We start from the raw sequence: 114623 nt of genomic DNA, 5'->3' as shown, positions 1-114623 counted from the left end.
GCAGTTGCATAATCTCCTTGGCGACCGCATCGAGGTCGGCGTCAATAGCAGCCAAATCACGTGGCGGCTGGTACTGGTAGAAGTGGCGATTAAAGGGGATCTCGTAACCGACGATACCTACTTGGCCGTCCAAAGGGTCGGTCTTGCTAGTGTCGATCCAGGCATCCGGCACATGGGGCAGCACCTCACGCTGCAGATATTCGTAAATGTCTTCCCCCAGCGGCACATTCTCGTTATCCCGCAGATCCGGGTTGGCTTCCGGCTCGCCCTTGGCTTTACATACCTCAGCGGCATCGTCCTGCTCACCCAGATGGCTCAGCAGCAGCTTGAAGGCCGGAGCAGGCAGCTTGACCTCACCCAACAACTTGGTCAGCTGTTTTTTGAAGGTGTCGCGTGAGAGCAGTTTGGCCTCAGAGAACTGGCCCAAGGCAGTCAGGATGGCGGACTGCAAAGTGCCATCGAGCTTGGCCCATCCCTTGTCGGTAGTGAGGCTGGCAAGACGATCGGCATCCAGCGGATAGAACGCCAGTTTCAGCGGCCGCTCGATGGTCAGACGACGATATCCAAAGGCGGTGGTAGGGAAGATCTTGGCGATCGGGCTCTCTTCGTAGCGACTATAGAGGCTGACAATCTCGCTTAACGCCTCATCACTCAGCTGCTTGCGCTTGGAGCCCAGCGATTTACGCATCGGGCTGTGAATATCGCTGGCGTTGATCAGCAGCACCTTGCCCTTACGCTCGGCCGGTTTGTGGTTCGACAGCACCCAGATATAGGTGGCGATGCCAGTGTTGTAGAACATGTCGGTGGGCAGGGCCACCAGCGCATCCAGCAGGTCGTGCTCGAGGATGTAGCGGCGGATCTCGCTCTCGCCACTGCCCGCCCCACCGGTAAAGAGCGGTGAGCCGTTGAGGATAATCCCAATTTTGGAGCCCGCACACTCGGCCGTGGGTTGCTGCATCTTGGCGATGAGGTGCATCAAAAATAGCAAGGATCCGTCAGATACCCGTGGCAAGCCTGGGCCAAAGCGGCCATTAAAACCCAGCTTGGTCGCTTCATCCCGCACCTGTTTTTCGACCTTTTTCCAGTCCACCCCGAATGGCGGGTTGGAAAGACAATAATCGAAGGTCTTGTAGGGCAACTGGTCATCAGAGAGGGTATTGCCCAGCTTGATGTTGCTGATCTCCTGCCCCTTGATCAGCATGTCGGCCTTGCAGATGGCGTAGGACTCGGGGTTGAGCTCTTGGCCGAAAGTTGCCAGCCGTGCGGCGGGATTCAGCTCGTGCAGATACTCCATGCCACACGAGAGAAAGCCACCGGTCCCCGCGGTGGGATCATAGATGGAACGCACAATGCCCGGCTTGCCGAGCGCCTCATCATCACCAGCAAACACCAGTGAGGTGGTGAGCCGCACGATATCGCGAGGGGTAAAGTGTTCACCGGCTGTCTCGTTGGAGCTTTCCGCAAAGCGGCGGATCAGCTCTTCAAACACCAGACCCATGTGGTAGTTGTCTACCGCTTCCGGGGAGAGATCCACGTTGGCAAAGGAGCGAACCACCTTGTAGAGCAGGTCGGCATCTTCCAGCAGGTTGATGCTGGCATCGAAGTTGAAGTGCTCGAAGATCTCACGGGCATCCTTGGAGAAAGCCCGCACGTAGGCATCCAGGTTATCGCCTACATGGGTTTCACCCAGCTTGGCCAGTTCCAGCGGAGAGCTGTTGTAGAAGGCGTGGCCGCTGGCATTGAGCAGCAGCTTCTCTTTGGCCAGCTCCGGCATGGCTTTGGTGGTATCCACCATGGCCAGCACCTGGGCCTTACTCGGTGCCAGCACGCACTCAAGACGACGCAGTACGGTAAAGGGCAGGATGATGCGGCCATACTGGGACTGTTTGAAATCACCGCGAAGCAGATCGGCAACCGACCAGATCAGGCTAGCCAGGGAAGAGATATTGGTGGTCATTGGGATTCTCAAAGTACGGGGAACTGCCGAGGCATATTCAGGACCAAACGGAAATGCGGGCAGTTTACCACAGGGGGCATGGTGTTTTCGTGAGCTAGGCAGTTTGATGAACCAATACCTCCCTTGCCCCCTCACTGTCATCAATCGTCCCCTTTCGATACAGCGAGGTTCAAGAGCATTCTGCAAATGATCACTCGTAACAGGATAAAGGATTTTCATTTTGGGGGCTTAGTCGAAGATGCGTGTGCGCTAGCCCCTACCAGCAATCCCTTGCCAGGACTGGCCTGGGGGCTAAGAAGGGGGGCAATTAACCATAAAAAACGATCCTGGCTAGCCAGAAAAGGGATCGCCGAACGTAGAGAAAAAGGATCGTTATGCAAAACGATCACTTTTAATAAAAACCCCTATTTTACTGTTAGTTACCGCGCTCTTTGCCGAGAGTAAGCGATCCTATTTTTTCACCAAAACCATTCTGCCAAAAGTGATCACTTTCCCTCATTTTGTAACGTAAGCTGGTCTGCAGCCAGCATTCTTATTGGGTTATGCCAGCCTATGGCCTCGCAGGACAATAATGATCGCCTGTAACGCAAAAAGTGATCACTTTGGGGGATCACCCCGGGATTTTCTCCAACTCCCAACCCCATGGTTCATTTGGTGCACTTCTGGGGTATGAGGCGAAACGCCAACCCAACTGCTTCAACACTGTGTTCAAGCGACGGAACACCATCCTGTGATTTGAATGACTCAGGTTGTAGAAATCCGTCAGCTCCTCACAAGTCACACCGGGGTCTGTTGCTACGACCAGAATGTAGGCATGGTGAGGGTGCCACCTCATTGCAACGACAAGAGCAGCCAAGTGATTAATCGGCCCGAGCTGGGCAATGGCACGGTTTCGCTCTGCCCGCTCCATCAATCGACGGTTAGACTGCCCGACATTCCGAGCCCAAGCATTACGATACCGAAAGATATCTTCGACTCCCGGTGCTGGCTTGCACAATCGTTCTAGCTGCTTGCGTTGGCGCTCTGCTCGTATTTGCTCCTCTAGCCGCTGCTTTTCCTCTTCCGCTATCTCTTTGGCATACATCTTCGGAACTTCGTCGATCATTCGCTTCTGCTTCACGTTGGGCTTGGTGGATCATCATTGGCTTGGCCCGCTAATCCCCCTGAATTGTTTTACCGCTTTTTACGCCTACCCAGCCTACCTCCATTGCAGGCCTTACCAAGACTGGCTTGAGGCGTGTAGGGTTCAACATTCAGACCCTACCCCAGCAGCAAGATCCCATCCGTTTGGTTAATCAGAATAGAGTAGGTTTGCAACTAAGCCACATCAGCCATGACGGTAGGGAAAAAGATGACCAGTGGGGTTTGGGTAGGGTTAGATAATACTCACCCTACCTCTTTGCATCCCTTGCCTGGCAAGGCTTTCAGCTGTTCTAGGTAGGGAGGGTAGAGTTTGTAGATGAAAGTCCTACGTATCCTCAGGTACAGCGGCCAAGCTCATCATTCTGTCATCACTGGGTCGTCATTACTGATCGGCATAAACAGCTTGGGGTAAGAACATCTCCGCTACCTCGGTCAACATAATGTTGGTTTGCGATTTGCCCTTGATCACCCTGCTGCAGTATTGGCGGCCATACTCTTTGGCTGCTGCCTTGAGCGCACGGCTAAAACCTTGAACTGATAGCGGGCGCCCCAGGCCGTGGTACTCCATGAAGGCAAGGTAGGCATGATAGAGATAGCGCCTGGGTTCCCGCTTGATCTCCGGATTACCACCCATCATCAACCCCTTGGGTTCATCCAGAAAGAGCACCATCCCGCAAAGGTCGATCACGGGGTCAGTGGCTCGTTTGATGGTCAAGGCATCATCAGAGTTACGCTGTTCCAGCAATAAGTGACGGGCATGCTCAGGTTCGGCGAACTGAGTTAACAGATGGCGGATCACCACCGGCAACTCGGCGGCAATCTTGTCGCCAAGCAACGGGTCTTTATCCGCTTCGGCCACAACCCGGTCAAAGGTAAAGATCACCCTGCGTCGAGATATTCCCCCATTGCGTTCAGTAATGACCATAGGCTCGTTATTGGTGGCCAGCACAACAGCCTGGATGACAGTGGCAAATTGTTTCTCATACTTCCCATCGATCTCGACCAAATCTCCCCCGGTAATAGCCTTGATACCACTGCCATCACCGATGTATTTGGGCTGGTCAGGCAGCACGATCAGCCGTTTATCGACAAACTGGTAGCGACTTTTAGCGTGGTCCAGTGAGGCCATGTTGCCTGAGCCAGTGTTCCGTTTTCCACCAGCTAACAGGATTGCCACATTGGCAAAGATGCTCTTGCCGCTGCCCCCCTCACCGGTAACCTCAAGGAATAGCTGCCAGTCATAACGGTTTGCCAGCACCATATATAGGGCGGCATTGATGCGAGCCATCTTGGCGGCATTGTTATCGACAGCGTGACATAACCACCTAGTGAAGTTGGGGGCATCCCGATCGAGACATTCATCAGCGAGCGGCGGGGCATAGTTGATACCGTTGTGCGTGAGCAGTCCATCACTAGGCGAATGTGGCCGAAACTGGCGAGTTGCCATATCATAAACCCCATTAGCAAAGCCGATCAGCTCTTTGGTTGGCTGGCCCATGGTTGGGATCATCAGCTTCATCGTGGAAACTGTGGCGGCAATACCCTTGTCACTGAACGGAACTCCATGCTCGGTAAAGATGGCAGCCATTTCGCGGCGCAGTTCGGTATCTGTCCATGGTGTCCATAGGCTACCGTCATAGCGATAGACACGCTCGGCCTCAAGGCTGATAGCAACTTTCCCCAATCGTTTGACCAGTAGTGCAGCCCGCTGACTAGCACTCATCTTGTCGATCATGGTGGCTGGTAGCTCATGCCCCCGTTGGAGCTGGTTCACCTCGATCTTCCTGGGTTCCTCTCCCTTCTGGCTGGCGTTTTGGTTTTGGCTAGTAGCCGGTATGGGACTTGCGCCCATGATGGTCTCTTGTGTCTTGCTCAACCCATGAGCTTGGTGGTAATCGTTCCAGTCCCCGGCCTCTGGTGGAAATATTGCACGTCCGCCCACTGCTTGTGCTGCTTGCTCAGTCTGGTGCTTGGTAGAGTCATTACGTTGGCCTGTTGCGTTATCCAAATCGTGATCACCACAGATGATGATTTCGGCGTCTGGGTTCTGGCTTCTGGCAATCTCAGCCACGTTCATCAGATTGTTGGCAGTCATCGCGCAATAGACTGTTGCCCCTGTCGCCTGCTGGACTGATAGGCCGGTAGCATAGCCTTCCACCACGGCCACCAGCGCCCCACCGTCAATGCGATGGTATACACCAGCCTTGCGGCCACCTCCCAAGGTGTGTTTCAAACCATCTTCGTTGCGGATTAGCTCCACGTTCACCAGTGCCCCAGCACTATCGAGCAAGGGAACAATCACGCTACCGACAGGAAACTCCTCACTGTTTATGGTCTCGTTGGAATTGCTCATCGCGATCTGGAGCCCTGCAAACCCTTTCCTGGATAGGTAAGCACTACCGCCCAACGAATGCGCGTTCATGATATGGTAGGCGCGTTTTGCCGCCCTTTTGTATCCACGTTCCCTCTTTCGGGCTACCTCTTTGGCCTTGGCCTGTTGTTGCTGGTGGATGAGCTCCCGTTCGACAGGATCTAGCCCACCTGCTGCCAACCCCACCATAGGCGCTATCAACTCGGCGGCCTCCCTGGGGCTCTTGCCCATCACCCGACATACCAACTCCAACCCATCCCCGGCACCGCACTGGCTACAGATGAAAGTCCCTCGCCCTTCCTTGTCATCGAGTCGAAAGCGATCTTTGCCACCACAGGCAGGACAGGGGCCATGCTTGCCATGACGAGGAATATCGAGACCAAGGCCCGCCAGCAAATCGGGCCAGTGCCCTACAGCAGCGGCGGCTACATCAGAAACAAACCTTACAGTGCTCATACCTCGCCCCCAACCAGAGCGGCTACCAGCTCATTGAATGCCCGGTCATCTAAGCCTGCCTTCATTTGGCGATCATAAGGACGAGTTACAGCAGCAGCAGCCCCTTGGCTTTGCGCTATAAAGGCGGCTCTCGCTTTTCGGCTGGTGAAGGCACTCAATACTCCGACACGGGAGCGTTTGCCGGTTCTGGGATTGGGTGGTCCATAGAAGGTTTCAGCCTGGCTATCAGCGGCCCATGCAAAATAGATCATCGCTTGCCCTCCGAATCAGAAGACGAAGCATGGACCTCAGCCAGCAAGCCTTGATGGCCTTTATGGATTAATAAGTGAACTTTCATGCTAAAATTACCTCGCACCCACTGGCTCCTTGGTCTCCAAACTGTCAGAGCCAGTGAGTAATCCGAAATGCCCTTACTGTCGCAGGTAAGGGCTTTTTTTCATGTTTTCCCCAAGGGTTTGCACACCATGTTTGCCTATATCCGGTAACAGATGGGTTCCCTGCGGTTTAATCATCCGTCGGGTGTTGTTCAGGCAATCCACCAGCCATCCACAAGCCGAAAAGTTTGGTGTTTACAAACATCCGCCTACCGACAATTCGGCAGCAACGTTCCAAGCCGGGCTTCTCGGCTCGCTTCCAGAACATGACCTTCAGTGTGGGATAGTTAAATTGGGGGTAGTGCTTGGGGATTTCGGTCACAGGCAGCCAGTTGTTCAGATCTTGGCTGATTGCGATGAGGTTGAGATCTTGCATACTGCTTATACTCCCTTTCCTGTTGCTCTTGGTGTTCTGCGGTTTGGTCGAGGAGTATTTAACGCGATGTGATTGGTTTTCTTTTAGAACAGAAGTCCAGCGCACTTCTGTTCTTGACTTTTTCATTCGTTTATCCTCTTAGCCGCACTAACGACATTCGAGGGGATAACTCCCCATGCTTTGGCAATAAATTGAGTCCATTCCTGAGCAATAGTCTTTGTTTCACATTCTATTCCTAAGGCCATTAGCTTGATCTTCGCGGCCTTTACTGCATCAGGCTGTGCCATCCGATGAATTTCTTCAATCTGGATATCACGCCGGATTGACGCTATTGAAATCTCTAAGCTCAAGATCTCATCTCGATACCATTCATCATTTTGGCAAAGCAAGTCTGTCAGCCTGTCCTCCAAGGACTCCAGCGTCATTTCCATAGGAGTCTTAGGACGTTCATTAGGACGTTGCCCCTGCCGGGTATATTGCTTTCCCCAGGGCCTTCCCAGACACGGATTGAGCAGCGCTATGTAGAGGGCTAGTCTCATCACTGTATCTGCAAGCTCCCGCTCATTTATCTTTTTTAGCGGTGCTTTAAAGCCCTTTCTCGAACCGAAACCTTGGTAATGCTCATAGGCTTCCACCGCTAAAAATGGGATGTCATCTTGCTGAGGAGAAATGCTATTTCGAGTACAGATAGCCGCCACCGGCTGATTTGTCGCACTATCGCCAGTTAAACTTTGAGCGAGGCAGCTCAATTCCAACTTAAGGCGTTCATCAGTCCATCCGAGTTGCCTTAGCGTTGTGTTATACCGAATCGCCCTCTTAACCACCTTCCTTGTAACCATCAGACGAGGGGTTTTATTTTCCCAGCTTCCGACATGACACTGGTCATTTTGGCGCGCAACCTCATCATCGGACGTTACTTTTTTAACTGTGATATCGATTGATACGGAGTCTATTAATTGACCATCTTTTATAATGGCCAGCCTCGGGCGGCCATTTGGAGAAAAGTAAGGAATCCCCTCCTCTCCATCAACGATGATGGGTTCATCATCTGGTGATTTTTGCCATACAACCAAACCCTCTAGAAAATCACTGCTTATATATTGACCGCTCATCTACAACATCCCCAGACAAACAAAAACCCCTCGCATCCATATATGCAAGGGGCTCAGGCTAACATGTTCAATACATCTAGGCTGCACAGCCTAATTGATTAACAATTCATTAGGTTACCAAATACCCGATCTGTGAGTTTAGCTTTGTGGGCATTGCACAAATGGGAATATCGCTGGGTCATGGTGATCGACTTATGGCCTAACACCTCTGCGATCTCCAGAATGCTGGCACCATTCATCGCCAACAAGCTGGCACAGCTATGTCGAAGGTCGTGAAAATGGAAATCAGAGAGCAACGCAGCTTTCTTCGCAGCCTGCCAGTGGTAGTCAAACTCGGTAAACGGTCGATTGAGGCCAGAAGGGTGAGGGAAAACAAAGCTGGCACCAATCTCACGAAACTGGGAGAGCTCAGTAAGCAAGTCAGCAGTCAGAGACAGAACCCTCTGACTACCATTCTTGGTAACCGCCAAGTGAGCAGTTCGCGTGTTGAAATTGATGTCTGACCACTTGAGGCCGATCAGCTCGCCCCTCCGTGCTCCAGTGGTCAACGCCATATGAACCAGCATATGAAGTCGCTCCCACTTGCTCAACTTGGTGGCCTTCATCAATCGAGCCAGTTCATCTGCCGACAAAAAGCGTGTGCGAGCATTGTCTTCCCGCTTCTGCTTCACTTCCAGGCAAGGATTTACCTTGAGGTCATACCTATCGCACATGTACGCAAAAACCGCTGACAACGCTGCTTTGTAGCGGTTAAGGGTCGCAGGGGCCTTCCCTTCCGCCTCCAGAATAGAGATAGCATTCTTGATCCGCTGGCGGTTGACCTTGTTCAACGTCTTGTCGCCAAGATGTTCAACCCACCAGCCCAGACGCTGGGGTACAGACTTGTCTCGTCCCTTGTGTTGTTCAAGGTACTCATGAATAGCTTGTTGAATGGTGGTGCTAGTGAGGGTGACGTTGGTTAAGGCATCTGCCAGCTCGTCAGATACGGTGATCTGAGCCAGGAACTGCTCTGCGTCTTTTTTGCGGGTAAAAACTTTGGATACACGGTTGCCGTTACGCATGAACTGAACGCGATAGGACTTGCCGGTTTTTCGAGTGAGAACTTGGATACTTGCCATTGGTTGAAACCTCTTGCACAGATTTGCACATGAATGAGTGTTATCAACCGCAGAAACTTTGAGCAGGAGCGCTCTTGAGCGCTATAACCTGTTGACCAAACAGGGGAAAATAATGGTGCCCGGGGTCGGACTCGAACCGACACGTATTGCTACGGCGGATTTTGAATCCGCTGCGTCTACCGATTTCGCCACCCGGGCAGCTGCGAGGGATTATACGAATGGCGCTTGGCCATGCAAGGTGTTTTTCTTGCCCCCACCGTTGTTTGCTCATTTATTCAACGCCTTGCCGATGCCAGGCCAGTTACATAGAATGCCCGCATCATATTAATGGAATAATCATCATGGCCAAGCGCAAGACCCCCACCCCTCTCCAGCCTGCTCCCCGGCATCCGTCCGCCGGTCTGCTGCGCCGTCTCGGCGCCCTGCTCTATGACTATCTGGTGGTGATTGCCCTGCTGATCATCGCCGGCTTCATCGGCATGGGGGTGGCCCACCTGCTGCTGGCCACCGGCATGGCGCACGTTCCCGAGGGCAAGGATGCCGCCTGGCTGCTCACCAGCCCCCTCTACAGCGCCTGGCTGGCCTTCGTCATCTGCGGTTTCTACACCTGGTTCTGGGTCCGCGCCGGCCAGACCATCGGCATGCGGGCCTGGCGCCTGCGCATCCAGAACCTGGACGGCAGCAACATTCGCGTCACCCAGGCCCTGATCCGGCTCGCTACCTCGGCCTTTGGCCTGGGCAACCTGCTGTGTGTGTTCAATCGCGCCCGCCCCCGCGCCTTCCAGGACATCTGGGCCGAGTGCGAGGTGGTGGTGCTCGGCAAGACGGAAAACCTGGAGCAGCTCAATCGCTGATCCCAAGACGGCAACGAAAAAGGGCACCCCGAGGTGCCCTTTTTGTTGACCAGAACTGACGGCTTGCAGCCCAGAACCTTGACGGAAGCGGTGCATCGGGATGCAATGGCCGCCTGTTGTCAGCAGCCCGCCGCCCTTCAGGCCGCTACTGCTTGCGGCTCAGGATATAGAAGGAGATGCCGCCAAACAGCAGGCTGGGTGCGATGGCCGCGAGGATGGGCGGGACCGCATAGACCAGGCTGACCGGGCCGAACACCCTGTCGCTCACATAGACCGCGAAGCCGGTCATGATCCCCATCAGCATCCGCGCCCCCATGCTCACCGAACGCAGCGGGCCGAAGATGAAGGAGGAGGCGAGCAGTATCATGGCCACCACGGAGAGCGGTGAGAGCAGCTTGCGCCACATCTCCAGCTTGTAGCGTCCGGCATCCTGCTTGTTGGCATCCAGATAACCGATGTAGTCCCGCAGCCCCGAGATGGGCAGGTTCTCGGGATCGATGCTGACCACCCCGAGCTGCTTGGGGGTCAGCTCGGATTGCCAGGCCATCTGGGCATGCTCTTCGTCCTGGATCCGGGTGGGATCGTCAAACCGGGTGATGTGCACCTGTTTCAGCAGCCAGTGGTGATCCTCGAACACCCCCTCCTTCGCCTGCACCACATCGATCAGGTTGCGGGACGGAGTAAAGCGGTAGAGGGTGATACCGGTCAGGGCGCCATCGTTGCGCACCCCGTTGATGTTGACGAAGTTGTTGCCATCCCGTGCCCAGACCCCGTAGGCCGAGACCGTGAGTCGCCCTTCCGACATGGCCCCCGCCTTGATGTCATCTGCCATCCGCTTGGCGGCCGGTGCGACGTACTCGCCCATCAGCCCCACCAGCAGCATCAGGGGAATGGCGGTCTTGAGCGCCGCCATGACGATGCTGATCTTGGAGCGTCCCGCCGCCTGCATCACCACCAGCTCGGAGCTGGTCGCGAGCTGGCCCAGACCGATGAGGCCACCGAGCAGGGCAGCCAGGGGGAAGAAGAGCACCGCCTCCTTGGGCATGGAGAGCAGCACGTAGTAGAGGGCGTTGAGCATGTCGTAGTTGCCTTCCCCGACCGCCTTCAACTGCTCCACGTACTTGATGAGCGCGGCGAGCCCGACCAGGGTCAGCTCGCACAGCAGGATCGACATGAAGATGACCCTGCCTATGTATCTATCGAGAATGCCGAACATCAGCAGAGACTCCCAGGTTGCAGCATCACGCTGACTTTCTCTTGAACAATTGCCCTTTGACCCCGTTCCACCAGCTGGTGCCCTGCAGGTTGAGAGGCAACCCTATCAGCAGCAGATAGACCAGGGGCACCAGGAACATCCCGGGCCAGTGGGGCAGACGCCCGCTGTCGATGGCCGACCGGGCGGCACTGAGCAGCAGGAAATAGGAGAGATAGAGCAGGATGGCCGGCAGCAGCTTGGCGTAACGCCCCTGACGGGGATTGACCCGCGCCATCGGCACCACCAGGAAGGTGAGCACCAGGATGGAGAGGGGCAGCGACAGGCGCCACTGCAATTCGGCCATCAGCTGATTGTCCTGGGTGCCGAGCAATGCCAGGGTCGGCTTGGCCGCCGCCTTGCGGTTGGATCGCTCCATCTCCTGCTGGCGGATCACCAGGCTGTATTCACGGAACTCCGAGACCTGGAACTGCTTGCCGGTGAAATGCCCCTCGTAGCGCGAGCCATCGGTCAGGGTCAGCCACTGCAAGCCGTTGCTGTCGGCGGTCACCTGCCCCTCGTTGGCCACCACCACTGACGGGGGTGAGCCACCCTCGGCCCGTTGCAGCACGAAGATTTTCTGCAACTCCGACCCCTTGTCGTTCAGATCCTGGATGTAGGCCACCAGGCGCCCCTTGTCGAGCTCCATGAAGCGGCCGGCCTGCAGGAAAGAGATACCGGGATCGGCCTTGAACTCGTCGATCACCTGGTACTCCCGCTCCTTGGCCTGGGGGGCGACCCAGCCGGTGTTGAACGCCGCGACGGCGGCGGTCAGCAAGGCCAGCACCAGGGCGCTGCCCATGATGAAACGGTGACTGAAACCCACCGCGTGCATCACCGTCATCTCGCTTTCCGCGTACAAACGGCCGTGAGCAAACAGAATGGCTAAAAACAGACTGATAGGCAGCATCAACAACGCCATATTCGGCAGGTTGAGCAGCAGGAGGGTGGATACCAGGCGCGTCGGCACCTCACCATCGGCGGCATCGCCAATGATCTGGATAAATTGCTGGCTGACGAAGATAAGCAGCAGCACGAACAGCACCGCCAGCTGGGTTTTCAGGGTCTCCCTGAACAAATATCGGAAAACGATCACAGTCATTCCCAAGTAAACTTGTGTTTTTAGTCGAATGCCTGAAAAATAGGGCCCTATATTGGATTTTTACCAGTTTGAACTGCGGAGCCTGTGACTGTTCGCTCCGCCTCTGATACCCCAACAAGCACCGCATTATTCAATAAATGGTGCCTTTTGTCTTTAGGATGTAGGAGATTCCATGGAGTTCAGTGTAAAGAGTGGCAGTCCTGAGAAGCAACGCAGTGCCTGCGTCGTGGTCGGCGTTTTTGAGCCCCGCCGCCTCTCTCCGGTTGCCGAACAGCTGGACAAGATCAGCGACGGCTACCTCAGCTCGCTGCTGCGCCGTGGCGACCTGGAAGGGAAACCGGGCCAGATGCTGCTGCTGCATCAAGTACCGGGGGTGCTCAGCGAGCGCGTACTGCTGGTCGGGTGCGGCAAGGAGCGCGAACTCGACGAGCGCCAGTACAAGCAGATCATCAACAAGACCATCACCACCCTGAACGAAACCGGCTCCATGGAAGCGGTCTGCTTCCTGACCGAGCTGCACGTCAAGGGTCGGGATACCTACTGGAAGGTGCGTCAGGCGGTGGAAACCACCAAGGCGGGCCTCTACAGCTTCGATCAGTTCAAGACCAACAAGGCCGAACCGCGCCGTCCGTTGCGCAAGCTGGTCTTCAACGTGCCGACGCGTCGGGAACTGACCATAGGCGAGCGCGCCATCAACCACGGCCTGGCCGTGGCGAAAGGGGTGCGCATCTGCCGCGACGTGGCGAACATGCCGCCCAACGTCTGCAATCCCGCCTACCTCGCCTCCCAGGCCCGCCGTCTGGCGGATGCCTATGACAACATCACCACCAGGGTGGTGGGGGAGCAGGAGATGGCCGAGCTCGGCATGAACTCCTACCTCGCAGTGGCCCGCGGCTCCGAGAACGAAGCCATGATGGCCATCATCGAGTACAAGGGCAACGCCGACGCCAAGCCCATCGTGCTGGTGGGCAAGGGGCTGACCTTCGACTCCGGCGGCATCTCCATCAAGCCGGCAGACGGCATGGACGAGATGAAGTACGACATGGGTGGCGCCGCCTCCGTGCTCGGCACCATGCACGCCCTGGCCCAGTTGCAGCTGCCCATCAATGTCATCGGCGTGCTGGCGGGCTGTGAGAACATGCCGGGGGGCAACGCCTACCGCCCCGGTGACATCCTCACTACCATGTCCGGCCAGACCGTCGAGGTGCTCAACACCGACGCCGAAGGCCGCCTGGTGTTGTGCGATGCCCTGACCTATGTGGACCGCTACGATCCCGAGACCGTGATCGACGTGGCGACCCTGACCGGTGCCTGCATCATCGCCCTTGGCCACCATACTTCTGGCCTCTTGGCGAACCACAACCCCCTGGCCCACGAGCTGCTCAACGCCTCCGAACAGGCCGGCGATCGCGCCTGGCGCCTGCCCCTGTTCGACGAGTATCAGGAGCAGCTGGAAAGCCCGTTCGCAGACATGGCCAACATCGGTGGCCGTCCGGCCGGTACCATCACCGCCGCCGCCTTCCTGTCGCGCTTCACCAAGAAATACAACTGGGCCCACCTGGATATCGCAGGAACCGCCTGGAAGAGCGGCAAGGAGAAGGGCTCCACCGGCCGTCCTGTGCCCCTGCTGACCCAGTTCCTGCTCAACCGGGCCGGCGTGGCGGACGTCGAAGACAAGGAGTGATCCCCTTCCCCATCGACTCGAAGAGCGATGCGAGAAGGCGTTACCCTGTATCACAAGGAAGAGGCCTGCCTCTTCCTTGTTTCATTGAGAGAATCCGGGAAGTCCGTGCCAGACGCGGCTCCCGAAGACGGCCAATCGCTGTCCGTCACAGCCAAACGGGACCGACCTGATGAGCCAAGTGACCTTTTACCTGATGAGCCAGCCCGATGATGCGGATGCCTCCGCCGTCGAGCGCCTCGCCTGCCAGCTTGCGGCCGATGGCTGGAGCGCAGGCCACCTCTATCTGCTGTGCGAGGACGAGGCCCAGGCCCTGCGTCTGGACGAGCTGTTGTGGCAGTTGCCGCCCGATCGCTTCGTGCCGCACCAGTTGCAGGGGGAGAGCGGTCAGGCTCCGGTGGAGATAGGCCATCAGCCGCCACGGCGGCGCTATGCCTGCCTCATCAACCTGGCCCGGCAGACACCTTTGTTTGCAGGACACTTCGCTCAAGTGGTAGATTTTGTCCCCACTGACGAAACGCAAAAGCAGCAAGCCCGCGAGCGCTACAAGCACTATCGCCAGGCGGGCCATACCCTCGAGATGAGGGATCAGCCCGTCCTTGCCGCACCGGATCCGGCGCAGCCCTGACTGTGCCACCCTCGATCCACGACGAATCAACACCAGACTCCATCCATCCAGAATACGGCGAGACCATGGAAAAGACTTTTAATCACAACGCCATCGAACAGGCGCTCTATCAGCACTGGGAAGCCCAGGGTTACTTCAAGCCCCACGGCGACACCAGCAAAGACTCCTTCTGCATCATGATCCCGCCGCCGAACGTCACCGGCAGCCTGCACATGGGTCACGCCTTCCAGCAGACCCTGATGGACACCCTGATCCGCTACAACCGCATGCAGGGCAAGAACACCCTGTGGCAGGCGGGTACCGACCACGCCGGTATCGCCACCCAGATGGTGGTTGAGCGCAAGATCGCCGCAGAAGAGGGCAAGACCCGCCACGATTACGGCCGGGAAGCCTTCATCGACAAGATCTGGCAGTGGAAGGAAGAGTCCGGCGGCACCATCACCCGTCAGATGCGCCGTCTGGGTGACTCCGTGGATTGGGAGCGCGAGCGCTTCACCATGGATGAGGGCCTCTCCGCCGCCGTCCAGGAAGTGTTCGTGCGCCTGTACGAAGACGGCCTGATGTACCGCGGCAAGCGTCTGGTGAACTGGGATCCCAAGCTCAACACCGCCATCTCCGACCTGGAAGTGGAAAACCGCGAGATCAAGGGCCACATGTGGCACCTTCGCTACCCGCTGGCCAACGGCGCCAAGACCGCCGAAGGCCAGGATTACCTGATCGTCGCCACCACCCGCCCGGAAACCATGCTGGGTGATACCGCCGTGGCCGTGAACCCGGAAGACCCCCGCTACAAGGCGCTGATCGGCCAGCACATCCTGCTGCCGCTGGTGAACCGTCTGATCCCCATCGTTGCCGACGAACATGCCGACATGGAGAAGGGCACCGGCTGCGTGAAAATCACTCCGGCCCACGACTTCAACGACAACGAAGTGGGCAAGCGCCACAACCTGCCGATGATCAACATCTTCACCCTGGACGCCCACGTGCGTGCCGAGGCCGAAGTGGTCGATACCAATGGCAACCCGAGCACCGCCTATGACGCCGCCCTGCCGACCGAGTTCGCCGGGATGGAGCGCTTCGCCGCCCGCAAGGCCATCGTCGCCAAGCTGGACGAGCTGGGCCTCCTGGCCGAGATCAAGGATCATGTGCTGCAACAGCCTTACGGCGATCGCGGCGGCGTGCCCATCGAGCCCATGCTGACCGACCAGTGGTACGTCCGCGTGGCCCCCATGGCCAAGACCGCCATCGAGGCGGTGGAAGATGGCCGCATCCAGTTCGTGCCGAAGCAGTACGAAAACATGTACTTCTCCTGGATGCGCGACATTCAGGACTGGTGCGTCTCCCGTCAGCTGTGGTGGGGTCACCGCATCCCGGCCTGGTATGACGATGCCGGCAACGTCTACGTGGGCCGCAACGAAGAGGAAGTGCGCGCCAAGCACAGCATCCCGTCCGTGATCGTGCTGCGTCAGGACGAAGACGTGCTCGACACCTGGTTCAGCTCCGCCCTGTGGACCTTCTCCACCCTGGGCTGGCCGAACAACACCGAGGCGCTCAAGACCTTCCACCCGACCGACGTGCTGATGAGCGGCTTCGACATCATCTTCTTCTGGATTGCCCGGATGATCATGATGACCATGCACTTCATCAAGGACGAGAACGGCCAGCCGCAAGTCCCGTTCAAGACCGTCTACATCACCGGCCTCATCCGTGACGAAGAAGGCCAGAAGATGTCCAAGTCCAAGGGCAACGTGCTGGACCCCCTGGACATGATCGACGGCATCTCCCTGGAAGACCTGCTGGAGAAGCGCACCGGCAACATGATGCAGCCGCAGATGGCCGAGAAGATCGCCAAGCGCACCGCCAAGCAGTTCCCGGAAGGGATCAATGCCCACGGCACCGACGCCCTGCGCTTCACCCTGGCGGCGCTCGCCTCCACCGGTCGTGACATCAACTGGGACATGAAGCGCCTGGATGGCTACAACAACTTCTGCAACAAGCTGTGGAACGCCTCCCGCTATGTGCTGATGAACACCGAAGATCAGGATTGCGGCTTTGCCGGTGGCGAGATGCAGTTCAGCCTGGCGGATCGCTGGATCCAGTCCCAGCTGCAAGTGGCCATCCGAGACTTCCGCACCGCCCTCGATACCTACCGCTTCGATATCGCGGCAGGCGTCTTGTACGAATTTATCTGGAACCAGTTCTGTGACTGGTATCTGGAGCTGACCAAGCCGGTGCTGACCAAGGGTTCCGAGGCCGAGCAGCGCGCTGCCCGCCACACCCTCGTCAGTGTCCTCGAGACCCTGCTGCGCCTGGCACACCCGATCATCCCGTTCATCACCGAAACCATCTGGAAATCGGTCGCCCCGCTGGCCGGCGTACACGCCGACACCATCATGATTCAGGCTTTCCCGGAGTTCGACGCCGCCAAGGTGGACGACGCCGCGATGGCGGATCAGGAGTGGGTGAAGGAGTTCATCGTCAGCATCCGCAACATCCGCGCCGAGATGAACGTGGCCCCGAGCGTGCCCCTCAACGTGCTGCTCCAGTGCGATGCCAAGGATGCCCAGCGCGCCGCTGACAACGAGGCCTTCCTCAAGTCGCTGGCCCGTCTGGAATCCATCCGCGTACTTGGCGCAGGTGAAACCGCCCCGCTGTCGGTCAAGAAATTGATCGGTGCCACCGAGCTGATGATCCCCATGGCCGGTCTCATCGACAAGGAAGCCGAGCTGGCCCGTCTGGCCAAAGAGGTGGCCCGTCTGGTGGGCGAGTGCGGCCGCATCGAAGGCAAGCTCGGCAACGAAGCCTTCGTCGCCAAGGCGCCGGAAGCGGTCATCATCAAGGAGCGCGAGAAGCTGGAAGATTACCGTCTCCAGCTGACCAAGCTGGAAGCCCAGCAGGCCGAGATCGCCGCGCTCTAAGCCACAGCGCAACATGACAAGCCCCCGTTTATCGGGGGCTTTTTCATGTCAGGGGTTCAGTTCTCCCTCTCCTGCCCCGCAGTTTTATCCCTCCCGCCGGGGCGATATTCAAAAATTCACGAGCCAAATCACCTCCTTTCACAAGCGCAGAGCCCGCAAATTCATTACACTGCCAGCGGTCTTTTCTATCGGGAGTGCTGCTGCAGTATGGAAATATTGATCCTGTTTGGATTGATTTTGCTCAATGGCGTCTTCGCCATGTCGGAAATCGCCATCGTGACGGCACGCAAGGCACGCCTCGCCAAAATGGCGAGCGAAGGGAGCCGCTCCGCCGCCATCGCCCTCAAGCTCGGGGAAGATCCGACCCATTTCCTCTCCGCCGTGCAGATCGGCATCACCAGCATCGGTCTGCTCAACGGTATCTATGGCGAGTCCCTGCTGGCCCAGCCCTTCGCTCTCTGGCTGCAGGAGTGGGGGCTCTCCCCCAAGAGCAGCAGCCTGCTCGCCACCGTCATCGTGGTCGTGCTGGTCACCTATCTCTCCATCGTGGTAGGGGAGCTCGTGCCCAAACGCCTCGGACAGCTCAGCGCCGAGCGCATTGCCTGTCTGGTAGCCCGCCCCATGCTCTGGCTGGCGACCCTGACCCGTCCCTTCGTCTGGTTGCTCTCCGCCTCCACCAACGCCAGCCTGCGGCTGCTGCGGGTCGATCAGCGCAGCAGCAACAACGTCACTCAGGAGGAGATCCACGCCATGCTGGTGGAGGGCTCCGAAGCGGGGGTGATTGAGGACCATGAGCACACTATGTTGCGCAACGTGTTCCGCCTCGACGAACGCAGCCTGGCCTCCCTGATGGTGCCGCGCAGCGACATCCGCTATCTGGACCTGTCACTGCCGCTGGAAGTGAACCTCCAACGTCTGGTGGAGTATCGCCACAGCTTCTTCCCTGTCTGTGACGGCAGCCTGTCGGATCTCGTCGGCATCCTCAACGTCAGCAAGGTGCTGCACGCCTACATCAAGGGAGAGCCCATCGATCTGGCGGCACTGACCCAGGACGGCAGCCTGCTGCCGGAGACCCTCAACGGCCTGGAGCTGCTCAACCACTTCCGTACCCACTCCGAGCACATGGTGCTGGTGGTGGACGAATATGGCGAGCTGCAGGGGCTGGTCACCCAGCAGGATCTGCTGGAAACCCTGGCCGGCGACTTCCAGCAGGAAGATGGGGAAGACAACTGGGCCTTCCAGCGCGCCGACGGCAGCTGGCTGCTCGACGGCCTCATTCCGCTGCCAGAATTGAAGGACTGTCTGGAGCTGGTTCGTCTGCCGGAAGAAGAAAAACATCACTATCACACCCTTGGAGGGCTTATCATGCTGCTCCTTGGCCGCCTTCCCCAGACCGGAGACCTGGTCACCCTGGAACAGTGGCAACTGGAAATCGTGGATATGGACGGCCTGCGCATCGACAAGGTGCTTGCCATGCCCTTGACCGACCAACCCAGCTAACCTGCGGAGTTTGCATGTATGGAGCAGTTTTACCACCTGGCTCACGCCTTTATGCATCAGGATCTGGCGACACTCTCTGATCCCAAGATGGTCTTCATGGTCTATGTCGTCCTGCTGACCTTCCTGGTGCTCGAGAATGGCTTTATCCCCACCGCCTTCCTGCCAGGGGATACCCTGCTGATCCTGACCGGCGTGCTGATCTATCAGGGGGTGTTGCCGATGGCAGTGGTCCCGCTGCTGATCATGGCGACCTTCGTCGGTACCTGGCTTGGCTACATGCAGGGGCGTTTCCTCGGCCACACCCGGATGTATCACAGGCTGATGTCCCATCTCGATGACAAGCACAAGGAGAAGGTGCACTACCTGCTCAACAAGTACGGCATCATCACCCTGATCACCGCCCGCTACATCGCCTTCGTGCGTACCGCCTACCCCTATATCGTCGGCGCCAACGAGATCCCCCAGGGGCGCTTCCTGGTGGTCAACCTGATCAGCTCCATCATGTGGATCTGCCCCCTGGTCGGGCTGGGTTACTACCTGAGCCACACCAAGCTGGCCGCGCAGTATGAGTCCCAATTTCTCAGCGTCATTATCTACCTGCCGGTCGTGCTGCTGGTGGGCGGCCTCATCGCTCTGGTCTGGCGCTGGTGGAGCAGACGCAAGCCCGGCGTCTCCAGAGAGTGAGACAAACCACAGGGTCGCCCACAGGCGGCCCTTTTTTATGGAAAATAGTGGCGAATTCCCCCTGCTCGCTCTTGTAAAGCAGGGGCAAAAATGAGTGAATCTAGCGCCTTTTTTCGCTGTGGATGGAGTTGGTTGTATGGGGTGTTGGATTCGCGCAATCGCGCTGGTAGGTGGATTGATGGGACTGCTGGGTTCGCAGACAGCCCTGGCGACCCCCGACCCGGCCAAGCTGCAGCTCAAATCGGGCAGTGCCCTGGTGATGGACGTCAACACCGGCAAGACCCTGTATCAGAAAAACCCCACCCGGGTGCGCCCCATCGCCTCTCTCACCAAGCTGATGACGGCGCTGGTGGTGCTGGATGCCCGCCAGAACCTCAATCAGACCCTGACCATCGATCAGAACGACAGGGACAACATCAAGCACACCTATTCACGGGTGCGCATGGGCACCCAGGTCAGCCGCCGCGACGCCCTGCATCTGGCGCTGATGTCCTCCGAGAACCGCATGGCCTCGGCGCTTGCCCGCCACTACCCGGGGGGTCGCCAGGCCTTCATCCGCGCCATGAACAACAAGGCCAGACAGCTCGGCATGCGCAACACCCGCTACTATGACTCCACCGGTCTCTCCACCCGCAACGTCTCCACCGCCCAGGATCTGGCCAAGCTCCTCTCTGCGGCCTATCGACAGCCGCTGATCCGTGAATTCACCCAGGACACCAGCAGGGAGATGCGCTTTCACAAGCCGGCCTACAGCCTGATGTTCAACAATACCAACCCGCTGGTGAAGAACCCGGACTGGGATGTACGCCTCTCCAAGACAGGCTATACCGACGAAGCGGGCCGCTGCCTGCTGATGCGTGCCAAACCGGATCGTCAGGAGCTCGCCATCGTACTGCTCAACTCGGTGGGCAAACGCACCCCTGTCGGGGATGCCAACCGCATCCGCAAGTGGCTGAAAAGCTGATTCTTTCCACGAAGACATGAAAGGATGCCGCGGCATCCTTTTTTATTGCCCGCCAAATGCCTCAGCAGGCCGCCAGAGGGCGCCAGAGGGCGCCAGCCCCGCACAGCATAGTGCGTTATGGTAAGGGCACCCAGATCCACAGGCACGGCCACGGGATGCGTCAGCAGCCTGCCAGGCAAGATACGTGGAGAGTGGTTACCCAGGGGCACGTGCAGCCAGGGGGAACCGTCCCCCGTGGGGGCGTCAGGGAGAAGGACACGAGAGAGACAACCCCATGATGGGGAGGAGGAAATCGCCCATAAAAAAACAGCCCCGACTGACGTCGAGGCTGTCTGTATGGTGCGCCCGAGAGGATTCGAACCTCTGACCACCTGGTTCGTAGCCAGGTACTCTATCCAGCTGAGCTACGGGCGCTCACAACTTGTTGCACTGCTTGAAATATGGTGCGCCCGAGAGGATTCGAACCTCTGACCACCTGGTTCGTAGCCAGGTACTCTATCCAGCTGAGCTACGGGCGCTCATAAATTGTTGCACTGCTTGAAACATGGTGCGCCCGAGAGGATTCGAACCTCTGACCACCTGGTTCGTAGCCAGGTACTCTATCCAGCTGAGCTACGGGCGCTCATAAATCATTGTATTGCTTGAAATGGTGCGCCCGAGAGGATTCGAACCTCTGACCACCTGGTTCGTAGCCAGGTACTCTATCCAGCTGAGCTACGGGCGCCCTGTTTTCAAACGATAAAAAAAGCTTACTCAACAGTAAGCCTTCTTTAGTGTCGACTTGCTGATGGTCAACACATGACTCCAAGAGTCAAATATGGTGCGCCCGAGAGGATTCGAACCTCTGACCACCTGGTTCGTAGCCAGGTACTCTATCCAGCTGAGCTACGGGCGCAAAATGGCGGAGAAGGGGGGATTCGAACCCCCGATGCGGGTATAAGCCGCATACTCCCTTAGCAGGGGAGCGCCTTCAGCCTCTCGGCCACCTCTCCGTTTGCGGGGCTGATAATACTTCACAGGGATTTTTAGTCAAACACTTTTTTGGAGAAAACAGAGCGTTCGCTCAGCATTTGGCCAAAGAGTGGAATATTCAAGCAATATCGACACTTACCCAGTAGTTTCGCGCTCTGCAGGCCGATTTGCAGGCCCCTGAAAAACAAAAGGCGACATCCAGGATGTCGCCTTCAGGCAGCCATGAAATGGCTTAGAAATTCGGTTGGCCCGGGACTTTCTCGGCCTGTATCCGCATGTAGATCTCTTCGCGGTGTACGGAAACCTCTTTCGGTGCATTCACACCGATACGAACCTGGTTCCCTTTTACGCCCAGTACGGTAACGGTTACTTCGTCACCAATCATCAGGGTTTCCCCTACACGACGAGTCAAAATAAGCATTCGCTTGCTCCTGTATCCTGTTTTGTATTTATATCGATATGCGCCATTATCTTACAAAGATACCGATATGGTAAATGGTTGAAACTAAATCAATCAGGGATTGTTTCCCAAGGGCTGCTCATGAGGCTCTTGATCCAACCCGAACGCCGAGTGCAACGAACGCACGGCCAGCTCCAGGTACTTCTCGTCAATCACCACGGATATCTTGATTTCAGAGGTGGAGATCAGCTGCATGTTGATCCCTTCCTCACCCAATACCTTGAACATGGTGCGCGCTACACCAGGATGATTCCACATGCCGACCCCGACGATGGAGACCTTGGCGATCTCTCCGTTGCCCTGCACGCAGGCGGCCCCCAGCTCGCTGGCGGTCTCCTCCAGCAAGGCGCGGGCCCGGCGATAATCATCGCGATTCACCGTGAAGGTGAAGTCGGCGGTACCATCCCCCATGGTGTTCTGCACTATCATGTCGACATCTATGTTGGCGTCGCTGATCGGATTCAGGATCTGCGCGGCCACGGTCGGCCTGTCCGGCACACCCAGAATGGTCAGGCTGGCCTCGTTGCGATTGAACGCAATGCCGGATACCAGGGGTGCTTCCATCCTCTCACCTCCATATGTGATTAAGGTTCCCTCTCCGTCGACGAAACTCGACAGCACCCTTAGCGGCACGCGGTACTTGCCCGCGAACTCGACCGAACGGATCTGCAACACCTTGGCTCCGAGACTCGCCATCTCAAGCATCTCCTCGAAGGTGATGGTATCGAGGCGACGCGCCTTGGGCTCGATGCGCGGATCCGTGGTATACACCCCGTCCACATCGGTAAAGATCTGGCACTCATCGGCCTTGATGGCCGCAGCCACGGCCACCGCGGTGGTATCCGAACCCCCTCGGCCCAGGGTAGTGATGGCATTGTGCTCATCGCGCCCCTGGAAACCGGCGATCACCACCACCTTGCCGGCACCGAGTGCGGCTTCCACCTGCTCGGTGTCGATACGGGTGATGCGCGCCTTGCCATAGGCGGAGTCGGTGTGGATGCGGACCTGATCACCGGTCATCGAGACTGCAGGGCAACCGCGCTTGTTGAGCGCAATCGCCAGCAACGCAATGGTGACCTGCTCACCGGTGGAGATCAGCACATCCATCTCGCGCCGGTTGGCATCCTGGTCCAGCTGCTGGGCCATGCCCAGCAACCGGTTGGTTTCGCCCGACATGGCGGAGACCACCACCACCACGTCATGTCCCTGGGCACGGGTCAGTTGAACCCGCTCAGCAACTGCCTCGATCCGCTCCAGCGTGCCGACCGAGGTGCCACCGTACTTCTGTACATAGAGTGCCACAGATCACCTCGCCCGCTTACAGGCGCTCTTCCAGCCAGGAGTGAACGGATTGCAGCGCCGCCGGCACCGCCTCAGGCTGGGTACCACCCGCCTGTGCCATGTCGGGACGACCACCGCCCTTGCCACCCACCTGCTGGGCCACCAGATTGACCAGCTCACCAGCTTTGACTTTGCCGGTCAGGTCATTGGTCACGCCCGCGATCAGGTTGACCTTGCCATCACTGCTGGTTGCCAGCAGCACGACACCGGATTTCATCTGGTTCTTCAGCTCGTCCAGCATGCCGCGCAGGGATTTGGGGTCGACCCCTTCCAGGGCGGCAACCAGCACCTTCTGGCCATTGATGTCGATGACCTGGCTCAGCAGGTCGTTACCCGCCTGCGCCGCCAGCTTGGCCTTGAGCTGTTCCAGCTCGCGCTCCATCATCTTGGCCTTGTCCAGTACCTGACGAACCTTGTCGGCGATGGAGAACTGATCGCCCTTCACCAACGCGGCAGCCTCTTCGATCTGTTCACCCAGCTGGTGCATCAGATCGATGGCGCTCTTGCCGGTGACCGCTTCGATACGGCGCACGCCAGCCGCGATGCCGCTCTCGGCGATGATCTTGAAGAAGCCGATGTCACCGGTGCGCTTGGCATGAGTACCGCCGCACAGCTCGGTGGAGTAGTCGCCCATGCGTACCACACGCACATCGTCTTCATATTTCTCGCCAAACAGCGCCATGGCACCGGCTGACTTGGCCTCTTCCAGCCCCATCAGCTGGGTGGCCACCTCGTGGTTGGCACGGATCTGGGCGTTGACGAGCTCCTCGATCCGGCGAATGGTCGCCATGGTCAGCCCTTCGAAGTGGGAGAAGTCGAAGCGCATACGCTCGGCGCCCACCAGGGATCCTTTCTGGGTCACATGCTCACCCAGCGCCTGGCGCAAGGCCGCGTGCAGCAGGTGAGTCACGGAGTGGTTAAGGGCGATGGCCTGACGACGGTCGCCATCGACCACGGCCTCGACCTCGGCTCCCTTCTCCAGGGTACCCAGTTCCAGATAGCCCTTGTGGATGATCGCCTTGCCCGCTTTCTGGGTGTCGGTGACGGCGAAGATGCCGTCATCCACCTTGAGGATGCCGCTGTCACCCACCTGACCGCCGGACTCCGCATAGAAGGGGGTCTCCGCCAGCACGATCACTGCCTCTTCACCGGCGATGAGGCCATTGACCTCGACACCATCCTTGTAGATACCGACCACCTGGGTGTTCTGGCTCAGCTGCTTGTAACCGGTAAAGGGGGTCTCGAAATCGAGCTTCAGCACGTCGTTGTAGTTCACGCCGAAACTGGAAGCCTCTTTCGCGCGGGCGCGCTGCTTCTCCATCTCGGCCTTGAAGCCCTCTTCGTCGATGCCGATCTCGCGCTCGCGCACCACATCGGCGGTCAGGTCGGCCGGGAAGCCGTAAGTGTCATAGAGCTTGAACACCACTTCACCCGGGATAACCTTGGCATCACCGAGGTTGGCCAGGACGTCTTCCAGCAGCAGCAGACCTCTGTCCAACGTGCGGACGAATTGCTCCTCCTCGATGCGCAACACTCGCTCGACCAGCGGCAGCTGGGCGATCAGTTCTGCCGCCACATCCTTCATCTGCACGGCCAGCTCGGCAGCCAGCTTGTAGAAGAAGACGTCGGTAGCACCCAGCTTGCGGCCGTGACGCACGGCGCGGCGGATGATGCGGCGCAGCACGTAGCCGCGACCTTCATTGGAGGGCATGACACCGTCAGCCACCAGGAAGGCGCAGGAACGGATGTGGTCCGCGATGACGCGCAGGGACTGGTTGCTCAGATCCGTGGTGTCGACAATCTCGGCCGCCTTCTTGATCAACGCCTGGAAGATGTCGATCTCATAGTTGGAGTGCACTCCCTGCATGATGGCGGAGATACGCTCCAGACCCATGCCGGTATCCACGGACGGACGGGGCAGCGGCTCCATGGTGCCGTCAGCCTGACGGTTGAACTGCATGAAGACCACGTTCCAAATCTCGATGAAGCGGTCGCCATCCTCGTCCGGTGAACCGGGAGGGCCACCCCAGATGTGATCGCCGTGGTCGTAGAAGATCTCGGTGCAGGGACCACATGGGCCGGTATCGCCCATGGCCCAGAAGTTGTCGGATGCATAAGGAGCACCCTTGTTGTCACCGATGCGCACGATGCGATCGGCCGGCACGCCGACCTCTTTTTCCCAGATGTCGAAGGCTTCGTCGTCAGTCGCGTAGACGGTCACCAGCAGGCGCTCTTTGGGCAGCTTGAGGGTACCGGTCAGGAATTCCCATGCAAACCGGATGGCGTCCTGTTTGAAGTAGTCACCGAAGCTGAAGTTGCCCAGCATCTCGAAGAAGGTGTGGTGACGGGCGGTATAGCCGACGTTTTCCAGGTCATTGTGCTTGCCGCCAGCCCGCACGCAACGCTGGGCCGTGGTGGCACGGTGATAGGCACGCTTGTCGGCGCCAAGGAACACGTCCTTGAACTGGTTCATCCCTGCGTTGGTGAACAGCAGGGTCGGATCGTTGTGCGGTACCAGCGAGCTGGAAGAGACAACCTGGTGTCCCTGGGTGCGGAAATACTCGAGAAACGCAGCGCGAATCTCTGACGTGGACATGTACATGGAAAATCCTGCTTGATTCGAATACGGACTTTTAACCGCATTAATGTAAGTTTTCTGCAGGGTAAAGTAAAACGTGGGGACCCTTGACGGGTGAAATAGCCCCCAAGGGGCCAGCGTTTGGCAGCAGCACCCGCAAGGACGTCACAACAGGGGGGCTTCAGGATGCCTCGCTCGACCACAGGGCCGCCATCGACAGACCCGGCGAAGGGCTGATATTCCCCACCAGCCGTACCGCACGCCAGTTGCTATAGGTGTTCAACCTCGGCGCGCCACTATTGCTCACCTTGCATGGCTGAGAGGGCGTAACGGCCTTGTTCCTGGGTAAAACCACGCCCCATCAGATATTTGAGCCACTTCATGCGCAGTTTAAAGTCGGCAAGGTCGGTCGCCTTTGCCCGACGCGACAACAACGCAAGCGCCAGTTCGAACCAGTCGAGCTCGGGTTGATCCAGGGCAGTCTCGATCTGGGTGTCAACCAGCCCCTTGCGGCGCAGGTCGAAGCGGATCCTGAGCGGACCATGGCCTTTGGCCGCACCAGCCCGCACCGCCATGGCACCGTAACGATCGTCATTGACCCAGCCATAGCCACGGCAATGGTCGAGTACAACGGCGACCACCTCCTCCTCGAATCCCTTCTGACGCAGGCGTCTGGCCAGCTCCGACTCGGCACTCTCGCGACGGGCCAGACTGCGCATGGCGTAGGCACGGGCGGCCGCCAGCTGCTCTTCAAAGGTCAATTCGACGGGCTCGCCCGTTTCGTTCACTGATTCATCCGCCATAAACAACAAGGCCGGGTATCAACCCGGCCTTTCCTCATTCCTTATTCGAACTCTTGTTCGTTTTCGGCTTCAAACTCGTCGTATTCGGCAGCCGTGGCCTTCTCTTCCACCGGCGCGGCGCCAGAGAGCAGCAGCTCGCGCAGCTTCACTTCCACCTCGGCAGCCAGTGCCTTGTTTTCGGAGAAGAGCTTCATCACGTTGGCTTTGCCCTGGCCGATCTTCTCGCCGTTGTAGCTGTACCAGGCGCCCGCCTTGTCGATCAGCTTGTGCTTGACGCCGAGATCCACCAGCTCGCCCTCCTTGGAGATACCGGCACCATAGAAGATCTGGAACTCAGCCTGCTTGAAGGGTGGCGCCACCTTGTTCTTGACGACCTTGACGCGGGTTTCGTTGCCGACCACCTCGTCCCCTTCCTTGATGGCGCCGGTACGACGGATGTCAAGGCGCACGGAGGCGTAAAACTTCAGAGCGTTACCACCGGTGGTGGTCTCCGGGCTGCCGAACATGACGCCAATCTTCATCCGGATCTGGTTGATGAAGATGCACAGGCAGTTGGCGTTCTTGATGTTGGCGGTCAATTTACGCAGCGCCTGGGACATCAGTCGGGCCTGCAGGCCGACGTGGGAGTCACCCATCTCCCCTTCGATTTCCGCTTTCGGGGTCAGGGCAGCCACGGAGTCGACGATGATGACGTCGACGGCATTGGAGCGCACCAGCATGTCGCAAATCTCCAGTGCCTGTTCACCGGTATCCGGCTGGGAGATGAGCAGGTCGTCGACGTTGACGCCCAGCTTGGCGGCATAGATAGGATCCAGTGCGTGCTCCGCATCGACGAAGGCACAGGTCTTGCCCTTCTTCTGGGCTTCGGCGATCACCTGCAGGGTCAGCGTAGTTTTACCGGAGGATTCCGGACCGTAGATCTCGACGATACGACCGCACGGCAGACCACCGATCCCCAGCGCCACGTCCAGAGAGAGAGAGCCGGTGGAGATGGCTTCAATATCCATGGTCTTGCTGTCGCCCAGACGCATGATGGAGCCTTTGCCAAACTGCTTTTCGATCTGGCCCAGCGCAGCCGCCAGTGCCTTCTGTTTGTTCTGATCCATGCCAATCTCCGCTGGGAATCGTGAATAAGAAGTGAAGTTGAGCTAAGTATACTGTTTATGCATACAGTATCAAGCCCAATTTATTTGAGCAGTGCCAGGAGTCCGGACAAGGCCTGTCTGACCGCCTGCTGGCGCACCTGATGGCGATCCCCATCGAAACGGGCGAGCAGGGAGTGGTGACGACCGGTACGATCTGCCCAGGCAAACCAGACAGTGCCGACCGGTTTCTCCTCGCTGCCACCACCAGGCCCGGCGATACCGCTGATGGCCACGCAGATACCCGCATCGGAGCGAGCCAGGCAGCCCCGGGTCATCTCCAGCACCACGGGTTCGCTGACGGCGCCGTGGCGCAACAGGCTGTCGATGCTGACGCCGAGCATCTGCTGTTTGGCTTCGTTGGTGTAGGTCACGAAACCGCGATCGAACCAGGCAGAGCTGCCGGCAGTATCCGTGATGGCAGTGGCAACCCCGCCGCCGGTGCAGGATTCCGCCGTGGCGGCCAGCCAGCCTCTGGCCAGCAGTGCCTCGCCCAATTCCCGGGATAAGCGGGAGATCTCTGCTTCAAGTCCCATCATCGCGTCCTCTTCCGGCCTCTTCCAGGCGAAATATGGCGCTCATTATGCAGTTGCCCCGCCCCTCGGGCAACCGACCCCGGGGCCACTGCGTCAGCAAGTTGTCGTCGCTTAAGCTCCAGTACATGGCTGCTCGTTATCATGTTCCAACACCGCCATGCATGCGGTTTCCATCCCATCAGACCAAGGAGAAAGCCGGATGAAGCATCCGTTCAACGTCGCCATGACAGCCCTCGCAATGTGTATCGCCACCCATGCCTTTGCCACCGAGGGTACCGCCGAGCTGCAGAGCGAGACCACCCTGGCCCAGGAGCTGAACCTCTCCAGCGCGCAGGTGGAGCAGATCAAGGGGCTGCGCGAGCAGGCCACCAGGGAGCTGGGCTCAATCAAGCTCGACGCAATCGGCCAGGACGTCATCGTCAACATGATCAAGTCCGGCAAATGGGATGAAGTGGCGGCGAGAAAGCAGTTGCAGACCATCAGCGACGTACAGGCCGAGGCCCGCTACCATCGCGCCCACTACCTCTTCGAGGTGAGCCGGGTGCTGACACCCGAGCAGAAAGCCAAGCTGCACGAGATGCTGAGCGGCGACGAAGCCATGTACTGAGGGCGACACTCTCCCCGCTCTCCCATCCCCGCATCCGTGCGGGGATGCTATTTCTCCTCCCCCATGCCTCTTCTCGGCCAGGCTCCATCCCAGGCCACTCTGGCCAGCATCAGCCGGATGCACAGATCCGCGACGGGACGCCAGCTTTGCCCCCAAGACGGAGATTCCTCCTCACCATCTTGCCTCGAGCATGTAGAATGGCCCCCAGATTCAGACCCATGACGGCAGACGTTTGCCCGCAAGAGCACCTTCTGGAATAGCACATGACAGCACAATACCAAGCGCCAGGCGCCAACTTGAGCGCCCACACCCCCATGATGCAGCAGTATCTGACCCTCAAGGCCGAGAACCCGGAGATCCTGCTGTTTTATCGCATGGGTGACTTCTACGAGCTCTTCTACGACGACGCCCGCAAGGCCTCCCAGCTGCTCGACATCTCCCTGACCAAGCGCGGCCAGTCGGCCGGCAGCCCCATCCCGATGGCCGGGGTGCCCTATCACGCCATCGAGGGGTATCTCGCCAAGCTGGTACAGCTCGGCGAATCGGCCGCCATCTGCGAGCAGGTGGGGGATCCCGCCACCAGCAAGGGGCCGGTGGAGCGCAAGGTCATTCGCATCATCACCCCGGGTACCGTCTCCGACGAGGCGCTGCTCAGCGAGCGGCAGGACAACCTGATCGCCGCCGTCTACCACGATGGCCGCCGCTTCGGTTACGGCACCATGGACATCGGCTCCGGCCGCTTCTTCATCAACCAGTTCGAGAAAGAAGAGACCCTGCTCGCCGAGTTGCAACGCACCAATCCGGCGGAGCTGCTCTACCCCGAATCGTTCGCCTTCCTGCACCATATCGAGGGTCGCCGCGGTCTGCGCCGCCGCCCGGAGTGGGAGTTCGAGCTCGGCACCGCCCGCAAGCTCTTGTGCCAGCAGTTCGGCACCCAGGATCTGGTGGGCTTTGGGGTCGAGCAGAGCGAGACCGCCCTGTGCGCCGCCGGCTGCCTGATGCAGTACGTGAAAGACACCCAGCGCACCGCCCTGCCCCACATTCGCAGCGTGCGCCTGGAGCAGCCCGATCATGCGGTCATCATGGATGCCGCCACCCGCCGCAATCTGGAGCTGACCCAGAATCTGGCCGGCGGTCACGACAACACCCTCTCCGCCGTGCTCGATTGCACCGCCACGCCGATGGGCAGCCGCCTGCTCAAGCGCTGGATCCACCAGCCGATCCGCGATCGGGTGATCCTCAAAGGTCGCCAGAGCACCATCAAGGAGCTCATCGAGCAGAACCTCTATGACGAGCTGGGCGGTTTGCTGCGCCAGGTCGGCGATGTGGAGCGGGTGCTGGCGCGCCTCGCCCTGCGCTCGGCCCGCCCGCGCGATCTGACCCGGCTGCGGCAGGCTTTTGCTCAGCTGCCCGAGTTGCAGCGTCTGCTGGCGGAGAGCGAGCACGAGGCGGTGCAGCAGCTGCGCGAGCGGGCGAGCACCTTCCCCGAACTGTTCGACCTGCTGGAGCGTGCCGTGATGGAGGTGCCACCGGTGCTCATCCGCGATGGCGGCGTCATCCGTGAAGGGTTCAATCAGGAGCTGGACGAGCTGCGGGATCTGGCCAATGGCGCCACCGCCAGCCTGGCCCGCATCGAGGAGCGGGAGAAGGCGCTCACCGGCATCAACACCCTCAAGGTGGGCTACAACAAGGTGCACGGCTTCTACATCGAGGTGAGCCGCGCTAACAGCCACCTGGTGCCGGCCCACTACATCCGCCGCCAGACGCTGAAAAACAACGAGCGCTACATCATCGATGAGCTGAAGAAGTACGAGGACAAAGTGCTCACCGCCCAGGCCCAGGCGCTGGCGCTGGAAAAACGTCTCTACGAAGAGCTGCTCGACGCCCTGCTGCCGCACCTCGGCGATCTGCAGGAGTCTGCTGCCGCACTGGCGGAGCTGGACGTGCTGGCCAACCTGGCCGAGCGGGCAGAGACCCTCGACTATCGCTGCCCCACCCTCATCGACGAGGATCAGATCATCATCGAGGCGGGCCGCCATCCCGTGGTGGAGCAGGTGATGACCGACCCCTTTATCGCCAACCCGATACAGCTGGAGCGGGAGCGGCGGATGTTGATAATCACCGGCCCCAACATGGGCGGTAAATCCACCTACATGCGCCAGACTGCGCTCATCGTGCTGCTGGCCCATATCGGCGCATTCGTGCCCGCCGACAGCGCCCGCATCGGCCCCATCGACCGCATCTTCACCCGCATCGGGGCGTCGGATGATCTCGCCTCCGGCCGCTCCACCTTTATGGTGGAGATGACCGAAACCGCCAATATCCTCAACAACGCCACCGCCCGCAGTCTGGTGCTGATGGACGAAATTGGCCGCGGCACCAGCACCTACGACGGCCTCTCGCTGGCCTGGGCCTGCGCCGAGCAGCTGGCAAGCAAGATTGGCGCCTACACCCTGTTCGCCACTCACTACTTCGAGCTGACCCGCCTGCCCGAGCTGATGAGCGGGCTGGCCAACGTCCACCTGGATGCGGTGGAGCACGGCGACACCATCGCCTTTATGCACGCGGTGCAGGAAGGTGCGGCCAGCCGATCCTACGGCCTGCAGGTAGCGGCGCTGGCCGGGGTGCCGAAATCGGTGATCCACCAGGCCCGCCACAAACTGCACGAGCTGGAGAGTGCCACTCCGGTGGCCGCCGGCGAAAGTCGTCCGGCTCCGGTAACTCTCGCCCCGCAACCCCATCCTGTGGTGGAGGAGCTGGCAGCAGTTCGCCCGGACGAGCTGACCCCGCGACAGGCCCTTGACCTGCTCTATCGACTCAAGCAGATGCTGTAGCTACCGACCGCCGAACAGGCATGAAAAAGGGGAACCGCGAGGTTCCCCTTTCGTTTGACCGAACCTGTCATCAGCCCGGACCGATGCGATCCATCAGGCTCAGATTGACCGACCCCGGATGGCGCTTGAGCTTCTGCCTGTATTCGAACTGGTGCTGGCTCTCCTGTTTGAGCCCCTGCATCAGGGAGTAGCACATGGCCAGCATGATGACCGAGAAGGGCAGCGCGGCGATGATGCTGGCGGCCTGCAGGGCGGCAAGCCCGCCGGAGACCAGCAGAATGGCCGCGACCAGCCCCTGCCCCAGCCCCCAGATGGCGCGGTGCAGCACCGGGGGATCCTGATCGCCGATGGAGAGCAGCGTCGTAATCACGAGCGTGCCCGAATCGCTGGAGGTGATGAAGTAGGTGCAGATAAGCAGGGTCAGCACCCCCTTGGCAATCCAGCCGAAGGTATCCCAGTGCAGCAGTTCCACCGTCTTGTAGAGCGCCATGGTGACATCCTGATTGACCGCTTCCACTACGCCGCCGCCACCGAACAGCTCCAGGTTCATGGCAGTCCCGCCGAACACGGTGAGCCAGAGCATGCCGAGCAGGGAGGGCACCAGCAGGACACCGAGCACGAATTCACGAATCGTGCGGCCCTTGGAGATGCGGGCGATGAACATGCCGACAAAGGGTGCCCACGCGATCCACCAGCCCCAGTAAAATGCGGTCCAGCTGGACTGCCAGGCCGAGGTACCGTTGGCTTCGGTATTGGTCCAGAAGCTCAGCTTGACGATGTTCTGCAGGTAATCACCGATGTTCTGCACATAGGCGTTGAGGATATAGGTGGTTGGCCCCAGCACCAGGAAGAGGCCCAGCACGAACACGCTCAACCAGATATTGAGTTCGGAGAGGATCTTCACCCCGCGCCCGACGCCGGAGATGGCCGACAGGGTGGCAATCAGGCTGATGCCACCGATGAGCCAGAGCTGGTTCGCTTGTGACACGCCCATGCCGAACATCTGATTGAGGCCGGTGTTCATCTGGGAAACTCCCAGCCCAAGGGAGGTCGCCACCCCGAACACGGTACCGAACACCGCCAGCACGTCGGCGGCATGGCCCCAGAAGCCGTAGATGCGATCGCCAAGAATGGGGTAGAGCACGGAGCGGATGGCCAGCGGCAACTTGCGCCGGTAGCTGAAGAAGGCCAGCGACAGGCCGACGATCACATAGATGGCCCAGGGGTGCAGACCCCAGTGGAAGAAGGTGAGGCGCATGGCGATCTGGGCCGCTTCCGGCGTCATACCTTCGGTGATGAAGGGGTTGCCCTGCAGGTGATACATGGGCTCGGCGATACTCCAGAACACCAGGCCTATGCCCATGCCTGCGCTGAACAGCATGGAGAACCAGGCAAAGTAGCCAAACTCCGGTACCTGGTCGTCGTCGCCCAGCCGGATGCTGCCAAAGCGGCTGAACATCAGGTAGACGGCGAAGAACAGGAACAGGGCGACCACCAGGATGTAATACCACTTGAAGCCAGCAATGATGGTGTCCTTGGCCCCGGTAAACCAGGTGCCTGCGGTATCCGGATCAAAGACGCCGAACAGCAGGAAGAGGGTCACGACGGTGAGGGCCGTCATGGCCATGGTGGGATTGAGGCCTTTCAAAAGCCCTTTGGTTGCTCGCATCGGGCCTCCTTAGTCGTTGTTGAAAAAGTCTTCACCCACGTGATCGCCGGCACCGCCGATGGCGCGATAGGCCAGACGACCAGCCACCTGCTCACGGTGATCCACCAGGGTCACCGACGGCTGGCCGTTCACTGCGTGGCGTTTGCCGAGGAAGATAGCCATGGGCACCCCCAGATTGGAGACACCGCTGGTGATCCAGAGGCGGTTGAAGTCATAGGAGCCACCGATGAACTCCAGCTGTGCCAGCCCATTGTCCAGACCCGCCAGATAAAAGTTCATGGCACTCTCGTCGGGGAAGAGGTGAACCAGCACATAGGCATAGCGCAGCTCATTGACCAACTCCTTTAGACTGAAAGAACCTGTGTTACTGCAAGAGAGCGGCAGCTCGCCATCGTAGTGGTGTACCTTGAGGTTGTTGGGGTCCTCGTCATAAGCAGGTTGATAACGCACAAATGCCGCGGTATCAGGCAGTTCATAGCGAACTCTGACCACGCGCAGATCGGCAACCAGGGACTTGATATCCAGGTCGTCATGCATGATTTCACTCCTCAAATATCGGGTTGGAATGGGGCAATTGTCCGATAACCTAACACAATATTCATTAGAGCTAAAACCATTACATCAAAAACCATATTGACCTTGTTATGGATTAGGCGGAGAATTTCGCGCCTCTCCACAGCCCTGCGATGACCCAGACCCCATGGAAAAACATGATGAAGTGCTGATCGCCCTGCGCCAGATCATCCGTGCCATCGACATGCACTCCAAGCGCTTGATCAAGGAGGCCGGCCTGACCTCGCCCCAGCTCCTGCTGCTCAAGGGGATCGACGAGCTTGGCCAGATCTCCATGCGCCAGCTGGCGGATCACACCAACATGAGCCAGGCCACCGCGACCACCATCATGGACCGGCTGGAGAGCCGCCAGCTGGTGCAGCGCATTCGCAGCGAAACCGACAAACGCAAGGTGCATGCGACGCTCACTGACGCGGGACGCGCCCTGCTTGCCCAGGCTCCGACCCCCTTGCAGGAGAGTTTCATTCAACGCTTTCAGGCACTGGAGAACTGGGAGCAGGGGTTGTTGCTCTCATCCCTGCAACGCATCTCCGCCATGATGAATGCCGACGGCATCGATGCCGCCCCCGTGCTGAGTGTCAGCCCCCTGACCGAAGAGCGGGCCTGAAATCCTGAAGTCCGTTTACATGTTTTCAGTTAACTTCTGGCACTCAGAACCCGATGTACCGCATCGGGGATTCTGCATTGCGAGGCCTAATGCGATCATTCTGGGTTATAACTACCCACCACCTTATGCACCATCTTCCTCGTCTACACCAGGTCCTACGGGCTTTGCTACAGCAACTCTCCTTTCAGTATCCCGTTCACCCGCTCTGCCAGCGCATTCTGATAACAGTCATACCCATCAGTCATCGAGTACTGTACTCCGTACCGTTCATACAGCGTCTGATTCAAGCCTGAGCAATACTGCACCCTGCCGTCCGAGTGATGGATAAACTCCCCGCTGCCACGCCGTTGCTTCAGTGCTCTGCGCCATCACAACCAACTCAGCATGCATCCCTTCGTGCACGTGATGCCCCGCTATCTTACGCGAGAAGGCATCCGTCACCAGGCTCAGGTAGAGTGGCCCGCTCTTTGCCGGCAGGTAAGTGATGTCGGCAACCAAGACCTGCCCTGGCGCCACCGCAGTGATTTTCACCGGGCCGGGTTTGAGCAAGTTGGGATGGCGATAGAAACGCTGAAAACTGTGGAGCGTCTTGTGATAGGCCCGTTTGGGCTGCACCAACAGACGGTGCTCGGCCAATATCCTAAACAGTCTGTCCCACCAGACCGTCAGCCCAGCATCGTCTTGGCCCTGCAGCAGATAATGCTACTTGTGGATGCCCACCCGTAGTGAACTTTGCGCACAAAGCTCACTACCTGCTGCCCTTGTGCATGACGCAGGTCGGCGACCCGATTGCGATTGTAGTCAGCCTAACGGTTTATTCCGAGGAACCAGCAAGCACTGAAGATGGTCAGCTTTTCGACATACCGCTGCGAGAGAGCTTACCAGGTCGTTTTTTACGATTGAGGCGCCTTCAAAGAACTGAGCCTCCAGGCTCATCAGCGCCAGCTACTCGAGCTCCTTGATACGCTGTTCAGACATTTGGTTGCCGGGATCAGGCATGATGTGATCCTGCCAGCTCTAATCGATGCTCCCTGGCTCCAACCGTCATTCCGCACCTGATTTTGCTATTTTCAGTGCTTGACGGCGATCGGCCGTTCTGATCTATTACTCTCTTTTGCAGGTAGATCATCATGGCCGCACCCGCTATCTCGATCCGTAACCTCGATCACCTTGGTTTGGTCGCCGCACTCTGCCAGGAACTGGGCATTGCCCGCATGATCGATGCCTTGCTCCCCAAAACCCCGCCTTTCAAGGTCTCACATGGTGAAGCCTTGGTCGCCATGATAGTGAACGGCCTCGGCTTTCACAGCAGCACCCTGCACATGTTCCCGCAATTCTTCGCTAACAAGCCGGTTGAGCGCCTGATTGGCCCCGGGATCTGTGCTGATGACCTCAATGATGATGTGCTCGGTCGCTGTCTCGATGCCCTCTTTGAGGCCGATGTCAGCGCCTTGTATCAGGTGATGGCGGCGCAAGTTGTCGAGCGGCTGGGGCTCAAAAGCACCGCAGTGCACCTCGATATTACCAGCTTCCACGTCGATGGCGCCTATGACTGTGCCGATGGGGATCTGGTCGGTAAGCTGCAACTGGTGCGTGGTTATAGTCGTGATCACCGGCCAGAGCTGAATCAAGTGATCCTTGAGCTCATCTGTGAAAATCAGGCCGGCCTACCTGTCTATATGCAGGCCCTGAGCGGCAATAGTAATGACACCAAAGCCTTTGCCCAGACCGTTCGTCGCCATTTGAGCAGTCTCAAGGCCGCGCAGGAGTGCCGTTATCTGGTCGGCGATGCCGCACTGTACTGCGCCGATACCTTGCAATTACTGGCGCAACAGCAGCAACTATTTGTGACCCGGGTGCCCGTCACTCTCAATGAGGCAAAGCAGGCCGTGGCAACCATAGGTGCACAACCGCTGACCGCTCTGGGCAATGGCTATCATGGCCGTTGGCAACACGCGAATTATGCCGGGGTCGCGCAACGTTGGTTGCTGGTGCGCAGCGAACAAGCCAGCCACCGCGAGCAGCAGACATTGGCCAAAAACCTGCTCAAAGACAGTACCCGCGAGCTCAAAGCCTTCGCCAAATTGTGTGCCCGACGCTTTGCTTGTGAGGCGGATGCCCAAGCTGAGTTGAGCTGTTTTACCGCCAGCTTGATGCTGCTGCAACTGGATGCCGAAGTGGTAGGTGAACCCGTTTATACAGGACGTGGCAGACCCAAGCGTGGCGAAGAGCCAATTGGCCATCAGTTTCAAATCACTGGGTTGGCGGCAACTAGCCTGGCTTGCGTTGAAGAGGCCCACAACCAGACCGGGGTGTTCATCCTGGCGACCAATGACCACAGCGATACGCTGACCATGGCCGAACTTTTGGCCACCTATAAAGCGCAGCAGAATGTCGAACGGGGCTTTCGTTTTCTCAAGAGCCCGGAGTTTTTAACCTCCTCACTGTACCTGAAAAAGCCGGAGCGGATTGAAGCGTTGCTCATGGTGATGACCTGTAGCCTGATGATTTACGCAGCGTTGGAGCACCGGATCCGGCAGGGATTAGTGGAGCAGAATCGCAGTGTGGCGGATATGAAAAAGAAACCGACCCAGCAGCCGACGGCCCGTTGGATCTTTTTGCGCTTTGGTGGCATCCATGAATATCGACTGGGAGAAGCTCCGCCACAAGTAACGGAGCTAACAGGAGACCAGCAGATCATTTTGGAGGTATTGGGTGAGCGCTATCGGCAAATTTATTCCTAAATCAGGTGCGGAATGTCGGCTCCAACCCTGCAGACCATGCTTATGCAACCATACCAGAATGGTCGAATTGCCCTGAATGCCATATTGGAATTGTGTCTACTGGTAGGTGAGTTCACCTTTTTCAATCTGCTCGACCAGGGACAATTTAAACCTCAGTGAGTAATCGCGCTGTGTGCGTTTCACACCTTGTCCCATCGAGATCTCCATCTATTCGGGGAAGAAGGTATAAGCCATATTCAGGACGGGGACAATGGGAAAAGAAAAAGCCCAGCATTGCTGCTGGGCTTTTTATTTGGCTCCTCCTGCTGGGCTCGAACCAGCGACCTGCGGATTAACAGTCCGTCGCTCTACCGACTGAGCTAAGGAGGAATTATTCGTGGTGCCCAGAGACGGAATCGAACCGCCGACACGGGGATTTTCAATCCCCTGCTCTACCGACTGAGCTATCTGGGCAAATGGTGCCGGCTACCGGAATCGAACTGGTGACCTACTGATTACAAGTCAGTTGCTCTACCTACTGAGCTAAGCCGGCACACTTCAAACCATTGTGCATGAACACGTTTTTATTTCATGGCACCAAAATATGGTGCCCAGAGACGGAATCGAACCGCCGACACGGGGATTTTCAATCCCCTGCTCTACCGACTGAGCTATCTGGGCGTGGGCGCTATTAAACGGATTTTAGGGCAGGTGGTCAACGGGAAATTTCACTTTTCGTCTCGTTCGTCTCTTTTTTGCGCAGCATCATCCATTTTCATCACTTCTGCTGGCGGGACCGCTCCCCGGCGCCCCCAGAGGCGGGACTCCTCCCCCTTGAGCAGGCGGGTAATGTTCTCGTGATGACGGATCAGGATGAGACAGGAGAGCAGGGAGACCGGCAACGTGTATTCCGGTTTGAGCAGATAGGTAAAGAGCGGAGTGAGCAACACGGTCACGATGGACGCCAGTGACGAATAGCCGCTCACCAGCAGCACCAGCAGCCAGGTGGTGATGACGGCGCCCCCCATGGCAAACCCAATGGGCAGCATGGTACCGAGGGCGGTGGCGACGCCCTTGCCGCCACGGAAGTGGAAGAAGAGGGGGTACATGTGGCCCAGACAGGCGGCCACCCCGATAAAGCCGAGGTAGACGGGCTTGATCTGCAGATACCAGGCGAGGTAGACGGGGGCCATCCCCTTGAGCACGTCGAGAAGCAGTACGATCAGCGCCGCCATCCGGCCGCCGAGGCGCAACACATTGGTCGCCCCCGGGTTGTGGGAACCATGGTCACGGGGATCCGGCAGACCCGTGATGCGGGAAACCAGCACGGCACTGGACAGCGAGCCGCCCAGATAGGCCAGAATAATCATCAAAATCGTCAGGGCCGTCATCTTGGTCGTTTTTACCACGATATGAATGGGGTATGATGCGGGCCACATTCCCAGGCCCGGGCTTGCCCGAAAGCGTGTCGCCCAAACCGGCCGCCAGCGGCAATCTGCTTGCCGGGCCTGCATCCCTGCGCTGTTTTCACAGCCCATCAAGAGTAAAGAAGAAGTACTGTCATGGACAAGGTGTTTATTCGCGGACTCGAGGTTTTGACCACCATAGGGGTATATGAGTGGGAGAAGGGCATTCGCCAGAAGCTCTGTTTCGACCTCGAGATGGGGTTTGACAATCGCCCAGCCGCCGCAACCGACGATATCAATCTGGCGCTGGATTACGCCACCCTCTCTCGCAAGATCTGTGATCACGCCCAGGGCAAGATAGTGGAGCTGGTCGAGACCATGGCCGAGCAGGTCGCCGCCCTGGTGCTGGAAGACGAGCGGGTACAGTGGGTCAAGGTGACCCTGACCAAACCGGGTGCCGTGCCCAATGCGGCAGGCGTCGGGGTCGAGATCTTGCGCCATCGCACGCCGGCTGCGAGCGCCAACTGATGACCCGCATCTATATCAGTCTGGGATCCAACATCGATCGGGAACGCCATATCCGCGCTGGCCTCGATGCCCTGCACGCCGAATTCGGCGAGTTGCAGGTCTCCCGGGTATTCGAGAGCGAGGCAGTGGGCTTCAACGGTCGCCCCTTCTACAACCTGGTGGTGGGTGCCGATACCGAGCTGCCCCTGGCGACCCTGTGCCAGCGGCTGCGCGCCATGGAGTTCTCTCACGGCCGCGAGCCGGATGCCAAGAAGTTCGCCCCGCGCACCCTGGATCTCGATCTGCTGCTCTACGGCGAGCTGGTCTGCGAGACACCGCTGGTGCTGCCGCGCGGCGAGATCCTCACCAACGCCTTCGTTCTCTGGCCGCTGGCGGAGCTGGCTCCCACATTCCGCCATCCCATCGATGGTCGCACCATCGGTGAGCTGTGGGCAGGTTACGACAAAGCCTCCCAGCGCCTTGACCCCATTCCCTTCCACTGGAAAGCGGGCGAATTGCAGCATCACTGAACGACAAAGGCACCCTCGGGTGCCCTTGTTGATGACTCCGCTGATGACGGATAAGAAACGGTGATTGGGCCTGCGCCGGTGCAAGTGGCAGGATGACCGCCATCACAGGAGAACCCCATGCCACTCGATGCCATTCACGACTTCAACCGTCAGTTGCTCACCGACCTGCCCCACCAGCGCTTCGAGCACGAACCCATCCTCGATTACGCCACCGACGAGCGGGTCAAGGCTCGCCTCGGCTGGCAGGCCGAGTTCAGCAAGACCCTTTTCCTCAAGTTCAAGGATGGTCGCTTCGCCCTGCTGCTGACCCACAGGGACGGCCGGCTCGACAGCAAGGCGGTCAAGGAGGCGCTCGGTGCCAAACCCTCCATCTGCACCGCCGACGAGATGCAGACCGAGATTGGCTGCCTGCCGGGAGCCGTCTGCCCCTTCCTGCCCCGCGCCGACATCCCCCTGCTGGTGGATCCCGTGCTCATGAATCACCACGCCTTTACCTGGACGCCGGGCCACCCCGAGCAGACTTTCCTGCTGGAGACCACCCACCTGGCCGGACTGCTGGCCCGATTGCCCTGCGACGTGAGCTACCTGCCCGCCCCCTGAGCCTGGGACTCAGCGCTTTTCCCGCGCCAGCTGGGCGAAGATCAGCGCCGCCAGCATGGACATCAGGCCGATGCACAGATAGGTGAGGTGGAACCCCTCCAGCCAGCGGCCACTCTCCTCGGGCTGGCCGATGGAGAAGAGCCCCAGCAGGCTGGCGGCGATGGCCACCCCCAGGCTCATGGAGAGCTGCATTACCACCGACAGCAGACCGTTGCCGCTGCTGGCGTGCTCGCTGCTGAGATCCTGCAGGGTCAGGGTGTTCATGGCGGAAAATTGCAGGGAGTTGATGGCGCCAAAGACCGCCAGCCACACCAGCAGTACGCCGTGGGGCACCTGGTTGTCGATGAAATAGAAGCTCGCGATCATGGCCCCGAGCGCCAGGGTGTTGCCGATGAGGATGCGGCGATAACCGATGCGCGGAATGAGCTTGTTCACCAGCGTCTTGGTCAGCATGGCGCCGATCACCGTGGGGATCATGGTCATCCCCGCCTTGCTCGGGGAGAAGCCGAGCCCCAGTTGCAGGAAGAGCGGGGTGAGAAACGGCATGGCGCCGCTGCCGAGGCGGGCAAACAGATTGCCCCAGATACCGATGGCGAAGGTGGACGTCTTGAACAGCGCCAGACTGAACAGGGGCTGCTCCGCCGTGGCGGCATAGAGCCAGTAGCTCGCCATGGCGGCCAGACCGAACAATACCGCAAACAGGGCCCAGCCGGTTGAGATACTGTGCTCCCCCAGGCCTTGCAGACCGACGGATACCAGCACCATGCCGACACTGAACAGCACAAACCCCTGCCAGTCAAACCTGGCGGTGTGCTGGCGAAGGTCGGGCATGAAGTGCCAGCTCGCCACGAAGCCGAGCAGGCCCACCGGCAGGTTGATGAGGAAGACCCAGTGCCAGCTCGCCACCTCCACCAGCCAGCCCCCCAGGGCCGGGCCGATGAGGGGGCCGAGCAGACCGGGGATGGTGACGAACGACATCACCCTCAGCAGCTCATGCTTGCTGTAGACCCGCAGCACCGCCAGACGCCCGATAGGCATCAGCAAGGCCCCCCCGACCCCTTGCAACACCCGGGCGATCACCAGCATGGGCAGGGTGTTGGCGATGGCACAGGCCAGGGAACCCAGGGTAAACAGCAGGATGGCGACCAGATAGACCCGGCGGGTGCCGAATCTGTCCGCCAGCCAGCCGGAGGCAGGAATGAGCAGGGCCACCGTCAGCATGTAGGCGATGATGACGGACTGCATCTGCAGCGGACTCTCGCCCAGGGCCTCGGCCATGCTGGGCAGGGCGGTGTTGAGGATGGTGCCATCCAGGGTCTGCATGAAAAAACCGACCGCCGTCAGCCAGGGCAGCCATTTGCGCTGGGCGGGCGTCACCATCGGGGAGCTGTCAGGCATGGTTCTGTCTCTCCTCATCACATAAGAAATCTATGGTCACCCCCTTTTTTGCAACCTTGATTTCGGGTGTTGTGGTTGGCTTGCTTAAATCTATCCGGCGTCTTGATGGAGAATGTTCTCCGCGCCACGATGAGAATCGCGCCTGACTGTCCTAAAAAGACCCTCGGCCTAGAAAGCCTATTCTTTTGCCAGGTTATCAGTCAGGCCGGTATGCCGTTCACGTCATCCAATATCACAGTCGCAAAACCAGGTGGGTGTGTCAGTACAAAAGTAAATAGGGGCGCGTCAGGTTGGCATTGCCCGAAATTCGGTATGCCGTGCCGCCAGCGCCCAAGCCGTGCGGGCCAACTTGTTGGCTAGTGCACAAGCCACAACATTCGAATGTCGCCGAGTCAACATAGACCTGACCCAATCAGCCAATCGTCCCGTTTGCCGCTCTAGCCGTTGCATATAGGCTCGTGCACATTGCACCAACAATCGTCTAAGATTTTTGTCGCCACGCTTGCTGATACCCTTCAGGTTTGCCCGGCCCCCAGTACTGTACTGGCGTGGCACCAATCCGACTGACGCCGCGAAATCACGACTACATCGATAGTGTTTTCCGTCACCGAGCTCGGCGGCCAACACGCTGGCAGTGATCGGGCCGACACCAGGGATTGTCATCAGACGCTGACCAAGATCGTCATCGCCAAGCTGGCTGGCCAGTTCCTTGTCGATCTCGGCAATTTGCTGCTCCAGATACTTGAAATGGGCATGCAGCCTCTCCAACATGGTAATCAGTCGCGCTGGTAACTCGTGTTCAGCCATCACAGAAGGCAGGCGCTTGATGGCGGCATGACCGACGGGCAGACTGATGCCAAATTCGAGTAAAAAGCCGTGTATCTGGTTCGATGCCTTAACCCGATCGCGCACAAACGATTCGCGCACACGATGCAGTGCTCCCAACGTTTGCTGGCTTTCGGTCTTGGGCGTTACAAACCGCATGGAGGGACGGCAGGCGGCCTCGCAAATAGCTTCAGCATCGATGAAGTCGTTCTTGTTGCTCTTGACGAATGGGCGCACGAATTGAGGCGAAATGAGCTTACTCTCATGCCCAAATTCAGCCAGCCGACGAGCCATGTAATGGGCTCCGGCACATGCCTCCATGACGATGGTGCATACAGGAAAAGTTGCGAGGGATTCGATGAGCTTTGTCCGGTTGAACTTCTTGCGAAGAAGAGCCTTGCCGAACCGGTCTTGACAGTGAATGTGAAAAGAGTGTTTACCGAGATCAATACCAATAAGCGCAACGTTTTCCATGATGGCCTCTCCTGAAAGAAAAACACCCTGTCAGCGTACCGCTCACAGGGTGGGGGTGACCATCTCATTAGACCCGCACGAGCGCGGGTCATATCAGCATATCAGGCATCCGGCTGGCCGAGCATGGCCTTGAGGTGCTCTTCCAGGCTGGGTTCGGGGGCCTTGAGGGTCGAGAGGAACAACTGCTCTATGCCTACCCTGTCCTGGCTCTTCACGATGAACACCAGCCGGGACTGGGCCTTGCCTTCGGGCCACTCCCCCAGCGCCTGCAACGGATAGAGCTGGCCGTGCACCCCGTGGATCACCACGGGCTGGCTCTCCCCTTCCAGTTGCAATATCCCCTTGAGACGCAGCAGGGCATCGCCGTATTGCGCCTGCACCGCATCGATGGCGGCCAGCAGGCGGGAGGGCTTGAGCGGCTCGCCGATGCGCAGGGAGAAACTTTCGATATTGCCGTGCTCGAAGCGGGTGGGCGCGACCGTCCCCACCTTGGCGGCAAACGGCGTCATCTTCGGCTGCATGGGCGAAGCCAGCCCCTGTTTCGGGGATTCGGTACGCAGCCAGGCCAGTAACTGGCGCACGTCGCGCCCCGCCGCCTCGTTGTAGGCGCCGAGCTTCTCCAGCACCGCAGGTGAGAGCACCCCATTGCTGACCCGCTGGATGGGGGCTGCCGGATTGAGGGCCGCCAGTTGGGCTTCCACCCGAGCAAGGGTCTCTTCATCCACCAGGTCCCCCTTGCTCACCACCAGCAGATCCGCCAGCGCCACCTGTTTGACCGCCTCATATTGAGTCGCAAGCTGCTGCTCGATATGGCCGGCATCCACTACAGTGACGGTGCCATCGAAGCGGTAGCGCTGGGCGATAAAGCCCTCTTCCCTCAACGTGAACAACACGGGGGCCGGATCGGCCAGACCCGTGGTTTCGATGATCAGCCGTTTGAAGGGTTTGATTTTCCGTTGGATGGCCTTCATGAAAAGCCCCTGCAGCGCCTCCACCAGGGAGCCCTGTACCGAGCAGCAGATGCAGCCGGAATCGAGCAGCACCACCTGCTCGTCCACCTGCTGTACCAGATGGTGATCCAGCCCCACGGAGCCGAACTCGTTGATGAGCACGGCGCACTCCCCGAGCTCGGGCTGCTTGACCCAGTGGTTGAGCAAGGTGGTCTTGCCGCTGCCGAGAAAACCGGTCAGCAGGGTCACGGGGATGCGGGTGTCTTGCATGTCTGTCATAGAGATCCCCCCCCTCTGATCGGCAGGAGGATGAGTAAGCGAGTGTCTTGCATATCGGTCATGTCAGATCCTTACCGGTTGGCGAACAGGTCGCCGAGCCAGCGGTTTTCGAAACGGCCATGGGGGTCAAGCTCCCGCTTCAGGGCCAGGAAGTCGTGCCAGCGCGGCAGCAGGGCAGGGAAGTCGTAGAGGTCCATCGCCAGGTGCTTGCCGAAATGGGGAATGCCGCCGAGGGGCACCAGCAGTTGCTGCAACTCGCGCATCTGCTCCATGGAGCCCCCGACGAAGGTCCCGTCCGCCGCCAGATAGACCAGAAAACCTATCCAGCACACCGACTTGTCATGGGCGGCACTGAGCCAGGCCACGGAGGGACCGGTGCAGCGCAGGATGAAGGGGTAGTGCAGCACGCCGGGGTTCGCCTCCTGCCATGCCTGCAGGATTTCAAGGGCCTCCCCCATGCGTTCGAGGGGCACGGCCACCTCGCAGTTGATCTGGGGAGCAGGGATCCCCTTGCAGAGGATCTGGTAGACATTGCCCACCAGATCCGAGGCGTCCTTGAAGCGGCGTACCGTCTCGAAGTGCTCGCCTGCCCTGGCCTCGTCCTTGGTGTCTCTGGCCATCTTCTGCAGGGTCGCGTCTATGGTGGCATTGAGCGCCAGGTTCATGCGCTCGTCCATGTCTCCCTCCAGCACCAGCGGCTCGCTGCCCCCGGCGCGGTAGCGGGCCACCTCGTCATCGGAGGCGGGATCCACCAGCCAGATGTGGCTCTCGCCGGTCCAGGCGAACCACCAGCTCTTCACGAAGGCGTGCTCGCGGTTGAGCCGCTCGTTGTGCGCCAGCAGGAAGGGATAGTCGGTAGTGAACTTGGTGCAGCGCATGATGCGGTTGGGCACGGTCTGCAGGGTGACGTCGAGCAGAATGCCGAGCATCCCCATGCCCATCACGAAGGCGCCGAAGCGCGAGTCGGTGCGATCCACTTGGATGATGTCGCCACTGGCCAGCATCACGGTCAGGGCAGCCACCGCATCGCAGAGGGCGGACTGGTGCAGCCCCTGGCCGTGGGTGCCGGTGCTGAGCGCACCGCCCAGGGTCTGGATGCCGATGACGCCGGGGGAAGCCGGCAACATCCGCTCCATGGCGATGAGATCGGCGTAGACGGTGTCGAGCGGAGTTCCCGCCTGATAGGTGACGGTGTCGGCGGTCTGCGCCAACTGGCCACGCAGGTGGTGCAAGTCCACCAGCAGCGCCTGACTGCCCTCGGCATAGACGCTGTGGATGGGTTCGAAGGAGAGGCCGGAGCCGATGAGGCGCAGCTTGCGCTCGGGGTTTTCCCGCAGCAGTTGCTGCAGCTCGTCACGGGTCGTCGGGCGCCACACCTGATCAAGGGCGCCGAGGGGGTTGGTTCTGGACCAGTTGAACAGCACCTCCCGATTGCCAATCGCCTTGATGCTGTGAAATGCCTGGAACCTGACCGTCATACCGCGCCTCATCTGACTTCAAAATGAGCGCCAATTCTACCGAAAAGTGGCTGCCAAGGCATGAAAAACAAGACCCTACAGTCGGGGGTGGATAGGGGGAGCCCCTCTCCCCGCCTCAGCGCGTCTGCTGGGTCAATGCCAGCAACATGCCGAATCCCACCAGCAGCCCCCCGAACACCCGATCGATCCAGTGGCGTACCGCCAGCAGTCGGTCCCGCACCTCAGGGGTGGAGAAGAAGAGCGCCACCGCACCAAACCAGAGGGCGTGCGCCAGCGCGATGAAGGCGCCATAGCCGATCTGGACCGCCAGCGGCGTCTGCGGCTGCACCACCTGCATGAAGAGGCTGACGATGAAGATGGTGGTCTTGGGATTGAGCACATTGGTCAGAAATCCGGTGCGCAGCGCACCCAGGCTGGAGAGGGCAGGCTGACAGATGCTCTCTTCATCGGCAGCCGGTTTGGCCCGCAGCATCTTGATGCCGAGGAAGATGAGATAGGCGGCCCCTGCCAACTTGATGAGGTTGAACAGCCAGAGGGATTGCTGGATCAGCAGGCCCACCCCCAGCAGGGTGTAGGCCACGTGCACGCAGACCCCGGCCGCGATGCCGATCGCCGTCAGCACGCCGGTGCGGCGCGAGAGCAGCAGGCTGTTGCGCGACACCATGGCAAAGTCGGGCCCGGGGCTGATGACGGCAAAGAGGGTAATGGCGACAACGGCTAACAGTTCAGTCATGAAAATAGTCCTGATTAGAGGGGATATCGGCTATTTTATTTGCCAATAACACCAATAACGAACGATGATTTCTGACATGAATGGTGAAAAAAACTCACAAAAAGCCCTCTCGCTTCCCTCCCTCACCGCCCTGCGCTGTTTCGAGGTGGCTGCCCGCACCGAGCATTTCGGCCGCGCCGCCGATGAACTGCATCTCACCCATGGCGCCATCAGCCGGGCGGTACGACTGCTCGAGGAGGATCTGGGGGTCATCTGTTCGAGCGGCGCCAGCGCCGGGTCTTTCTGACCGACGCGGGTGAACGGTTCTATCAGGCGGTCAGAGAGGGGCTGGGCAGCATCCGCCAGACGGCGCAGGCCCTGCGCCAGCAGAGCCGTCCCCAGTCGCTGGTGCTCTCCTGCGAACCCACCCTCCTGATGCGCTGGCTGATCCCGCGCTGGCCCGCCTTCCAGGCTCTGCACCCGGAGCTGGACGAACACCTGATGGCGGGCGGCGGCGCCCTCAGCTTTGGCAGCGGCATCGATCTCGCCATCCGGCGCAACGACTTTCACTGGCCTGCCGAGCTCTACAACCAGTTGCTGTTCGAAGAGCGGACCGGCCCTGTCTGCCCGCCGGGCAAGGTGGCGCACTTTTTTGAATCCAGGGGGGATGTGCAGGCCCTCAGGCCAACGGCCCCCCGTCTGCACACCAAGACCCGTCCGGGCGCCTGGCTGGAGTGGCAGCAGCACGCAGGCATGTCCGCAGACGAGGAGGTGCCGGGTCAGACCTTCGAGCACTTCTATTTCAGCCTGCAGGCGGCAGTCGCCGGGCTGGGAGTCGCCATCGGCCCCTACCGCCAGGTGTGCGACGATATCGAGGCCGGTCTGCTGGTAGCACCGCTCGGCTTCGTCCCCGACGGCACCGGCTATCACCTGCTCGCCCCCGCCCCTCCCGAACCCGGCAGCCCCCACGACATCCTGGTGAACTGGCTGCACAGCCTGGTGGGCGCGGCCTAGCCCTGGGCGGTGCGCCCGGCGGCGACCTGTATCTCTCCCGCCGTCAGCTCCCGGCAGAACTGGCGTATCGGCATGGGGCGGGCAAACAGGTATCCCTGCAGATACTGGACCCCCTTGCCTCTCAGATAGGCGGCCTGCTGCTCCGTCTCCACCCCTTCGGCCACCAGGGACAACCCCAGCCGTCCCCCAAGGTCGATGACGTTGTCCACGATGTGCTCGGAGAGGGACTCCGTCCCGATACGGCCGATGAAGGAGCGGTCGATCTTGAGATAGTCCACGTGGAATTGCTGCAGATAGATGAGGCTGGAGTGGCCGGTGCCAAAGTCATCGATGGCGAGCTGCACCCCCATCTCGTCGAGCTGGCGAAACAGGGAGAGGGTCTGCGGGCTGGTCACCAGCAGCTCCCGCTCCGTGAGCTCCAGCACCAGCACCACCCGTCCCGGCACGAAGTGGCCGAGGAAGTCGCGGCACTCCGCCACCAGGGAGAGGTCCCGGCAGTGGATGGCACTGATGTTGAAGCTGATGTGAAATGCCTCGGGCAGCTGCTCCTGCACCGGGTGGAGTGTCTTGGCCACCGTCTTCATCAGGTTGACCGTCATGGGCACGATCAGGCCAGACTCTTCCGCCTGGGGGATGAAGAGATCGGGGCGGATCAGCCCCTCGGTGGCATGTTGCCAGCGCATCAGTACCTCGGCTCCCACCATCTTGCCGCCCTTGCTGGCGATCAGCGGTTGCAGATAGGGGACAAACTCCCTGGCTCGCAGCCCGCGTCTCAGCTCGTCCGTCAGGGCCCCCGGCCGCCCAAGCAGCCACCACACCAGCAGTGAGAGCACCAGCGAACTGGCTCCCAGCCAGATCAGCTGCAGATGGCGAGCCTCCCACAGGGCACGCCAGTAGATCGGCATGGCATAACCGGCGTGGATGGTGAAGGGGTAACGCTGGGAGGCGAGTATCAGGGCAAACTTGCTGTGCAGTTTCGGCGGATCGCTTTGGAAGTGGCCGGACTCATCGAGCCAGGCGGACCCCACCTGCAAGAACAGCTCGCTGGGATCGCTGCTCAGGGTAAGCATGAAACTGAGCTGACTGCTGTCAATGGCGCTCAGTGCCGCATCACGCCCCCGCTCCTGACGCACCACCAGCAAGGGGTGATTCTTGCGCACCAGGTTGCCGCTCATCAGCAGCAACTTGCGATCCGTGTAGCGGGAGCCGTCATCCACTTCCCTGGCAGGCCCGAACAGCGAGGTGCAGTTGATGATCCCCTGTCGCACCAGATTGATGGAGCGCAGGAACGGCTCCAGCGCCACTCGCTTGCGCAGCAGCAGCAGGTTGTCGCTGCAAGGTCGACCGGCCAGCGGCAATACCTCGAGGTTGGCCCGCTCGGCCTGATCCAGCATGCGCTCCAGCAAGGTTCTGGCCTTGCTGGCTGACGCACTGGCATCGTTCTTCAGCTCCTGCTCGTAGCTGTCATGCACCATCCACCCTCCCACCACCAGGGGCAGGGCTAACACCAGCAGGGCACAACCAAGGCGCCACTTCATGCGGGCCAGATCAATCCGGAACAGAAACATAGCAACCACGCCGCAATGCGCGGGCCCGCTTCGCAGGTACCGCGGTATAAAAATACCCACCAGGAAACGGTGGGGCCATCATGGCCAGACAACGAAAGCGCAACGCGCGTACCAGGCAAATCGACGACGCCGTTGCTGGGCATGGCGGGTCATTATCGCGCAGCCCCCTGAAATGGAAAATGCCGCGTCGAGACGCGGCATTGTTATTTTCAGTGGTCAGACCGGCGAGTCTCAGACCGCTTGCTGCAGGATCACCGCATCGGCCTTCTTGGTGTAGGAGGCGATCTCGTTGAAGTTCAGGTAGCGGTAGGTGTCGGCAGCAGTGGCGTCTAGGGTCTTGGCGTACTGCAGGTACTCGGCCACGGTCGGGATCTTGCCGATGATGGCGGCAACCGCGGCCAGCTCCGCAGAGGCCAGATAGACGTTGGCACCCTTGCCCAGGCGGTTCGGGAAGTTGCGGGTGGAGGTGGAGACCACGGAGGCCCCTTCCGCTACCCGCGCCTGGTTGCCCATGCAGAGGGAACAGCCGGGGATCTCGATGCGGGCACCGACCCGACCGAAGATGCCGTAGTAGCCCTCTTCGGTCAGCTGATCCTTGTCCATCTTGGTGGGCGGCGCGATCCACATGCGGGTCGGCAGCTCGCCCTGATACTTCTCGAGCAGTTTGCCGGCGGCGCGGAAGTGGCCGATGTTGGTCATGCAGGAACCGATGAACACCTCGTCGATCTTGTCGCCAGCTACGTCACTCAGCAGACGGGCATCGTCCGGATCGTTCGGCGCGCACAGGATCGGCTCCTTGATGGTGGCCAGGTCGATCTCGATGATTTCGGCGTACTCGGCATCCTTGTCCGCTTCCATCAGTACCGGGTTGGCCAGCCACTCTTCCATCCCCTTGATGCGGCGGGTGATGGTGCGCACGTCGCCGTAGCCTTCAGAGAGCATCCACTTCAGCATCACGATGTTGGACTTCAGATACTCGATGATCGGCTCTTTATCCAGCTTGATGGTGCAACCGGCGGCGGAACGCTCGGCGCTGGCGTCCGCCAGCTCGAACGCCTGCTCCACCTTCAGGGTCGGCAGACCTTCGATCTCGAGGATGCGGCCGGAGAAGATGTTCTTCTTGCCCGCTTTCTCGACGGTCAGCAGCCCCTTCTGGATGGCGGCGTAGGGAATGGCATGGACCAAGTCACGCAAGGTGATGCCCGGCTGCAGCTCGCCCTTGAAGCGCACCAGCACGGATTCCGGCATGTCCAGCGGCATCACGCCGGTGGCGGCGGCGAAGGCCACGAGGCCGGAGCCCGCCGGGAAGGAGATCCCGATGGGGAAACGGGTGTGGGAGTCACCACCGGTACCCACGGTATCCGGCAGCAGCATGCGGTTCAGCCAGGAGTGGATGACGCCGTCACCCGGACGCAGAGAGACACCGCCGCGGTTCATGATGAAGTCCGGCAGGGTGTGGTGAGTCTGCACGTCGATGGGCTTGGGATAGGCCGCGGTGTGGCAGAAGGACTGCATGGTCAGGTCGGCGGAGAAGCCGAGGCAGGCCAGATCTTTCAGCTCGTCGCGGGTCATGGGGCCCGTGGTGTCCTGGGAGCCGACCGTGGTCATCTTGGGTTCGCAGTAGGTGCCCGGGCGAATGCCCTTCACGCCACACGCCTTGCCCACCATCTTCTGGGCCAGGGTGAAACCTTTGCCGGTATCGGCCACCGGCTGCGGACGGCGGAACACGGTGGAGAACGGCAGGCCCAGCGCTTCGCGGGCCTTGTCGGTCAGACCGCGGCCGATGATCAGCGGAATGCGGCCACCGGCGCGCACTTCGTCGATCAGCACCTCGGTCTTCAGTTCGAACCGGGCCAGCACCTCGTCGGTGCCGTGGCGGGTGATCTTGCCCTCATAGGGGAAGATGTCGATGACATCGCCCATCTCCAGTTTGGAGACGTCCACTTCGATGGGCAGGGCGCCGGCATCTTCCATGGTGTTGAAGAAGATGGGGGCAATCTTGCCGCCGAGGCAGACGCCGCCGGCACGCTTGTTCGGCACGAACGGAATGTCGTCGCCCATGAACCAGAGCACGGAGTTGGTGGCGGATTTACGGGAAGAGCCGGTACCGACCACGTCACCCACGTAAGCCAGCGGGAAGCCCTGCTCTTTCAGCGAATCGATGGTCTTGATGGGGCCGATGACGCCATCCTTGTCCGGGGTGATGCCGGGACGGGCGTTCTTCAGCATCGCCAGGGCGTGCAGCGGAATGTCCGGGCGGGACCAGGCGTCCGGCGCCGGCGACAGATCGTCGGTGTTGGTTTCGCCGGTCACCTTGAACACGGTGACGGTGATCTTCTCGGCCAGGGCCGGGCGGTTCAGGAACCACTCGGCGTCGGCCCAGGATTGCAGCACCTGCTTGGCGTGGGCATTGCCCGCCTTGGCCTTCTCTTCCACGTCGTGGAAGGAGTCGAACATCAGCAGGGTGTGGGAGAGACCCTTGGCGGCAAGAGGAGCCAGGGTCGCATCGTCCAGCAGGTCGATCAGCGGCTGAATGTTGTAACCACCCTGCATGGTACCGAGCAGCTCGACGGCTTCGGCGGCAGTCAGGATGGGGGAATGGGCCTCGCCCTTGGCGACGGCGGTGAGGAAGCCGGCTTTCACATAGGCCGCTTCATCAACACCCGGGGGAATGCGGGAGGACAACAGTTCTTTCAGAAAGTCCTGTTCGCCGGCGGGCGGATTCTTGATCAGCTCAACCAGGGCGGCGACCTGCTCTGCGTCCAGAGGTTTGGCAACCACGCCTTCGGCGGCACGTTCTGCGACGTGTTTACGGTATGTTTCAAGCACGACTAATTCCTCTTTGGTCTTTTTTTTGGGGTTCGCCCAAGCTCGCGGCGATCGTCCTTGCGGGACACCCGTAGGGTGCCCCCCACTATATAAGTTTTAACGACTAATTAAAATCCAAACCCTGTGCAGTTATTCATCAAACCAGCATAACCATATAAACCTATTAGGTTTTTTTAGAGTGACAAGCCGCCCACCCAAGGTGATTTAACAAAAAGGCAGCATTTCGCCCTTATTGGAACGTAGTGCCCAATTGCAGATAGAACATGTCGTGTCCCCCCTCCGCCACGCCATAGCCGAGGAAGATGGGACCGAGGAAACTCTCCACCCCCATATAGAGGGAACCCGAGGTATAGGAGGATTCGATGCTGATGTCCTCTCCCTTGTCCCAGACCCCCCCTTGCTCGAGGGAGCCCCCGAGGAACAGGGGCGCCTTGAAGGCACCGAAGTCATTGTCCGCCACCCGGTAGATGTAGCGCAATCCGCCAAACAGGCTGTAGCGACCGCTCAACTGGTAATGCTGGAAACCGGACATGCGGAACAGCCCCCCCAGATCCTGCACGAACAGCGGTACCGTCTCCTGGGAGCTTGAGCCGCCCCCTTCCAGCATCAGGTTGAGGCTGTGCCTGTCCCAGGACCAGGGCTTGATCATCACCAGCCGGTAATTCACCCCCTCGGCCTGCTCGGAGGGGCCGTCCGAGGGGTCGAGATCGACGTAGGAGTAGCCCCCCTTGATGTCCCAGTAGACCCCCTGATAGGGGAAGTAGCGGCTGTCGAGGGTGTCGTGCTCGAAGCGGATGTAGGGTCCCCAGGCGGAGGCATCGGCATCCGCGTTAGTGAGGTTCTGGATCTCCACGCTGCCGATCTTGCCCTCCAGCCCAAGGGAGAAGCGACTCCAGGGCTGGCGATTCCAGCCGACGGCAAGATCCACGCTGGTGAAGCTGTACTCGGAGTCCAGATAGCTGACCCCGGACGACGACCTGCTCTCTTCCGGGAAGAAGACCCGCCGCTGGGTCTTGTCGTAGGCCAGGCTCGTCTCGCCGAAGTAGGTCTGGGAGGGCTCCAGCGGGGTGTAGAAGTCGGTCTTGAGGTGCTTGGCGGTCCCGAGGGACGCCTCGGTCAGCCACTCGCCTCCCCAATCGTTGACGTTGGTCAGGGTGTAGGACATGCCAACGTTGTAGTTGGAGCTGCTCTCGAAGTCATCGGAGAAACCGAGCTGGAAGTTGAGATAACCCGGCCCCCAGTTCTTCTCGCTGGCGTCCACCACCAGCACGTTCTCCCCGTCCCGCTCCTCCACCTCGTAGGTGATGCGATCGAACGACTCCAGGGCGTAGAGGCGACGGATCCCCGCCTCCAGGCTCTCGTAGGTCTGCACCTTGTCCGGACGCACGTTCAGCATGGCCCGCACCGTGTCGTCGGAGAGGCGCGACTTGTTGATGAGCTCCACCTTGTCGATGTAGTAGGCGGGCTGGCCGCTGCGCTCGGCGCGCCGGCTCAGCTTGCCGTTGCGATAGTCGGCGTAGGCGGCGGGCGAGAGAGAGAGCGCATCGAGCCGGGCCGCTGCACTGTTGGCGACCGCCTCCCCGATCTTGATCCCCTCCGGCATCAGGGCGAAGTCGGCGATCCCCATGTTGCCGAACTCGGGGGTCAGCAGGATGTCCCTGGGGCCGAGCAGCGCCTTCTGCTTTTCGGTCCCCACCTGGGTCATGTAGGTGGTGAGCTGATCGATCATGGCCAGCCCCGACTTGAGGGACTCCCTGGTACGCAGCTTGGCGCTGATGTCCACCGCGATCACCACGTCGGCCCCCATGGCCTTGGCCACGTCCACCGGCATGTTGTTGACCGTGCCACCATCGGCCAGGATGCGGCCGTCCCACTCCACCGGCTTGAGGGCACCGGGAATGGACATGGAGGCCTGCATCGCCTTGGCGAGGCTGCCGTGATCCAGCACGAAGGGGGTCACCGTCTCCATGTCGGTCGCCACCGCACGATAGGGGATAGGCAGGTTGTCGAAGCTCTTTTGCGCCGGCAGGTTGGAGGTGGCGTGGCGCAGCAGGCTGGCCATGGACTGCCCCTGGAAGAAGCCGTCCGGCAGCTGGGTCTGGTCACCGTTGACCCCGATGTCGGTGCGCAGTTGGTACTTCTCGGTCTGCTGCTTCTTGCGCAGGGAGAGCTCGTCGCGCCCCACCTTGTCCTGATAGCCCTTGTTCCAGTCGATGGCCAGCGTCGTACGCTCCACCTCCTCGGCGCTGAGCCCCATGGCATACATGCCCGCCACATAGGAGCCCATGCTGGTCCCGACGATGATGTCCACCGGGATGTGCTTTGCCTCCAGCACCTTGAGCACCCCGATATGGGCCGACCCCTTGGCCCCGCCGCCGCTCAGTACCAGGGCGATCCTCGGACGATCCATCTTGGTTGCCCCCGGGTTTCTGGCCGAAGGCGCGGGATCATTGGCTCCGGCCGCCGCCATGAACGGCAGGGTCGCCAGCAGGAGCACGAGCAGGTGGGTCCATCCCCGATGAAAGATGCGCATATGAGAGTCCATAAATCCGGTGCGAGTCGAGCGGGCAGGCCGCCAGTCAGGTGCAGCCTACTATAAGTGCAAGCACTTTAACCGCAAGCCGGGGTGCTGGCGAGGGGTCGCCCCGCTTGCGACGATGTCTCGGCAAAATCGGGCGCCAATCCAGTCCAATCCGGGTGTGAGCGCAAACGTTAATCGACAATAAACGCCCCCGCCGCCTCAAGAGCGCGCCAAATCAGCCGCTATTATGAGTTCAACCCTGGTTCACACTTCCGAGTCACCCTTATGTTCGCAAGCCTGACACTGAAACAGAAAATTCTGGCCACCGTCATCCTCGCCGTGGCCCTCTCCTGCCTGCTGGTGGGCTATTTCAGCCAGCGTTCTGCCCAGCAGCTGATCGAGAACCGCATGTTCGAGCAGGAGCTGCCCAACCTGACCCAGCGCATCGGCAAGGAGATCGAGAAGGATCTCACTTCGGTCGCCAATGCCGCCAGACAGCTTGCCAACGACCGCTTCGTGCTGGACTGGGTCGAGCGCGGCATGCCAAAAGAGCAGGAGTCCATCCTCATCAACCAGCTCAAGGACATGACGAGCCAGTATGGCCTGGTCACCGCCTCCTTCGCCGATCGCCAGAGTGCCGCCTACTACAACCAGGACGGTTTTCTGCGCATTCTTAATCACGAGCAGGACAACTGGTTCTATGACTACACCAAGAGCCGCCAGGATCTGATGCTCAGCATCTTTCGGGAGAGCAATGGCGAGGTGAAACTGTTCGTCAACTTCCAGCAACTCGACGGACGCGGCCTCGCCGGCCTCGCCAAATCCCTCGACAGCATGGTCAGCATGCTCGCCAACTTCCGCATCGGCGACAGCGGCTTCGTCTTCATGACAGACGGCAGCGGCAAGGTGAAGCTGCACCCCGACGCCGCCCGCATCGATCGGGACAACCTGACCCAGCTGGCCAGCGGCAGCAGCACCAACCTGCTCAACAAGCAGCCCTTTGCCGCCACCCGTGCCGAGGTCGACGGCCAGCCCGTGATCCTGGCCAGCAGCTACATCCCCCTGCTCGACTGGTATCTGGTGGCCCAAGTGCCGGAGGCCGAGATTTATGCCGAACTGGACAGAGCGCGCCTGCACATGGTGCTGGTCAGCCTGGCCATCGCCGTCGGCATGGGGCTGCTCGGCGTTCTCCTGGCGGGCTCCGTGAGCCGCCCCCTCAACGAACTGGCCCGCCTGTTCCGCGAACTCGGCAGCGGTGATGGCGACCTCACCCATCGCCTCAAGGTCGATGGCCGTGACGAACTGGCCCAGGTGGCGACCGGCTTCAACAACTTTGTCGCCAAGATCCACGGCTCCATCGAACAGGTGGCGAGCAACTCCCGCCAGCTCGCCGCCACCGCCAACGAGGTGGCCGCCAAGGCCCAGCTCACCCAGCACAACTGCACCGCCCAGCGGGATCGCACCGTCCAGGTCGCTACCGCCATCCACGAGATGGGAGCCACCGTCAGCGAGATCGCCGGCAATGCGTCTCTCGCCGCCGACGTTGCCAAGCAGGCCAACGAGCAGGCCGATGCGGGGGCCCAGGTGGTCGCCCAGGCCCGTCACGGCATCGTCGGCCTCTCCGGTGAAATCGAACAGGTCGCCGGGGTCATCGAGTCCCTGGCGAGCCAGACCGACTCCATCGGAAGCATCCTCGACACCATCCGCAGCATCTCGGAGCAGACCAACCTGCTGGCCCTCAACGCCGCCATCGAGGCTGCCCGCGCTGGCGAGCAGGGCCGTGGCTTCGCCGTGGTGGCCGACGAGGTGCGCAACCTCGCCAGCCGCTCCGCCGCCTCCACCGCCGAGATCCAGGGCATGATCAACAGCCTCCAGGAGCAGAGCGCCCGCGCCGTCAGCGCCATGGCCCAGGGGCGCAACCAGAGCCTGCGGGTGGTGACCCAGGCCGACGAGGCCAACGGCGCCCTCGACCAGATCACCGGGCACATCACCCAGATCAGCGACATGAACATCCAGGTCGCCACCGCCACCGAAGAGCAGTCCAGCGTGGTCGGGGAGATCAACCGCAACGTGGAGGACATCAACCAGCTCACCATGGAGACCGCCGACATCGCCCACCAGTTGACCGAGTCCAGCCGCAGCCTGCAACAGCTCTCCGGCGAGCTCGACAAGCTGGTCGGCAACTTCCGGTTATAAGATGAAAGGGCGCTGCGGCGCCCTTTTTTCACCGGGTCGACAGGGAATACCGACCCCCATGACGGCGAACCGTCATGACAAGCCGCTACAGTAGCGACACAGCAACACACCAAGGAGTCAACATGCTGGCAGGCAACCTCACCATCAAAACCCAACTGATCCTGGCCGTCACCGTGCCCTGTCTCGCCCTGCTGCTGGTTGGCGCCGCCAGTCTGCGCAGCATGGACAACATCAGGCAGCAGGCCGAAGAGCTGTTCCAGAATACCGCCACCCCCATGCGGGCCATGGCGGAAGTGGCCTCCCGCATCCCGCGCATGCGAGTCGGCATCGACATGATGCTATTGCAGGACACCTCCCTGCGCGACGAAAAGGGGGTGCTGACCCGGGTCAAGGAGACCCGCGAGGAAGACATTCCCGAGATGCGCCAGGCCATGGAGCAGGCCGTCAAGGCCCAGGTCGATCCGGACGCCCGGGCCAGGGCCCAGACCCTGCTCGATCAATTCACCCGGGTGGAGCGGGAGGAGCTGACCCCCATGTTGCAGGCGCTCTCTGACAACAAGATGGACGAGGCACGCGCCATCTACCGGGATCGCTACAGCCAGAGCTACGGGGTCATGCGCAAGGGCGCCAATGAGCTGCTCGACGGGTTGATAGGTCAGGCCCAGCATCGCAACGACCTGAGCGAAAACAGCTATGACAGCGGTCGTACCCAGATGATCGCCATCATCGTCATCGCCATCGCCATCTCGCTGCTCGTCTCGACCCTCATCCTCATCGGGCTGCGCCGCCGGGTCTCCTTCCTGCAATCCCATATTGGCGAGGTGGCCCGCCACCTCGCCCTCGACAGCCGCGCCAGTCTCACCGGCAAGGACGAGCTGGCCGAGATTGCCCACAGCTTCAACCAGTTCGTGACCCGGATCCACGGGGCCATCGTGCAGGTGGCGAGCAACTCCCGCCAGGTGGCCGCCACCGCCAGCGAGGTGGCCGCCAAGGCCCAGCTCACCCAGCACAACTGCACCGCCCAGCGGGATCGCACCGTCCAGGTCGCCACCGCCATCCACGAGATGGGGGCCACCGTCACCGAGATCGCCGGCAATGCGTCTCTCGCCGCCGACGTCGCCAAGCAGGCCAACGAGCAGGCCGATGCGGGGGCCCAGGTCGTCGCCCAGGCCCGTCACGGCATCGTCGGCCTCTCCGGTGAAATCGAACAGGTCGCCGGGGTCATCGAGTCCCTGGCGAGCCAGACCGACTCCATCGGCAGCATCCTCGACACCATCCGCAGCATCTCGGAGCAGACCAACCTGCTGGCCCTCAACGCCGCCATCGAGGCCGCCCGCGCCGGCGAGCAGGGCCGTGGCTTCGCCGTGGTGGCTGACGAGGTGCGCAACCTCGCCAGCCGCTCCGCCGCCTCCACCGCCGAGATCCAGGGCATGATCAACAGCCTCCAGGAGCAGAGCGCCCGCGCCGTCAGCGCCATGGCCCAGGGCCGCAACCAGAGCCTGCGGGTGGTGACCCAGGCCGACGAGGCCAACGGCGCCCTCGACCAGATCACCGGGCACATCACCCAGATCAGCGACATGAACATCCAGGTCGCCACCGCCACCGAAGAGCAGTCGAGCGTGGTGGGCGAACTCAACCGCAACGTGGAAGACATCAACCAGCTCACCATGGAGACCGCCGATATCGCCCATCACCTGACCGAGTCGAGCCGCAACCTGCAGCACCTCTCCGGCGAGCTCGACAAGCTGGTCGGCAACTTCCGGCTGTAACTTTTGACTCCCATTTCATCACCCGACAGAGGGCGCAGCGGCGCCCTCTGTCGCCACCACGGCAAGCCGTGACGCAGGCGCTTTTGCGCCACCTCCACCGGCTTCTGAAAATGCCCCATAATCAGGAAAATGAGAGGAGGAGTTATGGGCAAGCTGGTCGTGATGATAGTGCTGGGGGGGCTGCTCAGCGCCTGCAGCAGCGGGCCCGTGCGGGTGCACGGTGCCGACGTGAGCGTGGACGATACCCGGATCCGGGTCAGCGACGGGGATCGCGGAGGCTACGGTACCTTCTGCCCACCGGGACAGGCCAAGAAGGGGCGCTGCTGACCGCTGGGTGCCGAAAGACAGACAACAAAAAGCCGCTCCATGGAGCGGCTTTTCTTATGAAACGGGCAGAAGATTATTTTTTCTTCTTGGCCTTGGCGTTCGGCAGGTCGGTGATGGAGCCTTCGAACACTTCGGCAGCCAGACCCACGGACTCGTGCAGAGTCGGGTGAGCATGGATGGTCAGCGCGATGTCTTCAGCGTCGGCACCCATCTCGATGGCCAGACCGATTTCACCCAGCAGTTCACCGCCGTTGGTACCCACGATGGCACCACCGATGACGCGGCCGCTCTCCTTGTCGAAGATCAGCTTGGTCATGCCGTCGGAGCAGTCGGACGCGATGGCGCGACCGGAAGCAGCCCACGGGAAGGTGGCGACTTCGAAGTTCAGACCCTGTTGCTTGGCTTCCTTCTCGGTCAGACCCACCCAGGCCATCTCCGGCTCGGTGTAGGCGATGGACGGGATCACTTTCGGGTCGAAGTAGTGCTTCTTGCCGGCGATGACTTCGGCCGCCACGTGACCTTCGTGCACACCCTTGTGGGCCAGCATGGGCTGACCGACGATGTCGCCGATGGCGTGGATGTGGGCCACGTTGGTACGCAGTTGCTTGTCCACCTCGATGAAACCGCGCTCGTTGACGGCAACGCCCGCCTTCTCGGCATCCAGCATCTTGCCGTTCGGCACACGGCCAACGGCAACCAGCACGTTGTCGTAGCGAACCGGCTCGGCCGGGGCGTGCTTGCCTTCGTAGGAGACGTACAGGCCGTCTTCACGGGCCTCAACGGCGGTGACCTTGGTCTCCAGCATGATGTTGAATTTCTTGGCAACGCGCTTGGTGTAGATCTTGACGATGTCTTTGTCGGCAGCCGGTACCAGCTGGTCGGCAAATTCCACCACGTCGATCTCGGAACCCAGGGAGGAGTACACTGTACCCATCTCCAGACCGATGATGCCGCCACCGATGACCAGCAGCTTGCCAGGTACGGTCGTCAGTTCCAGCGCATCGGTAGAGTCCCATACGCGCGGATCTTCATGGGGGATGAAGGGCAGCTTCACCGGGCGGGAACCCGCGGCGATGATGGCGTTGTCGAAGGTGACTGTGGTCTTGCCGTCGGCACCTTCCACTTCCAGCGTGTTCGGGCCGGTGAACTTGCCGAAGCCGTTCACGACCTGGACTTTACGCATCTTGGCCATGCCAGCCAGACCGCCGGTCAGCTGGTTGATGACCTTCTCTTTCCACAGACGCACCTTGTCGATGTCGGTCTGCGGGGCACCGAAGACGATGCCGTGCTCGGCCAGCGCCTTGGCTTCTTCAATGACTTTGGCGACGTGCAGCAGCGCCTTGGACGGGATGCAACCCACATTCAGGCAGACGCCACCCAGGGTGGAGTAACGCTCGACGATAATGGTATCCAGACCCAAGTCGGCCGCACGGAAGGCAGCGGAATAACCGGCAGGGCCAGCACCCAGTACTACGACCTGGGTTTTGATTTCTTTACTCATCATGACCTCTTTGTCGTTCTTATATCCCCGGACAGCACAGTCTTATGCCAAACAAGGCGGCTGCAGCCGTGAAAAAAACGGGGCAAGTTTACAATCCTGTTAACGAAATGAGAAGCAAAAAGGGCGGGCTCTGGGCCCGCCCTCTCACTTACAGGACCAGTCGACGAATGTCGGACAACACACCACTCAGGGTGGTGATGAAGCGGGCACCGTCAGCGCCGTCGATGACGCGGTGGTCGTAGCTCAGAGCCAGCGGCAGCATCAGACGCGGCACGAACTCCTTGCCGTTCCACTTCGGCTTCATCTCGGACTTGGAGACGCCCAGGATGGCCACTTCCGGCGCGTTGACGATCGGGGTAAAGCTGGTACCGCCGATGCCACCCAGGCTGGAGATGGTGAAGCAACCGCCCTGCATGTCGGCAGCGGTCAGCTTGCCGGCACGGGCCTTCTTGGAGATCTCGGCCAGATCGCGGGACAGCTCGTGGATGCCCTTCTTGTTGACGTCGCGAACCACCGGAACCACCAGACCGTTGGGGGTATCTACCGCCACGCCGATGTGGATGTACTTCTTCATGATCAGCTTGCTGCCGTCTTCGGACAGGGCGCTGCAGAAGCGCGGATGGGCTTCCAGGGCCTTGGCGGCCGCCTTCAGGATGAACACCAGCGGGGTGATCTTCACGTCCAGCTTCTGCTTCTCGGCCAGGATGTTCTGCTCTTTGCGGAACGCTTCCAGATCCGTGGTATCGGCTTCGTCGAACTGGGTGACGTGGGGGATCATGGCCCAGTTGCGGTGCAGGGCAGGACCGGAGATCTTCTGGATACGGGTCAGTTCCAGCTCTTCGACCGGGCCGAACTTGCTGAAATCAACCTTCGGCCAGGCCACGACGCTCATGCCGTTGCCGTTGCCAGTGCCGGTGCCAGCAGCCGGAGCGGACTCGGCGCGCTTGACCGCATCCTTCACGTAAGCCTGCACGTCTTCTTTGACGATGCGACCCTTGCGACCGGAGGCTTTCACCTTGGCCAGGTTGACACCGAACTCACGTGCCAGACGGCGTACCGCCGGGGAGGCGTGGACGTAGGCGTCGTTGGCGACGAAATCGGAAGCGGCAGCAGCCTGGGCAACGGTTGCAGGAGCGGCGGCAGCCGGAGCGGCAGCAACAGGCGCTGCGGCAGGAGCCGGAGCAGCCACGGCAGCCGGCGCGGCACCCGCCACTTCGAATACCATGATCAGGGAACCGGTGGAGACCTTGTCACCCGCCTTCACCTTGATCTCCTTGACCACACCGGCGAACGGCGCAGGCACTTCCATGGAGGCCTTGTCGCCTTCCACGGTGATCAGGGACTGGTCGGCTTCAACCTTGTCACCCACGGCGACCATGATCTCGGTCACTTCCACTTCGTCACCGCCGATGTCCGGCACCTTGACGTCTTTGGCACCGGCAGCAACCGGAGCAGCGGCAGCAACCGGAGCAGCGGCAGCCACAGGGGCGGCAGCAGGAGCCGGCGCGGCGACGGCGGCCGGGGCAGCGCCCGCCACTTCGAAGACCATCACCAGGGAGCCGGTAGAAACCTTGGCGCCGGCGGCAACCTTGATCTCGACCACGCGACCGGCGAACGGTGCCGGCACTTCCATGGAGGCCTTGTCACCTTCCACGGCGATGATGGACTGGTCGGCTTCAACCATGTCGCCCACGGCAACCATGATTTCAGTCACTTCGACTTCGTCACCACCGATGTCCGGCACGTTGACGTCCTGGCGAGCGGCAGCAGCAGGGGCGGCGGCCGGCGCGGCAGCAACCGGGGCAGCAGCCTGGGCCGGAGCCGGTGCGGCAGCACCCTCGGCTTCGAAGACCATGATCTGGGAACCGGTGGCAACCTTGTCGCCCACCTTGATCAGGATCTCTTTGACGATACCGGCGGCGGGGGCCGGGACTTCCATGGAGGCCTTGTCACCTTCCACGGCGATCAGGGACTGGTCCAGCTCGACCTTGTCACCGACGGCCACCATGATCTCGGTGACTTCAACTTCATCGGCACCGATATCCGGCACCATAATCTGTTTGGACATTGCGCTTTATCCTCTTGCGTGCATCCACGTGACTGCCTGAGCATCGCCACGCGCATCCCGCGTTATCCGTTTAAACCCAGGCAAGGTCGCGCCGGATACCCGGCGCGACACTCAATCCTCTTACGCGTACAGCGGGTTGACCTTGTCGGCATCGATGCCGTACTTGGCGATGGCGTCGGCCACAACCTGCTTGTCTACCTCGCCGCGCTTGACCAGTTCGGTCAGGGCAGCAACCACCACGTAGAACTCGTTCACTTCGAAGTGACGACGCAGGTTGGCACGGCTGTCGGAACGGCCGTAACCGTCGGTACCCAGCACACGGTAGTTCTCGGTCGGAACGAAGGCACGCACCTGATCGGCGAAGGACTTCATGTAGTCGGTCGCGGCTATGGTGGCTTCGGAACCCAGTACCTGAGCGATGTAGGGCACACGCGCTTCGGCGGTCGGGTGCAGCATGTTCCAGCGATCCGCGTCCTGACCGTCACGAGCCAGTTCGTTGAAGGAGGTGACGCTGAACACGTCGGAACCCACGCCGTACTCGCTGGCCAGGATCTGGGCGGCAGTGCGCACGTGACCCAGGATGGAACCACAACCCAGCAGCTGTACCTTGGCCTTGGTGCCGGCCACGGTTTCCAGCTTGTAGATACCCTTGCGGATGCCTTCCTCGGCGCCTTCCGGCATGGCCGGCATGGCATAGTTCTCGTTCAGGGTAGTGATGTAGTAGAACACGTTCTCCGGGTTCTCACCGTACATGCGGCGCAGGCCGTCCTGTACGATCACCGCCACTTCATAGGCGTAGGACGGGTCGTAGGAGATGCAGTTCGGGATGGTGTTGGCCAGGATGTGGCTGTGACCATCTTCGTGCTGCAAGCCCTCTCCGTTAAGAGTGGTACGACCGGAGGTCGCGCCCAGCAGGAAGCCACGGGCTTGCTGGTCGCCGGCTGCCCACGCCATGTCGCCGATCCGCTGGAAGCCGAACATGGAGTAGTAGATGTAGAACGGGATCATCGGGCAGTCGTTGGTGCTGTAAGAGGTGGCAGCAGCCAGCCAGGAGGACATGGCGCCCAGCTCGTTGATACCGTCTTGCAGAACCTGACCCTGCTTGTCTTCCTTGTAGTAGGAGACGATGTCGCGGTCTTGCGGGGTGTACTGCTGACCGTGCGGGCTGTAGATACCGATCTGGCGGAACAGGCCTTCCATACCGAAGGTACGGGCTTCGTCAGCCAGGATCGGGACGATGCGCTTGCCGATGGACTTGTCTTTCAGCATCACGTTCAGGGAACGCACGAACGCCATGGTGGTGGAGATTTCGCGCGCCTGTTCACCCAGCAGCGGACCGAAGGCATCCAGCGCCGGGATTTCCAGCTTGGTGGTGCTCTCGCGCAGACGGGTCGGTACATAGCCCTTCAGTGCGGCACGGCGGGCGTGCAGGTACTTGTGCTCTTCGGTACCCTCTTCGATCTTCAGGTACGGCAGGTTTTCCAGCTGCTCGTCGGTGACCGGCAGGTTGAAACGATCGCGCAGGTGGCGCACGGAGCCCAGATCCATCTTCTTGACCTGGTGAGCGATGTTCTTGCCTTCGGCCGCTTCGCCCATGCCATAACCCTTGATGGTCTTGGCCAGGATCACGGTCGGCTTGCCCTTGGTCTGTGCAGCCTTGGAGAAGGCGGCGAACAGTTTGCGGGGGTCGTGACCACCGCGGTTCAGGGCGAAGATCTCCTCGTCGGTCATGTCTTTGACCAGCGCGGCGGTTTCCGGGTAACGGTTGAAGAAGTGCTCGCGCACGTAGGCACCGTCGCGGGACTTCATGGTCTGGTAGTCACCATCCACGGTCTCGTTCATCAGCTGGATCAGCTTGCCGGAAGTGTCTTTCTTCAGCAGCTCATCCCACTTGCGACCCCAGATGACCTTGGTCACGTCCCAGCCAGCGCCGGCGAACAGACCTTCCAGCTCGTTGATGACCTTGCCGTTGCCGACAACCGGACCATCCAGACGCTGCAGGTTGCAGTTGACCACGAACACCAGGTTGTCGAGCTTTTCACGCACGGCAACAGTCAGGGCACCCTTGGCTTCCGGCTCGTCCATCTCGCCGTCACCCAGGAAGGCGTAAACGGTCTGCTCGGAGCAATCCTTGATGCCACGGTCGGTCAGGTACTTCAGGAAACGCGCCTGATAGATGGCGGCGATGGGGCCCAGACCCATGGAAACGGTCGGGAACTGCCAGAATTCCGGCATCAGTTTCGGGTGCGGGTAGGAAGGGATACCCTTGCCATCCACTTCCTGACGGAAGTTGTCCAGCTGCTCTTCGGTCAGGCGACCTTCGGCGAATGCACGGGCGTAGATGCCCGGGGAGATGTGACCCTGGAAGTAGACCAGATCGCCACCGTCCTTCTCGTTGCGGGCACGGAAGAAGTGGTTGTAGCAGACTTCGTAGATGGTCGCGGAAGAAGCGAAGGAAGACATGTGACCACCCAGGTCCAGGTCTTTCTTGGAGGCGCGCAGCACGATCATCATGGCGTTCCAGCGGATGATGGCGCGAATGCGGCGTTCCATTTCCAGGTCGCCCGGGTAAGCTGGCTCGTCGCTGGACGGGATGGTGTTGATGTAGTCGCGGTTTGCCTTGGCAGCCACGTCCACACCGCTTGCGCGGGCTTTCTCGGCCAACTGTTCAAGGATGAACTGAGCGCGTTGCGGACCCTCTTCACGCAGCAGGGATTCCAGAGAGGCAAGCCACTCCAGCGTTTCTATCGGGTCCACATCGTTCTTCAGGATATCAGACATGGCTGGTTCCTATGTTGTTGTGATTGCACGGCATTGCACGGCGAAGGGCGCAAGCATTCGACAATTAAGAAAGCCTTGTGGGATTAGTTTTCCTGCTGACGGATCCGACGCATGGATCGCTGGATCCGGCTGTCTTCCCTCTGCATATCCAACAAGGTGTCCTCGATAAAGGCCAGGTGCTCATGACAAGCAGCCCTGGCCCGCTCCGGAGCCCCCGACAGGATAGCCTCGATCAGGCTCGCACGATGGCGACGGATCTTGGCGACCACTCCCGGACGGCGATTCAAAATTTCGTTATTGCGTAAAATGTTCTGCTCGAGCATGGGGCCCATGGCCCGCAACAGATGCAGCAGCACCACGTTGTGGGAGGCCTCGGCCACGGCCAGATAGAACTGGGTCACGGCGGCCGATTCGACCACCAGCGACCCTTGCTGACCGGCTTCTTCGATGGCGGCTTGCGCCAGGCGAATCCGTTCGAAATCAGCCTCGGTGCCCCGCAGCGCCGCATAGTAGGCACAGATGCCTTCCAGCGCGTGACGAAACTCCAGCAGGTCGTACTGGGCTTCCGGGTGAGTGCTGAGCAGTTCGAACAGAGGGTCGGCGATCCCCTTGCTCAGGGCATTTTGTACGTAAGTGCCACCGCCCTGACGACGATACAAGAGTCCTCTCGCTTCCAGGCGCTGGATGGCTTCGCGCAAGGAAGGGCGCGACACCTGAAACTGGATGGCGAGTTCCCGCTCGGGCGGCAACTTCTGGCCCGGCTGCAGGCTGCCTTCCAGAATCATGCTTTCCAGCTCGGCGACAATGGCGTCGGCCAACTTGGGCTGAGTTATCTTGATATAGGGCATGAGGCTACTTTGTTAAATTGGTATTACCAATTTTATGGTTGGGGCGAAAATTAGCAGAGGGCTTGAAAAAAGTCCACCCAAAAGATGATCTGAATCAAGAAGCTAGGCTGCCACTTTGGGGGTAAAAACGCGGAATCATGATATAGCTCATAGAAAATGGTCTGACCAATATCTGTGAGCTTGCTCACCGATAACATTTGTTCAACAGCATGAAAAATGGCTTGCTAGACAAGGCAAGCCATTGATTCTAAAAACACAAAATAATTTTTAGATTTTTCACTCAAAGTGAAGCTTTTCCCGATAGCGAGGCCATTCGAAACTGTCACCCGGATCCGTCTTGCGGCCCGGCGCGATGTCGCAGTGGCCGACAATACGGTCCGCCGTGATGGCGGGATAACGGTGAACAATCGCCCGGCTGAGGTCCGACAGCACCTCGTATTGCTTGTCGCTGTAGGGAAGCTCGTCGGTCCCTTCCAGTTCGATCCCGATGGAAAAATCGTTGCATGCCTCCCTCCCCTCCCAGATCGAGACTCCCGCATGCCATGCCCTGGCGCCAAAAGGCACGTACTGTACCAGCTCCCCATCGCGGCGGATCAGACAGTGGGCCGAGACCCTCAGTTGGTGAATACCGGCGAAATAGGGGTGAGCACCGGGATCGAGGCGCCCCAGAAACAGATCGTCGATAAAGGGGCCACCAAACTGCCCGGGGGGCAGGCTGATGCCGTGTATCACCAGTAAGGAGACATCATCCGGGCTGAGCCTCTCATTGTGATGGGGGGAAGGCTCCTTGCGGGCCTGCTCGCACCATCCTTCACGATCGATGGAAAACAGGGTTGTGGGTTGTGTCATCGTCTGCTCGACTCACAAATGGAAGCGATGTGCCTCTGGCGGGATGGGAAAACTGGGAACAAGTCTCTGAATTCATGGATAACGCTATGTTAGGCTGAGCCATTCAATCGCGCGATATGGGACACACTATGCACCCGATGGCACGCCGTCTCTGGCTGCTCGCCTGGCTCTCGCTGCTGGGTCTGCTGACCCTCTACTTTCATGGTCGTGAACAACCGTCGGTGACCGCCAGCGGCGATCTGCTACTCAAGGCCGATGCCAGCGGCCATTATCGTCTGGAGGGTGCCATCAACGACCAGCCGGTGCAACTGCTGCTGGACACAGGAGCAACCCGGGTGACCATACCGAGCCAGGTGGCCGCCCGGCTCGGCCTCGTCGCCACGGGCCGCAGCCGTGTCAACACGGCAGCCGGAGAGATCCAGGTCGAAACCGGCCGGATCGAAAGTCTGGCGATGGGTCCGCTGACCCTGTACGATTTGTCCGTCTTTATCAATCCGGCTGCCGACGGGGAGGAGATCCTGGTGGGCATGAATGCCCTGGGCAGGCTGGAATTGCGCCAGAAAGACAGGCAATTGCTTCTCAGACCCTTGCAGGAATAAGGCATGTTACAACAGGACATCCGCCGCGCCGTGCGCGCCGCACTTCTCGAAGACTTGGGCGATGCCCTCACCGCGCTGGATCAACCGGATGCCAGCGCCGACATCACGGCCCAGCTGATCCCGGCCGATCGCATCTCGACCGCGCGAGTCATCACCCGCGAGGCGGGCGTCTTCTGCGGCCAGCCCTGGGTCGACGAGGTGTTTGCCCAGCTCGGTGGCGAAGTGAAGGTCGAGTGGAAAGTGCAAGATGGTGAACGCCTTGCCCCCAATCAGGAGCTGTTCCGCCTCCATGGCCCCGCCCGCGTGCTGCTGACCGGCGAGCGCAATGCGCTGAACTTCGTGCAGACCCTTTCCGGGGTCGCCACCCTGACCGCCCGTTATGTGGCCGAGCTGGAAGGCACTGACTGCCGCCTGCTCGATACCCGCAAGACCCTGCCCGGCCTGCGCAGCGCCCAGAAATATGCGGTCACCTGCGGCGGCGGCAAAAACCACCGCATCGGTTTGTTTGATGCCTACCTCATCAAGGAGAACCACATTCTCGCCTGCGGCGGCATCCCTGAAGCAATCAGCGAAGCGCGCCGTCTCAATCCGGACAAACCGGTGGAAGTCGAGGTCGAATCCCTGGCCGAGCTGGAGCAGGCCCTGGCCGCACGGGCCGACATCGTGATGCTGGACAACTTCGACATCCCCATGATGCAGGAAGCCGTTCGCCTCAATCAGGGCAGAGCCAAGCTGGAAGTCTCCGGCAACGTCACCCTCGATACCCTTGCCGGATACGCCGCGACCGGGATCGACTTCATCTCGGTGGGAGCGCTGACCAAGCATGTGCGGGCACTGGATCTCTCCATGCGCTTTGTCGAGGCTTGAGCAAGCCCCATCCGTTGCTTGTGCCCAAAAATATTACAGGGCTCGATACTTGCAAAAGGCGCCATCGGCGCCTTTTCTTTATGCAGGATCCCACGACATAAGGAGTGTGAAGATGGGCCCTCCCGCCTCATGACAAGTGCCAATGGAAGCCATTTAATCTTTGATTTTTCTACACATTTCACTAAATGACATAAAAGTGGCTAACAAGGTCTCCGCCTCTGTTGCCAACCCGAAGCGCTCGGATAAGATACCAGCGTGGATAGCATTCCACCGGTGCTTATCAGGAAACATGGAAAAAAGGATATTTCACATGAAAAGACAGTCAGGGTTTACGCTAATCGAATTGATGATCGTCGTTGCGATCGTCGCCATCCTCGCCGCCATCGCTATGCCTGCGTATCAAAATTACAGCCGGAAAGCCAAGATGACCGAATTAGTCACAGCAACAGGAGCTCAAAAAACTGCGATCGAGGTGTGTGTGCAAACAAAAAGTGTGGCTGACTGTACCCCAGGCACCAATGGTATAGCGAATGTGACACCTTCTGCAGCAGCCTCAACTGGACTTCCAACTATTGCTGTTGATGTAACCGGTAATAACTACACGATTACGGCAGCAGCAAGCGCAGATCAGTCACCACTCACAGAAGGTGAAACATACAAGCTCACAGGTGACGCAAGTAATATCCCCATTGCTTGGTCAGGAAGCTGCGCGAAAGAAGATGGTAAAGCTAATACTGACTATTGCCCTAACTAATGACCTCTAGCCTCAATAGCGGCCTGGCCACCAGCCTGGCCGCTTCTTCCCTCCTCAGTGAGCCGGACTCACAGCGCTATCTGAGCCAGGCCAAGGCGCAGCGCAAGCCCTTTGTCACCTTCCTGATTGAAAACGACATCCTCGACAGCAAAGCCCTCGCCGATTTCTGCGAGCTGGAATATGGGGTACCTCTGCTTGATCTGGCGGCCTTTGATCTCGCCGAGATCCCGCAGAAATACCTCAATCAAAAGCTGATTGAAAAGCACCATGTCCTGCCCATCTACACCCAGGGGCATACCCTCTATATCGCCATGTCCGATCCGACCAATGTGTCGGCTCTGGAGGACTTTGGCTTCAGCTTCGGCCTGCATACGGAAGCCCTGCTGGTCGAAGAGAGCAAGCTGACCGCCGCCATCGGCAAGCTGATGGAGAGCGAGCAGGATACCCTGGGCATGGATCATATCGACGAGGCCGAGATCTCTGAACTCGAGGTCTCCGACGAGAGTTCCCGCCTCGACGAGAGCGTCAACACCGCAGACGATGATGCCCCCATCGTCAAATACATCCACAAGATCATGATGGATGCCATCAAGCGCGGGGCCTCCGACCTGCATTTCGAACCCTACGAGACCAAGTACCGGATCCGCTTTCGGGTAGACGGCATACTGCACGAAGTCGCCACGCCGCCGGTCAACCTGGCCAACCGCTTCGCGGCTCGCCTCAAGGTGATGGCGCGGCTCGATATTGCCGAACGGCGCCTGCCCCAGGATGGCCGCATCAAGCTCAAGATCTCACGCAACAGATCCATGGACATGCGGGTCAACACCCTGCCCACCATGTGGGGCGAAAAGATCGTGATCCGGTTGCTGGACTCCTCGGCCGCCCGGCTCAATATCGATCAGCTCGGCTTTGACGACCGGCAGAAGACGCAATACCTGCACGCCCTCTCCAAACCTCAGGGCATGATCCTGGTGACCGGCCCGACGGGGTCAGGCAAGACGGTCTCACTCTATACCGGCCTCAACATTCTCAACACCAGCGAGGTCAATATCTCCACCGCCGAAGATCCGGTCGAGATCAACCTGCCCGGCGTCAACCAGGTGCAGATCAATCCCAAGGCGGGGCTCACCTTCGCCAGCGCCCTGCGCTCCTTCCTGCGCCAGGATCCCGACATCGTCATGGTGGGGGAGATACGGGATCTGGAAACCGCCGAGATCGCCATCAAGGCCGCCCAGACCGGTCACCTGGTGCTCTCCACCCTGCACACCAACTCGGCGGCAGAAACGCTCACCCGGATGATGAACATGGGGGTGCCGGCCTTCAACATCGCCTCTTCGGTCACCCTCATCATGGCCCAGCGCCTTGCCCGCAAACTCTGCGATCACTGCAAGGCGCCGGAAGTGGTGCCGGAAGCCGAGTTGCTGGAGCTGGGCTTCACCCAGCAGCAACTGGCCGCCGGTTTGCGGCTGTTCAAACCCGTGGGATGCAAGGAGTGCTCGGGAGGCTACAGAGGCCGGGTCGGCATCTATGAGATCATGCTGATGTCCGACAACATCGCCAAACTCATCATGCAGGGAGCCAACTCGCTGCAAATTGCCGCCATAGCCCAAAAAGAAGGGATGCGCACCCTGCGTACATCCGGCCTCGAGAAAGCGCGTCTTGGCGTCACCAGTCTGGCCGAAATCAACAGGATCACCACCAACTGAGTTCGCAGTGCCCGAGTCATCTCGCCGGGTGAAGCCGCTGCCATCACCCCGATGACCTTCTTCAAGCCAAGATGAGCCGGACAGGCAGCAGCATCCGGCCACCGTCGCCCAATTGCAGGATGCAGTGATGGCCACATTAGCTCAAAAACGCAACGCACCGAAAAAAGTCTTCTCCTACCGCTGGCACGGCGTCAACCGCAAGGGACAGAAGGTCTCCGGCGAGCTGCAAGCCGACAGCATCACGACCGTCAAGGCCGAGCTGCGCAAGCAGGGCGTCAACGTCACCAGGGTCAGCAAGCAGAGCCAGGGGCTCTTCTCCAAGGGCGGCGCCAAGATCAAGCCGATGGACATCGCCGTCATCTCCCGCCAGATCACCACCATGCTCTCCGCCGGCGTACCCCTGGTACAGAGCCTGCAGATCATCGCACGCGGCCACGAGAAAGCGGCGGTGCGCGAGCTCATCGGCCAGATCGCCGCCGATGTGGAAACAGGCACCCCGCTCTCGGAGGCGTTGCGCCGCCATCCTCGCCACTTCGACGACCTCTATTGCGACCTGGTCGAAGCCGGGGAGCAATCCGGTGCCCTGGAGACCATCTACGACCGTATCGCCATCTACCGCGAGAAGAACGAAGCCCTCAAATCCAAGATCAAGAAGGCCATGTTCTATCCGTCCATGGTCATTCTGGTGGCCATCGTCGTCACCTCGATCCTGCTGCTCTTCGTCATTCCCCAGTTCGAGGATATCTTCAAGAGCTTCGGTGCCGAGCTGCCCGCCTTTACCCGGTTCGTCATCGCCATCTCCCGCTTTATGCAGGAGTGGTGGTACGCCATCTTTGGCGGCGCTGCTCTCGCCGTCTTCCTCTATGTGCGGGCCTGGCGAAAATCCCAGAAGGTCAGGGACAACACGGACAAGTTCATCCTCACCATTCCCGTGGTGGGCAACATACTGCACAAGGCGGCCATGGCCCGTTTTGCCCGCACCCTCTCCACCACCTTCTCCGCCGGTATCCCACTGGTGGATGCCCTGGTCTCAGCGGCCGGAGCATCGGGCAACTATGTCTATCGCACTGCGACCATGGCCATTCGCAACGAGGTGGTGGCCGGCATGCAGATCAACGTCGCCATGCGCACCGTGGATCTTTTCCCCGACATGGTGACCCAGATGGTGATGATCGGTGAGGAATCCGGCGCCATCGACGACATGCTCTCCAAGGTCGCCGCCATTTTCGAACAGGAAGTGGACGACATGGTCGACGGCCTCACCAGCCTGCTCGAACCCATCATCATGGTGGTGCTCGGGGTGCTGGTCGGCGGCATGGTCGTGGCCATGTACCTCCCCATCTTCAAGCTGGGCTCTGTGATACACTGACCCCCTCGACAGAGGGCCGGGCGGTACATTTCCCCCGGCCATCTGTCATCCCCGTTCCCGACACAAGCGATTGATTTATGGTGCCTTTGATCGAACTGGCCCAGGGCTTGCCCTGGCTCTATCTCTCCTTGATTTTCCTTTTCTCCCTGATGGTGGGCAGCTTCCTGAACGTGGTGATCCATCGCCTGCCCATCATGATGGAGCGGGCCTGGCATGCCGAATACAGCGACTATTTCGGTGACGGTGAAGAGACTCCTCCTGCAACCGGACGATACAACCTCATGGTGCCTCGCTCCCGCTGCCCCCACTGCGACCACCCCATAGGGGCACTGGAGAACATTCCCCTGCTGAGCTGGCTATGGCTCAGGGGGCGCTGCCGCAACTGCCACGCCCCCATTTCGGCTCGCTATCCCCTGGTCGAGCTGCTCACCGCCCTGCTGTCGGTCTCGGTAGCAGCCGCGCTTGCCCCCGGCTGGGGCACCCTTGCCGCTCTGTTGCTCACCTGGACATTGGTCGCACTGACCTTCATCGACCTGGACAAGATGCTCTTGCCGGATCAGCTCACCCTGCCCCTGCTCTGGGGTGGCCTGCTGTTCAATCTGGCGGGCGGTTTCGTGCCCCTGGCCGATGGGGTGGTCGGCGCCATGGCTGGCTATCTGGTGCTCTGGAGCCTCTACTGGGCCTTCAAGCTGCTGACCGGCAAGGAAGGGATGGGCTATGGCGACTTCAAACTGCTGGCGGCACTGGGCGCCTGGCTCGGCTGGCAAGCCTTGCCCATCGTGCTGCTGCTCTCTTCGCTGGCGGGCGCCATCATCGGCATCGGTCTCATCCTGCTGCGCAACCACCACCAGGGCAAACCCATTCCCTTTGGCCCCTATCTCGCCATCGCGGGCTGGATAACGCTGCTGTGGGGCGATAGCATCACCCGCTGGTATCTTGATGTCGTGCTCTAGCAAGAGGATCTCTGACCCATGTATGTAGTCGCCATCACTGGGGGAATCGGCAGCGGCAAGACCACGGTTGCCAACCGCTTTGCCGAGCTGGGCATCGAGGTGGTGGATGCGGACATCATCGCCCGCGAGGTGGTGGAGCCCGGCACCCCTGCTCTGGCTGCCATCGCCGCCCATTTTGGCCCGGATGTCGTTGCCCCCGATGGCCAGCTCGATCGCCGCCGGCTGCGAGAGCGGATCTTCACCGACTCGCAGGCCAAGGAGTGGCTCAATGCCCTGCTCCATCCCCTCATCCGCAGCGAGATGCTGCGCCAGTGTGCGGCAACCCGCTCCCCCTACTGCCTGCTGGTCGTCCCCTTGCTGGTGGAAAACAGGCTCACTTCCCTCGCCGATCGGGTGCTGGTGATCGATGTGGACGAAGCGACACAAATCGAGCGTACCTGCCGCCGCGATGGCGTCAGTCGGGAACAGGCCCAGGCGATACTGGCGTCCCAGGCGAGCCGCAGCGAGCGCCTGGCGATGGCCGACGACGTCCTGGACAACCAGAGTGGTACGAGTGAGACCATCGGACAGCGAATTTTCGCCCTGCACCAGACATATCTGGCATTTGCCTCTCAACAAGCCCACCAACTGTGAGTACACTAGGCCGGTTTATGGCTGGCCAGGATTAGGCATGATTTACGATTTTCCCCTCAATGAAAAAAGCCGGACCTATCTTCGTCTGGAGTCTCTGTTTTCCCAGATCCGCGACAATCTGGAGAGTGACCAGTCCTGGGCACATATCGCCTTCTTCAAGGGGTTGTTCGATTTGCAGGAGTTGCTGGAGCGTGGTGACCTGCGAGCCGATCTCATCAAGGATCTGGAGCGCCTCGGCCAACGCCTGAGCCACTGGGCCAGTCTGCCTGACGTCGATCTCGAGCAGATCCAGCGGATGCAGCAGGAGAGTACCCAGCTCTCCCGCAACCTGCTGAACTCCCCGCGCCCCGGCGCCCGTCTGAAAGAGGATCGCCTGCTCGGCTCCATTCGTCAGCGCTTCTCCATTCCGGGTGGTCTGTGCGCCTTCGATGTGCCGCAACTGCACCACTGGCTGGCGACCCCGGCCGTCACCCGCCACCAGCAGATGCAGCAATGGCTGAGTGACATCACCCTGCTGATGAACGCCATCTCCCTGTTGCTGCGCCTGTGGCGCGAGTCGGGCAACTTCAGCGACCAGGTGGCCACCAACGGCTTCTTCCAGGATACCGCCGAAGGGGCTGAACTGATCCGCATCCGTCTGGCGGGCACCCAGCCCTGCTATCCGACCCTGAGCGGCCACAAGAACCGCTTCGCCCTGCGCTTCCTGCCGACGACGGAACAGCAGATAGGCGACGTCTCCTTCCAGCTCGCCTGTTGTTGAGGAGCGCCCCATGGTGACCAAGGTAAAGTGCCCGACCTGTCAGAGCGAGATCGAATGGGGTCCGCAGAGCCCGTTTCGCCCCTTCTGCAGCAAGCGCTGCCAGCTGATCGACCTCGGCGAGTGGGCGGATGAACAGAAGCGCATCCCGGGCGAGATCAACCCGGATCTGCTGCCCGATCCGGAACAGGGCGATCCCTGGCAATAAACACTTCACGATCAAAAAAGGGCCCTCAGGCCCTTTTTCGTTGGTATCGATTCCCTTTCAGGCAAGCGAGGCCTGCAACCGCGCGACGATGGGGCCGTTGGCATCCGGGAAGTGGTATTCGTGCAGCGAGGCCAGTGGCACCCAGCGGCACTCCTGTCCCTCCTTGCCAAAGGGCTCGCCGTGGAAGCGGGTCACCTTCCAGATATCCAGCAAGACCTGCTTGTCGGGGTAGTCGTGGTGCAGCTCCATGAAGGGGGCACAATCCTGCACCCGGATCCCGATCTCTTCCCACAATTCCCTGTCCAGCGCGGTGAGCAGATCCTCCCCCGACTCCACCTTGCCACCGGGAAACTCCCAGCGATCCCCCTGATGGCGATCGGCTGAGCGTTTGGCGATGAAGATATCGCCCCGTTCGTTCTCGATGACGCCCACTGCCACCCAGATCCGTTTCTTCTGTTCCATCATTGTCCTCAGCGTAAACACGGCAAACGGGCGATCCAGGGGGCAAGCCGAATGGCCTGCTGATCCCCCCGGGCCCTGAAGAGATCCTGCCCGACATGCTCATTGCCCGGCGGCGCAACCTGCGGCCAGGGCACCGCACCGGGCGGAGTGAAACAACGATCGTGTACCCGCGCGCTCTGGCGCAGATAGCGCCATAAACAGTCCCGCAAGAACCACTGGTCGATGTTCGGTGTTTCCATGGTACTGGGCTGATAGCTCGCCATCAGCGGCGCAAGGGGAGGCAGCACACCGGCCACACCGCCCCACATGCCGGCCAGCACCAGATCGGTGTGGCTCCACCAGTCACGCATGATATGGAACCAGCGCCCCGATGCAAGCCAGTCATCAACCGCCAGCCGCTCCCGCAGATTCAGCACGGAGTCCGCATCGCGCACAAGAAAGCGCCCCACTCCGGGATCATTGGCGACCAGGAAGCGCCAGCAGAGGCGCTGACGCTGGGATTGGCCATCGGGCTGCACCTTTATCTCGGCGCCATGTTCCTGCAGGCAGGCCAGAAACCCCTGGGGGACACTGCCATCCACATAGAAGCGCACCCGCCAACCGGGATAGAGGTAAGCTGCGGCCAGCACATTGTCGAGCGCTCCCCGCAAATAGCGGGGCTGTGCTCCCCACAAGGAGAAGGCGATGACTGCCTGCTTCTCCCCCTGCTCCGCGAGCCAGACATCAGGCCCCTCTGTCGGCAGCACCCACCCCGCGACGGGCTGCGAGACGGCCTCATCCTTGAGAGTCAGGGCACGGGTTCCCGCTTGTGCCGCTTCTTCATGGCGTCCTAGCTTGGCAAGGGAAGTGCAAAGCCCGTCATGGACCAGATAATCATCCGGCTCGCGCCGCACCAGTTCGACCAGGTGCATCACGGCCCGCTCATGTTGTTCGGAGCGCGAGAGGCAGACACAGAGATTGCGCAGCACCTCCGTGTTATCGGGCGCGGACCGGTACACCAGCGTCAGCACCTGGGCCGCCGAGGCGGGATCGCCGGACAAAAAGAGGTAATAGGCAAACTGCAGTTGCAGGGGAACAGATTTGTTCGTCTCTGCGTTCAGCCTGCTCAGCACACAACGGATCGCCTCCTGGCGTCTCTCCTGCAGCCAGTGCCCATGTGCCTCCCCATCCCATCCCGCCGGCAATCTGCTCATCGTCCCCTCCTTGGTCCGAAAATGAATACACCGCCCGGAGGCGGTGTATTCATCATGGCAGGGTGTCAGGTCAGCTGACCGTGACAGTGCTTGTATTTTTTACCCGAACCACAGGGGCAGGGATCATTGCGCCCGATCTTCTGCTCGTCGCGCACGAAGGTGGTATGGCCCTCGGCCCCACCCGTATCCTCGTCAGCCAGCTGGTTTTCGGCCGTGGCATGGGTGTAGGTACGGGGAGCTGCTTCGGCCTGCTGGCGCTGCTGCTCTTCCATCGCCTCCACATCCCGCTCCTGCACCTGTACCCGGCTCAGGATGCTGACCACGTCGCGCTTGAGGGTCTCCAGCATCTGGGTGAACAGATCGAAGGATTCGCGCTTGTACTCCTGCTTGGGGTTCTTCTGGGCGTAGCCGCGCAGATGGATGCCCTGGCGCAGGTGATCCATGGCCGCCAGGTGCTCCTTCCACAGACCATCCAGCGTTTGCAGCATCACCGCCTTCTCGAAGTTGCGCAGCACCTCCTTGCCGACCAGCTCTTCCTTGTGGGCATAGAGCTTGGTGGCTTCATCCAGGATACGTTCGCGCAGCTTCTCTTCATACAGCTTGTCGTCTTCCGCCAGCCACTGCTGCAGCGGCAGATCCAGGGCGAAATCGGACTTCAGACGCGCTTCCAGACCCGGCACGTCCCACATCTCTTCCAGGGACTGGGGCGGGATGTACTCGTCGATGATGGCGCCGTAGACGTCGTCACGGATGACGTGAATAGTCTCGGAGATGTCGTTGGTGTCCAGCAGTTCGTTGCGCTGCTCGTAGACCACCTTGCGCTGATCGTTGGCCACGTCGTCGAACTCGAGCAGGTTTTTACGGATGTCGAAGTTGCGACCTTCCACCTTGCGCTGGGCATTCTCGATGGCCTTGGTCACCCAGGGATGCTCGATGGCTTCGCCCTCTTCCATGCCCAGCTTCTTCATCATGCCGGTCACGCGGTCGGAGGCGAAGATCCGCATCAGGGTATCTTCCATGGAGAGGTAGAAGCGGGAGGAACCCGGATCACCCTGACGACCGGAACGGCCGCGCAGCTGGTTGTCGATACGGCGGGATTCGTGACGCTCGGTACCGATGATGTGCAGGCCACCGGCAGCCAGTACTTCGTCATGACGCACCTGCCAGGCCGCTTTCAGCTCGGCAATCTGCTCGCTTGACGGGTTTTCCAGCTGGGCGATCTCCGCCTGCCAGTTGCCGCCCAGCACGATGTCGGTACCACGACCGGCCATGTTGGTGGCGATGGTGACGGCGCCGGTCTGGCCAGCCTGGGCGACGATCTCCGCTTCCATGGCATGGAACTTGGCGTTCAGTACCTTGTGCGGGATATTCTCCTTGGTCAGGATGCCGGAGAGCAGCTCGGAGTTCTCGATGGAGACGGTACCGACCAGCACGGGCTGGCCGCGCTTCACGCACTCGCGGATGTCCTGCACGATGGCCGCGTATTTCTCCTGGGCGGTCAGGTAGACGAGATCGCCCATGTCCTTGCGCACCATCGGCTTGTTGGTCGGGATGACCACGGTATCCAGGCCATAGATCTGCTGGAATTCAAAGGCTTCGGTATCCGCAGTACCGGTCATGCCTGCCAGCTTGTCGTACAGACGGAAGTAGTTCTGGAAGGTGATGGAGGCCAGGGTCTGGTTCTCGTTCTGGATCTTGACCCCTTCCTTCGCTTCGACCGCCTGGTGCAGACCGTCTGACCAGCGACGACCCGGCATGGTGCGGCCGGTGTGCTCGTCGACGATGACGATCTCGTCCTTCTGGACGATATAGTCGACGTTGCGCTCGAACAGGGTGTGCGCGCGCAGGCCGGCATTGACGTGATGCAGCAGGCTGATATTGGTGGCGGAGAACAGGGAGTCATCCTCGGCCAGCAGTCCCTCTTTCTTGAGCAGCTCTTCCACGAAGATCTGGCCGTTTTCGGTCAGCAGCGCCTGGCGGTTCTTCTCGTCCACCGTGTAGTGGCCGTCGCCGGTGTACTCCTCGGAGTCTTCCTTGTCCTGCTTGACCAGCAGCGGGATCAACTTGTTGATCCGGGTGTACATGGCGGAGCTGTCTTCCGCCGGACCGGAGATGATGAGCGGAGTGCGAGCTTCATCGATGAGCACCGAGTCCACCTCATCCACCAGCGCGTAGTTGAGCGGACGCTGTACGCGCTGCTCCGGCGAGAATGCCATGTTGTCGCGCAGGTAGTCGAAACCGAATTCGTTGTTGGTACCGTAGGTGATGTCGGCAGCGTAGGCATCGCGCTTCTGGGACGCATCCATGCCGGGCACGTTGCAGTCCACCGTCATGCCGAGGAAGGCGAACAGCGGGCGGTTGGCTTCCGCATCACGCTTGGCCAGATAGTCGTTCACCGTCACGACGTGCACACCGCGGCCGGTCAGGGCGTTCAGGTAGGCCGGCAGGGTGGCCGTCAGGGTTTTACCTTCACCTGTCTTCATTTCGGCGATGCGGTTGGAGTTCAGCACCATGCCGCCGATCAGCTGGACGTCGAAGTGACGCATGCCGAACACACGGCGGGAGGCTTCACGGACGGTGGCGAACGCTTCCGGCAGCAACTGCTCCAGTGTTTCGCCCTGCTCCAGACGCTGACGGTACTCGGCGGTCTTCGCCTGCAGTTCCTGATCGGACAGTGCCTCGAATTGAGGTTCCATCGCATTGATTTGTTTTACAATTTTGCGCAAAGCCTTGAGCGTTCTGTCGTTCCGGCTGCCGATAATCTTGGTGAGCAGTGTGCTAATCATGGGTACCAACTGTTTTGGTTATATAAGCGTTCCGTCACTGGAACCTGAAGAAAAAACCTAACCCCGTCTGGCATTCAGAAAGCGCGCGGGGTTGACCTGACGACCATCTTTCAACACTTCGTAATGCAAATGAACTCCGGTTGCACGACCGGTTCGCCCCATCAGGGCAATCTTCTGGCCCTCATCGACCAGGGTGCCCACATCCACCAGCAACTTGGAATTGTGGGCATAGCGGGTGACCAGACCATTGCCATGGTCAATCTCCACCATGTTGCCAAACTCCGGATGGCGCCCCGCCCAGCTGACAATCCCCTTGCCTGTCGCCAGGATGGGGGTGCCGGGCCTGCCGCGGAAATCCACCCCTTTGTGCATCTTGGCGCGACCGTTGAACGGATCGACCCGCCCACCGAAACCGGAGGAGATCCAGACACGCTCCTGCTTGACCGGTGAGCCGGGGATGAAACCCGCATCGGTGATATGGTGGTTCATGATGAAGGATTCAAGTACCGACAGCTGTTCTTCGCGGCTGCTGAGCTGACGGCTGAGGTGTTCCATGGAATCTTGCAGTTCACCCAGGCTGACTTCCAGGTCTGCATCGTAGGAAGGGCCGCCCATGGGGGGCAGCTCCTTGAAGTTGAACTCCTCGGGATCGAGGTCCGCCTTCTCGGTCAGGCGCTCGCCGAGGGCGTTGAGGCGACCAAGTTGTCCCTGCATGGTGCCCACCTGGGCGGCCAGCATGGCAAGCTGTTCGCGGGCTTCATCGGCCCTTTGCGTGGATTTTTGCTGCTGCGCCAGGGTCAGCGCCACTTCCAGCGCCTCCATTTTCTGCTGCCAGCTCTGCCAGAGCCAGCCGCCCCCCAAGGCCAATACAGTGAAGAGAATACCGCCGACCCAGGCCAGACGTTGTTTGGGTAAGTGCAACCTGCGGCGCTGCTTACCGTGGAGGATCAGGGTAATGCTCATAGAAATCTGTCTTCTCGGTCAGGTGAGGCCAAGGGCCTGCACGGGCAATAAAACCGGGAGATAATCGGTATTAAAGGATGGAATAAACAAATGACAGGACGTCGGTGCGGAGAGATGACCGACGTCCTGTTGCACAGCTATCAGGCCAGAACCAGACCGTTGTCGTAGTAAGCGATAGGCGCTTTGTCGCCCTCACCCTCGAAGGTCACCAGTTCCCAGGCCTCCTGCTGGGCCAGCAGGGCACGCAGCAGCTTGTTGTTCAGGGCATGGCCCGTCTTGTAGGCACGGAATTCACCGATGATACTGCGATTGCACATGTACAGATCGCCGATGGCATCCAGCATCTTGTGCTTCACGAACTCGTCTTCGTAGCGCAGACCATCTTCGTTCAGCACCCGGTAGTCATCCAGCACCACGGCGTTTTCCAGGCTGCCGCCCAGTGCCAGGTTCTGGGAACGCAGGTACTCGATGTCACGCATGAAGCCGAAGGTACGGGCACGGCTGATCTCTTTCACGAAGGAGCTGCCGGAGAAGTCCAGCACGCAACGCTGGTTGCGGCCTTCAAACACCGGATGCTGGAAATCGATCTCGAGATCCATCTTGAAGCCGTTGCGGTAGGGGTGGAATTCCGCCCACTTGTCGCCGTCTTCAACCCGGATGCTCTGCTTGATCCGCACGAACTGCTTAGGTGCGTTCTGTTCACGAATACCCACTTCCTGCAGCAGATAGATGAACGGATGCGCACTGCCGTCCATTACCGGGATCTCGGGGGCATCAACCTCGACATAGAGGTTGTCGATGCCCATCCCGGCCAGAGCGGCAGACAGATGTTCGATGGTCGACACGCGAACACCGGCTTCGTTCACCAGAGCGGTACAAAGCACGGTATCACGCACCTGATCGGCGTTGGCTGGCAGCGCGACCACAGGATTCAGATCGGTACGCAAGTAAACGATCCCTGTGTTAACAGGCGCCGGACGGAACGTCATAGTGACTTTCCGGCCCGAATGCAGGCCCACACCGGTGGCCTGGACACTCGTTTTCAAGGTTCTTTGTCTAATCATGGGCGTATCCGCTTTAACAGCTCAAATTCCTGACCAGATGGTCGTTGCCGGGCCATCTTAGCACAATCCTTAAGCAACAAACAAACCAGAGCCATCAGAGGCTTAGTCTGCCTGCTTGCGCAGGAACGCAGGAATATCGAGATAATCCGGTTCGCGACGAGCTTGCGGCTCGGCGTTCACCACCTTGGCCGGGGCCTCTTCCATCACGCGAGACTGCAGGGCTTCGCTGATCAGGGGCTGACGGGCCGGACGCTCTTGAACCATGTTGTTCTTCACCAGAGTGATGTCGGGCTTGCGCTCGGCACCGATACCGGTCGCCACTACGGTAACGCGCAGTTCGTCGTGCATTTCCGGGTCGATTACGGTACCCACCACCACGGTAGCGTTCTCGGACGCGAAGGCCTTGACCGCGTTACCCACGGTCTCGAACTCTTCGATGGTCATGTCCATGCCAGCAGTGATGTTGACCAGGATGCCGCGGGCACCGGCCAGATCCACGTCTTCCAGCAGCGGGCTGGAGATGGCCTTCTCGGCCGCTTCTTCGGCACGGTCGTCACCGGAGGCGGAGCCGGTACCCATCATGGCGGTACCCATCTCGCGCATCACGGTACGCACGTCCGCGAAGTCGACGTTGATGAGGCCCGGGCGGGTGATCAGCTCGGCGATGCCCTGTACTGCACCCAGCAGCACGTCGTTGGCCGCCTTGAAGGCGTCCAGCAGGGAGATGCCACGGCCCAGCACCTTCAGCAACTTGTCGTTGGGGATGGTGATCAGTGAGTCGACGTTCTTGGAGAGCTCTTCGATGCCGTGAGCGGCGAAGCCCATCCGCTTCTTCCCTTCGAAGGAGAACGGCTTGGTCACGACGGCAACGGTCAGGATACCCATCTCGCGGGCCACTTCGGCCACGATCGGGGCAGCACCTGTACCAGTACCACCACCCATGCCGGCAGCGATGAACACCATGTCGGAACCGGTCAGCAGCTCGCGCAGCGCTTCCCTGTCTTCCATGGCGGCGTCACGACCCACTTCCGGGTTGGCCCCGGCACCCAGACCCTTGGTGATGCCACCGCCGATCTGCAAGGTGGTATTGGCACTGGAGTTGCGCAGTGCCTGGGCGTCGGTGTTCACGGTGATGAACTCGACCCCTTCGATGTTTTGACGAACCATGTGCTCGACTGCGTTGCCGCCGCCGCCACCCACACCTATCACCTTGATGACGGCTTCGTCAGTGTGGCTATCCATAAATTCAAACATGTTGTCTCTCCGCTTTATTTGCCTGACTCAGCAAAATCTTTAGAACTCGCCACGCAACCAGTTGCTGACCCGTTTGACCAGCCCACCTACGCTTGCCTTGGCGGCATATTCCTTGTTACTGCCGGTGGATTGGTTGGTGCGGCCGTACTGCAACAACCCGACCGCAGTCGAGTACACCGGTGCCTGTACGTAGTCACTCAATCCCCGGATATTCATGGGCTCGCCCACCCGGACCTGGCTCTGGAAGATCTGCTCTGCGCACTCCACAATGCCTTCGATCTGGGCCGCGCCACCGGTCAAGACCACACCGGCGGCCAGCTGATGCTTGACCCCCTGTGCCTTCAATTCGCTCTGCACCCGCACCAGCTCGTCATTCACCATGGAGAGCAACTCGGTGTAACGGGGTTCAATCACTTCCGCCAGTGTCTGCCGTTGCAGGCTGCGCGCCGGGCGACCGCCGACACTGGGCACTTCGATATTGTCTTCCTTGCTGACCAGGCGGCCGAGGGCACAGCCATAGCGCACCTTGATCGCCTCCGCATCCAGCGGCGGCGTGCCGAAGGCATAGGCGATGTCGCTGGTCACCGTGCTGCCGGCATAGGGAATCACCTTGGTGTGGCGCAGGGCGCCGCCGGTAAAGAGCGACATGTCCATGGTGCCACCACCGATGTCCACCACGCAGACACCCAGCTCCTTCTCGTCTTCGGTCAGCACGGCGTAGCTGGAGGCCAGGGCGGAGAAGATCAGCTGATCCACCCGCAGACCCACCTTCTCCACACACTTCTCGATGTTGCGCGCCATGTCGTTGTGGCAGGTGATGAGATGCACCTTGGCTGCCATCCGCACGCCGGAGAGGCCGACCGGGTTCTTGATCCCTTCCTGATAGTCGATGGCGAACTCCTGGGGCAGCACGTGCAGCACCCGGAGCTCGTCAGACAACCGCACCGACTTGGCGGTGTGGATGACGTTGTCCACGTCCTCCTGGGTCACCTCTTCGTCGGAGATGGGCACCATGCCGGTCTCGTTGCGGCAATCGATGTGCTTGCCGGACAGCCCCAGATAGACGGAACTGATCTGGCAATCTGCCATCATCTCGGCCTCTTCCACCGCGCGGCGCAGGGACTTGACCACGGAGTCGAGGTCATTGACCCCGCCCTTCTCCATCCCGCGAGAAGCGTGGCTGCCCATGCCGATGACATTGAGTTCGCCATCAGGCAATACTTCGCCAACCAGTACCGCCACCTTGGTCGTGCCGATATCCAGTCCGACAATCAAATTTCTATCTGCGGTGTTGGTCATTCACTTTCTCTTCGCTTTTCTTCCAGCCAACTGCCATCCCGGTGTCGTATCGAAGATCCACGTAAGCAACCCGCTCACGGGGCTCGATGACCGGAAAGGCATCGATAAACCGCTGCAGACGAAGCGCGATATCCGAGCGCCCCACAAACAGCTGAATGTTGCCATCCAGGGTCAGTTCCCAGGCATGGCGGGGGGTCAGATTCACCCCCAGCAACTTGTATCCCTTGGCCGCCAGCAGCGTTTCGTACTGATGGCTGGCTTCCAGCACCTTGGCGGCCTGATCATCGGGCCCGGACAACTGCATCAGGGGCTTCTTCACCCTGTCCGGGGCACTGAACACCTCACCCTTGGTGTTGACGAAGCGGTTGCCGTTCCAGCGAGCCGCCACATCCTGTTCCGTGAGATAGACCTTGATCTTGTTCGGCCACTTCTTTCGTACCGAGACCTGGGCCACCCAGGACAGAGCGTTCAGACGCGCCTGCAATTCGTTCACATCCAGCTCGAAGAAGTTGCGAAGTTCGGCACCATCCAGCACGGCAGCACGCAACTCATCGGCCTTCAAATATTCGTGTTGCCCCTGCAGCAACAGCTCGCTCATGGGCAACCGACTGGCATCCGTCAGCCAGTCTTTAACATCCAGCGCAGTCTGGTAGAGCCCCCACATGACCAGGATGAAAAATGCCACCCCGGCGATGAAGCCCCCCTTGGTGCGCCCTTGTGCCCTTGCCTCCACCCGATCGATCCCCGTAAAACGCGCCATGCCGGCCACTTGCAGACCGGTTCGCCATTATATAGGCCTCGGCTTGGCGGTCAAAATACTCATTGGGCCCTCAGGCACCGGATTTCATGCTATCCACGCTCAATTTCATCTCGCCGAGACGACGGGCCAGTGCACCGACGTTCCCCGCCCCCTGGGTCAATACCAGATCCCCCTCGCCAATCAGGTCGGCCAGCACCGCGGGCACATCGTCCGGCGTTGCGACAAAGATGGGCTCCAGGGTGCCGCGGGAGCGGATGGAACGGCACAAGGCACGGCCATCGGCACCGGGAATGGGCTCCTCACCGGCGGCATAGACCTCCAGCATCACCAGCACATCCACCTTGGAAAGCACGTCCGCGAAATCTTCGTAGAGATCCCGGGTCCGGCTGTAGCGGTGCGGCTGGAACACCATCACCAGCCGCTTCTCGGGCCAGCCGGCGCGAGCGGCGTTGATGGTCACCTTCACTTCGCTCGGGTGATGACCGTAATCGTCCACCAGCATGGCCTTGCCACGGCCGGTTTCAAACTCGCCATATTGCTGGAAGCGGCGCCCCACCCCTTCAAACTTGGAAAGTGCCTGGATGATGGCCTCGTCGCCGATGCCGTCTTCGGTTGCCACCGCGATGGCGGCGGCGGCGTTGAGGGCGTTGTGGATGCCCGGCAGATTCAGGGTCACCTCCAGCTCACCCGCCCCTGCACGGCGCACCCGGAAGCGGCTGCGATTGCTGGTCTGCACGAAGTCCAGCACCTGCACATCGGCATCATCGCTCAGACCGTAGGTGAGGGTAGGACGGGCGATCTCCGGCAGCATGCCGCGGATCACGGGGTCATCCACGCACACCACGGCCAGGCCGTAGAACGGCAGATTGTGCAGGAAATCGATGAAGGTGGCCTTCAACCTGGAGAAATCGCCGCCATAGGTGTCCATGTGATCCGCTTCGATATTGGTCACGATGGAGACCATGGGTTGCAGATGCAGGAAGGAGGCGTCGCTCTCGTCCGCCTCGGCAATCAGATAACGGCTGCTGCCCAGGCGGGCATTGGTGCCGGCGCTGTTGAGCAGACCGCCGATGACGAAGGTAGGGTCGCGATCCGCCTCGGCATAGATGCTCGCCACCAGACTGGTGGTGGTGGTCTTGCCGTGGGTCCCGGCAATGGCGATGCCGTGACGGAAGCGCATCAGTTCAGCCAGCATTTCGGCGCGGCGCACCACGGGAATACGCAGCTCGCGGGCAGCCAGCAGCTCGGGGTTGTCCTGCTTGATGGCGGTGGAAACCACCACCACGCTGGCACCGTCCACATGCTCGGCATTGTGACCGACAAAGATGTGTGCGCCCAAAGAGGTCAGGCGTTCGGTCACCCCGTTGCGGGCCAGATCCGAGCCGGTCACCTGATACCCTTCATTGGCAAGCACTTCCGCAATACCGCCCATACCGGCGCCACCGATGCCGATGAAGTGGATGCGACGCACGCGGCGCATTTCGGGGATAACGGTACGCAGTTTTGCCAGTTCAACCTTGGTCATAGTTCTTTCTCAATTCGCGGCCACAGGCCATTTTCATTCGGCGACATTCATCAGTTCGAAGACAGAAGCGGGGCCTTGGCGGCACATCTTGGCCTTCCATCTCGTTTGGCTCAGCCGGTGGCGAGCCGTTTGCACTCATCGGCAACCCGTTCGGCAGCATCGATGATGGCGACCCGGCGCGCGGCCTGGGCCATGTTCAACAGGGTTTCCCTGCGCCCGGCGAGCCAGGATAGACGCGACGCCAGCGCCGCCGGTGTCAGCTCGGACTGGGGCAGGAACTCGGCCGCTCCACCGTCGACCAGGGTCAGGGCGTTGCGGGTCTGGTGATCGTCCACCGCATGGGGCAGGGGCACGAAGATGGCGGCCACACCGGCAGCGGCCACTTCGGAGACGGTCAATGCGCCGGCGCGGCACACCACCAGGTCAGCCCAGGCATAGGCATCCGCCATGTCCTTGATAAATTCACTCACCTCGGCCTCGACCCCCAGCCCGGCATAGGAGGCAGCCACGACCTCCCCATTGCCCTTGCCGCACTGGTGACGCACCTCGATGGGCACACCGGCAGCTGCAACCGCAGGAGGCACCTGCTCGTTGAGGACCCGGGCCCCCAGGCTGCCACCGACCACAAGCAGGCGCAGAGGATCGCTGCTGCTGCGCAGTTGGGGATCCGGCAGCGCTACCACCTCGGGGCGCACCGGGTTGCCCACCACGGCGGTACGGGCATTGGGGGCGAAGGCACCGGGGAAGGCCATCAGTACCCGCCTGGCGATACGGGCCAGCAGCTTGTTGGTCAGGCCGGCGGCGGCATTTTGCTCGTGCAGCAGCAGCGGAATGCCGGACAGCCAGGCGGCCACGCCACCCGGGCCGGAGGCGAAGCCCCCCATGCCCAGCACCACATCGGGCTGGATGGTCTTGAGCACCTGGCGGGCCTGCAGCACGGATTTGATGACACGGTAGGGCGCCGCGAGCAGCCGTTTGATGCCGTTGCCACGCACCCCCTGGATGTCGATGAAGGAGATGGGATAACCATGGGCAGGCACCAGCTCCGCCTCCATCCGGTCGGCAGTGCCGAGCCAGTGGATGGTCCAGCCCTGGGCCTTGAGGCGATCGGCGACGGCCAGGCCGGGGAACACATGGCCCCCGGTACCACCCGCCATCACCAGTAACGTCTTGCTCACGCAACCTCCCGCACGCGCGCCTGGGCACTCGCCTGGCGCAACTCGAAATCGATACGAATCAACATGCTCACCGCCACCATCATGATGATGAGACTGGAGCCGCCATAACTGACCAGCGGCAGGGTCAGCCCCTTGGTAGGCATCATGCCGCTGGCGGCACCGACGTTGACGAAAGTCTGGAAACTGAACCAGATGCCGATGCCGATGGCCAGATAACCTTCATAGAGCCGCTCGGCCACCAGCGCCTGGTGGCCCAGCTTGAGCGCCTTCACCGCCAGCGCAAAAATCAGGAAGAGTGCACCAAGCACCCCCACGTAGCCCAGCTCTTCGCCCAGAATGGCGAACACGAAGTCGGTGTGGGCCTCCGGCAGGTACTCCATCTTCTGGATGGAGTTGCCGAGCCCCTCGCCAAACCAGCTCCCCCGACCAAAGGCCATCAGGGACTGGGTCAGCTGATAGCCGCTGCCAAAGGGATCGGCCCAAGGGTCAAGGAAAGAGGTCACCCGCCGCATCCGGTAGGGCTCCGCGATGATCAGGGTCACCACGGCGCTCACACCCACCAGGATGAGACCGATGAACTGCACCAGCCGGGCACCGGCCAGGAACAGCATCCCGAGGGAGGTGACGAACATCACCACCACTGACCCGAGATCCGGCTGGGCCAGCAGCAGGATGGCCACCACGAACAGCACCGCCATGGGTTTCATGAAACCGATGAAGCGTTCGCGCACCTCGCTCTGGCGGCGCACCAGATAGCCCGCCAGATAGACGAACAGCGCCAGCTTGCCGAACTCGGCCGGCTGCAAGTTGAAGGGGCCAAGCGGCAGCCAGCGTACCGAACCGTTGACGCTGCGGCCCACCAGCAACACCATCACCAGCAGCACGATGGCCAGCAACAACATGGGGCCGTTGTACTGCTGCCAGCGTGCCATGGGCACCTGCAATACGAACCAGGAGATACCCAGCGCCATCACCAGGAACATGCCGTGGCGCTTCACGAACATGAAGGGATCGTTGTTGATGGCGATCCCCTCAGGAATGGAAGCGGACGCCACTATCACCAGCCCGACGCCCATCAGTGCGAGAGCCAGTACCACCAGCTGCCGATCGTAGAGACCGGCGGGGCGCGCCGGTAGCAACCAGCGCTGCAAGAATCCCGCAACCACGCGCAGGGCGTTCATAAGCCCATCACCAGTTCGGTGAAGCGATCGCCGCGCGCTTCGAAGGATTTGAACTGATCCAGGCTCGCGCAGGCCGGGGCCAGCAGCACCCAGTCTCCGGGCCTGGCGTCGGCCGCCGCCTTGGCGACAGCAGCGTCAAGATCGGCAACCCGCTCGGTCTGTTCGCCCAGGGCCAGCAGCACCTCGGCATCCTGACCAAAGCAGTACATGTGATCGATCTGGCTGCCGAGCAGGGCCTGCACCGGGCCGAAGTCCTGCCCCTTGCCCTGGCCACCGGCCAGCAGCAGCAGGCGGCCCTTGACCGCTTCACGCACCCCGGCCACGGCGGCCAGGGTCGCCCCCACGTTGGTGGCCTTGGAGTCGTTGATCCAGCGCACCCCATTTACCTCCCGCACGAAGCGGGCACGGTGAGGCAGGCCTTCAAAGCGGCGCAGCACGGCAAGTTGTGCCTCGCGGGGAATGCCCACCGCATCGCACAGGGCCATGGCCGCCAGGGCATTGGCCTGGTTGTGGGCACCCACTATCTTCATCTCGTCCACCGCCAGGAGCGGCTCACCGTGCAAAGTCAGCCAGTGACGGCCCTCCAGCTCGCAGCGACCGTAGCCGTTGCAGTCGAGGCCGAAACTCTGCCACACCTGACCCACATCGGGCAGGGTCTGGGGATCGTCGCGATTGATCAGGATGTGCTGGGAGTGCTGATGGATCTCCATCTTGGCGGCGCGGTAATCCGCCATGCCGGCATAGCGATCCATATGATCTTCACTGAGGTTCAGGACCACGGAGGCGGCGGCCCGCAGGCTGTAGGTGGTCTCGAGCTGGAAGCTGGAGAGCTCCAGCACGCAGAGATCCATGGGCTGCTTGAGGAGCGACAGCGCCGGGGTGCCGATATTGCCCCCCACACCGACCTTGAGCCCCGCCTCGGCGATCATCTCACCCACTAGCGTGGTGACCGTGCTCTTGCCGTTGGAACCGGTGATGGCGATGACGGGCGTCTGGGTTTCACGCACGAACAGTTCGATGTCACCGACGATGCGCACCCCGAACTCGGCGGCGGCCTTCAACTCCGGAGTCGCCAGGGCGATGCCCGGGCTCGCCACTATCATGTGCGCCTGCTTGAGCCGCTCCGCGTCCAGCCCGTGGATGAGCTCCACCTCGGGGGGAAGCTCGTCCTTGCCCGGCGGATTGGCACGGGTGTCCATCACCAGCGGCGTGACGCCGCGGTCGAGGAAGTAATCGACGCAGGAGAGTCCGGTTTTGCCGAGTCCGATGATGATGACCATGGCTTACCTCACCTTCAGGGTGGCGAGGCCAAGCAGCACCAGCATGAGGGTGATGATCCAGAAGCGCACGATGACGCGCGGCTCCGGCCAGCCCTTCTTCTCATAGTGGTGATGGATGGGGGCCATGCGGAAGATCCGCACGCCGCGCAGTTTGTAGGATCCGACCTGCAGGATCACCGAGACGGTCTCCATCACGAAGACGCCCCCCATGATCACCAGCAGGAACTCCTGGCGCACCAGCACCGCGATGGTACCGAGCGCGCCGCCCAGGGCCAGGGAACCCACGTCCCCCATGAAGACCTGGGCCGGGTAGGTGTTGAACCAGAGGAAGCCCAGGCCCGCGCCCACGATGGCGGTACAGACGATCACCAGTTCGGAGGTGTAGGGCACGTAGGGAATGTGCAGGTAGTTCGCGAAGTTGACGTTGCCGGTCGCCCAGGCGATCAGGGCGAAGCCCCCCGCCACCATCACGGTGGGCATGATGGCGAGGCCATCCAGGCCATCGGTCAGGTTGACCGCGTTGGAAGTACCGACGATGACGAAGTAGGTCAGCAGGATGAACATCAGGCCGAGCTGGGGCATCACATCCTTGAGGAAGGGGACCACCAGCTGGGTCTGACCATCGTGGGTGGCCGTGGCGTAGAGGAAGACTGCCACACCCAGCGCGACCGCGGACTGCCAGAAGTACTTCCAGCGGGCGATGAGGCCGTCGGTGTTCTTGCGCACCACCTTGAGATAGTCATCGGCAAAACCGATGGCGCCATAGGCCCCCAGCACGAACAGCACCAGCCAGACATAGGGGTTGTCGAGGCGGCACCAGAGCAGCACAGACGTGAAAATCGCAGCAATGATCATCAGGCCGCCCATGGTCGGGGTGCCCTTTTTGCTGAGGTGGGATTCGGGACCGTCGTTGCGGATCACCTGGCCGAACTTCATGATCTGCAGGCGACGAATGAGGCGCGGCCCCATCCAGAGCGCCACCACCAGACCGGTGATGATCGACAGGATGGCGCGAAACGTCAGGTAGGAGAAGACGTTGAAGAAGGTGAAGTGCGGGGTGAGCAGTTCCGCCAGCCAGACTAGCATGTGGCTGACTCCTGATGGCCCTTGACCATCTCGACGATATCTTCCATGCGGGAGCCACGGGCACCCTTGACCAGAATCGAAATTTCCTGATGTGTCTTTATCATTTGCGCAAGCACTTCAAACAACGACGCCTTGTTATCGAAATGTCGGCCAGCCGCGGCATCTGCGGTGTGGCGACTCTGTTCCCCTACGGTCAGCACGGCATCGAGGCCCTGCTCACGGGCGTGGTGTCCGACCCGGGCATGCTGCGCGGCGGACTCCTCACCCAACTCTTTCATGTCACCGAATACCAGCACCTTGTAGCCGTTCATGGCGGTCAGGGCATCGATACCCGCCAGCACGGACTCCACGCTGGCGTTGTAGGTGTCATCCACCAGAGTGAGGCCACCCCAGCGTTGCACGCAGAAACGGCCCTTGACCGGCGCCATCTGCTCCAGCCCCGCCTTGACGGACGCAAGCGATGCGCCCAGGGCCAGGGTCCCGGCGGCAGCAGCCAGGGCGTTGGCCACGTTGTGGCGACCCGGAATGGCCAGGGTCAGGTTCACCTCTCCCTGGGGCGTCACCATCACAAACCCGGCACAACCCTGCTCGTTGAGCACGATGTCGCGGGCGTGGAACGGCTGACGCTGATCCTGGAGGGAGAAGGCGCACTGGATGCCCTTTTCACGCCACTTCGGCCAGAACTCGTTGTCGGCATTGACGATGGCGGTGCCGCCCTCGCCTAACCCTTCGAAGATTTCGCTCTTGGCATGGAACACCCCTTCCAGGGAGCCAAAGCCTTCCAGGTGCGCGGCAGCGACGTTGTTGATGATGGCGGCGTCGGGTCTGGCGAGCGACGTGGTCCAGGCGATCTCGCCCGGGTGGTTGGCTCCCAGCTCCATCACCGCGAACTGGTGTTGCGGCTCGAGGCGCAGCAAGGTCAGCGGCACCCCCACCTCGTTGTTGAAGTTGCCGGCGGTGGCCAGCACCTCCCCTTCACAACGCAGGATGGCCGTCGCCATCTCCTTCACCGTGGTTTTGCCACAGCTGCCGGTGATGGCGAGCACTTTCGGATTGATGCGCTCGCGCACCAGCCTGCCCAGACGCCCAAGCCCCTTGAGGGTGTCGCCCACCACCAGTTGTGGAATGGCCAGCGGCAATTCGCGCTCCACCAGCAGGGCACTGGCGCCGGCGGCAACCGCTTGGTCGCAGAAATCGTGGGCGTCGAAACGCTCGCCGCGCAGGGCCACGAACAGCGCCCCCGCGCCCAGGGTACGGGTGTCGGTGCTGACCGCCGTGATCTCATGGTCGCCCCCGATCAGACGGGCATCGAGCACCTGCGCCAGGTCGGCAAGCCTGAGGGTCATCATTTGAATGACTCCATTAATGTGTGCAAGGCGGCTGCGACGGTTTCCCGATCGCTGTAGTGCCGCTTGTCGGTTCCAATGATCTGATAATCCTCGTGGCCTTTGCCGGCCACCAGGATGATGTCCTCTTTGCTCGCTTGGCTCAGTGCCAACTGGATTGCCTTGGTCCTGTCGTGCTCAATCTGCACGGCGCCGGGATCACGAAGACCCGCCACCATGTCGGCCATGATCCGGGCCGGCTCCTCGGTACGGGGATTGTCGTCGGTCAGGATCACGCAGTCCGCATGCTGCTCCGCCATGGCAGCCATCATGGGACGCTTGCCGCGATCCCTGTCGCCACCACAACCCACCAGGCACCAGAGCCGCCCTTCACAGTGCACCCGCAGGGCCTGCAAGGCCTTCTCCAGCGCATCCGGGGTGTGGGCGTAATCGACCACGGCGAGCGGCGCATCGCCACCGCCGAAGCACTCCATGCGACCGGTCACCGGTTGCAGTCTGGGGGCCGTCGCCAGCAGGTCATCGAAGTCGTAGCCGAGCACCAGCATGGCGCCCATGGCGCCCAGCACGTTGCTGACGTTGAAGCGGCCGAGCAAGGGGGCGGATAATACACCATTCCCCCAGCTGGAGTTAATGCGCGTATCAAAACCTTGTTGGTGGAAATGGGGATCCTGCGCCGTCAGTTGTCGTCCGGCATGGTTTTCAATCGGACCATGAACCCCGAAAGCCACTGCACCGGGATAGGTCGCCAGCCATTGCCGTCCCAGATGGTCATCGGCGTTGATGACGGCGCAAGGCTCATCCACCAGCTTCAGCAGCTCCTCCTTGGCGGCGGCATAGGCCTCCATGGTGCCGTGATAGTCCAGATGATCCCGGCTCAGGTTGGTGAAGACTGCCGCGGCAAAAGGCAGGGCCGCCACGCGATGCTGCACCAGACCGTGGCTGGAGACCTCCATCGCCACCAGATCAGCCCCCTGCTGCTGCAAGGCGGCCAGATTGGCCTGCACCTGGACCGCGCTGCCCGTGGTGTTCTCTGCTTCGATGAGCTCGCCAAACAGACCGTTGCCTATGGTGCCCATGACCCCGGCCTTGCCCCCCAGCAAGGTGCGCCAGTTGGCCACCAGCAGGGCCGTGGTGCTCTTGCCGTTGGTGCCCGTGATGCCCACCAGTTGCAACTTTTGCGCAGGGTGACCGTAGAAATGACCGGCCAGCTCGGAGAGACGAGCGGGAAGATCCCTCATGCCGATGCAGGGGATCTGGGTCGCCGGAGGGACGAATTCTCCGTCCTCCTCAAACAGCACGGCGGTCGCTCCCTGAGCCACCGCCTGTTCGATGAAGCGCCTGCCATCCACCTGATGGCCACGAATCGCCACGAAGAGCGAGCCGGGACCGACCCGCCGGCTGTCGAGCTGGAGATCGGTGAGGGAAAGCGCCGGGGCATCGATGCCGAAGTGGCTCATCAGTTGATCAAGTGTGCGGGGCGGCATGGGAAGCCTCCGAAAATGCGGGAATGCGGGCGCTCGTACACGCCATGGAAAACGCCCCGACAGCAGCGGGGTCGATGGAAAAAGCCGGATGCCCGTCAAGTACGCGGTGCGCCATTGTTGGCCTCCGTGCGGGCAAGCTTGGCGGGTACCTCGGGCGGGATCGCATCAGGACGGATGTTGAAGAGCTGCAACACGCCTCCCATGGCCTCCGCAAAGGGCGGGGTCGCCACGGCACCGCCGTAGTAGGCATCCCCCTTGGGTTCGTTAATCACCACCACCATGACGAAACGGGGATTGCTGGCCGGCGCGAAACCGGCAAACCAGGCCATGTAGTCCTTGCCATAGCCCCCAGCCACGGCCACCTTGGCGGTACCACTCTTGCCACCGATCCGATAACCGGGGATCTGGGCCTTGGGAATGGCATTGCTGACCACGTACTCCAGCGCCTGCAACATGGCAGCGGCGTTGTTGTGATCGATGACCTGCTCACCCTTGGGCGGCTTGGTCACCTTGATGATGGAGAGCGGAACCCGCTTGCCCTTGTTGGCCAAGGTGGCGTAGGCGGAGGCCAGCTGCAGCGGGGTCACTCGCAGACCATAACCGAACGACAGGGTGGCTCGCTCGATGTCGGACCAGCGGCGACGCTGGGGCAGCATGCCGCTGCTCTCCCCCATCAGGCCGCTGCCGGTGTCCATGCCGAAGCCCACCATGCTCAGGGTGTTGATCATCTCCTGGGCCGGCATCCGCAGCGCGATGCGCGACATGCCGATGTTGGAGGAGTAGCGCAGGATGTCGTAAAGGTTGGTCGCCTTGTGGATACTCACGTCACGGATCTGCTTGGCCCCGATGAAGAGGGGGCCGCCCGGGATGAAGTCCTTCCAGCTGGTGACACCGGCTTGCAAGGCACTAAGCAGAATCAATGGCTTGACCGTGGAGCCCGGCTCATAGGTATCGGTCACCACCCGGTTTCGCACCCGGAAACTCTGGTATTGGCCACGGTTGTTCGGGTTGTAGGAGGGGGTGTTGACCATGGCGAGCACCTCGCCGGTCTTCACATCCAGCATCACCATGGAGCCGGAGGTGGCCTTGTTCTCGTCGGTAGCCCGTTTGAGGGCGCGATAGGCCAGCGCCTGCACCCGCTGATCGATGCTCAGTTGCAGATCGTTGGCGTGTTTGCCCTCTTTCACCAGGCCCAGGCGCTCGATGACGCGGCCCTGCCTGTCCTTGCGCACCCTCATCTCGCCAGGGGTTGCGGTCAGCCACTCGTTGTAGCTGCGCTCAATCCCCTCGATGCCGCTGCCATCGATGTTGGTCACCCCCACCAGGTGGGAGCTTATCTCGCCGGTCGGGTAGAAACGGCGCGCCTCGGGGCGCAGATAGATGCCCCCCAGCTTCAACCCCTTGATGTACTCGGCCACAGCAGGCGTCACCTGCCGCTGCAGATAGACGAAGCGCTTGCTCGGGTTGGCGATGCGATGCTTGAGGGTGTTGATGTCGAGCTTGAGCACGGCGGAGAGTGCCAGCCAGGCACGCTCGTTGTGGATGGCACCGGACTCATGCACCGTCTTGGGATCGGCCCAGACCGCTTCGACCGGCACAGATACCGCCAACTGTTCGCCATTGCGGTCCGTGATCATGCCGCGCACCGCCTGGGTGGAGGTGGTGCGCAGGGAGCGCATGTCCCCCTCCTGGCGCAGTCTGTCCGGATCGATCACCTGGATCCAGGCCAGCCGCAGGATCAGCCCCGCAAACGCGATGCCGATGAAGAAAACCAGGGTACGAAAGCGCCACGGGTAGAGTGAGGGTGCTTTCGCCTTGGCTTTGTCCTTTGCCGGAGCCTTGGTGGCGGCCTTGCGTGTCATGGTTGTGTAATTACCTTTTCAGTGGTCACCAGGGGACGAGCCATCTGCAACTTGTCCATGGCCAGACTCGCCACCCGGGAGTGCTCAGCCAGTGTGCCCTGTTCCAGCAAGAGGTGGCGCCACTCGATGTTGAGCCTGTCCTCCTCCGCCATCAGATCGTTCTGCTTGGCCGTCAGACCCCGGGTCATGTTGGTCACCAGGATCACCGCAAAGGCGGTGACCAGCACGGCGACGGTCAACAGGACCTGCAACTTGTGGCGCCAGAGATCCGCAACGATCTCCCTGGCGAGGTGAACGCGCACATCGCTCATCGCTTACTCCGCAAGACGCTCTGCGACCCGCAGCACCGAGCTGCGGGACCGGGTGTTTTCATTGACCTCGTGGTCGGAAGGCTTGAGCGCCTTGCCGATCGACTTCAGCTTGCGACCACCGGCAAGCTGGGCTTCGGTCAGGGGGATCCCGTGGGGTACTTCCGGACCTTTCTCATGCTTGCGAATAAAATGCTTCACCAGCCGATCTTCCAGAGAATGGAAGCTGATGACGGAGAGACGACCGTGAGGAGCCAGCACGTCCAGCGCGCCGTTGAGGGCGGTTTCGATCTCGTCCAGCTCGCTGTTGATATAGATGCGGATGGCCTGGAAGCTGCGGGTCGCCGCGTGCTTTCCCTTCTCCTTACTCGGGTTGACCCGGGCAATCATCTCCGCCAGCTGGCGGGTGCGCACATAGGGCTCGGTCACCCGATCGTGCACGATGGCGCGAGCAATCTTCTTGGCGAAGCGCTCCTCACCGAAGGTTTTCAGCACCCAGGCGATGTCGTCCACATCGGCACGGGCCAGCCACTCGGCGGCACTCTGACCGGAGGTGGGATCCATTCTCATGTCGAGCGGGCCGTCCTTCATGAAGCTGAAGCCACGCTCGGCATCGTCAAGCTGGGGGGAGGAGACACCGAGATCCAGCAGGAAGCCATCGACCTTGCCCAGCAGGCCGCGCTCGGTCAGATAGCGGGTGATGCCGGAGAAGGGACCGTGCACGATCTCGAAACGGGGATCCTGGATCTTGGCCGCCTCGGCAATGGCCTGGGGATCCCGGTCGATGGCGATCAGACGGCCATTGGGGCCCAGATGCTGGAGAATGAGACGAGAGTGACCACCCCGGCCAAAGGTGCCGTCGACGTAGATACCGTCCGGCTTGATGGCCAGCCCTTCGACGGCTTCGTGCAACAGCACTGTGATGTGTTCAGCGGCTTGGGTCATTTATAAAGAAAAATCCTGTAGTCGTGGTGAACTTGCCCAGTCGTCCTCGGGCAGGCCCAGGATGTCGTCGTTGATCTGTTGTTGCCAGCGGGCTTCATCCCACAGCTCGAATTTGTTGAGCTGGCCCACCAGCATGACTTTCTTGTCTAGCCCGGCATGGCTGCGCAGCGGCTGGCTGAGCAGCAGACGGCCATTGCCATCCAGTTCGCATTCGGCCGCGTGGCCGAGCAGCAGACGCTGCAGGCGGCGTTCTGCCGGGTTGGTGCTGGAAAGGGTCTTCAGCTTGCGCTCCACCTCTTCCCATTCATTCAGGGGATAAAGCAGCAGACAGGGATGGGCGATGTCGATGGTGCAGACCAGCTGGCCGTCGCACTCGTCGCGCAGCCAATCACGAAATTTGGTCGGAATCGCCAACCGCCCCTTGCTGTCCAAGCTGATGGCGTGAGCGCCACGCAACAAATTGCAGTCCCCGAAAGGTGAGTTATGGGGGCTAGATGCCCAATAAAACCACTTTGATCCACTTTTCTCCACCATGAAGTTTAAGGACGAGCAGGGGGCTTTTCAAGCAAGGATCTCGGGCATGGGGAACATATTGACGCAGCGTGATGGAACTACCGATTAAATGAATTGATTTTCCACAAGTTATTTGTGTTACCCGCAACTCGATTAATTTTCAGCAATTAAAAAACTGACAAATTGCACGAATAAACATCAGCCATACAGGCCGCGCTTCTCCAGCGCCATCACGATATTCAGAACATGGAAAAATTCCACATAACAGATTGATATAAAATACATTTGTTAAACATAGCTAGCCCAACAGTAAATATCACGAGTCAACCGAGGCAGTACTTTATGGTTAATAAAAAGAGCCTTGCGATAAATCGCAAGGCTCTTCAGGAAAGAGGTCGGAGTCGGCCTGTAAGCCGGGTTCTGTACCGGGTTGCCCCGGGTAGCAATCATTCCTCTAGGCCAGCAATCGCTCGCTGGCTCAAGCAACCTACCCGCCCCCAACGCGGGCCGCGCCAATAGGGGCCTATTTGGTCTTGCTTCGGGTGGAGTTTACCGTGCCACGAACTGTTGCCAGTCGCGCGGTGCGCTCTTACCGCACCCTTTCACCCTTACCTGATCCCTTGCGGGCCATCGGCGGTCTGCTCTCTGTTGCACTGGTCGTAGGCTCGCGCCCCCCAGGCGTTACCTGGCACCCTGCCCTGTGAAGCCCGGACTTTCCTCCCCTCCGCCCGTCTGTCCCGAGGGACACAACGACGAAGCAGCGATTGCCCAGCCAACTCCGAGGCGCGGATTATAGCCTCGCGAGACGGACGGGGTAAACCGTCAATTCCGGTTTACGGCAATTAATAGTGCTCGAGACCGTATTTGTAGAGGGCGTTCTTCTTCACCCCGTGGATCTCGGCGGTGAGGGCCGCAGCCTTCTTGAGGGGCAGCTCGCTGACCAGCAGGCCCAGGGTGCGGATCGCCTCCGCAGGCAACTCGTCATCCACCTTGCTGGCTCCGGCGACCACCAGCACGATCTCCCCGCGGCAACGGTTATCGTCCTCTCCGAGCCAGGCCAGCATCTCGGAGGCGGGCAGACCGTGGATGGACTCGAAGGTCTTGGTCAGCTCGCGGCACACCACCACCTGGCGCTCGCCAAGGATGCGAGCAATCGCTTCCACCGTCTCCTGCACCCGGCGCGGCGATTCGTAGAACACCAGAGAGCGGGTGTCTTCGATGACGGCTTGCAGGCGATCATCCCGCCCCTTGGCCTTGGCCGGCAGGAAACCCTCGAAGGCGAAGCGGTCGGTGGGCAGCCCGGCGGCGGACAGCGCCGTGATGGCAGCGCAGGGACCGGGCAGCGGCACCACCTTGACCCCGGCTTCGCGACAACGGGTGACCAGGTGATAACCGGGGTCGCTGATGAGCGGCGTCCCCGCATCGGAGACCAGGGCCACGCTCTTGCCCTCCTTGATGCGGGCGATCAGCACATCCGCCTTTTGCTGCTCGTTGTGATCGTGCAGGGCAAAGGTCGGTACCGAGATCTGGTAGTGGCTGAGCAGGATCCCGCTATGCCGGGTATCCTCGGCGGCCACCAGATCGACGCTACGCAGCACGTCCAGTGCTCGCTGGGTGATGTCGGCCAGATTGCCGATCGGAGTGGGGACTATATACAGGGTTGGGATGTCACTCATGGGAGCTCCGAGTGTCCCGACAATTGTGTCGCCATATTGGCCCGTTTACACTATGGAGAATTTCAACACTGGTCGGGGAATGAACTTGAACCGGGTTATAAAGCAGCTAAGTGTATCACGACTCTTCGGCATCCTACTCGCGGCAGTCCTGCTCGCCGCCTGTGCGTCGGAGCCCAATCAATCTTCCGGACAACCCGGCATGCCGTCAGCCTTCTCGGATCTGACCAAGAATGCCCAGTGGTATCTGGAGCAGGTGGATCCCGCCAAACCGGCCGAGGCCTTCACCTGGCAGGTGATGGCGGCGCGCAGTTATCTGGCGCTCGGTCAGGCCAAACCGGCAGCCGCCCTGTATCAACAGTTGCAGAAGCAGGCTGGCAACCCGGTGCAGCAGGCACAACTGCAACTGCTGCAGGCGCACCTCTTGCTGGCCCAGGGCAACGCCAACCAGGCCCTGATCCTGCTGGAAGGCAAGCCGGATGTGGCCCTCGATGCCGATACCCAGAAGGATTGGTATCGCCAGCGGGTGGTGCTGCAACTGGACATCAACAACAAGTTTGGCGCGGCCAAGTCGCTGATCCTGCTGGAGCCTTACCTGGCCAAGAATGAGCTGGCCACCAACCACCAGCAGATCTGGTCCCTGCTCAAAAGCATGACCCCCTCCACCCTGCAGGCGCTCGAAGAGGAGCCAGCTCCCGATGTGACCACCGGCTGGCTGCGTCTTGCTGCGCTGGTGAACGAATTCGGGGCACAGCCGAGCCAGCTGGCCCGCCAGCTTGCCGGCTGGAAGCAGAGCTTCCCGAACCACCCTGCCCAGAGCGACATGCCGGCCGGCCTTGGGGATCTCGCTATCACGGACAACGGTTCGCTGCAGCAGATCGCCGTCTTCCTGCCGCTCTCCGGCAACCTGGAAGCCCAGGGCGCCGCCATCCGCAACGGCATGTTGATGTCCTACAAAGAAAATCAGAGCCAGTTCACCCTGAACTTCTATGATACCCAGGGCAAGGCGATGGGGGACCTCTACAAGCAGGCCATTCAGGAAGGGGCCAACATGATCATCGGCCCCCTGCTCAAGGATCAGGTGGAGGAGCTGCTCAAGTCGAGTCCGACCGTGCCGGTGCTGGCGCTCAACGAGCTGGACAAGCCGATCGTCAACGACAACACCTTCTATTTCTCGCTCTCCGCCGCTGCCGATGCGAGCCAGGCGGCCCAGTACCTCTATGGTCAGGGCTACCGCAAGCCGCTGCTGATCGCGGCACAAGGCCGGATTGGCTACAGCAGTATCAAGGCGTTTGAACAGGCCTGGGCCGGCGTCAGCCAGGAGAAGCCCGTGGTTGCCACCTTCGGGGCGCGCAACGAAGTGCAGGGCATGGTCAAGAACGCTCTGAGCGGCCGTTCCACCGCACGAGCCGGGGAGATTGTCCAGCTGTCTGATGCCGCGCCGCGCGGCATCGACGCCGTCTATGTGGTGGCCAACAGCCTGGAGACCCGGATGATCAAGCCCTATGTGGACATCTCGGTCAATCCCATGGGCAGCCTGCCCATCTACAGCAGCTCGCGGGGATACGACGGCGGGACGACCGAGGTGGCATCCGAGCTCAACGGCATGCATATCTCCGACATGCCACTGCTGCTGGGTGGCTTCGAGACGCAGCGTGAACAGATTGCCCTGCTCTGGCCCCAGACCCAGGGCGACCTGCTGCGCCTGTTCGCCCTCGGCTACGATGCCGTCAGCCTGGCAGGCAACCTGCCGCAAATGCGCAAGGTCAATGCCATGCAGCAACCCGGCATGAGCGGCCAGCTGAGCGTGGATCCCCAGGGCAACATAGTGCGCATGCTGGACTGGGCCACCTACCAGAATGGCAAGCTGGTCAGCGACAGCGCCGCCCCCCAGCTGGAGGATGCGACTCATGAAGAGGCTACTGACACAACTTCACCAGCAGTGGTTGAACCTGTTGCCGTCGGCAGCGACGAGCAAGGGACAACACTTTGAGCAAATAGCGGAACGCTGGTTGCAGGCCCGCGGCCTGCAACCCGTGACCCGCAACTACCGCTGCCGTGGCGGCGAGATCGATCTCATCATGCGCCAGGGGGAGACCCTGGTGTTCGTTGAAGTGAGATATCGCGCCAACGCCACTCATGGCGGTGCCGCCAGCTCGGTCACCCGGCGCAAGCAGCACAAGATCGTGCTGGCCGCGCGCCACTATTTCAAGCAACATGCCATCAATGAGGCCAACCAGGCCTGTCGATTCGATGTGATCGCGTTCGAGGGCGACCAGCCGGACTGGATCCAGAACGCGTTTTAAGAGGACCCCATGACTGATCCCATCAAAGAGAATTACACCGAGAGCATCCAGACCAAGATAGCTGCCGCCGAAGCACTGCCGGATGCCATCCATACGGCAGCCCAGATGCTGACCATCTGCCTGCTCAATGGCCACAAGGTGATGGCATGTGGCAATGGTCCCTCCTCGGCATTGGCACAGCTGTTCATTTCCGAACTGGTGAACTGCTATGAAACGCCTCGCCCGTCCCTGCCCGGTCTCGCCCTGACGCCCGACATGGCGACCATCAGCGCCATCGCCACGGATCACGGTTTCGAAGAGGTCTATGCCAAACAGATACGTGCTCTGGGACAACCAGGCGACATCCTGGTGGTCATCACCACGACAGGCAACAGCCGCAGCCTCATCAAGGCTGCGGAGGCCGCCCTCTCCCGCGACATGACCATCATTGTTCTCGGTGGCGGAGACGGGGGAGAGATCGCCGGTCTGCTGGGCCCCAATGACGTGGAGATCCGCGTTCCTTCCGCTCGCCGTCCTCGTATTCTGGAAGTGAACCTGTTGACCCTGCACTGTCTCTGTGATCTCATCGACCAGACACTTTTCCCGCAACAGGAAGACTGAAACCATGAAGAAGCCTATTCTCGCTCTTGTCCTGCTGACCGGCGTCCTGCTGCTGCAAGGCTGTGCTGCCGTGGTGGTCGGTGGCGCGGCTGGCACCGCCAAGGCGAGCGGCGATCGCCGCACCCTGGGTGCCCAGTGGGACGATCAGACCATAGAGCTGAAAGCCGCCAACCTGTTGGCCGACAACAAGCCCCTGAGCGCCGCCAGCAAGATCAGTGTCTACAGCAACAACGGCCGTGTGCTGCTGGTGGGTCAGACACCCTCTGACGCTTACAAACAGGAAGCGGGCAGAATCGTGAGCCGGATTGAAGGGGTTCGCCATGTCTACAACGAGCTGCGCCTTGGCAAACCAGTCAGTATCGGCGTGCGCAGCAATGACACCTGGATCACCTCCAAGGTGCGGGCCGACATGCTGGGCACCAAGAACTTCGATAGCGCCAAGGTGAAGGTTGTCACCGAGAATGGCGAGGTGTTCCTCATTGGGTTGGTCACTCGCCAGGAAGGGGATCAGGCCGTGGAAATCGCCCGCCACGTCAGCGGCGTTAAGCAGGTGATCAAAGCCTTCGAGTTTGCCCAGAATTGACCATCTGGCAGGATGAAAAAACGCAGCCTTCAGGCTGTAATGCCGATCAGTTAAGGATCCATTGACCGATCCTCAGGCTGTGTAAGAATCCGAAACTCCTTGTTGGGTTTCGGATTTTTTTATGCGTATCGACCAAGCTCTCGACTTCATTCACGCCTGTCCTCCCGGAAAGTTTGAGTCCCTGTCTGACCTGCTGTCACCTGAACTGGTGCAGGCTTGCTTGGCCGAGACGGGCTCCGTCTCCTTGCGCCGACGGCGCATGCCCATGGAGCGGGTGCTATGGGCCATTATCGGGATGTCCTTGTTTCGTCATGTCCCTATGGCCCAGCTGGCCAACCAGCTCGATATCCTGTTACCCGGCGACCGGCCGTTTGTCGTCCCCAGCGCCTTCATCCAGGCGCGCCAAAAACTGGCTGACCAAGCCGTTCGACAGGTGTTCCAGCAGACCGCCACACTCTGGCATCAGCTGTGTCAGCACCCCACCTGGGCCGGCTTGCAGCTGCTGGCCGTGGACGGGGTGGTCTGGCGCACGCCCGATACTCCGGACAATGCCGGCGCCTTTGCCAAGTCGAAAACCGTCCAGGGGGAGACGCAATATCCCCAGGTCCGCATGTTGTGTCAGATGGAGCTGACCAGTCATCTGCTGACCCAGACAGTGATGGACTCCTGTGCGGTAAACGAGATGGTGTTGGCAGAGCAACTGATTGAAAAAACACCCGATAATAGCCTGACCCTGTTCGATAAGGGCTTCTACTCACTGGGGTTACTCCATGCCTGGCAACGCCAGGGCGTAGCGCGTCACTGGCTTATTCCGCTGAAAAAGGGGGCTCAATACGAGGTCATCCGCAAGCTGGGGCGGCAGGATGTGCTGGTACGCCTCAGAGCCAGTCCGCAGGCCAAGAAGAAGTGGAGCGAGTTGCCGGAGCAGTTCGAAGCCCGGCTGCTGACCCGGACGGTAAACGGCAAGGAGCGGCAGGTGCTGACCTCGCTCACCGACCCGCTGCGCTTCCCGGCCAGCGAGTTGATGGAGCTATACCAGAATCGCTGGGAAATCGAGCTGGGCTATCGGGAGATGAAACATAGCCTGCAACAGCACCGGCTGACGCTGCGCAGCAAGAAACCCGATGGAGTAAGGCAGGAGCTATGGGGCTTGGTATTGGCCTATAACCTACTGAGATATCAGATGGTTAGGATGGCGGCGAGCTTAAAGGGCTATACGGCCAGCCAGTTGAGCTTTCACATGGCATCGGTGTATCTGCTGCATGAACTCAGTTGCCTGCCGTTTGTGTCACCGGGCATGGTTCCAGGGCGTGTCGCTGAGTTGGACAAACAGGCAGAGCAGTTCAAGTTACCCGCCCGCCGAGAACGAAGTTACCCAAGGTGCATCAAAGCCAAACCACAGAAGTATGCGACGAGAAAACCTAGTAAAAACAATGCCAGTCAGGCTTAACTGACTGGCATTAGCCTTCAGGCTGCGTTTTTTATTTGATGACTTTCAGGGTCGGGCGACCGCTCGGGCGCGGTGGTTCCGGCTCGGGGTCAACCGGCGTGGGTGACTGTGCCTGTTCCAGCCAGAGGTCATACCCGGGCTCCGGCGGGAACAGGGTCCCCACTCCGTTCTCCCTGGCATGGATGGCCAGTACGGCCGCCATGGGGATATAGACCTGCTGCGATACGCCACCGAAACGGGCGCTGAAGCTGACAGCGTCATTGTCCATGTGGAACTGGCCCACGGCCCGGGGGGCTATGTTCAGAACAATCTGGCCATCCTGCACGAACTGCATCGGTACCATCACATGGGGAATGTTGGCATTGACCACCAGATGGGGTGTCAGATCGTTATCCAGCAACCAGTCAAAAAACGCCCGCAGCAGATACGGGCGACTGGGTGTCATTGTCGGTTCCATGCTCATACGCCGGCACGGATCTCGCGCTCGGCCTCGGTCAGGGAAGCCTGGAAGGATTCACGCTCGAACAGGCGTACCATGTAAGCCTTCAGCTCTTTGGCGCCACGGCCGGTGAAATCGATGCCCAGGCTCGGCAGACGCCACAGCAACGGCGCCATGTAGCAGTCGACCAGACCGAACTCTTCGCTCATGAAGTAGGGCATCTCGCCGAAGATGGGGGCGATGGCCAGCAGGTTGTCGCGCAACTCGGCACGGGCGGCTTCGGTATCGGTGCCCGCCATGATCTTGTCGGCCAGAGAGTACCAGTCCAGCTCGATGCGGTGCATCATCAAACGGCTGTTGCCGCGCGCGACCGGATAAACCGGCATCAGGGGCGGATGCGGGAAACGCTCGTCCAGATACTCCATGATGATGCGCGAGGTGTACAACGCCAGCTCGCGATCCACCAGAGTCGGTACAGTGTTGTACGGGTTCAGCTCGGCCAGCTCATCCGGCAGGTTGGCAGGATCAACCTGGCAGATATCCACGCTAACACCCTTCTCCGCCAGGACAATACGCACCTGATGGCTGAACATATCGTTGGCACCGGAAAACAGCGTCATTACCGAACGCTTATTGGCAGCTACAGCCATTGAACCCTCCCGTCATTAAAAAGCAGAAACGGCAATGAAGCATGTCTGTCTTCATTGCCGTGCGTCATATTACTCCGATCTGGTCGCTTAGTGAACGTCGCGCCAGAATTCCTTCTTCAACAGCACAGTGAAGATGAAGAAGATAGCGATGAATCCGAGTACCCAGAAGCCCATGCGTTCGCGCTCCTGCTGCACCGGCTCAGCCGAGTAGACCAAGAAGTTTACCAGATCCAGTACCGTCTGATCATATTCTTCGTTGTTCATTTCACCGTTGCCGTCAGATTTGATGCTGACGACTTGCTGCATCTCCACGCCATCCAGGGTGTGCGTCTCGAACTCGGCACGGGGCGTCCCCTGCAACGGCTCCAGCACATGGGGCATACCCACGGACGGGAAGACGGCGTTGTTCACCCCGAATGGACGGGTTTCGTCCACGTAGAAGGAACGCAGATAGGTGTAGATCCAGTCTGCACCACGCACCCGGGCAACCAGGGTCAGGTCGGGGGGCGGCGCACCGAACCAGCGAGCAGCATCCTTCTCGGACATGGCGCTCTTCATCAGATCGCCGATCTTGGCGCCGGTGAAGACCAGGTTCTCCTTCATCAGATCGTCCGGAATACCGATGTCGGCCGCCACCCGGTTATAACGCTGGTACTGGGTGGAGTGACAGCCGGCACAGTAGTTCATGAAGGTGGCGGCCCCCCGTTGCAGGGATGCCTTGTCACTCAGATCGTACTCCGCCTTGTCGAGGGGGAAGCCACCGCCAGAGGCCAACACCAGACCAGGCAGCAGGGCCAGCACTGCAAAAATTATTCTTTTCATTTGAATGTCACCCTCTCCGGCAGCGGCTTGGTGTTCTCATTCTTGCTGTAGAAGAACAACAGGACGAAGAATCCGAAATAACCCAGAGTACAGAGTTGTGCAATCAGCGTCAGGGTCGGGGTTGATGGCAGCACGCCCAGCACCCCCAGGATAATGAAGCAGACCACGAACTGGGCGATGTTCAGCTTGTGCAGGGTGCTGCGGTAACGCACCGAGCGCACCTTGCAACGATCCAGCCAGGGCAACAGGAACAGCACCACGATGGAGAGGCCCATCATGATGACCCCCAGCAGCTTGTCAGGCACCGCACGCAGGATGGCGTAGAAGGGAGTGAAGTACCAGACCGGGGCAATATGCGCCGGTGTCTTCAGGCCATTGGCCACCTCAAAGTTCGGTTTCTCGAGGAAATAGCCCCACATATCCGGCTTGAAGAAGATGATGGCACAGAAGAAGAACAGGAAACCGGCTACCCCGATCATGTCCTTCACGGTGAAATAGGGGTGGAACGCGACCGCATCCAGTGGCCAGCCGTTCTCGTCCTTGTGCTTCTTGATGTCGATACCATCGGGGTTGTTGGAGCCCACCTCGTGCAGCGCCAGGATATGCATGGCCACCAGCATCACCAGCACCAGCGGCAGAGCGATGACGTGCAGGGCAAAGAAGCGGTTCAGGGTTGCACCCGAGATGACATAGTCCCCCCGGATCCACAGGGTCAGATCGTCACCGATAACGGGGATGGCACCGAACAGCGAGATGATGACTTGGGCCCCCCAGAACGACATCTGCCCCCAGGGCAGCAGGTAACCCATGAAGGCCTCGGCCATCAGTACCAGGAAGATCAGCATGCCGAAGATCCACAGCAGTTCCCTTGGCTTCTGGTAAGAGCCGTAGATCATGCCGCGGAACATGTGCAGGTAGACCACGATGAAGAAGGCGGATGCCCCGGTTGAGTGCATGTAACGCAGCAGCCAGCCGTAATCCACATCCCGCATGATGTATTCCACGGAAGCGAAGGCACCTTCCGCCGAGGGGTTGTAGTTCATGGTCAGCCAGATGCCGGTGATGATCTGGTTGACCAGCACCAACATGGCAAGCGAGCCGAAGAAGTACCAGAAGTTCAGGTTCTTGGGCGCCGGATACTTGGCCATATGGTCGTTGTACATGGCCGTGAGCGGGAAACGATCATCGATCCAGCCCATGAGTTTGGCAAACATGGTCAGGCCTCCTTGCCATCGGCACCGACCAGAATGGTGGTGTCGCTAAGAAATTGGTATGGCGGAATGACCAGGTTCAGCGGTGCGGGGACGCCCTGGAACACTCGACCAGCCATGTCGAATTTGGAGCCATGGCAGGGGCAGAAGAAGCCGGAAGTTACCCCTTGAACCTGCTCGCCGAAGCTGTCGGGCAGATAGGAAGGGGAGCATCCCAGATGAGTGCAGATGCCAACGGCCACGAAGATTTCCGGTTTGATGGATCTGTAGCCATTGTGGGCATAGTCCGGTTGCTGTGGCTCGTCTGACGCAGGATCCCGCAGCTTGTCATCGTGTGCAGCCAGAGCATCCAGCGTCTGCTTGGTACGCTTCACCACCCAGACCGGTTTACCACGCCACTCGACGCGGATTAGCTGACCCGGCTCCAGCTTGCTGATATCCACTTCAACCGGGGCCCCTGCCGCCTTGGCTTTGGCACTCGGATTCCATGACTTAATAAACGGCACTGCGGTAAAAGCAGCTCCTACACCGCCAACGGCAACCGTTGACCAGGTAAGAAATCTGCGGCGACCGGTATCAACTGGCGCATTGCTCATCCAAAAACTCTCCCATGTGGACTCCGCTCATTCTTATAGTGTCCCTGTTTACTTCTCCTCTCCCTCTGACAACTGCGATGGAAGCGGAGTGGCAATTGACACAGAAAGACCATGGAAATTTTAAAGAAAAGATAACAATTTGACAAGAAAGGGAGTCGATGGGCAAAAACAATAAATACACAATTTTTTGTCTTTTGTGACGTATGCTTAGCATTGTCACATGTAACATTACCAATAAAAAAAGCCTGGCAAATTGCCAGGCTTTTTTGACACTCCTGAGAGTGCGTACCAAAAGCGAATTAACGCTTGGAGTACTGCGGACGCTTACGCGCTTTGTGCAGACCGACTTTCTTACGCTCAACCTTACGGGCATCACGAGTAACAAAGCCAGCTTTACGCAGTTCGGAACGCAGGGTCTCGTCGTACTGCATCAGAGCACGAGTGATACCGTGGCGGATCGCACCAGCTTGACCGGAGATGCCACCACCGTTAACGGTGATGTACAGATCCAGTTTCTCGGTCATCTCGACCAGTTCCAGCGGCTGACGAACTACCATGCGGGCAGTCGGACGGCCGAAGTATTGCTCCAGGGAGCGCTGGTTGATTACGATTTTACCGCTACCCGCTTTGATGAATACGCGAGCAGTGGAGCTTTTGCGACGGCCGGTACCGTAGTATTGATTTTCTGCCATGTTGCCAGTTCCCGTTAGATATCCAGTACTTGAGGTTGCTGAGCAGCATGAGCGTGCTCTGCGCCTGCGTAAACTTTCAGCTTACGGAACATGGCACGGCCCAGCGGACCCTTCGGCAGCATGCCCTTGACGGCAGCTTCGATTACCATTTCCGGCTTACGCTGAATCAGCTTGTCGAAGCTGATGGACTTGATACCACCCGGGAAACCGGAGTGAGCGTGGTACATTTTGTCGGTAAATTTCTTACCGGTTACGTGTACCTTCTCAGCGTTTACAACGATGATGTAGTCACCGGTGTCAACGTGCGGAGTGTACTCGGCTTTGTGCTTACCACGCAGACGAGCAGCGATCTCGGTTGCGATACGACCCAGAGTTTTACCTTCTGCGTCCACAATGTACCAGTCACGTTTTACGGTTTCTGGCTTGGCAACGAAAGTTTTCATTAAGTTAAACCCAATTACCTGTTACAGACCCAATTGCTTATGGGGGCTCTCCCACAAACAACAAACGATGGCCTACCTGTACCCCTTCGAATACAAGTAAAGCTTAAAGTGTTGCTGTCTTATCGACAGCTGTAACGTGGGCCGGGCGATTATAAGTGAAGTTGCCTTAAATATCACCTGCTAATTTCACTGCCATGAAGCTAGCAAATGTCGCCCGGCCCTACCTGCCGCAGATGCCCATCCGACTGGCAGGCGCGGTATTGTGACTAAGGAAGGTGCACTCTGGCAAGGTATTCGTGCGATTGCATCTCCTGAAGCCTTGAAAGGCAACGCTTGAATTCGAAATTCAGCAGGCCTTCGCCATATAGCCCGGTCATGGGGACCGCCGCCGATATGATGAGCTTGACGTGCCGCTCATAAAACTCGTCCACCATGGCGATGAAGCGGCGGGCCGCGTCATCCGTGCCGCTGCCCATGGGTTGCACATTGGCCAGCAGGACGGTGTGGAACTCACGGGCCAGTTCGATGTAGTCGCCCTGGGAGCGTGGAGTACAGCACAGCTGTTCAAACTCCATATAAAGCACCCCTTCCCCCACGCCCAGTGCACTCAGTTGGCGATGGTTGACTTCCAGTGCGGCGGCAGTCACCGGCCCAATCCCGGTCAACTGGCTGAAATAACGATCCAGGTTGCTCCTGGCCTGCTCATCCAGCGGGAAGTGATAGATCTCTGCCTGTTCCAGGGTTCGCAGCCGGTAATCGACACCGCCATCGACATTGATCACCTCGCAGTGACGCTCGATAAGCGCGATAGCAGGCAGGAAGCGAGCACGCTGCAACCCGTTGCGGTAGAGATCCTGAGGGGGGATGTTGGATGTGGCCACCAGCACTACGCCATGGCCAAAGAGTTCCTGGAACAGAGTGCCGAGCAGCATGGCATCCGTGATATCCGAGACGAAAAACTCGTCGAAACAGATGACGTCGGTCTCGTCGGCCAGCTTGCGGGCGATCAGCTTGAGCGGATCGGACTGACCGGTCAGCCCTTTGAGCTCGTCGTGCACACGGTGCATGAAACGGTGGAAGTGGATGCGCAGTTTGCGCTCCCCCGGCAGGCTCTCAAAAAAAGTATCCATCAGCCAGGTCTTGCCTCTGCCCACACCGCCCCACATATATAACCCCTGGACAGGGTCACGGGTTTTCGGCTTTTGCAGCCAACCCAGCAGGCCACGGGATCTGGTCGGAGTCGGGCTTGCGCACAGATCCTGATAGAGTCGCTCCAGGCGGGCGACTGCCATGGCCTGGGCCGGATCGGCCACAAAGCCGGGGCGCTGCAAATCCTGCTGATATTTTTGCTGCGGGGTCATCCTGTAAACCGCCTCCAAGTCCCTGAATGAGGGACAAAATGGTATCACGCTCTCGGGGGGCACGGTATAGTGCCAACGAGGCGTTGCGGTCCATCCGACCGCTTCAAATTCATCGTGTTAGCTGTAACAAGGAGCTTCTATGACTCTGTTTAACGGGATCCTGCTGGCGATCGCCGCCCTGATCATCGGCGTGCTGATCGGCCGCTTCTCTGTCCGTAGCCGGGATGCCGGACGCCTGGAACAGGAGCTGAAAAAAGCCCACAAGGAGCTGGAAAGCTACCAGGGGCAGATCACCACCCACTTCGCCGACAGCGCCGCCCTGATGGAGCAACTGGCCGAACAGTACCAGACCCTTTATCGCCACATGGCGGAACAGAGCAAGTTCCTGGCCAAGGTACAGGAACCACTGTTCCGCGAACCCGAAGTGGAAGAAACAGGCGATGCCGCCAACAGCGAGGAGCCGGGCCTTCCTCCCCGCGATTACGCCGGTGCGTCCGGCCTGCTCAAGCAGCCGGGCTGATCATCAGTTGAACTAATTACGCTTTATCGTGGTCAGACCTTGACGATTGCACTGCAACTTTTTCTGGGAGCTGTTTCTCATATGCGTAAATCTCTTTCTGTATTCAGTGTCTTAGCCCTCAGTGTCGGTATCGCCATGTCCTCAGCACCGGCGCAGGCCGCACTGCCCCTGATGGCGAACAACCAGGAGATGCCGAGCCTGGCCCCCGTCCTCGAGCAGGTGACCCCTGCCGTGGTCAATATCTCCGTCTCTGGCAAAAAGATCACCCGCCAACGCCTGCCGGAACAATTCCGCTTCTTCTTCGGCCCCAACATGCCTGACGAGCAGGTGAGCGAGCAGCCCTTCCAGGCGCTTGGTTCCGGCGTCATCATCGATGCCAAGAAAGGCTACGTGATCACCAACGCCCACGTGGTCCACGAGGCGGACGAGATCAAGGTCAACCTGAAGGATGGCCGTGAGTATGCGGCCAAGAAAATAGGGGAAGACAAACAGTCGGATATCGCCCTGCTGCAAATCAAGGCCGAGGATCTGGTGCAGATCAAGTTCGCCGACTCCGACGAGCTGAGAGTCGGTGACTACGCGCTGGCCATCGGCAACCCGTTCGGCCTGGGCCAGACCGTCACCTCCGGCATTGTCAGCGCCCTGGGTCGCAGCGGCCTCAACATCGAAAATCTGGAGAACTTCATCCAGACCGATGCGGCCATCAACTCCGGCAACTCGGGCGGCGCCCTGCTCAACCTGCGCGGGGAGCTGATCGGCATCAACACCGCCATCCTGGGCCCGAACGGCGGCAACATCGGCATCGGCTTTGCCATCCCGTCCAACATGGTGCGCGATCTCTCCGAGCAGATCGTGAAATACGGCGAAGTACGCCGTGGCCAGCTGGGGATCACCGGCACCGAGCTCACCAGCGAAATCGCCAAGACCTTCGGCTACAACAAGAAGGACGGTGCCTTCGTCAACCAGGTCATGCCTGACTCCGCCGCCGCCAAGGCAGGCATCAAGGCAGGTGACATCATCATCAGCATCGATGGCAAGCCCATCCGCTCCTTCGGCGAGCTGCGTGCCAAAATCGCCACCATGGGGGCCGACAAGCAGGTCTCGCTCGGCCTCATTCGTGACGGCAAGGAGCAGAGCGTCAAGGTCACCCTGAAGAAAGCGGATGACAGCGAGATCCTGGCCAGCGCCCTGCATCCGGCACTGGAAGGGGCCAAGCTGAGCACCATCACGGACCCCGTGACCGGCGTGGCCGTCTCCGACATCGATCCCCGCTCACCGGCAGCCGCCTCCGGCCTGCAAAAGGGCGACATCATCATCGGGGTCAACCGCCAGCGCATCAACTCCATGGGTGAACTGACCAAGGTGTTGAAAAACAAGCCGGAAGTCCTGGCGCTGAACATCCAGCGCGGTGACTCCTCGCTCTATTTGGTGATCCGTTAAGCCCCTCACACCCGCGGCAACCGCCGCGGGTGATTTTTATCCATCGATAATGTTATTCTCTGCCCGCAGCCTGTACGGACGAGAAAGACATGAAAATCCCACCTCTGATCAGCTACTTGGGCAAGTCCGTCGGCTTTGGCCTCGCCATGGCTGCGCTTTTGTTGCTGGTGTTTCCCAATTTTCGCGGCGGCGCTCCCCTGCCGGGCCTCATCACCAACGCCCGCGAGCTGAGCTTCTCCTACGCGGCCCATCGCGCCGGCCCTGCCGTCGTCAACATCTACACCCGCAGCTTCGCCGGCAATCGCGGTGAAAAAGCCGAACTCAGACCCCAGGGGCTGGGGTCCGGCGTCATCATGAACCAGCGCGGTCACGTGCTCACCAACTATCACGTCATCGCCGATGCGGACCAGATCATCGTCGCCCTGCAAGATGGCCGGGTATTCAGTGCAGAGCTGGTCGGCACCGACAAACTGACCGATCTGGCGGTGCTCTACATCGAATCGGACAACCTGCCGGTGATCCCGCAGGACCCGGATCGTCTGCCGGACGTGGGAGACGTGGTGCTCGCCATCGGCAACCCCTACAACGTCGGCCAGACCATCACCCAGGGCATCATCAGCGCCACCGGGCGTATCGGCCTCTCCAGCATGGGGCCGGACAGCAATGGCAGACAGGATCTGCTGCAAACCGATGCCGCCATCAACGAGGGCAACTCCGGCGGCGCCCTGGTCAATGGCCGTGGCGATCTGGTGGGTATCAATACCGCCGCCTACCACCTCAACGGCAATCAGGAGAGCTACGGCATCAGTTTTGCCATCCCCTACAAGCTGGCCAAGCGCATCATGGACGAGCTGATCGCCAACGGTCGGGTCATCCGCGGCTACCTCGGCATCTCCAGCGTCGAGATCAATCCCATCGTCGCGCGCATGCTGAACCTGGGGGACTTGCAGGGGTTGGTGGTGGAGAGCCTGGATCCCAATGGCCCAGCCACCAAGGCCGGTCTCAAACGTGGGGATGTGCTGCTCAAGATCAACGGAGAGGCCATCACCGGCGTGCGTCCCGTCATGGACAAGATCGTCGAGAGCCGCCCCGGCACCAAGCTCACCATCTCGGTGATCCGCAACGGCAAGCCGCTGGACGTCGATGTCATCATCGAAGAGGACCTGCGCTACCAGAATCAGACCCTGCCGACCAGCAGTGCGGCACCCGCCACCTGAGCGGCGGATCCTCGCAGGGCCCGACAGGGCCCTTTTTTGTGGCGCTGTCCCAATTACATGTTGAAAGGCTAACCTTGAAGTAGGTCATCACCCTGAGGGCCTCCATCATGGATACCCAAGCCTTTCAACATCTACTGTCTCTCTTTCCACAGCTCACCATGCGCCAGCGTCGCCTCGCGCAACATGAACTCACTACCCCTCACCCAATCACCTCGCTGGCCGCTCAACTCCCCGCTTGTCGATGTTGCCCTCACTGTCAGGCCGAGGCTACGCAGTTGGCTCCCTGGGGTTGGAGTCGAGGGCTGCGTCGTTATCGCTGCAAGCAGTGTCTGCGCACCAGTTCCGTTCTCACCAAGACGCCTCTGGCTCGACTTCGCAAGGCACAATGCTGGGAAGACTACGCCCAGGCCCTCATCGACGGTCTGACCGTCCGACAGGCTGCCGTCCGCTGCGGAGTCTGTAAAAACACCGCCTTCTTGTGGCGTCACCGCTTCCTGAAAGCCATGGCGAGTCACCAGGCGGCACGGGAAGGGGGTATCGTCGAGGTTGATGAGACCTTCTTCTTGGAGTCGTTTAAAGGGCAACGTGGTTTGCCCCGCCCGGCCCGCCACCGTGGGGGCAAAGGCCGTACCCGAGGCACAGGGCCGGATTACATCCCGGTGATGGTGGTTCAGGACCGGGCTGGTCACCATGCGGATTTTCAGTTGGAGAAAATGAATGCCGAGACGGTGATAGCTGTTTTGACACCCCTTGTCTCGTCAGATGCGGTGTTGTGTAGCGACGGCGCCGGGGTGTATGCCAGTTTCAGCAAAGCGCAGGGAGTGACCCATCAGGTCGTGCGCAATCGTCAAGGCGAGCGTGTGGTTGGCGCGTACCATATCCAGCATGTAAACGGATATCACCGTCGGTTGAAAGAGTGGATGGAGCGGTTCCATGGGGTAGCGACCCACTATCTGAGAAATTATCTGGGTTGGCGAAGGATGTTGGAGCGCTACGGGCGGGAAGTGAATGTGCCACGTTGCTTGCATGAGGCGCTGGGGCGCCCCATGCAACACGTAATTGGGACATAGCCTTTTTTGTGCCCGCTTTCCTCCGCCCCCGCTTGTTCGTGAGACAGCTCACATATTGCGCCAATAAACGATCTGGCGAAGGCGCCGTCAAAACCCGCCACCGATCACACTCCCTTGCCGCCAGTCCGCTCCTTTCCTCTTATTGATCGCCAAAAGGACTTCTTTGGATGCCTTTCCCTCCGGATTTCCACTTCGAATCGGAAAAAACCTGCCTCCTCCCGCACTCTCCTCCGCTTTATGGTGATCCCATCCTTTCTGCCAGCCTGGAGAGCAGACTTTGAATACCGACACCCATGACGCCCCCCTGACCCCGGACAGCCCGGCACTGCTGCGCAAGACCGACCTGACCCTGGCCCGCATTCACAACCTGCTGGCGGATCAGGGCATACGCCCCAACGACGTGCAGCAGCAGATGCTGGCCTCCCACGTCAAGGCCATGGTGTGGCGCTC

96 protein-coding genes, 11 tRNA genes, 1 other RNA gene and 3 pseudogenes (2 of these 111 running past the window's edge) are annotated in these 114623 nt (G+C 60.3%); 38 read left to right on the top strand and 73 right to left on the bottom strand.

What is annotated here, in order from left to right; all coding sequences use genetic code 11:
• The 8 genes from I6L36_RS15515 to I6L36_RS15480 all read right to left on the bottom strand — a co-directional run.
• A protein-coding gene (locus I6L36_RS15515; RefSeq protein ID WP_201883692.1) for a class I SAM-dependent DNA methyltransferase crosses the window boundary here: on the bottom strand, positions 1–1957 show its 5' portion. The gene continues 20 nt to the left of window position 1, outside the view; the window shows 1957 of its 1977 coding nt (coding positions 1–1957); it begins with the start codon at positions 1955–1957; its stop codon lies off the left edge, out of view.
• Between the two features lie 610 nt (positions 1958–2567).
• Positions 2568–3062, bottom strand: coding sequence for a hypothetical protein (locus tag I6L36_RS15510; protein ID WP_201883691.1), 495 nt, complete (start codon positions 3060–3062; stop codon positions 2568–2570).
• Between the two features lie 420 nt (positions 3063–3482).
• Positions 3483–5927, bottom strand: a complete 2445-nt coding sequence (locus tag I6L36_RS15505) for a primase-helicase zinc-binding domain-containing protein (RefSeq protein WP_201883690.1) — start codon at positions 5925–5927, stop codon at positions 3483–3485.
• The gene (locus I6L36_RS15500; protein WP_216986733.1) at positions 5924–6178 is read right to left on the bottom strand and encodes a hypothetical protein; all 255 of its coding nucleotides are present in this window, start codon (positions 6176–6178) and stop codon (positions 5924–5926) included. The genes I6L36_RS15505 and I6L36_RS15500 overlap by 4 nt, the downstream gene beginning before the upstream one ends.
• Before the next feature lie 253 nt (positions 6179–6431).
• Positions 6432–6803 carry a hypothetical protein gene (locus tag I6L36_RS15495; protein ID WP_133280085.1) on the bottom strand — a complete coding sequence of 124 codons (372 nt, stop codon included), beginning with the start codon at positions 6801–6803 and terminating at the stop codon, positions 6432–6434.
• Positions 6800–7789 carry a hypothetical protein gene (locus I6L36_RS15490; protein WP_216986732.1) on the bottom strand — a complete coding sequence of 330 codons (990 nt, stop codon included), beginning with the start codon at positions 7787–7789 and terminating at the stop codon, positions 6800–6802. Before I6L36_RS15490 ends, I6L36_RS15495 begins: the two co-directional genes overlap by 4 nt.
• Before the next feature lie 98 nt (positions 7790–7887).
• Positions 7888–8907, bottom strand: a complete 1020-nt coding sequence (locus I6L36_RS15485) for a site-specific integrase (protein WP_109112152.1) — start codon at positions 8905–8907, stop codon at positions 7888–7890.
• Between the two features lie 113 nt (positions 8908–9020).
• A tRNA-Leu gene (locus tag I6L36_RS15480) sits at positions 9021–9105 on the bottom strand.
• A 143-nt stretch (positions 9106–9248) separates the two neighbouring features.
• On the opposite strand from I6L36_RS15480, the gene I6L36_RS15475 reads away from it, so the two are divergent.
• Positions 9249–9761, top strand: coding sequence for an RDD family protein (locus tag I6L36_RS15475; protein WP_162540538.1), 513 nt, complete (start codon positions 9249–9251; stop codon positions 9759–9761).
• 145 nt (positions 9762–9906) lie between these two features.
• On the opposite strand, the gene lptG is transcribed toward I6L36_RS15475, so the two are convergent.
• Positions 9907–10977: an LPS export ABC transporter permease LptG gene (gene lptG / locus I6L36_RS15470; RefSeq protein ID WP_010672962.1), complete on the bottom strand. Its 1071-nt coding sequence runs from the start codon at positions 10975–10977 to the stop codon at positions 9907–9909.
• A 25-nt stretch (positions 10978–11002) separates the two neighbouring features.
• Positions 11003–12115 carry an LPS export ABC transporter permease LptF gene (lptF, locus tag I6L36_RS15465; RefSeq protein ID WP_162540537.1) on the bottom strand — a complete coding sequence of 371 codons (1113 nt, stop codon included), beginning with the start codon at positions 12113–12115 and terminating at the stop codon, positions 11003–11005.
• Between the two features lie 172 nt (positions 12116–12287).
• On the opposite strand from lptF, the gene pepA reads away from it, so the two are divergent.
• The 6 genes from pepA to pbpG all read left to right on the top strand — a co-directional run bounded on the left by pepA (position 12288) and on the right by pbpG (position 20490).
• Entirely contained in the window at positions 12288–13799 is a 1512-nt protein-coding gene (pepA, locus tag I6L36_RS15460; protein WP_010672960.1) for a leucyl aminopeptidase, read from the top strand.
• A gap of 169 nt (positions 13800–13968) precedes the next feature.
• Positions 13969–14424, top strand: a complete 456-nt coding sequence (locus I6L36_RS15455; protein WP_010672959.1) for a DNA polymerase III subunit chi — start codon at positions 13969–13971, stop codon at positions 14422–14424.
• A 65-nt stretch (positions 14425–14489) separates the two neighbouring features.
• The gene (locus I6L36_RS15450; RefSeq protein ID WP_162540536.1) at positions 14490–17342 is read left to right on the top strand and encodes a valine--tRNA ligase; all 2853 of its coding nucleotides are present in this window, start codon (positions 14490–14492) and stop codon (positions 17340–17342) included.
• A gap of 207 nt (positions 17343–17549) precedes the next feature.
• Positions 17550–18842 carry a hemolysin family protein gene (locus tag I6L36_RS15445; RefSeq protein WP_029313724.1) on the top strand — a complete coding sequence of 431 codons (1293 nt, stop codon included), beginning with the start codon at positions 17550–17552 and terminating at the stop codon, positions 18840–18842.
• An 18-nt stretch (positions 18843–18860) separates the two neighbouring features.
• Positions 18861–19526: a DedA family protein gene (locus I6L36_RS15440; protein ID WP_039040923.1), complete on the top strand. Its 666-nt coding sequence runs from the start codon at positions 18861–18863 to the stop codon at positions 19524–19526.
• Between the two features lie 136 nt (positions 19527–19662).
• A complete protein-coding gene (gene pbpG, locus I6L36_RS15435) occupies positions 19663–20490 on the top strand; it encodes a D-alanyl-D-alanine endopeptidase (protein WP_029313722.1) in 828 nt (275 codons plus the stop codon).
• A 337-nt stretch (positions 20491–20827) separates the two neighbouring features.
• Here pbpG and I6L36_RS15430 read toward each other — a convergent pair.
• The 9 genes from I6L36_RS15430 to alaS all read right to left on the bottom strand — a co-directional run bounded on the left by I6L36_RS15430 (position 20828) and on the right by alaS (position 25865).
• A tRNA-Arg gene (locus I6L36_RS15430) sits at positions 20828–20904 on the bottom strand.
• 27 nt (positions 20905–20931) lie between these two features.
• Positions 20932–21008 (bottom strand) — tRNA-Arg (locus I6L36_RS15425).
• 27 nt (positions 21009–21035) lie between these two features.
• Positions 21036–21112 (bottom strand) — tRNA-Arg (locus I6L36_RS15420).
• 25 nt (positions 21113–21137) lie between these two features.
• A tRNA-Arg gene (locus I6L36_RS15415) sits at positions 21138–21214 on the bottom strand.
• Positions 21215–21308: 94 nt separating this feature from the next.
• Positions 21309–21385: transfer RNA gene (locus I6L36_RS15410), tRNA-Arg, on the bottom strand.
• Positions 21386–21389: 4 nt separating this feature from the next.
• A tRNA-Ser gene (locus I6L36_RS15405) sits at positions 21390–21482 on the bottom strand.
• 212 nt (positions 21483–21694) lie between these two features.
• Positions 21695–21883, bottom strand: coding sequence for a carbon storage regulator CsrA (csrA, locus tag I6L36_RS15400; RefSeq protein WP_005315760.1), 189 nt, complete (start codon positions 21881–21883; stop codon positions 21695–21697).
• Positions 21884–21976: 93 nt separating this feature from the next.
• Complete coding sequence (locus I6L36_RS15395; protein ID WP_010672822.1) at positions 21977–23224, bottom strand: aspartate kinase; 1248 nt, start codon at positions 23222–23224, stop codon at positions 21977–21979.
• A 16-nt stretch (positions 23225–23240) separates the two neighbouring features.
• Complete coding sequence (alaS, locus tag I6L36_RS15390; RefSeq protein WP_216986731.1) at positions 23241–25865, bottom strand: alanine--tRNA ligase; 2625 nt, start codon at positions 25863–25865, stop codon at positions 23241–23243.
• A gap of 83 nt (positions 25866–25948) precedes the next feature.
• On the opposite strand from alaS, the gene I6L36_RS15385 reads away from it, so the two are divergent.
• Positions 25949–26116: a hypothetical protein gene (locus I6L36_RS15385; RefSeq protein WP_162540535.1), complete on the top strand. Its 168-nt coding sequence runs from the start codon at positions 25949–25951 to the stop codon at positions 26114–26116.
• 21 nt (positions 26117–26137) lie between these two features.
• Here the strand turns inward: I6L36_RS15385 and I6L36_RS15380 are convergent, their stop codons facing one another.
• The 3 genes from I6L36_RS15380 to pncC form a co-directional block, all read right to left on the bottom strand.
• Positions 26138–26644, bottom strand: a complete 507-nt coding sequence (locus I6L36_RS15380; protein WP_109112149.1) for a regulatory protein RecX — start codon at positions 26642–26644, stop codon at positions 26138–26140.
• A 41-nt stretch (positions 26645–26685) separates the two neighbouring features.
• Positions 26686–27750, bottom strand: a complete 1065-nt coding sequence (gene recA, locus I6L36_RS15375) for a recombinase RecA (protein WP_010672819.1) — start codon at positions 27748–27750, stop codon at positions 26686–26688.
• 80 nt (positions 27751–27830) lie between these two features.
• Positions 27831–28322: a nicotinamide-nucleotide amidase gene (gene pncC, locus I6L36_RS15370; RefSeq protein WP_029313644.1), complete on the bottom strand. Its 492-nt coding sequence runs from the start codon at positions 28320–28322 to the stop codon at positions 27831–27833.
• A 199-nt stretch (positions 28323–28521) separates the two neighbouring features.
• Here pncC and I6L36_RS15365 point away from each other — a divergent pair, with 199 nt between their 5' ends.
• A complete protein-coding gene (locus tag I6L36_RS15365; protein WP_010672817.1) occupies positions 28522–28929 on the top strand; it encodes a Spy/CpxP family protein refolding chaperone in 408 nt (135 codons plus the stop codon).
• Between the two features lie 263 nt (positions 28930–29192).
• On the top strand, positions 29193–31763 hold the full coding sequence (gene mutS, locus I6L36_RS15360) for a DNA mismatch repair protein MutS (protein ID WP_109112148.1): 2571 nt from the start codon (positions 29193–29195) through the stop codon (positions 31761–31763).
• Between the two features lie 70 nt (positions 31764–31833).
• On the opposite strand, the gene I6L36_RS15355 is transcribed toward mutS, so the two are convergent.
• A complete protein-coding gene (locus tag I6L36_RS15355) occupies positions 31834–33432 on the bottom strand; it encodes a BCCT family transporter (RefSeq protein WP_042879412.1) in 1599 nt (532 codons plus the stop codon).
• 9 nt (positions 33433–33441) lie between these two features.
• Positions 33442–33969: a hypothetical protein gene (locus tag I6L36_RS15350; protein ID WP_010672814.1), complete on the bottom strand. Its 528-nt coding sequence runs from the start codon at positions 33967–33969 to the stop codon at positions 33442–33444.
• A gap of 163 nt (positions 33970–34132) precedes the next feature.
• On the opposite strand from I6L36_RS15350, the gene I6L36_RS15345 reads away from it, so the two are divergent.
• Positions 34133–34612, top strand: coding sequence for a MarR family winged helix-turn-helix transcriptional regulator (locus I6L36_RS15345; protein WP_010672813.1), 480 nt, complete (start codon positions 34133–34135; stop codon positions 34610–34612).
• A 95-nt stretch (positions 34613–34707) separates the two neighbouring features.
• Here the strand turns inward: I6L36_RS15345 and I6L36_RS15340 are convergent.
• A pseudogene (locus I6L36_RS15340) lies at positions 34708–35664 on the bottom strand (DDE-type integrase/transposase/recombinase); the annotation flags it as partial.
• 78 nt (positions 35665–35742) lie between these two features.
• Here I6L36_RS15340 and I6L36_RS15335 point away from each other — a divergent pair.
• Positions 35743–37356, top strand: coding sequence for an IS1634-like element ISAs25 family transposase (locus I6L36_RS15335; RefSeq protein WP_049636888.1), 1614 nt, complete (start codon positions 35743–35745; stop codon positions 37354–37356).
• Positions 37357–37371: 15 nt separating this feature from the next.
• Here the strand turns inward: I6L36_RS15335 and I6L36_RS15330 are convergent.
• The 6 genes and pseudogenes from I6L36_RS15330 to plsY all read right to left on the bottom strand — a co-directional run.
• Positions 37372–37551, bottom strand: a pseudogene (locus I6L36_RS15330) (IS3 family transposase); the annotation flags it as partial.
• A 98-nt stretch (positions 37552–37649) separates the two neighbouring features.
• A tRNA-Asn gene (locus tag I6L36_RS15325) sits at positions 37650–37725 on the bottom strand.
• 8 nt (positions 37726–37733) lie between these two features.
• Positions 37734–37809, bottom strand: a tRNA-Phe gene (locus tag I6L36_RS15320).
• A gap of 3 nt (positions 37810–37812) precedes the next feature.
• Positions 37813–37888, bottom strand: a tRNA-Thr gene (locus tag I6L36_RS15315).
• Positions 37889–37940: 52 nt separating this feature from the next.
• A tRNA-Phe gene (locus tag I6L36_RS15310) sits at positions 37941–38016 on the bottom strand.
• Between the two features lie 47 nt (positions 38017–38063).
• Positions 38064–38726 carry a glycerol-3-phosphate 1-O-acyltransferase PlsY gene (gene plsY, locus I6L36_RS15305; protein WP_029314836.1) on the bottom strand — a complete coding sequence of 221 codons (663 nt, stop codon included), beginning with the start codon at positions 38724–38726 and terminating at the stop codon, positions 38064–38066.
• A gap of 171 nt (positions 38727–38897) precedes the next feature.
• Here plsY and folB point away from each other — a divergent pair, with 171 nt between their 5' ends.
• From folB to I6L36_RS15290, 3 genes are all read left to right on the top strand, one after another.
• The gene (folB, locus tag I6L36_RS15300; RefSeq protein WP_010675798.1) at positions 38898–39269 is read left to right on the top strand and encodes a dihydroneopterin aldolase; all 372 of its coding nucleotides are present in this window, start codon (positions 38898–38900) and stop codon (positions 39267–39269) included.
• Positions 39269–39778, top strand: a complete 510-nt coding sequence (gene folK / locus I6L36_RS15295) for a 2-amino-4-hydroxy-6-hydroxymethyldihydropteridine diphosphokinase (RefSeq protein ID WP_049636525.1) — start codon at positions 39269–39271, stop codon at positions 39776–39778. Before folB ends, folK begins: the two co-directional genes overlap by 1 nt.
• Positions 39779–39895: 117 nt before the next feature.
• On the top strand, positions 39896–40378 hold the full coding sequence (locus tag I6L36_RS15290; RefSeq protein ID WP_109113157.1) for a YbaK/EbsC family protein: 483 nt from the start codon (positions 39896–39898) through the stop codon (positions 40376–40378).
• A 9-nt stretch (positions 40379–40387) separates the two neighbouring features.
• Here I6L36_RS15290 and mdtD read toward each other — a convergent pair whose 3' ends face one another.
• From mdtD to I6L36_RS15265, 5 genes are all read right to left on the bottom strand, one after another.
• On the bottom strand, positions 40388–41776 hold the full coding sequence (gene mdtD, locus I6L36_RS15285; RefSeq protein WP_010675801.1) for a multidrug transporter subunit MdtD: 1389 nt from the start codon (positions 41774–41776) through the stop codon (positions 40388–40390).
• Positions 41777–42061: 285 nt separating this feature from the next.
• Positions 42062–43075 carry an IS110-like element ISAeca3 family transposase gene (locus tag I6L36_RS15280; RefSeq protein ID WP_052815087.1) on the bottom strand — a complete coding sequence of 338 codons (1014 nt, stop codon included), beginning with the start codon at positions 43073–43075 and terminating at the stop codon, positions 42062–42064.
• 101 nt (positions 43076–43176) lie between these two features.
• Positions 43177–44304, bottom strand: coding sequence for a GTP-binding protein (locus I6L36_RS15275; protein ID WP_162540500.1), 1128 nt, complete (start codon positions 44302–44304; stop codon positions 43177–43179).
• 71 nt (positions 44305–44375) lie between these two features.
• On the bottom strand, positions 44376–45782 hold the full coding sequence (locus I6L36_RS15270) for a D-arabinono-1,4-lactone oxidase (protein WP_109111861.1): 1407 nt from the start codon (positions 45780–45782) through the stop codon (positions 44376–44378).
• A gap of 115 nt (positions 45783–45897) precedes the next feature.
• Positions 45898–46515 carry a LysE family translocator gene (locus I6L36_RS15265; RefSeq protein ID WP_109111860.1) on the bottom strand — a complete coding sequence of 206 codons (618 nt, stop codon included), beginning with the start codon at positions 46513–46515 and terminating at the stop codon, positions 45898–45900.
• Between the two features lie 76 nt (positions 46516–46591).
• On the opposite strand from I6L36_RS15265, the pseudogene I6L36_RS22300 reads away from it, so the two are divergent.
• A pseudogene (locus I6L36_RS22300) lies at positions 46592–47508 on the top strand (LysR family transcriptional regulator).
• Here I6L36_RS22300 and I6L36_RS15255 read toward each other — a convergent pair.
• The 3 genes from I6L36_RS15255 to I6L36_RS15245 all read right to left on the bottom strand — a co-directional run bounded on the left by I6L36_RS15255 (position 47505) and on the right by I6L36_RS15245 (position 54438).
• The gene (locus I6L36_RS15255; RefSeq protein ID WP_041213989.1) at positions 47505–49076 is read right to left on the bottom strand and encodes a cyclic diguanylate phosphodiesterase; all 1572 of its coding nucleotides are present in this window, start codon (positions 49074–49076) and stop codon (positions 47505–47507) included. The pseudogene I6L36_RS22300 and the gene I6L36_RS15255 sit on opposite strands and share 4 nt — an antisense overlap.
• Positions 49077–49307: 231 nt before the next feature.
• Entirely contained in the window at positions 49308–51905 is a 2598-nt protein-coding gene (gene acnB / locus I6L36_RS15250) for a bifunctional aconitate hydratase 2/2-methylisocitrate dehydratase (RefSeq protein WP_109111859.1), read from the bottom strand.
• A 229-nt stretch (positions 51906–52134) separates the two neighbouring features.
• Positions 52135–54438 carry a patatin-like phospholipase family protein gene (locus I6L36_RS15245; protein ID WP_216986730.1) on the bottom strand — a complete coding sequence of 768 codons (2304 nt, stop codon included), beginning with the start codon at positions 54436–54438 and terminating at the stop codon, positions 52135–52137.
• Positions 54439–54711: 273 nt separating this feature from the next.
• Between I6L36_RS15245 and I6L36_RS15240 the strand changes: the two genes are divergently transcribed.
• The 3 genes from I6L36_RS15240 to I6L36_RS15230 all read left to right on the top strand — a co-directional run bounded on the left by I6L36_RS15240 (position 54712) and on the right by I6L36_RS15230 (position 58718).
• Positions 54712–56622, top strand: a complete 1911-nt coding sequence (locus tag I6L36_RS15240; RefSeq protein ID WP_048208552.1) for a methyl-accepting chemotaxis protein — start codon at positions 54712–54714, stop codon at positions 56620–56622.
• 122 nt (positions 56623–56744) lie between these two features.
• Positions 56745–58391 carry a methyl-accepting chemotaxis protein gene (locus tag I6L36_RS15235; RefSeq protein WP_124243695.1) on the top strand — a complete coding sequence of 549 codons (1647 nt, stop codon included), beginning with the start codon at positions 56745–56747 and terminating at the stop codon, positions 58389–58391.
• 144 nt (positions 58392–58535) lie between these two features.
• Positions 58536–58718, top strand: a complete 183-nt coding sequence (locus I6L36_RS15230; protein WP_017779057.1) for a hypothetical protein — start codon at positions 58536–58538, stop codon at positions 58716–58718.
• Between the two features lie 73 nt (positions 58719–58791).
• Here the strand turns inward: I6L36_RS15230 and lpdA are convergent, their stop codons facing one another.
• From lpdA to ampD, 5 genes are all read right to left on the bottom strand, one after another.
• Positions 58792–60219 (bottom strand): dihydrolipoyl dehydrogenase, encoded by a 1428-nt coding sequence (gene lpdA, locus I6L36_RS15225; RefSeq protein WP_109111856.1) that lies wholly within the window; start codon positions 60217–60219, stop codon positions 58792–58794.
• 148 nt (positions 60220–60367) lie between these two features.
• On the bottom strand, positions 60368–62287 hold the full coding sequence (gene aceF / locus I6L36_RS15220; protein WP_216986729.1) for a pyruvate dehydrogenase complex dihydrolipoyllysine-residue acetyltransferase: 1920 nt from the start codon (positions 62285–62287) through the stop codon (positions 60368–60370).
• Between the two features lie 120 nt (positions 62288–62407).
• A complete protein-coding gene (gene aceE, locus I6L36_RS15215) occupies positions 62408–65068 on the bottom strand; it encodes a pyruvate dehydrogenase (acetyl-transferring), homodimeric type (protein WP_109111854.1) in 2661 nt (886 codons plus the stop codon).
• 83 nt (positions 65069–65151) lie between these two features.
• Entirely contained in the window at positions 65152–65916 is a 765-nt protein-coding gene (gene pdhR / locus I6L36_RS15210; RefSeq protein ID WP_010675815.1) for a pyruvate dehydrogenase complex transcriptional repressor PdhR, read from the bottom strand.
• A gap of 276 nt (positions 65917–66192) precedes the next feature.
• The gene (gene ampD, locus I6L36_RS15205; RefSeq protein ID WP_109111853.1) at positions 66193–66765 is read right to left on the bottom strand and encodes a 1,6-anhydro-N-acetylmuramyl-L-alanine amidase AmpD; all 573 of its coding nucleotides are present in this window, start codon (positions 66763–66765) and stop codon (positions 66193–66195) included.
• Positions 66766–66893: 128 nt separating this feature from the next.
• Here ampD and I6L36_RS15200 point away from each other — a divergent pair, with 128 nt between their 5' ends.
• From I6L36_RS15200 to yacG, 9 genes are all read left to right on the top strand, one after another.
• A complete protein-coding gene (locus I6L36_RS15200) occupies positions 66894–67364 on the top strand; it encodes a TIGR02281 family clan AA aspartic protease (protein ID WP_104452204.1) in 471 nt (156 codons plus the stop codon).
• Between the two features lie 3 nt (positions 67365–67367).
• Positions 67368–68231, top strand: coding sequence for a carboxylating nicotinate-nucleotide diphosphorylase (nadC, locus tag I6L36_RS15195; protein ID WP_052814467.1), 864 nt, complete (start codon positions 67368–67370; stop codon positions 68229–68231).
• Between the two features lie 310 nt (positions 68232–68541).
• Positions 68542–68985 carry a prepilin-type N-terminal cleavage/methylation domain-containing protein gene (locus I6L36_RS15190; RefSeq protein ID WP_109111852.1) on the top strand — a complete coding sequence of 148 codons (444 nt, stop codon included), beginning with the start codon at positions 68542–68544 and terminating at the stop codon, positions 68983–68985.
• Positions 68985–70691: a PilB family type IVa pilus assembly ATPase TapB gene (gene tapB / locus I6L36_RS15185; RefSeq protein WP_041213997.1), complete on the top strand. Its 1707-nt coding sequence runs from the start codon at positions 68985–68987 to the stop codon at positions 70689–70691. The genes I6L36_RS15190 and tapB overlap by 1 nt, the downstream gene beginning before the upstream one ends.
• Positions 70692–70818: 127 nt before the next feature.
• Positions 70819–72060: a type II secretion system F family protein gene (locus tag I6L36_RS15180; RefSeq protein WP_010675822.1), complete on the top strand. Its 1242-nt coding sequence runs from the start codon at positions 70819–70821 to the stop codon at positions 72058–72060.
• 77 nt (positions 72061–72137) lie between these two features.
• Positions 72138–73013, top strand: coding sequence for an A24 family peptidase (locus I6L36_RS15175; RefSeq protein ID WP_043154107.1), 876 nt, complete (start codon positions 72138–72140; stop codon positions 73011–73013).
• 18 nt (positions 73014–73031) lie between these two features.
• Positions 73032–73646, top strand: a complete 615-nt coding sequence (gene coaE / locus I6L36_RS15170; protein ID WP_109111851.1) for a dephospho-CoA kinase — start codon at positions 73032–73034, stop codon at positions 73644–73646.
• A gap of 37 nt (positions 73647–73683) precedes the next feature.
• On the top strand, positions 73684–74406 hold the full coding sequence (gene zapD, locus I6L36_RS15165) for a cell division protein ZapD (protein WP_010675825.1): 723 nt from the start codon (positions 73684–73686) through the stop codon (positions 74404–74406).
• 10 nt (positions 74407–74416) lie between these two features.
• Positions 74417–74611: a DNA gyrase inhibitor YacG gene (gene yacG / locus I6L36_RS15160; RefSeq protein WP_039040499.1), complete on the top strand. Its 195-nt coding sequence runs from the start codon at positions 74417–74419 to the stop codon at positions 74609–74611.
• A gap of 57 nt (positions 74612–74668) precedes the next feature.
• Here the strand turns inward: yacG and mutT are convergent, their stop codons facing one another.
• From mutT to rsmI, 21 genes are all read right to left on the bottom strand, one after another.
• A complete protein-coding gene (gene mutT / locus I6L36_RS15155) occupies positions 74669–75073 on the bottom strand; it encodes an 8-oxo-dGTP diphosphatase MutT (RefSeq protein ID WP_174213873.1) in 405 nt (134 codons plus the stop codon).
• An 8-nt stretch (positions 75074–75081) separates the two neighbouring features.
• A complete protein-coding gene (locus I6L36_RS15150; RefSeq protein WP_109111850.1) occupies positions 75082–76266 on the bottom strand; it encodes a tetratricopeptide repeat protein in 1185 nt (394 codons plus the stop codon).
• A 65-nt stretch (positions 76267–76331) separates the two neighbouring features.
• Positions 76332–79052, bottom strand: a complete 2721-nt coding sequence (secA, locus tag I6L36_RS15145) for a preprotein translocase subunit SecA (protein WP_109111849.1) — start codon at positions 79050–79052, stop codon at positions 76332–76334.
• A gap of 57 nt (positions 79053–79109) precedes the next feature.
• Positions 79110–80015 carry a M23 family metallopeptidase gene (locus I6L36_RS15140; protein WP_041214001.1) on the bottom strand — a complete coding sequence of 302 codons (906 nt, stop codon included), beginning with the start codon at positions 80013–80015 and terminating at the stop codon, positions 79110–79112.
• A 140-nt stretch (positions 80016–80155) separates the two neighbouring features.
• A complete protein-coding gene (lpxC, locus tag I6L36_RS15135) occupies positions 80156–81079 on the bottom strand; it encodes a UDP-3-O-acyl-N-acetylglucosamine deacetylase (RefSeq protein ID WP_010675831.1) in 924 nt (307 codons plus the stop codon).
• Positions 81080–81181: 102 nt separating this feature from the next.
• The gene (gene ftsZ / locus I6L36_RS15130; RefSeq protein ID WP_005305686.1) at positions 81182–82333 is read right to left on the bottom strand and encodes a cell division protein FtsZ; all 1152 of its coding nucleotides are present in this window, start codon (positions 82331–82333) and stop codon (positions 81182–81184) included.
• Between the two features lie 39 nt (positions 82334–82372).
• A complete protein-coding gene (ftsA, locus tag I6L36_RS15125; RefSeq protein ID WP_010675832.1) occupies positions 82373–83632 on the bottom strand; it encodes a cell division protein FtsA in 1260 nt (419 codons plus the stop codon).
• Complete coding sequence (locus I6L36_RS15120; RefSeq protein WP_162540501.1) at positions 83613–84365, bottom strand: cell division protein FtsQ/DivIB; 753 nt, start codon at positions 84363–84365, stop codon at positions 83613–83615. The genes ftsA and I6L36_RS15120 overlap by 20 nt, the downstream gene beginning before the upstream one ends.
• 97 nt (positions 84366–84462) lie before the next feature.
• Positions 84463–85917, bottom strand: coding sequence for a UDP-N-acetylmuramate--L-alanine ligase (gene murC / locus I6L36_RS15115; protein WP_109111848.1), 1455 nt, complete (start codon positions 85915–85917; stop codon positions 84463–84465).
• A gap of 110 nt (positions 85918–86027) precedes the next feature.
• Complete coding sequence (gene murG / locus I6L36_RS15110; RefSeq protein ID WP_109111847.1) at positions 86028–87095, bottom strand: undecaprenyldiphospho-muramoylpentapeptide beta-N-acetylglucosaminyltransferase; 1068 nt, start codon at positions 87093–87095, stop codon at positions 86028–86030.
• Positions 87092–88276: a cell division protein FtsW gene (ftsW, locus tag I6L36_RS15105; RefSeq protein ID WP_042880174.1), complete on the bottom strand. Its 1185-nt coding sequence runs from the start codon at positions 88274–88276 to the stop codon at positions 87092–87094. Before ftsW ends, murG begins: the two co-directional genes overlap by 4 nt.
• Positions 88273–89556 carry a UDP-N-acetylmuramoyl-L-alanine--D-glutamate ligase gene (murD, locus tag I6L36_RS15100; RefSeq protein ID WP_042015091.1) on the bottom strand — a complete coding sequence of 428 codons (1284 nt, stop codon included), beginning with the start codon at positions 89554–89556 and terminating at the stop codon, positions 88273–88275. Before murD ends, ftsW begins: the two co-directional genes overlap by 4 nt.
• Positions 89557–89559: 3 nt before the next feature.
• Positions 89560–90642: a phospho-N-acetylmuramoyl-pentapeptide-transferase gene (mraY, locus tag I6L36_RS15095; RefSeq protein ID WP_010675838.1), complete on the bottom strand. Its 1083-nt coding sequence runs from the start codon at positions 90640–90642 to the stop codon at positions 89560–89562.
• Positions 90636–91991 carry a UDP-N-acetylmuramoyl-tripeptide--D-alanyl-D-alanine ligase gene (gene murF / locus I6L36_RS15090; RefSeq protein WP_109111846.1) on the bottom strand — a complete coding sequence of 452 codons (1356 nt, stop codon included), beginning with the start codon at positions 91989–91991 and terminating at the stop codon, positions 90636–90638. Before murF ends, mraY begins: the two co-directional genes overlap by 7 nt.
• Positions 91988–93472: a UDP-N-acetylmuramoyl-L-alanyl-D-glutamate--2,6-diaminopimelate ligase gene (gene murE / locus I6L36_RS15085; RefSeq protein ID WP_109111845.1), complete on the bottom strand. Its 1485-nt coding sequence runs from the start codon at positions 93470–93472 to the stop codon at positions 91988–91990. Before murE ends, murF begins: the two co-directional genes overlap by 4 nt.
• A gap of 95 nt (positions 93473–93567) precedes the next feature.
• Entirely contained in the window at positions 93568–95334 is a 1767-nt protein-coding gene (locus I6L36_RS15080; RefSeq protein ID WP_216986728.1) for a penicillin-binding transpeptidase domain-containing protein, read from the bottom strand.
• A complete protein-coding gene (gene ftsL / locus I6L36_RS15075) occupies positions 95331–95645 on the bottom strand; it encodes a cell division protein FtsL (protein ID WP_010675842.1) in 315 nt (104 codons plus the stop codon). Before ftsL ends, I6L36_RS15080 begins: the two co-directional genes overlap by 4 nt.
• A 3-nt stretch (positions 95646–95648) precedes the next feature.
• On the bottom strand, positions 95649–96587 hold the full coding sequence (rsmH, locus tag I6L36_RS15070) for a 16S rRNA (cytosine(1402)-N(4))-methyltransferase RsmH (protein WP_042015088.1): 939 nt from the start codon (positions 96585–96587) through the stop codon (positions 95649–95651).
• Complete coding sequence (gene mraZ, locus I6L36_RS15065) at positions 96588–97046, bottom strand: division/cell wall cluster transcriptional repressor MraZ (protein ID WP_039040489.1); 459 nt, start codon at positions 97044–97046, stop codon at positions 96588–96590.
• 447 nt (positions 97047–97493) lie between these two features.
• Positions 97494–97880: RNase P RNA component class A (rnpB, locus tag I6L36_RS15060), an RNA gene on the bottom strand.
• Between the two features lie 62 nt (positions 97881–97942).
• Positions 97943–98776 (bottom strand): 16S rRNA (cytidine(1402)-2'-O)-methyltransferase, encoded by an 834-nt coding sequence (rsmI, locus tag I6L36_RS15055; RefSeq protein ID WP_042880180.1) that lies wholly within the window; start codon positions 98774–98776, stop codon positions 97943–97945.
• A 199-nt stretch (positions 98777–98975) separates the two neighbouring features.
• On the opposite strand from rsmI, the gene I6L36_RS15050 reads away from it, so the two are divergent.
• The 5 genes from I6L36_RS15050 to I6L36_RS15030 all read left to right on the top strand — a co-directional run bounded on the left by I6L36_RS15050 (position 98976) and on the right by I6L36_RS15030 (position 103712).
• Positions 98976–100766 carry a penicillin-binding protein activator gene (locus tag I6L36_RS15050; RefSeq protein WP_254203439.1) on the top strand — a complete coding sequence of 597 codons (1791 nt, stop codon included), beginning with the start codon at positions 98976–98978 and terminating at the stop codon, positions 100764–100766.
• Positions 100684–101079, top strand: coding sequence for a YraN family protein (locus I6L36_RS15045; RefSeq protein WP_080770042.1), 396 nt, complete (start codon positions 100684–100686; stop codon positions 101077–101079). Before I6L36_RS15050 ends, I6L36_RS15045 begins: the two co-directional genes overlap by 83 nt.
• Positions 101080–101088: 9 nt before the next feature.
• Positions 101089–101679, top strand: coding sequence for an SIS domain-containing protein (locus I6L36_RS15040; RefSeq protein WP_010675848.1), 591 nt, complete (start codon positions 101089–101091; stop codon positions 101677–101679).
• A gap of 4 nt (positions 101680–101683) precedes the next feature.
• Positions 101684–102262, top strand: a complete 579-nt coding sequence (gene dolP, locus I6L36_RS15035) for a division/outer membrane stress-associated lipid-binding lipoprotein (RefSeq protein WP_103858098.1) — start codon at positions 101684–101686, stop codon at positions 102260–102262.
• Between the two features lie 121 nt (positions 102263–102383).
• On the top strand, positions 102384–103712 hold the full coding sequence (locus I6L36_RS15030; RefSeq protein WP_010676218.1) for an IS4 family transposase: 1329 nt from the start codon (positions 102384–102386) through the stop codon (positions 103710–103712).
• A gap of 31 nt (positions 103713–103743) precedes the next feature.
• On the opposite strand, the gene I6L36_RS15025 is transcribed toward I6L36_RS15030, so the two are convergent.
• From I6L36_RS15025 to zapE, 8 genes are all read right to left on the bottom strand, one after another.
• Positions 103744–104175: a ClpXP protease specificity-enhancing factor gene (locus I6L36_RS15025; RefSeq protein WP_162540629.1), complete on the bottom strand. Its 432-nt coding sequence runs from the start codon at positions 104173–104175 to the stop codon at positions 103744–103746.
• A complete protein-coding gene (sspA, locus tag I6L36_RS15020; protein WP_039040485.1) occupies positions 104172–104801 on the bottom strand; it encodes a stringent starvation protein SspA in 630 nt (209 codons plus the stop codon). The genes I6L36_RS15025 and sspA overlap by 4 nt, the downstream gene beginning before the upstream one ends.
• A gap of 87 nt (positions 104802–104888) precedes the next feature.
• Entirely contained in the window at positions 104889–105623 is a 735-nt protein-coding gene (locus tag I6L36_RS15015) for a cytochrome c1 (protein WP_039040484.1), read from the bottom strand.
• Positions 105620–106837 (bottom strand): cytochrome bc complex cytochrome b subunit, encoded by a 1218-nt coding sequence (locus I6L36_RS15010; protein WP_010675853.1) that lies wholly within the window; start codon positions 106835–106837, stop codon positions 105620–105622. The genes I6L36_RS15015 and I6L36_RS15010 overlap by 4 nt, the downstream gene beginning before the upstream one ends.
• Positions 106838–106839: 2 nt before the next feature.
• Complete coding sequence (gene petA / locus I6L36_RS15005; protein ID WP_010675854.1) at positions 106840–107430, bottom strand: ubiquinol-cytochrome c reductase iron-sulfur subunit; 591 nt, start codon at positions 107428–107430, stop codon at positions 106840–106842.
• Positions 107431–107729: 299 nt separating this feature from the next.
• Positions 107730–108122: a 30S ribosomal protein S9 gene (rpsI, locus tag I6L36_RS15000; protein WP_005336286.1), complete on the bottom strand. Its 393-nt coding sequence runs from the start codon at positions 108120–108122 to the stop codon at positions 107730–107732.
• Between the two features lie 14 nt (positions 108123–108136).
• Positions 108137–108565 carry a 50S ribosomal protein L13 gene (gene rplM / locus I6L36_RS14995; protein WP_005336289.1) on the bottom strand — a complete coding sequence of 143 codons (429 nt, stop codon included), beginning with the start codon at positions 108563–108565 and terminating at the stop codon, positions 108137–108139.
• A gap of 266 nt (positions 108566–108831) precedes the next feature.
• Positions 108832–109926 (bottom strand): cell division protein ZapE, encoded by a 1095-nt coding sequence (gene zapE / locus I6L36_RS14990; RefSeq protein WP_109112893.1) that lies wholly within the window; start codon positions 109924–109926, stop codon positions 108832–108834.
• 139 nt (positions 109927–110065) lie between these two features.
• On the opposite strand from zapE, the gene I6L36_RS14985 reads away from it, so the two are divergent.
• From I6L36_RS14985 to I6L36_RS14965, 5 genes are all read left to right on the top strand, one after another.
• On the top strand, positions 110066–110446 hold the full coding sequence (locus I6L36_RS14985) for a YhcB family protein (RefSeq protein ID WP_010675856.1): 381 nt from the start codon (positions 110066–110068) through the stop codon (positions 110444–110446).
• 81 nt (positions 110447–110527) lie between these two features.
• On the top strand, positions 110528–111886 hold the full coding sequence (locus I6L36_RS14980) for a Do family serine endopeptidase (protein WP_041214027.1): 1359 nt from the start codon (positions 110528–110530) through the stop codon (positions 111884–111886).
• Between the two features lie 89 nt (positions 111887–111975).
• Positions 111976–113103: an outer membrane-stress sensor serine endopeptidase DegS gene (gene degS / locus I6L36_RS14975; protein WP_010675858.1), complete on the top strand. Its 1128-nt coding sequence runs from the start codon at positions 111976–111978 to the stop codon at positions 113101–113103.
• Positions 113104–113210: 107 nt separating this feature from the next.
• The gene (locus tag I6L36_RS14970) at positions 113211–114173 is read left to right on the top strand and encodes an IS1595 family transposase (RefSeq protein WP_039039924.1); all 963 of its coding nucleotides are present in this window, start codon (positions 113211–113213) and stop codon (positions 114171–114173) included.
• A 277-nt stretch (positions 114174–114450) separates the two neighbouring features.
• Positions 114451–114623 carry the beginning of a transcriptional regulator gene (locus I6L36_RS14965; RefSeq protein ID WP_010675859.1) on the top strand. Its footprint extends 190 nt past the window's final position, so the window shows 173 of its 363 coding nt (coding positions 1–173); its start codon is at positions 114451–114453; the stop codon falls past the right edge of the window.

The organism is Aeromonas sp. FDAARGOS 1406 (assembly GCF_019048565.1).
In the GTDB taxonomy this organism is placed as follows: Bacteria; Pseudomonadota; Gammaproteobacteria; order Enterobacterales; family Aeromonadaceae; genus Aeromonas; species Aeromonas caviae.
This window is presented reverse-complemented; position numbering and strand designations above follow the sequence as displayed.

What these genes read in the sequence shown, in the direction of transcription:
- I6L36_RS15510 (WP_201883691.1), bottom strand. Translation starts at nt 3,062, where the DNA reads ATGATCGACGAAGTTCCGAAGATGTATGCCAAAGAGATAGCGGAAGAG.
- I6L36_RS15505 (WP_201883690.1), bottom strand. Translation starts at nt 5,927, where the DNA reads ATGAGCACTGTAAGGTTTGTTTCTGATGTAGCCGCCGCTGCTGTAGGG.
- I6L36_RS15500 (WP_216986733.1), bottom strand. Translation starts at nt 6,178, where the DNA reads ATGATCTATTTTGCATGGGCCGCTGATAGCCAGGCTGAAACCTTCTAT.
- I6L36_RS15495 (WP_133280085.1), bottom strand. Translation starts at nt 6,803, where the DNA reads ATGAAAAAGTCAAGAACAGAAGTGCGCTGGACTTCTGTTCTAAAAGAA.
- I6L36_RS15490 (WP_216986732.1), bottom strand. Translation starts at nt 7,789, where the DNA reads ATGAGCGGTCAATATATAAGCAGTGATTTTCTAGAGGGTTTGGTTGTA.
- I6L36_RS15485 (WP_109112152.1), bottom strand. Translation starts at nt 8,907, where the DNA reads ATGGCAAGTATCCAAGTTCTCACTCGAAAAACCGGCAAGTCCTATCGC.
- I6L36_RS15475 (WP_162540538.1), top strand. Translation starts at nt 9,249, where the DNA reads ATGGCCAAGCGCAAGACCCCCACCCCTCTCCAGCCTGCTCCCCGGCAT.
- lptG (WP_010672962.1), bottom strand. Translation starts at nt 10,977, where the DNA reads ATGTTCGGCATTCTCGATAGATACATAGGCAGGGTCATCTTCATGTCG.
- lptF (WP_162540537.1), bottom strand. Translation starts at nt 12,115, where the DNA reads ATGACTGTGATCGTTTTCCGATATTTGTTCAGGGAGACCCTGAAAACC.
- pepA (WP_010672960.1), top strand. Translation starts at nt 12,288, where the DNA reads ATGGAGTTCAGTGTAAAGAGTGGCAGTCCTGAGAAGCAACGCAGTGCC.
- I6L36_RS15455 (WP_010672959.1), top strand. Translation starts at nt 13,969, where the DNA reads ATGAGCCAAGTGACCTTTTACCTGATGAGCCAGCCCGATGATGCGGAT.
- I6L36_RS15450 (WP_162540536.1), top strand. Translation starts at nt 14,490, where the DNA reads ATGGAAAAGACTTTTAATCACAACGCCATCGAACAGGCGCTCTATCAG.
- I6L36_RS15445 (WP_029313724.1), top strand. Translation starts at nt 17,550, where the DNA reads ATGGAAATATTGATCCTGTTTGGATTGATTTTGCTCAATGGCGTCTTC.
- I6L36_RS15440 (WP_039040923.1), top strand. Translation starts at nt 18,861, where the DNA reads ATGGAGCAGTTTTACCACCTGGCTCACGCCTTTATGCATCAGGATCTG.
- pbpG (WP_029313722.1), top strand. Translation starts at nt 19,663, where the DNA reads ATGGGGTGTTGGATTCGCGCAATCGCGCTGGTAGGTGGATTGATGGGA.
- csrA (WP_005315760.1), bottom strand. Translation starts at nt 21,883, where the DNA reads ATGCTTATTTTGACTCGTCGTGTAGGGGAAACCCTGATGATTGGTGAC.
- alaS (WP_216986731.1), bottom strand. Translation starts at nt 25,865, where the DNA reads ATGTACATGTCCACGTCAGAGATTCGCGCTGCGTTTCTCGAGTATTTC.
- I6L36_RS15380 (WP_109112149.1), bottom strand. Translation starts at nt 26,644, where the DNA reads ATGGCGGATGAATCAGTGAACGAAACGGGCGAGCCCGTCGAATTGACC.
- recA (WP_010672819.1), bottom strand. Translation starts at nt 27,750, where the DNA reads ATGGATCAGAACAAACAGAAGGCACTGGCGGCTGCGCTGGGCCAGATC.
- pncC (WP_029313644.1), bottom strand. Translation starts at nt 28,322, where the DNA reads ATGGGACTTGAAGCAGAGATCTCCCGCTTATCCCGGGAATTGGGCGAG.
- I6L36_RS15365 (WP_010672817.1), top strand. Translation starts at nt 28,522, where the DNA reads ATGAAGCATCCGTTCAACGTCGCCATGACAGCCCTCGCAATGTGTATC.
- mutS (WP_109112148.1), top strand. Translation starts at nt 29,193, where the DNA reads ATGACAGCACAATACCAAGCGCCAGGCGCCAACTTGAGCGCCCACACC.
- I6L36_RS15355 (WP_042879412.1), bottom strand. Translation starts at nt 33,432, where the DNA reads ATGCGAGCAACCAAAGGGCTTTTGAAAGGCCTCAATCCCACCATGGCC.
- I6L36_RS15350 (WP_010672814.1), bottom strand. Translation starts at nt 33,969, where the DNA reads ATGCATGACGACCTGGATATCAAGTCCCTGGTTGCCGATCTGCGCGTG.
- I6L36_RS15345 (WP_010672813.1), top strand. Translation starts at nt 34,133, where the DNA reads ATGGAAAAACATGATGAAGTGCTGATCGCCCTGCGCCAGATCATCCGT.
- I6L36_RS15335 (WP_049636888.1), top strand. Translation starts at nt 35,743, where the DNA reads ATGGCCGCACCCGCTATCTCGATCCGTAACCTCGATCACCTTGGTTTG.
- plsY (WP_029314836.1), bottom strand. Translation starts at nt 38,726, where the DNA reads ATGACGGCCCTGACGATTTTGATGATTATTCTGGCCTATCTGGGCGGC.
- folB (WP_010675798.1), top strand. Translation starts at nt 38,898, where the DNA reads ATGGACAAGGTGTTTATTCGCGGACTCGAGGTTTTGACCACCATAGGG.
- folK (WP_049636525.1), top strand. Translation starts at nt 39,269, where the DNA reads ATGACCCGCATCTATATCAGTCTGGGATCCAACATCGATCGGGAACGC.
- I6L36_RS15290 (WP_109113157.1), top strand. Translation starts at nt 39,896, where the DNA reads ATGCCACTCGATGCCATTCACGACTTCAACCGTCAGTTGCTCACCGAC.
- mdtD (WP_010675801.1), bottom strand. Translation starts at nt 41,776, where the DNA reads ATGCCTGACAGCTCCCCGATGGTGACGCCCGCCCAGCGCAAATGGCTG.
- I6L36_RS15280 (WP_052815087.1), bottom strand. Translation starts at nt 43,075, where the DNA reads ATGGAAAACGTTGCGCTTATTGGTATTGATCTCGGTAAACACTCTTTT.
- I6L36_RS15275 (WP_162540500.1), bottom strand. Translation starts at nt 44,304, where the DNA reads ATGACAGACATGCAAGACACCCGCATCCCCGTGACCCTGCTGACCGGT.
- I6L36_RS15270 (WP_109111861.1), bottom strand. Translation starts at nt 45,782, where the DNA reads ATGACGGTCAGGTTCCAGGCATTTCACAGCATCAAGGCGATTGGCAAT.
- I6L36_RS15265 (WP_109111860.1), bottom strand. Translation starts at nt 46,515, where the DNA reads ATGACTGAACTGTTAGCCGTTGTCGCCATTACCCTCTTTGCCGTCATC.
- I6L36_RS15255 (WP_041213989.1), bottom strand. Translation starts at nt 49,076, where the DNA reads ATGTTTCTGTTCCGGATTGATCTGGCCCGCATGAAGTGGCGCCTTGGT.
- I6L36_RS15245 (WP_216986730.1), bottom strand. Translation starts at nt 54,438, where the DNA reads ATGCGCATCTTTCATCGGGGATGGACCCACCTGCTCGTGCTCCTGCTG.
- I6L36_RS15240 (WP_048208552.1), top strand. Translation starts at nt 54,712, where the DNA reads ATGTTCGCAAGCCTGACACTGAAACAGAAAATTCTGGCCACCGTCATC.
- I6L36_RS15235 (WP_124243695.1), top strand. Translation starts at nt 56,745, where the DNA reads ATGCTGGCAGGCAACCTCACCATCAAAACCCAACTGATCCTGGCCGTC.
- I6L36_RS15230 (WP_017779057.1), top strand. Translation starts at nt 58,536, where the DNA reads ATGGGCAAGCTGGTCGTGATGATAGTGCTGGGGGGGCTGCTCAGCGCC.
- lpdA (WP_109111856.1), bottom strand. Translation starts at nt 60,219, where the DNA reads ATGAGTAAAGAAATCAAAACCCAGGTCGTAGTACTGGGTGCTGGCCCT.
- aceF (WP_216986729.1), bottom strand. Translation starts at nt 62,287, where the DNA reads ATGTCCAAACAGATTATGGTGCCGGATATCGGTGCCGATGAAGTTGAA.
- aceE (WP_109111854.1), bottom strand. Translation starts at nt 65,068, where the DNA reads ATGTCTGATATCCTGAAGAACGATGTGGACCCGATAGAAACGCTGGAG.
- pdhR (WP_010675815.1), bottom strand. Translation starts at nt 65,916, where the DNA reads ATGCCCTATATCAAGATAACTCAGCCCAAGTTGGCCGACGCCATTGTC.
- ampD (WP_109111853.1), bottom strand. Translation starts at nt 66,765, where the DNA reads ATGACACAACCCACAACCCTGTTTTCCATCGATCGTGAAGGATGGTGC.
- I6L36_RS15200 (WP_104452204.1), top strand. Translation starts at nt 66,894, where the DNA reads ATGCACCCGATGGCACGCCGTCTCTGGCTGCTCGCCTGGCTCTCGCTG.
- nadC (WP_052814467.1), top strand. Translation starts at nt 67,368, where the DNA reads ATGTTACAACAGGACATCCGCCGCGCCGTGCGCGCCGCACTTCTCGAA.
- I6L36_RS15190 (WP_109111852.1), top strand. Translation starts at nt 68,542, where the DNA reads ATGAAAAGACAGTCAGGGTTTACGCTAATCGAATTGATGATCGTCGTT.
- tapB (WP_041213997.1), top strand. Translation starts at nt 68,985, where the DNA reads ATGACCTCTAGCCTCAATAGCGGCCTGGCCACCAGCCTGGCCGCTTCT.
- I6L36_RS15180 (WP_010675822.1), top strand. Translation starts at nt 70,819, where the DNA reads ATGGCCACATTAGCTCAAAAACGCAACGCACCGAAAAAAGTCTTCTCC.
- I6L36_RS15175 (WP_043154107.1), top strand. Translation starts at nt 72,138, where the DNA reads ATGGTGCCTTTGATCGAACTGGCCCAGGGCTTGCCCTGGCTCTATCTC.
- coaE (WP_109111851.1), top strand. Translation starts at nt 73,032, where the DNA reads ATGTATGTAGTCGCCATCACTGGGGGAATCGGCAGCGGCAAGACCACG.
- zapD (WP_010675825.1), top strand. Translation starts at nt 73,684, where the DNA reads ATGATTTACGATTTTCCCCTCAATGAAAAAAGCCGGACCTATCTTCGT.
- yacG (WP_039040499.1), top strand. Translation starts at nt 74,417, where the DNA reads ATGGTGACCAAGGTAAAGTGCCCGACCTGTCAGAGCGAGATCGAATGG.
- mutT (WP_174213873.1), bottom strand. Translation starts at nt 75,073, where the DNA reads ATGGAACAGAAGAAACGGATCTGGGTGGCAGTGGGCGTCATCGAGAAC.
- I6L36_RS15150 (WP_109111850.1), bottom strand. Translation starts at nt 76,266, where the DNA reads ATGAGCAGATTGCCGGCGGGATGGGATGGGGAGGCACATGGGCACTGG.
- secA (WP_109111849.1), bottom strand. Translation starts at nt 79,052, where the DNA reads ATGATTAGCACACTGCTCACCAAGATTATCGGCAGCCGGAACGACAGA.
- I6L36_RS15140 (WP_041214001.1), bottom strand. Translation starts at nt 80,015, where the DNA reads ATGAGCATTACCCTGATCCTCCACGGTAAGCAGCGCCGCAGGTTGCAC.
- lpxC (WP_010675831.1), bottom strand. Translation starts at nt 81,079, where the DNA reads ATGATTAGACAAAGAACCTTGAAAACGAGTGTCCAGGCCACCGGTGTG.
- ftsZ (WP_005305686.1), bottom strand. Translation starts at nt 82,333, where the DNA reads ATGTTTGAATTTATGGATAGCCACACTGACGAAGCCGTCATCAAGGTG.
- ftsA (WP_010675832.1), bottom strand. Translation starts at nt 83,632, where the DNA reads ATGACCAACACCGCAGATAGAAATTTGATTGTCGGACTGGATATCGGC.
- murC (WP_109111848.1), bottom strand. Translation starts at nt 85,917, where the DNA reads ATGACCAAGGTTGAACTGGCAAAACTGCGTACCGTTATCCCCGAAATG.
- ftsW (WP_042880174.1), bottom strand. Translation starts at nt 88,276, where the DNA reads ATGAACGCCCTGCGCGTGGTTGCGGGATTCTTGCAGCGCTGGTTGCTA.
- murD (WP_042015091.1), bottom strand. Translation starts at nt 89,556, where the DNA reads ATGGTCATCATCATCGGACTCGGCAAAACCGGACTCTCCTGCGTCGAT.
- mraY (WP_010675838.1), bottom strand. Translation starts at nt 90,642, where the DNA reads ATGCTAGTCTGGCTGGCGGAACTGCTCACCCCGCACTTCACCTTCTTC.
- murF (WP_109111846.1), bottom strand. Translation starts at nt 91,991, where the DNA reads ATGATGACCCTCAGGCTTGCCGACCTGGCGCAGGTGCTCGATGCCCGT.
- murE (WP_109111845.1), bottom strand. Translation starts at nt 93,472, where the DNA reads ATGCCGCCCCGCACACTTGATCAACTGATGAGCCACTTCGGCATCGAT.
- I6L36_RS15080 (WP_216986728.1), bottom strand. Translation starts at nt 95,334, where the DNA reads ATGACACGCAAGGCCGCCACCAAGGCTCCGGCAAAGGACAAAGCCAAG.
- ftsL (WP_010675842.1), bottom strand. Translation starts at nt 95,645, where the DNA reads ATGAGCGATGTGCGCGTTCACCTCGCCAGGGAGATCGTTGCGGATCTC.
- rsmH (WP_042015088.1), bottom strand. Translation starts at nt 96,587, where the DNA reads ATGACCCAAGCCGCTGAACACATCACAGTGCTGTTGCACGAAGCCGTC.
- rsmI (WP_042880180.1), bottom strand. Translation starts at nt 98,776, where the DNA reads ATGAGTGACATCCCAACCCTGTATATAGTCCCCACTCCGATCGGCAAT.
- I6L36_RS15050 (WP_254203439.1), top strand. Translation starts at nt 98,976, where the DNA reads ATGCCGTCAGCCTTCTCGGATCTGACCAAGAATGCCCAGTGGTATCTG.
- I6L36_RS15045 (WP_080770042.1), top strand. Translation starts at nt 100,684, where the DNA reads ATGAAGAGGCTACTGACACAACTTCACCAGCAGTGGTTGAACCTGTTG.
- I6L36_RS15040 (WP_010675848.1), top strand. Translation starts at nt 101,089, where the DNA reads ATGACTGATCCCATCAAAGAGAATTACACCGAGAGCATCCAGACCAAG.
- dolP (WP_103858098.1), top strand. Translation starts at nt 101,684, where the DNA reads ATGAAGAAGCCTATTCTCGCTCTTGTCCTGCTGACCGGCGTCCTGCTG.
- I6L36_RS15030 (WP_010676218.1), top strand. Translation starts at nt 102,384, where the DNA reads ATGCGTATCGACCAAGCTCTCGACTTCATTCACGCCTGTCCTCCCGGA.
- I6L36_RS15025 (WP_162540629.1), bottom strand. Translation starts at nt 104,175, where the DNA reads ATGAGCATGGAACCGACAATGACACCCAGTCGCCCGTATCTGCTGCGG.
- sspA (WP_039040485.1), bottom strand. Translation starts at nt 104,801, where the DNA reads ATGGCTGTAGCTGCCAATAAGCGTTCGGTAATGACGCTGTTTTCCGGT.
- I6L36_RS15015 (WP_039040484.1), bottom strand. Translation starts at nt 105,623, where the DNA reads ATGAAAAGAATAATTTTTGCAGTGCTGGCCCTGCTGCCTGGTCTGGTG.
- I6L36_RS15010 (WP_010675853.1), bottom strand. Translation starts at nt 106,837, where the DNA reads ATGTTTGCCAAACTCATGGGCTGGATCGATGATCGTTTCCCGCTCACG.
- petA (WP_010675854.1), bottom strand. Translation starts at nt 107,430, where the DNA reads ATGAGCAATGCGCCAGTTGATACCGGTCGCCGCAGATTTCTTACCTGG.
- rpsI (WP_005336286.1), bottom strand. Translation starts at nt 108,122, where the DNA reads ATGGCAGAAAATCAATACTACGGTACCGGCCGTCGCAAAAGCTCCACT.
- rplM (WP_005336289.1), bottom strand. Translation starts at nt 108,565, where the DNA reads ATGAAAACTTTCGTTGCCAAGCCAGAAACCGTAAAACGTGACTGGTAC.
- zapE (WP_109112893.1), bottom strand. Translation starts at nt 109,926, where the DNA reads ATGACCCCGCAGCAAAAATATCAGCAGGATTTGCAGCGCCCCGGCTTT.
- I6L36_RS14985 (WP_010675856.1), top strand. Translation starts at nt 110,066, where the DNA reads ATGACTCTGTTTAACGGGATCCTGCTGGCGATCGCCGCCCTGATCATC.
- I6L36_RS14980 (WP_041214027.1), top strand. Translation starts at nt 110,528, where the DNA reads ATGCGTAAATCTCTTTCTGTATTCAGTGTCTTAGCCCTCAGTGTCGGT.
- degS (WP_010675858.1), top strand. Translation starts at nt 111,976, where the DNA reads ATGAAAATCCCACCTCTGATCAGCTACTTGGGCAAGTCCGTCGGCTTT.
- I6L36_RS14970 (WP_039039924.1), top strand. Translation starts at nt 113,211, where the DNA reads ATGGATACCCAAGCCTTTCAACATCTACTGTCTCTCTTTCCACAGCTC.